Source organism: Aestuariibaculum suncheonense, from assembly GCF_014596935.1.
In the GTDB taxonomy this organism is placed as follows: domain Bacteria; phylum Bacteroidota; class Bacteroidia; order Flavobacteriales; family Flavobacteriaceae; genus Aestuariibaculum; species Aestuariibaculum suncheonense.
The window spans coordinates 173,014-288,356 of record NZ_JACVXC010000003.1 but is presented as its reverse complement, the minus strand read 5'-3'; the positions used below and the strand labels follow the sequence as shown (position 1 = coordinate 288,356).

Genomic DNA, 115,343 nt, shown 5'->3' with positions numbered 1-115,343 from the left:
ATAGAAAAGATGTTTTATTAGAAGACAAAGATGTAGAAGCTATAACAATTGTTGTCGAAAATGTTGAATATACTTTGGTTTTGGTACACAATGCTTCTGCACCGGCAAATCACTTTTATAAGGTTAATGATACTATGGTATATGGAGAAGTTATTTTGATTGAAAAACATAAAAAAGAAAAGAATATTATTGTTTTAAAAGAATGAGTACTGGATTAATGAATAATAAAAAGGAATATACTGTAATTCATATTGATAAAAACCAATTGAGAATAAATGGACGAGGTGATAGTGCTCTTTGGAATCAGGCAAATCATTTAACTGATTTTAATTCGTCTTGGAATGATGAACAAAACCATAAGGTTGAGTTTAAGGCATTGCACGATGACGAAAATCTATATGTGAGCTTTAAGGTTTGCGATTCAAATATTTATGTGAATACTAAAAATAATAGTATTGAAAGTATAGCGAGCTCTGATAGGGTAGAACTTTTTTTTAATATAGACGATAAATTAACTCCGTATTATTGTTTAGAAATAGATCCAACACCAAGGGTTTTGGATTTTAAAGCAAACTATTATAGGAGTTTTGATTACGATTGGAATTGGCCAAAAGATCATATTCAGGTAAAGTCGATTGTTAAAGCTAATTATTTTGTTGTTGAAGTTGTTATAAGTAAAGAATCATTATTAAACCTAGGATTACTTAAAGCAGAGAGGATTCAAACGGGTATTTACAGAGCGAAGTATAACAGAACAAAGGATGGGATTATGGAGCCTACTTGGATAACATGGGTTGATCCCGATACAGATGAACCAGATTTTCATGTTTCCAGTTCTTTTGGAATTCTATTATTACAGGAGCGTTAACATTTAAATGCTAAATTATCTTCTGGTCAGTTTTTGTAGATATAAAGCTAATTAAAACATGATTTAAAGTGCAATATAAACTTTCTATGAAAAGAGTATTTACAAAACTAATTGCATTGTAAAGCAAGAGGGTAACACACTAAAGCGATGTTACGGTTTGGTTTATTCCCTGAACCCCTATAAATACTGAGATTTATAAAAACGACTTATTTGTAGTCACTTCATTTTTTCGTAAAAAATGCGCTCAGCCCAGTAAAATCAGCGAATTTTTTACGAAAAAATGAGTTTTGATGGTGTTTCTAGACTTTGTTGTTAAAACAATTTCCTTTCAATACACTCCGGAGACCTTTTGAGGAGCGCATTGAAAGGAAATTTATTTTAAGACTAAAAAGTAATGGCTAAGTGTTTGCTAATTCACTGGCCTGACGAATAAGGTTTTTTCCTTTTCATTAGCTGGTTTCTAATAGTATTTAGATATAATTGTATCTTTGTAGTGTTAAATAGAAGTAAATTATATTTCTAATGTTCTTTTTGTAGTTTGAGTGTGCAATTCGGTGTGCATGAAAGTATGGGAATTAGAGAATAACAGTAATAATAGGGGATAAGAGAGGTCTAGGTTAGGTCTGCCACCCCGACTAGATCAGAATCAATAAGTAACAAAACCTTGGTAATTTCATGATTATCAAGGTTTTGACGTTTTTAGGGGTTCATATTATTTGAATTCATTTAAATAAAAATTTGACCTATTCGGTTACCTCTTTTAAAAACGTATAAAAAGGTAACCGAGCAATTTGATTTGGCTTTTGTTTCTAATGTTCAATTTTAAAAACAAAAGCGTATGAAAACCACACAAACCTTCAGTGTTCTGTTTTGGCTGAAGCAATCCAGTATCAAAAATGGAAAAGCACCCCTTTATGCTCGTATCACCGTAAATGGTAAACGAGCCGAACTATCCTTAAAAAGAAAAGTCCTTGTTTCGGAATGGGATTCCAATAAAAGCCGACTAAAGGGCTTAGGTGATGAAGCTAAATTACTCAATGAATTTCTAAAGCAAATCAGTGCCGATCTCTTCGGGGTTTATCAAAACTTAAAAAGAGATGGTAAACTCATTACTTCCAGTATTATTAAATCCCGATACTTGGGAGAAGATGATTCACGTCATGCACTAACGGATATTATAGATTATCATAATATTCATATGAAGTCCAGGTAGCAACTCCCTCAAAAAAAAAGCCCCGTAAAAACGACACTTTTTCTGTTTGAATATTTGAAAGTAATAGTCTATAATAAGTCTAAAGCTTTAAGTCTTTCTTTTGCAAGTGTATATCTTGCTTGAACATCATCAATTTGCTGTTGAGTTAATTTTATACCATAGGTACGAAGCCCTCCAGCTATATCATTGTGATGAATACCCATGGCAACCTTAAGATACTCCATAAGTAGCGGCTGAGCATCGAGATATGATAGGGAATTTAAAGCCTGAGAAATTTTGTTAGCCTCAGCCCATTCTCCATTTAAAACATGCTCCTGCATAGTAACGCTTGCTTTTGGGAATATAACACCCACACCTGTAATACCGCCACTTGCGCCTGCAAGTCCTGCATGTACAGTTACTGAGTCAACCCCTGCCAAAACCTTTAAATCTTTATTCTCTAACATCAAAGTTTCAATAATTGAAACATCTACAGTCGATATTTTAAGAGCAGTTACATTAGGTAGAACAGAAATTCTTCGAAGAAGGTTAGTTGATATTGCATGATATCCAGCAGCGTCAGGATTGTTATAGGGCATAATTGTTACGCCTAAATTTCGTGCAGTTGCTTCCGCAAGTTCATAGTAATCATACATTTCATCGTCCGATGGAAAGGCTTTAGTTTTTGGAGGCATAACCATAACAGTATCCACTCCAACTGATACAAGACCTTCAATAATTTTGGCAAGTTCTTCTTTAGTTTCTGACGCTGCTCCACTAATTAACGGTACATTATATTCTTTAGCGACGTCAGAAAGGGCTTTAAGTAAAGTAAGGCGCTGTTCGGTGCTTAGGTAGCTATTCTCACCAAGTGTGCCAGAGCCGACAAGTCCACCCATTCTGCTTCCTCCTTTTCCTTGAATTTTTAAAACATCTGCGGCGTATTTTTGTGTTGTATCTAGGTCAATTTCAAGGGCACATGATTTCGACTCTTTCAACCATGTAAACACAGCCGGCATAACGCTATGCCTCCAATCTGAACTATTTGTTTCTGTCATTTTTCTTATTATCTAATAATTACCTAAATAAATATTTTTCAATTCATGTCTTACGCAAAAGTAAAAAGTAAAACCTCATCCAATGAAGTATTGTTAACATAAAGAGATATTATATTATCCTATTTTAAGTATTTTATTAAGGAATAAGGTAGATTTAATTCCTCAGGAGTAAAATATAGGTTTTAAAGCCTGAAACCAGCAGGAAAACCCAAACTAAAAAATATAATACTAGGTATAAATGTCATATAATGTGTCAGTTAGTGTTTGCTTTAGTAATTATGAGAAGAAAATCGGAACACTACACTTTAAGTTTAAGCAAAGAGCAGTTGGGTTAAGTTAGGACAGAGTCTATGTAAAACAAGTATGTGAAGTCTTGGGTATATTTCTGTCAGAACTTTATCGTTGGCTTAGGGAGTTAATTATAGCCTTCGATTTGTTTGGGAGAAGTCGGTGTATTGCGGGTGCGAAAATGAAGAGTTGACGTGCTTTCATTATTTTTCAGATTTTAAGATTCTGAATCGAAATTAAACTTATGTGTTAAATTTTTATAATTATTTAGTCCAACAAGGTACTTCAGGGGACAAACAATTTTAAGCTACAGTGGTGCCAAAGAACTATTCATTTAAAATATCACTATCTAAAACCTGTTAGATGTTGTTGTTTACTGAATTATAATTTTAATAATAAGTTAGGTGTCTATTCTATTAAAACCTTTGCAATCTATAATGAGATGGCGTCAGGCCTTTAATTTCTTTAAATTTTCGATTAAAATTGGCTGTATTTTGAAAACCACATAGTTCAGAAATGGAAGAAATAGGAAGGTCTGGTTTATTGTAAATCAGTTTACAAGCGTTTTCGATTCTAATTTCAATTAAAAATTGAAAGAACGTTTTATTAGTGCGTTTCTTAAAATAGCGACAAAAAGCATTTTTACTCATATTTGATATTTCAGATATTTTTTCCAACGTAATAGGTTCCATATAATTTTCCATTGCATAATTAAATACATCATTCATACGCTTGCCTTCGTCGTCTGTATACTTCTTTTTATAAACAAATGATGATATTGCAGTTTTTTCGGCTTTAGTTATATGGTCTAAAATTCTTAAAAGACTACTAATTCGCTGAACTTTATTTTGGTTTTTTAATTTTAAAAAGAGTTTAATAATTTTTTTCTTTCTGGTTAATATTTTCATCCCGTATTCGGAATCATTAAAAAAATCATTGATAATTTTCATATCGGGCAAATCGAAGAAATGTTTGCCAAAACTGTTTCTGTCAAAAAACAAGGTGTATACGACGGTTTCTTCCGAAAAGTTCAGATCCGTTCTAAATACATGTGGAACATCACTGCCCAGCACCAGAATGTCGTTGGGAGAAAAATCGTTAATAGTATCACCCACAATTAATGTACCGGCTCCTTTTTCAACATAGCTGATTTGAATTTCACTGTGCTGGTGAAGTTGGTCGTATAAAACCCTTAATCGCTCTTCTTGGTAAACCAATGCCTCATTTTCGGGTTTCGGAATTTTAAAAGGAAGTACTTTCATAACTATTAATTTTGCGAATATTACTAAAAAATTAAATATAAACCTATCCATCAGGTAATATAGTATAACAATATGTTAATAATTACTACTGTGGATATTTATACAAAGGCTAATTTTGTCCATATTAAATCATATTTAATGATTAAATGTGATGGCATAATATCAGTATTAACGACTAAGTTTACAAGTGAAGACACACTTATTAAAGCTGGATGTTAGCCCACAATTAGTACAAAATATTAAATTAGCAGAAGTTGCTATTGGAATTGGTAAGGCATTTGTGACAGTACCAAGATTACCATTAAATGGTTGAAAAAAAGAGTGTGTTTTAAATTGAATTGAAACCGCAATATAATCCACGCTAATACTACCAGATTATAAAACCTATAAAATAAATGATTACAGGCAAAAATTATATCGGAAACAAACTGAGTGCTCAAGGAGAAATTAGTCACAAAACTATTAATCCTAAGCTAAACCTTCAAAACGACACCGCTTTTATTGAAGCAACTTCTGAAGAAATAGAAGAAGCGGTACAATTAGCTTCACAGGCGTTTAAAGCGTATAGAAAAGTGTCAGGAACAGATAAAGCCAAATTTTTAAATGCTATTGCAGACGAAATTTTAGCTTTAGATCAGGAGTTAATCGATGCCTACACTAGAGAATCTGGATTGCCTGAAGGACGAGCTATTGGTGAGCGTGGTAGAACTATTATGCAACTAAAATCGTTTGCAGATTTAGTTTCCAATGAAGATTGGAAAGGCAATAAATTTGACGGCGCTATGCCAGAAAGACAACCGCTTCCTAAAGATGATTTAAGGAAAACAGTAATTCCAATTGGTCCAGTTGTTGTTTTTGGAGCAAGTAATTTTCCATTTGCTTTCTCGACAGCAGGAGGTGATACAGCCAGTGCTCTGGCGGCCGGTTGTCCGGTAATTGTTAAGGCACATGAAATGCATTCAGGTACTTCAGAGCTAGTGGCTTCGGCCATTATTAAAGCTGCTGAAAAAACAGGAATGCCTAATGGGGTGTTCTCACATGTATCGGGTAGAGGTCCTGTTGTAGGCGCCGCTTTAGTAAAACATGATAAAATTAAAGGAGTAGGTTTTACAGGAAGTATTGGTGCTGGCCGGGCTATATTCGATATGGCTTCAAGACGTGAAGAACCTATTGCTGTTTACGCCGAAATGGGAAGTGTTAACCCGGTAGTTATAACTCCTAAAGCTATTGCTACGCGTAGCGAATCCATTGCAAGCACTTATGCAGAATCCATAACTTTAGGAACTGGACAATTTTGTACAAATCCAGGTCTTATATTAACTATTGAAGACGAGAATACCCAGGCGTTTATTAAAGATTTAGCAGAGAAAACCATCGCTATTGATGCACAATGTATGCTTCATCCAAATATAAAAGCAGGTTACGATAAAAATGGTGCCAGTGTGATGTCGCAACCTGGAGTTGCAACCGTAAGTAAGATTGAAGGGGCCCTTGCCGATAATTATGCTGCATCACAGGTAGCAACGGTTTCAGGAGCCGATTTTTTAGCAAATCCTAAAATTCATCAGGAAGTATTTGGTCCGTTTTCTTTGGTTGTCACAAGTAAAGATGAATCGCAATTGGTAGACATTATTGAAGCATTGGAAGGGCAGTTAACAGGAACAATAATAGCCGAAGAAGATGAAATTTCAAATTTAGAAAATATAGTTGATGCTTTGGTAAACCGTGTTGGTCGTATTATTTTTAATGGCGTGCCTACTGGTGTTGAGGTTTGCCCTTCAATGCAGCACGGCGGACCGTATCCTGCCTCATCAGATGCTAAATTTACTTCCGTAGGAACAGATGCTATAAAACGATGGGTTAGACCCGTTAGCTATCAGTCTTTTCCTGTAGAATTACTTCCTGAAAGTTTAAAAAATAATTAAATATCTATCTAAGATTATTGAAATAATACATGGCAAGAAAAACTTTTTTTTGTGTAGATGCGCATACTTGCGGAAATCCGGTTCGTGTAGTTGCTGGTGGAGGGCCTAATCTTACAGGGCAATCTATGAGCGACAAGAGACAACATTTTCTTAAAGAATTCGACTGGATTCGTAAAGGCTTAATGTTTGAACCCAGAGGTCATGATATGATGAGTGGAAGCATTCTCTATCCACCAACAAATCCAGAAAATGACTTCGGTATCCTTTTTATTGAAACCTCAGGATGTTTGCCTATGTGCGGTCATGGTACCATAGGTACTATTACTATTGCTATTGAAGAAGGTTTAATTACCCCCAAAATACCAGGGAAAATTAAAATGGAAGCCCCTGCCGGACTGGTGGAAATTGAATACCAGCAAACCGGAAAAAAGGTAGATTGGGTCAAACTTGTTAATGTTAAATCTTACCTGGCTGCCGAAGGCTTAACCATAGATTGTCCTGAATTAGGAACATTAACTTTCGATGTGTCTTATGGTGGAAATTTTTATGCTATTGTAGACCCGCAAAAGAATTTTAGTGGTGTTCATAATTTTACGGCTGGACAAATCATTCAATATTCTCAGGTAGTAAGAAAGCGTATCAATGAAACTTATCCGGATATGTTTATTCATCCCGAAAACGATACCATTAGAGATGTTAGTCATATGCTATGGACGGGAAATCCTTTAGATCCAACCTCTTCAGGAAGAAATGCGGTTTTTTATGGCGATAAAGCCATAGATCGTTCCCCTTGTGGTACCGGAACATCGGCACGTCTTGCGCAGCTTCATGCTAAAGGTCAGCTTAAACTAGGAGAAGATTTTATCCACGAAAGTTTTATAGGTAGTAAATTTATTGGCCGTGTGGAGCAGGAAACAACATTACAAGACAAAAAGGCCATTATACCAAGCATACAAGGCTGGGCGCAGGTTACCGGATATAATAATATTATTATTAACGACGACGACCCATATGCTCATGGATTTCAGGTAATTTAAAAAATGAACTAATTAACTAACTATGTATGCGCACAGTAAAACTTTAATTAAATTTTTCTGGCGCATTTTATTTTTTACTATAAGAAATTAATATGAAAAAAATTGTTGTTATAGGAGGAGGCATAACCGGGTTATGTAGTGCTTATTATTTATTGAAGGAAGGTCATCAGGTTACCGTTTTAGATAAAAGTTTTATAACCACCGGAGCTTCTTTTATTAACGCAGGATATTTAACCCCAAGCCATTTTATTCCGTTAGCAGCGCCAGGAATCATTACCCAGGGGTTAAAATGGATGCTGAACAGTGCAAGTCCTTTTTATATCAAACCACGCCTAGATTTAGACTTTTTTAAGTGGGGATTACATTTTAAAAAATCAGCGACTAAAAAAAATGTGGAGCAATCTATACCTGTTTTAAAGGAGCTAAATTTAAGTAGTCAGTCGTTATTCGAGGAGATGATAGACGATCTTGACTTTAAATTCCACTACGAAAAGAAAGGTGTTCTTATGGCTTACACAAATGCTAAAAGTGAAGAAGAAGAGCATGAAGTTGCTCACCGAGCTATTCAAGAAGGTTTAGATGTAACCTGTTTAAGTAAAGAAGAAGTGCATCAATTAGAGCCTGTTTTGTCTGATAAGGTTATTGGAGCAGTACATTTTAAATGTGATTCGCACATGACTCCTAATCATTTTATGGTTGATTTAAAATCCTGGTTAACTAAAAAAGGCGTTGTTTTTAAAGTTAATGAAGAGGTTAAGGATTTTACAATTAAAGGAAACAAAATACATTCGGTAACTACACAAAATGAAACTTACGAAGCTGATGCGTTTGTTCTGGCAAGCGGATGCTGGACCACACAGCTAGCGGCAAAATTAAAATTAAATATTCCCATTCAGGGAGGAAAGGGGTATAGCATGGATGTTCACAGGCCAACTGGTATTACCATTCCAACTATTTTGGTTGAAGCGCGCTCTGCCATAACACCTATGGATGGTTTTACCAGGTTTGCAGGTACTATGGAGTTTTCAGGAAACAACACTCTGGTTAAAAAGGAACGCGTTGAAGCTTTGGCTAATGCAGTAAAAACATATTACCAGAATATTGAAATTAATGAAGAAGAACGCGCTATGGCAACATCTGGTTTACGTCCGGTATCGCCCGATGGCGTTCCTTTTATAGGGAAAACAAGTAAATATAAAAATTTAACCATTGCCGCAGGGCATGCCATGATGGGGTGGAGTTTAGGCCCGATTACAGGTAAGTTGGTATCAGAACTGGTAGATGATAAAAAAACCACGGTTAATATCAATCCATTAGCTCCGGAACGTTTCAGTTAAATGATTTTCAAAAAAAAAAAAAGAGGGAAAAATGAAAGGTAAATTTGGAATAGGAGGCTCCTCAGCAGAAAAAGAATTAGAAGCCATAACTCCCATGGCGAATTTAATTCAACCCATACAGAAAGAGGAGTATAAAGAAAGAATTAAAAAAGTCTGTCGTTTAATGCAAACGGAAAAAGCGTCGGCATTATACTTAAATGCAGGATCTAATTTATTGTATTTTACGGGCACCCATTGGCATGCCAGTGAGCGTATGGTAGGAGCAATTCTGTTAAGTAATGGAGATTTGCACTATATAGCACCTAATTTTGAACGCGGAACCATTAATGATTTTATGGTTGTTGAAGGGGAAATTCATTGTTGGGAGGAACACGAAAGTCCGTTTGTGCTTTTTAAATCCATTTTAGAATTTAATGGGGTAGTAGACGGAACGGTTTTAATTGATGAAAACACACCGTTTTTTATTTTTGAAGGTATAAATGAGGTGTCTGAAATGTTTCAGTTGAAAAATGCAAAAACGGTAATTTCAGCGTGTCGTATGGTGAAATCTGAAGCTGAAATTAGCATCATTCAGGCTTTGATGAATATCACGATGGAAGTGCAAAAGGCAGCTGCCCGAATTTTAAAAGTTGGCATTACCGCAAAAGAAGTCACCGATTTTATTCACCAAGCTCATAAACGTTACGGCATTCCTTCGGGATCTTATTTTTGTATTGTTCTTTTCGGAAAAGACACCTCGTTTCCACATGGGGTAAAAAATCCGAAACCTTTAGAAGAAAATGATATCGTTTTAGTCGATACCGGATGTTCACTACACGATTATATTTCGGATATTACCAGAACGTATATTTTTGGTGAAGCTACCGAATATCAACAAAAAATATGGAATATTGAAAAGGGTGCTCAACAAGTAGCATTCAAGGCTTCGCAAGTGGGTAATACCTGTAGTTTTGTAGATATATCCGTAAGAAATAAAATAGAATCTCATGGTTTAGGCCCCGATTATAATCTGCCGGGAGTACCACACAGAACGGGGCATGGTATTGGTCTTGATATTCACGAATATCCATACATTCTTAAAGGAAATGAAACTAAATTACAGCCGGGTTATTGTTATAGTATAGAACCTATGATTTGTGTTCCCGAGGCATTTGGTATTCGTTTGGAAGACCATGTTTATATCACAAATGATGGTCCTAAATGGTTTACACAACCTGCCAATAGCATAGAAAACCCTTTTGGTGTTTAAAAAAATAAAATTTTCAGAAGGCCCGTTTTAGTAAACTTAAAATGGACTTTTTTGTTTTTGTATTCAGTTGAATTGCAGATGTAAAAATTTATGTTTTCAATATAAAAATTACAAGTTTTCCCTATGTTTTAAAGTGTTAAGGTTAATATAGTATGCAATTCATATAACAAAACTGCGTTTTTACTCTTAGTATCAAATCTTTTCTACTCATAGATTGTTTTCTAAACCGTTATAAATTTTAATTAATGAGGTAAAATTATGGCTGGCATATTGTATACCGCAGTCGGAATGAAATATTAAAGGTTGGGTTAAAGTTGTTTTCTTTATGGCCATATGCCAAGCTTTAATAATAGTATCTTCAGTGCTTTAATTATCACTTAGAGCCACCCAAACTTTACGATTAAACAAATCGATAATATCAGTAAGATATAACCAGCCTTGTTAGGTTTTTGATATAAGTAATATGCGGTTACCCAAACTTGATTCTGCCTGCTTACTTCAAAGTTTTGGTTTAATAAATTAGGAGTTACAGGGTAATTATGTTTACTATATGTAGTGACATTAAAACTTGCGTTTTTGTTTTGCAAACAAATAATTAGCCCTCATAATACGAACCACTAGGGGCTTTGATATTTTATAGCCTAATGTCTCTAGTTAGGTTTTTATTTTGGGTGGGTAATAGCTTTGAAAGCTATCTTGAAATATAGTTAGATCAATTAATTTTTTGTAATTAAAAAAAATTAATTGACGTCGGATATTTTAGTTTTTTGTAATGTAATTCTTCTGGATAAAAAACTGATAAATAAACTTAACCCATTTTTATTTAATAAGCTTTTTCTTAAAATTTTATAGGCTTTACTAATTTGTACTTCTACAGTATTTTTGGAAATGCCAAGTTGATCGGCAATTTGTTGGTATTTTAAACCATCATATTTACTTAAAATAAAAACTTCTTTGCATTTTTTTGGCAAGTCGTCAATAGATTGTTTTAAGATATTAAGACGTTTTTCTTGAATATCTTGGTCTTCGTCCATACTTGCTATAATGTGGCTGTATCTTATCTCTTCTATTTTTTTGTTAAAAATATTATCTCTTCTAATCTTGTCTAAAAAAGAATTGTAAACCAACTTGAAGAGATAGCTTTTAATATTATCATTAATGGCTAATTTTCCTCTTTGTTCCCATAGTTTTAAAAATGCATTTTGAACTAAATCTTCCGCTAAATCCTTGTCTTTGGTATAACTATTAATCCAACAGCATAAATCCTGATAGTATAAGACGTAGATTTTTTTAAAGGCTACTTTATTGCCTTTTTTAAAATCGCATAATAAATCGTTATTTACGGAGGAATTGTTCAAGGAAAATGAGATTTTTTAGTGTTCGATACAAAAAAAGGTAAAATTATTTAAAAAAAAAATAATGGTTTTTTAAAGTCTATTCGTCTTGTTTGTATAGAAGTATAAAAAAAATGATTTTTCAAGAGAAATGAGTCTAAAAGAAATAAGAACAATTATTGTAAAATATTTGAATGAAGAGGCCACTGCCTCTGAATTGAATCAATTATCGGAGTGGTTAGAATTAGATAATGAAAATAAAAGAATATTCAAGGAATATTTAGATGTTTATCATGCTATTCATAAAGATCAAGTTTTCGATGCCATTAAAGCTTATAATAAAACCGAGAATGTTATAATTGAAAAAGCTTCGAAAGCTTCCAAAACAATTAGATTGAATATCATTAGATATGCGGCGGCTGCGGTTTTAATATTGGGGCTACTTGGGGGCTATCTTTTTAATGAATTTTTGATATCAGGTACTCGTACAGTTGCCAATGAGGTAATTGTAAGCAATATTGAACCTGGAACGAATAAAGCCATTTTAACTTTAGAAAATGGAGAAGAGGTTGTTTTTGTTAAAGGCTCATCATTACAAAAAAATAATATCACAAGTAATGGAGAAGAAATTGTATATAAAGCAAATTCACAAATAAAAGAATTAGCATATAATACCTTAACGATTCCAAGAGGAGGTCAGTTTTTTATTAAACTATCCGATGGCACACAAGTTTGGTTGAATTCTGAAACGCAATTAAAGTATCCAATAAGTTTTATCGGTGATGCTCCACGAAAAGTTGAATTAATCTATGGAGAGGCTTATTTTGAAGTGTCACCAAGCACTGAGCATAACGGTGCAAAATTTATAGTGTCTAATAGAAATCAAGATATAGAGGTTTTAGGAACTAAGTTTAATATTCAAGCTTATAAAGAAGAAAGCCATATCTACACAACACTTTCAGAAGGAAAGGTTATGGTTCGTTCACATTCAGGAAAAGATATTCTAAGTCCAGGACAGCAAGCAAGTTTAGATATAGAAAATGGAAGTTTTTCTATACAAAAGGTAAATGTTAAGCATGAATTAGCTTGGATTTATGGTGATTTTGTTTTTAATAAGAAGTCTCTAGATGAAATAGTAAAAGTATTGTCTCGCTGGTATGATGTTGATATAAAACTTGAAGGGGAATATGTGCTCAGTCAAAAATTTAATGGTCAATTGAGCCGAGGTCAAAATTTGGAAAAAATTTTAGAATTAATAAAAAATACAGGTAAAATAAAATCCTTTGAAATTAATGATAAAACCGTGGTTTTAAAGTAAAAAAAAAGAGGGAAAAGAATATAAACTTTGGCAGGTACATATTTCTCCCTCCTAATATCAATGAATAATTAATTAAATGTTTAACTAACTAATCAATGCAAATTTATGAAAATTAACTTAAAGAATCTGCGAGCCTTTAATGGTAACCGGTATTTAAAGCTTATGATGCGAACTCTAATTTTTTCATGGTGTTTCACAGTTTTCAGTTTAGTTCCTAATAATAGTCTTTCGCAAAATGCTGAAATAACTATTGATAAAGACAAAACTGTAACCTTAGATGAAGTCTTTAATATGATAAGTGATCAAACTGATTACAATTTTATTTATGCTGATGATTTATTTACAGATTTATCAAGAGTCCAGCTTAAAAAGGGAAAAGTAAAAGTAGGGAAGCTTTTAGAAGATTGCGTTACCTTAAATAATTTGAGCTTTTCAGTGTCTGAAGGTAATATGATTTTAATAAAGAAAACAGAAACACCTTCGGTTCAAAATTTGATCATTTCGGGAATTGTGGAAGACGAAAATGGTTTGCCTTTAGCGGGTGTTAATGTAATTGAAAAGAATACTACAAATGGTGTTTATACCGATTTTGATGGTAGATATTCCATAAAAATTCCTAATGGAAATGTTTTGGTCTTTAGTTTTGTAGGCATGTTAACTAAAGAAATTCTTATTCAGGACAAAACGAGTATAGATGTTATTCTACAAGCAGATTCAGAATCTTTAGAAGAAGTTGTTTTGGTGGGGTATGGTAGCCAAAAACGTAAAGATTTAACAGGCTCGGTTTCTAAAATAGATGTCAAGGAAATAACTAAAACTAATCCTATTAGCATAGATAATGCCTTGGTGGGACAAGCTTCCGGAGTACATGTCGTAACAGCATCCGGAGCCCCTGGAGCTCCAGCTTCTATTCGCATTCGAGGAATTACTTCTGTTTTTGGTAATAACGAACCTCTTTACGTCATAGACGGACTCCCAATAGAAATTGGTCAAGGACAAGGAAACTCCTTTTATTCAGAGAATTTTTCTAACATACAATCCCCATTAACAGCTATCAATCCACAAGATATCGAAAGTATTGATATATTAAAAGATGCTTCGGCAACTGCAATTTATGGATCCAGAGGGGCAAATGGAGTCGTTATTATAACAACTAAAAAAGGAAGTTATTCATCTGTACCAAGTATTAGTCTTAGCGCGACCACAAGCGTATCCTCTTTTACAAACGAATATTCTATGCTCAATGCCCAAGGGTTTCATGATGTAGTAAAAACAGCATTTACCAATTCTGGATCTGCAATGCCTGGCAATGAATTATTGTATCCATATGGAGAATCTGTGGATACAAACTGGCAAAACGAAACAGATCAGGCTGCCGTGAATACAAATTATTATTTGAATGCTAATGGAGGGTCATTAAACGGTTCGTCTCTGTATTCGCTTTCTGCTGGAGTTACAGATCAAAAGGGAGCTATATACGGTACCAATTTTAAGAGAAATAATTTAAGAACCAAATTAGAAACTAAACTTTCAAATAAACTTAGAGTAGGTGTTAATTTCAATTATAGCGATTCTAAAAACAAGGGCAGTAATACCACATTTTATTATCAAACAATCAAGTATAGACCAGACATTCCTGTTTTTGATGATAATGGAGATTATGGTCATGATACGGGTGGAGTAGAGGCTAATCCTTACGCCAGAGTTAGGTATCCAGCTTATGTAGATAGTAAAAATTTTATTGTTTCGTTATTTGGTGAATATGAGATTATAGATAAATTATTGTTTAGGTCTTCATATACTTACAATACATCAAATAATTTGAGTTTTAGATATACACCAAGTCACGATGTTTTTGAATTAAGAAATAACAGAAAAGGAACACTTAATCAAACAGAGTCCTATTTTTCTTCTCGTGTTTTAGATAATACTTTAACCTACAGTAAAAATATTAATAAGCATGATGTAAATACTGTATTTGGGGTGTCTTATACTCAAAATAAGAGTAACGCTACCGGCATCAGAGCTACCGACTTTCCAGACGATGAGGTTATGGTTACACCAGGAGCTGCATCTAGTTTAAATTTAACCAGCACAGGAACGATAAGTGGATTGTCGTCTTATTTCTTAAGAGCAAATTATAATTTTGACGATAAGTATTACTTAACTTTTACAGGTAGGGCAGATAAGTCAACTAAATTTGGTCCAGAGAATCGATGGGGTTACTTTCCTTCTGGAGCCATAGCCTGGAGAATTTCAAAAGAATCATTTTTAGAAAACGTCGATTTTATTAACGATTTAAAATTACGTTCATCTTATGGTAAAACGGGATCTGCAAATTTTTCAGATTTTCAATATGCAACGTTTTTTACATCAGGTAGTTTTTATAACAACAATAATGGGGTTATTTCTAACACCATTCCAAATCCAAATATTAAATGGGAAACTACAGATCAGCTGGATGTTGCTATAGATTTTGCATTATGGGATAGAAGAATTAACGGTTCTATGGGGTATTTCAACAAGAAAACTTCTGATCAAATTTTGTTAAGAGATGTTATTTTAGAAACAGGAGGTAGTAGTCAGTTTTCAAATATTGGAGATTTTTTAAATAGAGGTTTTGAATTTCAAGTAGGTGTAGATGTTATTTCAAACGATAAACTGCAATGGACAACAGATTTAAATGTAACCACTATTAAAAGTAAAGTGTTAAGGCTTAACGGTGGATATTACAATAATTTAATTGAAGGAGAGTCTGCCAGTTATTTTTCAGGTTACAAAGTAGAAGGTATTTTTCAAAATCAAGAAGAGATAGATGCTTTAAATGCTGCTTCTCCAAATGGGGTTTATCAGTCTTCAAGAACCGCTCCAGGAGACTTTAGATATGCTGATATTAATAGCGATGGTTTTATAGGAACAGATGATAGTAACATTATTGGAGATGCGGCACCAGATTTTTTTGGAGGTTGGAATAATATTGTTCGATTTGGAAATTTTGAAATATCTGCCTTATTTAACTTTAGTGTTGGAAACTATCTTTATAATGCAAACAAAAGAGATTTATTAGTTTTTAATAGTTATACAAGTAATTACTCAACAGACATTCAAAAAGCCTGGACGAGTTCAAATTCAAATTCAGAAATTCCTCGGTTAGTTTCTGGTGATCCAAATAACAACCGAAGAGACTCTGACTTTTTCATTGAAGATGCGTCGTTTGTTAGATTTAAAAATTTAAACATTACCTATAAATTTAATCCTCAACTTCTTGAAAAGCTATTCATTCAACGAGCAAGTTTATCATTATCTGCCAGTAATATTTTTGTCATTACATCTTACAGTGGTTTAGACCCTGAAGTTAATTATGCAGCGGCCAACAATTTTGCTCAAGGTTACGATAGTGCGAGTTATCCACCAGTTAGAACATTTTCATTAGGGTTAAACTTAAATTTATAATATTATGAAATTATTTAAAACCATTATATTAACTCTAATTGTTGTTTTAGGGTTGCTAAACACATCTTGCGAAGTTATAGATGTTACAGATGTAGATCCTGTTTATCAGGTATCCGAAGATAAGGTGATTACTAATTTAGACCAAGCTCAAACGGTTTTGTATGGAACTTACGGGATTTTAATTGACGGATTAGAGTACGCGGTTTATGCTCCGGCCATAACCTCTATGATGGGGCTTACCATGCAACCGGGTATTTGGGGCGGTAGTTCTGAAAATGCATTTTTTAACAACGATGTCTCTTCCGATAATTTTTATTTAGAGGCTATTTATACCAAAATGTATTTTCTATTGAATAATGCAAACCATATTATTTCAAAAACTGAAAAATTAGAAATTATTGAAACTCAAAGGAAAAATGAAATTATAGCAGAAGCAAAGGCTTTAAGAGCATTAACGCACTTTTATTTGTTACGTTTATGGGGGCAGTTTTATGATGGAAATTCTGAATATGGAATTGTATTAAAAGAGCAACCTATAAGTGATGCTTCAATACAACCAAGAACAACGGTACAAGCAACGTATGAATTAATTTTAGATGATTTAGATTTTGCTATCGATAATGCCCCAGATTTTAGCAATACCTTTTATGTGTCCAATCTGTTTGCAAAAGCTTTAAAAAGTAAAGTACTATTGTATAAAAAGGATTATGAAGCCGCAGCTCAATTGGCTTTAGAAGTTATTAATTCGAGTGATAGAACTTTAGAAGATACTTTTAGTGAGATTTTTACTAAGAAAATTATTGATACTAAAGAAGTGTTGTTTCAAACACCATTTGATAATTTAAATGATAGAAATAATAAAGCATTTATGTTTCGATCCTATTTTGGTCTTTCTGAATACTATGTTTCTTTTTTGGAAAATGATGCAAGAAAAGATGCTGCAATAGCCTACACATCTACTGGGAGTGTTAGAAATAATAAGTTTAATGGTTCTACATATAATGGTGTTCCACTTACGGCTGATACCGAGTATTTTTTAAGATTAGATGAGGTTTATCTGATTTATGCCGAAGCTGTTCTAAGAGGAAATGACGATATAGACCAGTCGCTTTGGGCAGTTAATAAAGTTAGAGAACGAAGTACAAATAGTTTGTTAGATACTTCAGATAAAGACGAACTTCTTGCTGCTATTCGTGAGGAGAAAGTGTTCGAGTTAGGAGCCGAAAGCGGTGAAGAATGGTTTGATTTAGTTCGCTATCATATTGAAGGAGATATTGACATTAATGATTATAAAACTTTAAGTTCTGATTCTAAACTTATCCTACCACTACCATTTCAAACAATTCAGTTGTCTAATAATATTATAAAGCAAAACCCAGATTATTAATGAGAACATTAGTTAATTTATTTACAATAATAGTTTTATTAGTTTCCTGTAAAAAGGAAGCTAATGAAACTTTAAATGAAATTGATTTCAAGAGTGGTAGCTTTTCAGAATTGAAAGAAATTGCAAAGCAGGAAAATAAACTCATTTTTATTGACTGCTATACCTCATGGTGCGCCCCTTGTAAATGGATGGATAAGAATGTATTTGTGAAAAAAGACGTTTTTGAATTTTACAATGCGTCGTTTATAAATACTAAAATTGATATGGAAAAGGGGGAAGGGCCTTCCATCGCTAAAGCGTATGGCGTGACATCTTTTCCAACTTACCTTTTTATAAATAGTGAAGGGGAGTTGATACATAAATCGGGATCTAAAATGAGAGCAGAAGCATTTATAGAACAAGGTAATAATGCTTTAAATCCGAAAAAATCGCTTGGACTTTTAGAAAAAAAGTATGAATCCAATAATATTACGAATGAGGAGATTGTTGATTATCTTTTAGCTTTAAATCAAATCCGAGCACCAAAAACTCAGGATATTTTAAATGATTTGTTATCGCGGGTAGATTCGGTTTGGCTAAAATCTCAGTCAGGATGGAAGCTTATTAATAGTTTTGTATATGAGGCTTCTTCGCCACTATACCATTTGTTAGAAAATAATACATCTTATTTTATTGGTATTGCGGGTCAAGAAGGAGTTAACTCTGTTTACCAGAAGGTGCTTCAAAGACGTATGTATCAATCTATAAACGATAAGAACGAAGCGTTATTTTTAAGACAGTTAGATTCATTAAAGCAATTAACCAATAATTCTAGAGATTTATCCATTATCCATTGTAGTTATTATGTAAACTCAGGTGATGCAAATGCATTTATTGAAACTTCAAATTATTATGTAGATAATTTTTTGCAAACAGACCCAGAGACCATTGCATTTATAGCAAATTCAACAACATATAAAGGAGAAGAGCAAAATAAAAATATCCTTAAACAGGCAGGATATTTAATAGGTAAAGCTTATAACATGAATCCGAATGATTACGGAATTGTTGGGACGTATGCTCGAATTAATAGCTTACTTGGAAATAAGCAAGAAGCTGTTAAAGCTGCTAAAATAGCAGTGAAAATGGCGGATACAATTAGTAGTAAAGTAAAAAAGAGAGCACTTCAAAATTTAGAGGCGATAGAAAATGCTCAATAGTTATTTAAAGGATTATAATTATGAAAAGAACAATATTACTAATGCTAGTATTGAGTGTTTGTGCCTGTGAAAATAAAAAAAATCAAGGTGTAATTTTGTCAGGGGTAATAACAAATAAAGCAAGCGAAGAGTTTGTTATTGTTGATAGTAATTCCAATGTTAGAGATACAATTCAAATATCAGAAAATGGAAGCTTTAAAGATACCCTTTATATAGAAGAAGGTATTCATTTAATAAATTATGGTAGTATTTTTTTTAGAGCGTATTTTGAAAAGGAAAAAGATTTAGGTATTCATTTTGATACCAAGGATTTTAAAAATTCATTAGCTTTTTCAGGTCAAGGTGCAGAGAATAATATCTATTTATTGAATAAAAAAGCTAATGAATATGAATTGATAGGGAGAAGTAATGATTTTTTCAGTATGGAAGAAGCAACTTTTAAGGCGAAGTCAATGGATATTAAAAATGAATTATTAAAACTTTTGGATGCCAATACTAAGGTTTCAGAGGTGTTTAAAAGCAAAGAAAAAAGAAATATTAATTATGAGTTTTTAAGTCGACTACAAGGGTATCAACAATCACATGGCTACGCTACAAATCAATTAGATTTTAAAACTTCGGAAGGATTTGGTGAACTTAACAGCAAGTTTGACTATAACAAAGGAGGTGATTTTTTGTTTTCGTCGGCTTATAAACGATTAGTTAAAAATTATATTTCTAAAACAGCAAAAAAGCTGGAACAGACCGATGGCTTGAGTGAGGATATAGCGTACCTAACTGCAGTATCAAAAATACTAAATGATACCATCAAAAATAGTCTGTTGTTTGATGATGCCAGATATGGTATTACATATACCAGTGATTTAACTGCATATTATAATATCTTCATTAAAGCTTCAACAAACGAAGTTCATAAACAAGAAATTACTGAAAGCTATAACCTATTAAAGAAAGTTTCTAAAGGAGAACCTTCACCAGAGTTTTATGCTTATGAAAATTACAATGGGGAAAAAACATCATTACGTGATTTGAAAGGAAAATATCTTTATATAGATGTTTGGGCCACTTGGTGTGGACCTTGTAAAAAGGAAATTCCATATTTAAAGGAAGTTGAAAAGTTGTATCGTGATAAGAACATTGAATTTGTGAGTATTTCTATTGATAAACATGAAGATCGTGATAAATGGATTAAAATGATTGAGGATAAAGAATTGCAAGGGGTACAGTTGTTAGCCGATAACGCTTGGCAATCTCAGTTTGTTAAGGATTATCTAATAAAAGGTATTCCTAAATTTATTTTACTAGATCCAAAAGGAATCATAATTAACTCTAATGCGCCCAGGCCATCAGAAGAAGAGCTTGTTCAATTATTAAATACCTTATTCAATTAATTGGAGAGTTTTTTATAATTGATAATTGTTTGCTCTGAGTTAGCTATATAATTTCCTTTCAATATGCTCCTCAAAGGGTCAATAGAGTGTATTGAAAGGAAATTCATTCTAAGCTAAAAAAAATAAAGTTTTAGGCGTGTGGTCATTAACTGGCCCGCCTAATAAGTTTCTTTTCTCTTTCCGTTTCAGGGTATTTTAATAGTATTTAGATGTAATTGTATTTTTGTTATGTTAAATAGAAGTAAATTATATTTTTAATGTTCTTTGTATGATTTGATTGTGCAATTCGGTGTGCATGAAAGTATGGAAATTAGAGAATAACAGTAATAATAGGGGTTAAGTAAGGTCTAAGTTAGGTGCGCCACGCAGACCAGATTCGAAATTAATATGGAATAAAATCTTAGTATTTTTTTTGATTATTAAGGTCTTGGCGTTTTTAGGAGTTCATATTAATTGAATTCATTTAAATAAAAATGTGACCTATTCGGTTACCACTTTTAAAAACGTGTAAAAAGGTAACTGAGCAATTTGATTTGGCTTTTGTTTCTAATGTTCAATTTTAAAACAAAAGAGTATGAAAACCACGCAAACATTCAGTGTTCTTTTTTGGCTGAAGCAATCCAATATCAAAAATGGAAAAGCACCTCTTTATGCTTGTATTACTGTAAATGACAATCGAGCAGAACTATTCTTAAAACGAAAAGTCCTTATTTCGGAATTTCGGAATGCGATTCTAATGATTTATTACTGACTAGAGATATCGTGTTTTCCAAAGGAGGATAGCGGGTCAAATGTATACCGAAAATAAATTCATGATGATTGACATGAATAAATGAAGGGGCGGTTGTTATGCAGCTTTCAAAGTTTCTATATTTATCTTTTTTAAATGATTTCATTTGTTAAATGAACCTTAGTGAAATTTTTTATTTTTTCCCAAGTGTCTAAAAGTTCAGGTGTTTCCCAGCCATGACCAGCATTTGGATACAAAGTAAATTCATTTTCTATTCCAAGAGCCGTTAATTTATTTTTTAAATCATATCCTTGGCTGTTAGGTATTAAAGGGTCTTGTTCGCCGTTAAAGAATATGGTTGGTGGTGAGCTTGAGTTAACTTGATGCAAAGGGCTAATTTTTTCTAAAAAACCGATATCATCGGGATTAATGTTATAAATACTTAAAAAGAGTTTTAGTTGAGGGTTTGTACTATTTAAGTACACTGGATCGGTAAAATTTGTGGGGCTTACAATACCTACTACCATTTTAATGTTTTTTTGAGCATCAAAAGCATAGCTCCATAAGAGAGCTAAATGTCCGCCGGCACTTATGCCTAAAAGCCCAAATTCTTCAGAAATTTTGTAACTGTTTTTGTATTGTTTTAAATGGTTAATTACTTCAGTAATGTCATTAATTTGCATCGGGAAGGGAGGATTTGTTTCATTTGCAAGTCTGTAGTTTATTGACACTATAGCTATGTTAGGAAAGTCTTTTTTATATAATGTAATCAAAGTGTTCATATCGGTTTTATCACCAGATACCCAAGCACCACCATGAATTAAAATCATGGTTTTTGTTTTTGAATTTCGGTTTTCGGGTAAATAAATATCAAAGGTTTGATTTGTATCGTTGCCATAAGAAACGTTTATAATTTCTTTATAGGGTGTTTTTATTTTTTCGATTATTTCTCCAGTTTCATCAGAACATGATAAAACAATAGTAAAAAGGAGAAGAACATTGAGAATTATGGTTTTTAGTTTCATAATTGTTAATAATCAGTTTAATTATCGTTTAAGCGCAAAATGAGATTTATACTGTTTTAATTGTCCGTTTTTAGGTTCGGTATATTCAACAACAAACCAATAATCGTTATCAGGTAGATTTTCGCCTTTAAATGTGCCATCCCATCCGTTATCGTAGGGTTTTAGTTCTTTTAAAAGTTTTCCATACCTATCAAATACTTGTATTTTGGCTTGAGTTTGGTTGTGGAGACCGACGATGTTCCATTTGTCGTTAACCCCATCTCCATTAGGTGTAAAATAATGTGGGTAATCAATAACCATAACTGTTGTTTCATTAATACCACACCCGTAAATATTTCGCGCTCGTATGATGTGCTCACCGAAAGACACATTATTAAAAACGGTGTCTTTTTGCCATAAACCACCATCTAAACTAAATTCATTGTCGGTATCGTTTGTAGAAGTGTTAATTTCAATGCTGTGGTTGTCTGAAAAGGCCTTAGAGGTTACAGTTGCTTTAATAATAGGAGGGGAATGAGATGTTACCTCTGTATAAAAGGTATTAGAACATCCTTCAATATTCGTTATTTCTACGCTATATATACCATTTTCAAGAGGAATTAATTTGGGTTTGTTTTCAAATGGAATGATTTTATTGTTCAATACCCAAGTAAAGCTAAAGTCGTAGCTGTTTAAACCTGTGTCAATTGTGGGAGGTGAGGGTATTTCTTCTGTTCCATTAGTGTTTTCACAAAGTATATATTCTGGTTCTAAATTAATTTTTGGCAATCTAATTACATTTATAATGAAAGAACTCACCGAAAAGCATTCAGGCATGTTTATATTATTAATACGAACGTATATAACTTCAGAAGGCATACTGTTAATGTAGTTATTGGGTAGGGCATTAGTATGGTTGTAAGCATCTGTTTGATTTTTATAATAGCTAACAGAAAACACATTAGGAGCGAGTCCGTTTAAAACCTCGTTGTCTTTTACCTGTAAATCGATTTCAGCAATTCCATCATTGTCATCTAGAATATCACATACGTTATAGTCGATTATGTTATTTGGAGCTTGAGGAACTTGATAAAACATGGTATTAAATTCATATTTTTCAACAAGGACATGGTTGCTATTGTAAACTTCAGCTTTATATATGTTGGAAGCTGAAACTTCTATGTTATTTGAGTTAGAATTAGACATTTCGATAAAATGATTATTACTGTCTTTATAAAACCACTTGTAATAACTTGCATTTACGGCTGAAGCATTTAAAGTGATATTATCGCCTTGGCAAGCTTTTTTATTTATAGAAATAGGATCTTTAACCAATACACAGTTGGTTGTGGCGGCTCCGGAAACCTGTGTTACAGTAATAAAACCAGACTTTCTGGAGAAATTTGTGATGAGCATGAGATAGTATTCTCCGGCTTTAGTGCTAGTAAGGTTGGCAAATTCAACATTATCTAATTTATAACTACAGTCTACAACATTAAAACCTGTTAGGTCATTGGCACATGGTGTTACAGGGTCTTTGAAAGGCCCGTAAACAATAAAATCGACATCTAGATTAGCTATTCCGCCAGGAGTTGTACTTTGTTCTATCATTAATTCTATATCTCCATCTTGGGCTATTTGTAAATAAAACCAAGAGGGGTTTAACTGCAATGTCAGGCAGCCATAATCGGGTGTTTGTTCTGCTAGGTTATAACCAGAGGTATTGGGATATGAAAACTTATTGGAGCCACATAACGGCTCTGCACTTACACAAAATTTACCTTGACCTTTTTGGCTATGCCCAACAAAAACAGATAGCATAGCCACCCACAAAAGGTTCTGTATTTTCTTTTGGAAATTCATAATTATAGTAACTTGAACTTTAAATACTCCTTGGTTTGTCTCGAAGATGATTTACTGATTTTATGTAGTTTGGAAATTTTATATGATAATTCTTAGTCTTATGCTTAGGGGAAGAGTTCTTGTTACAGCTAAACTTTAACAAAGCAAAGTTGAAAACAATTAAAACAGAAATCACTACTATGATAGTCATTAGTATTCATTTAAAAAGTCTAGGGTTATTATATTCAAATAGGTTGGCAATAATCTTTTAAGGTAGAATCTTGCCAACCTATATTTTATTTTGATATAATCAGTTTTTTAACTTCATAATTATGGTTGCTATCTTGCATTTTTACCACATAAATACCGTTTTTTAAATTGGAGATGTTTAATTGATTTCTCGTTATGCTATTAAACGATAGTACTTGTTTTCCAGTAACATCGTAAATACTAATGGCATTAATATTTTCAAGACTTTTAATATTTAAAATATGTTTTGCAGGATTAGGGTAAATACGCATGGTACTTATTTTTTTAGTAGGAGCGTCATTTATACCTAATGTTATATAGGTAAATTCTGAAGTAACGTTGTCAAAAGCAACTTTGTCTCCTATTAGAGCACCGTCTTTAACTTTAAATCTAAAATGAATTTTGTTAAAAGCAACATCGTTTGCCTTATTTAATGAAAAAGATTCCCAGGTGTTTGTAGTTGTTACCGAAACTAATCCTGTATTTTGCCCTGCTATTTTGTTGTCATTAGCATCGTATAAATCATAAAGAATCTGAACGTTTATTGCCGGGTTATTAGACATCATATTGAAAGTTGCTTTAATCTCAGATGGATTTACTGTTTTTCCAAAATCGTAAATTACATTGTTTAGAAAATTGTTTTTGGTTTGGTCGTTAGTAAAACTGAGCTGTCCGGCACTACCACCTCCATTACCAGTTGTGATACTCGCTACAACTTCACCACCATTTCCAGACCAATTGGTTAAATCACCTGTTTCAAAATCAGGGTTTGATACATAGCTGTTTTCTGTAAACTCTTCTGTAATAGATATAGAAATGTTATCAAAAGATATTGTACCGCTAGTGCCATCGGTAGCATTGCTTTTTGCTCTTATTGATACCTGAGAAATGCCTCCGTTTACATTATCTAAATTTACAGGTAGTTCCATTTCAAAAGTAGATGTTCCACTACCTAAAGCTACAATAGGCATATTAAATTCAACTATTTCTCCTGCTCCAAAATTAGTGCTTCCGGTATCGAGGTTACTAATTTGCCAAGTAGTAACATCGGTAGCATTTTCGGCAACTAAGGTTATTTTTATTTTTTGGTTAGCTCCTACAGGAATAAGAGGGGCATATTCTTCGCTGCGTATTTGTGGAAATCCGGTTCCTGAGCCTTTTCCTGTTGCAATTAAATAACCACCTGTTGGATTTGGTGTTGATGTCGATAAATCTAATCCGGCAGCAATCCAACCTTCTTTATCTCCATCGGTATTAAACGTATAGTTTTTCACCTGTGAAATCATTGTTAATGGAAGCATAAATACCACTAATAGTAACGTAATTTTTTTCATCATTTTAGTTTTATAGTTATTGGTTTAGTTAAATAACTATAAGCAGGGGTGTTCAAAAAGATTGGGAAAACATTGAAAAGGAAGTAACATAGCGTTTTCAATGTTTGTTATTTCAAAACTAAATGAATGACATGCTTTTGAGGTTTTAAAACTATCACAAAAGGTTTGTTAACTGTCTAAAGTGATATAAATATTTTGTTTAAAGTGTTTTATGTGATTTTTTTGCTGGAGTAATATTAGGAATTATACTATAATAAAGAGGGGGTGTTAATAAAAAAGAGACTGTCTAAAAGTCGTTATTCCGAATATGATGAAGGAATCTTAGATGTTCAACTTATTGATTATGTAACTGCTTTTGAAGATGGATTTCTCGTAATAAGGTTTTAATATTGCTTTTAATGCAGCCTCTTTTTTATTGGGTTCACACAAGTTTTTTTCAATTATGAAAAATATATATAAACAGCAATAACTATTAGCGTAATTAAAGACCCTATGAGTTTAGCATGTTTCCAAGGCGTAATATCAACTTCGTTAGTGAATTCCTGACTGTATGCTGTATTTCTTGGTTTAAATTTTGCTATTGCAAGCATAATTAAAATATTCATTACAAATAAAATAGCCATAACATGTAAGTAATGGAGATAATTATTTTCTCCAAAAAGATATGGCTTCAAAATAAATTGACTTATCATGTAAAGCACTGCTCCTAAAACGATGGCAATATTAGCAGCCACGGCAGGAACACGTTTAGATAGATAACCAACAACTATAATTGTTAAGATAGGAATACTATAACATCCATTAACTTCCTGAAGATATCCAAATAAGCCATCAGGAGCATTAGCAATAAATGGAGCAACAAACATTGATAAGAAGGCTAGAAGTATTCCAAAATTTTTACCGGCCTTAACGGTTTCTTTTTCTGTGGCTTTTTTATTTATAAATTCTTTATAAATATCTACGCCAAATAAGGTAACTGAACTATTAAGGGCACTGTTAAACGAACTTAAAATAGCCCCAAACAGTACTGCTGCAAAAAATCCAACCAAGGAGGCTGGTAATACTTCGGTAACCAGTTTAGGGTAAGCTTCGTCTGGATTGGCAAGATTCCCCTGAAATAAATGAAAGGCAATAATGCCAGGGATGACAACAATAAGCGGTCCAAGAATTTTAATAAAAGCTGCTAACAGAAGTCCTTTTTGTCCTTCTTTTAAGTTTTTAGCTCCTAATGCACGTTGTATAATTGCCTGGTTTGTTCCCCAATAAAACAATTGTACAAGCATCATCCCTGTAAATATGGTAGAAAACGGGATAGAAGAATCTGCAGGACCTATAGCATTAAATTTTTCCGGGTTGTTATGCAATAATGTATGTATGCCCTGAGATATACTATTATCACCAATGGCTTTTAATCCAAAATAGGGTATGAGTAACCCTCCAATTAATAAGCCAACAGCATTTATGGTATCGGATACAGCAACGGCTTTTAATCCACCAAAAATAGCATAGATCGATCCTATAATCCCAATAGCAAAAACAGAAAACCAAAGGGCTGCGTTTTTCGACACGCCTAACATTTCAGGAACGTTAAACATAGCATTTATGGCTAAAGCCCCAGAATATAAAACAATAGGCAGAAGCACCACGACATAGCCTGAAAGAAACAGTCCGGATGTAATAGCCTTTGTTGTTTTATTGTAGCGACGTTCTAAAAAAGTAGGAATGGTCGCTATGCCGCCGCTTAAATATCTAGGCAACAGAAATAAGGCTGTAACTACCATGGCAATAGCTGCTAAAGTTTCCCAAGCCATAACTAATATACCTTCTTTGTAGGCCGAGCCATTTAAACCAACAATTTGCTCGGTAGAAAGGTTTGTTAATAACAGAGATCCTGCTATAACCAAACCCGTTAGACTTCTACCGCCAAGGAAATACCCATCGGATGTAGACTCATCGGTTTTTCTGGTAGCAAAATATGAGATTATAGCCACCAAGGCTGTAAACCCTAAAAAAGAAATTAAAGAAAGCATATTGTATTAAGTTATTAGTTTTAGTATTTGTTTGATTGGTATTAGAAAAATGCTTGTAGAAATTGATGTCAATAAAATAGAGAGTGATATTAATCACTCTCTATAATTAAATTATATTAATATTGGCACCAATAAAGTGCACTTTGTTTATTGCTTGATAAGTTTTTTAACCATAGTGTTATTTTCGGAATCTCTAATATTTAATAAGTAAAGTCCAGACTTTAAAGATGATATGTTCATTGCATTATTGTTGAATTTAGAGGTTTCTAACACTTTTTTACCAGTAATCGAAAATACTTCAATTTTTGAAATTGTATTTGTTGTATTAAAATAAACCACATTTTTTGCGGGGTTTGGGTATAATGTAAATGTTCCTTTATTGAAATTTTCAGCGCTTAGCGAGGAATCATATTCAAAAACAATATTATCAATAATAATGTTACCTGTACCTGAAGACCTTCCCACAGTTATATTATCTGCGTCTGTAAATCTTATTCTCATTGTGGTAATATCTCCACTCCATGCAGTTGTAAATTGAGTTTGGTTAAACGTATATGTTTTAAACCCCGTGTCTCCAGTTGTCATAGGCATAGTAATTACTTCACTACCAGAACCATTATCTATAATTAGACCTAGTTCATCATCATTTGTTGATTCGTTTTTTAAGGTTATTGTCACTTTGTTGTAACTATTTGCAGGTATAGGGAAATCGAACAAACTAAACCTTGCCCATTGATCTGTGGTAGGTGTTAGTGTAACAAGGCTCCCTGTATGAGACGCTACTGTTAATTGAGGATCTAAAGACCACCCTTCCAAATCACCATCAGAATCAAATGTAAATGCATAATCAAAACTAGGATCTATTATAAAATTAGCTGTTATATTTTTATCAGCATCCATGGTAATGCTCGTTGGGTTTGTAGCCCCTGTTAGGTTTCCACTCCAACTATCGAAGAGCCAGTGAGTATTAGCTGCTGCCTGCACATTAACAGAACTTCCAGATGTATAGAAAGGATCATCAGGAGATGTTGTAACAACGCCATTACCATTAGTGTCAGCTGTTAGCACATAATTTCCTGCGGGTACATTTAAATTAAGGTACACGTCATCAAAATAGAAAGTACCTCCAGGAACATCATCACACCAAAGTCTAACATTTGTATTTACACCTGTGGCTAAAGTAATATCAGATATGGTATAAGCTTGCCAATTACCATTTAAAACTAATTGAGCTCCAACTTTTCCTGCTCCTGACTGAAAAACTTGCCCATGAAATGTAGCTCCATTAGTTCCTTTTACATATAATGTGAGTTCATACGTGCTTCCAGCAATAGTCATCTGTACATTGTCAGTTTGTGCCCTTGAAGTATCATTCGCCGCATTTAATTTTAATGCTCCCAAAGATGAATTTCCTTGGGTTGCATCCCACTCTACAGAGGCTCCAGTTCCAATTGATTTCCAAGTGGAAATATCAGAATCAAAAGTGTTGTTTGTGATAGCATAATCACTTTGCCCAAATCCAAGAATAGGCAAAATTGTTAATAATAAAAGTGTAATGTTTTTCATAGTATTTAGTTTTAATCGTTTAGTGCATTATTTATTATAATTTTTTTTGTTTCTACTGTATTATTTTTAAAGTAAAATTTTAAATAATACAGGTCAGGGGCTAGATTAGGTAAGTGTAAATTTTTTGAATCTGGTTTGCAATACCACAGTTGCTTCCCTTCAGAATTGTAGAGTTTTATATCGTTAACGATTTCATTTGTGTTAAAAAACAGAGTATTTGTGGTGGGATTAGGAAACACATAAAGATGATGGGGATTTTCAAAATCTATAATGTTTAAGGTGTTTCCTAACAAGGCATCCTTAACATCTTCGACCCAAGACCTGTCAGACACTTTATAAATCGTTTTGTTTGATTCATCTCCGGCATCCCAGGCTGTAAAGGCAAATCCCAGACTAATGGCCTTTTCAGCAAGATACTCGTGATAAGCCACACGCGAAGCATTCTCTGGTCCTCCAAAATTACCATAGGTCATGGTTGAATAATTATAGCCACCTTCATTATCGGCACCAAATTCGCCTAATAAAACAGGGAGGTTATTATTTTGTGCCCATGTTTGTACTTGTTCAAAATGATAGTCTACAATATACTTATCTTCCTGAGATCCCCATGTTTCAACATCATTAACATTATCCCTGGATGAACTTGTAAATTTAAAAGGCAGATAATAATGAAATGTTGGTATTAAGTAAGAATCGCCTGTTAATATAGTAGGAGACACTTGAAGTGGTGCTTGCCACGAGTTAGCTCCTCCTCCAGTAATTATAATATTTCTACTGGGATTATTACCTCCAGAAGCTCTAATAATGCTTATAATATCTGTGTTTATCGTGTCCATTTCATTAGCAGATATATTGAAGTATGGTTCGTTAATAATCTCAAATATCAAATCGTAAGAATAATTTTTTAAACGATTAGCTATTTGAGACCAAATGGCTCTAAATTTGTCATTATCAGCAGCGCGTTTAGCAGAGGTTGGATGTGTATACAGAGTGTTTTGCACATCAATACCATTTTCTTTTATTGTTTCAGAAAAGGTTTCTATATATTCAGACTTAAGCGTGTTGCCATGAAAGTCTAAAATAACCACCAAATTTTGGTTGAGTCCCCAGTTAATAACTTGTTCTATCCTGTCTAAGTATGCAGAGTTTACTATATAATCGGCGGCAGACCCATTATAATTTCCGGAGGTGTTGGCATCTTTAGAGTATACAGAAGTATCTCCATTTGTTCTGGTTCCAAAAAAATCCATAGGAATACGCACGGTTGTAAATCCAGCTGTAGCAACATCCTGGAAATAGGATTCTGTAAACGCCGGAGCCCAGTTTCCTTCAATTGGAGCACTCAAAACATTCCCCAGGTTGATGCCTCTACCCATTTTTTCAACCATTTGTTGTGGTGAGGTTTGGGCAAATCCATAAAGCGAAAAAAACAAACTAAAGACAACATAAAAAGGAAATGCAGAGTGCTTCATGATTGCTATTAATTAGTTGTTCTCTTTTTTGTATTTACCTCTAGCCTTAACCTGTTCTTTTGTTAGAATGTCTTTATATATTTTTTTAAAATAGATTTGGTTAATTTCTTTCAAATCATCATTGTTGGCTCCGTTTTTTTTAGCTTGTTTTAATGCTTCAAGTCTTGTAATGTGGATTTGGTATATTTTTCCTTTTTGAGCATCTGTTAACCCCTGAGATTTATCACCTGCTATTATTTCAGTGTTTAATTGGTTCGTTTTTTCATTAGCTGTTTCTTTAATTTTGTCTGTTTGAGCAATTGAAGATAACGACAGACCTATAACCAAAAGACAGGTTGCAAATACTTTTTTCATAATGATTAATGGTTTAAATAGTTTAGTAATTGTGAAATTTTCACAAGGATAAAATTCTTATTTTAAATCCATTAACAGGTTTAATAATTGTCGGATATGGTTTGATAATTGTGAACCCAGAGATATCTCTACATTTTCGAGGGAAATATTTTGATTCAATTAGAGTTTTTGTGAGTGTATTGCACTTTCCTTGTAACCAATACGTTCTGCGATGGTGTACAGAATTTTTCCTTTCTCAAGGGAAAAGGGCTTGGTGTATAAATTCCACCGACTGTTAAAGTCTAATTTTTCATCATCTTTATCAGAAATATAGTAGGCAATAGAAGCGCCTTCTGTTTTTGATGACAGCGAGACATTTCCATTACTATAATTAATATCTACAGGAGCGGTAGTAGGTTGTATAAAATTTGGCCACATGATATCGATAAGCTGGCTTTCAGGAATTTGTCCCATATCGGCTCTACCTTCATAATGCGTTGTAAAAGCAGTTTGCATATTACTTAATACATCGGCATACTTTGGATCATCAGCTAAATTATTCAAATTGAAAGGATCGGTTATACAGTCGTAAAGTTCTTCCTTGGTTTTAGTTTCAAACCAACTGTATTGCACTTTATTTAGTTTCCCTTCTTTTTTTAATGCTAAGAAGTTATTCATCATAGGAACCTGTTTTCTGTAGCTCACATCTTTGTACTTGGGTAATTCCGGAAAGAAATTACGTAGATATAAAAATTGTTTATTTCTAACCGAACGAATTCTATCTGAATGTTCATCAAACCGATCTGAACTGCCAAATACATAGTTTCGTTTTTCTGTATCATACGCTCCTAAAAATGGTTTGCCTTCCATATATTTAGGTGGTTTTATGCCAGCCAAACTTAATAAGGTAGCACCTAAATCGACATAAGAAATCAACCTGTCGGTTCTACCTTTTGTTTTGCTATCGATGTCTTTTATTATAAAAGGTGTTTTTAAACCAGCATCGTAAATCTCACGTTTTTCGCGCGGTAGCGGTCCGCCATGGTCGCTGTAAAAGAACACAATAGTATTATTATATAATCCGTCTTTTTTTAATTGTGCTAAAATTTTTCCCACTTTGGCATCCATCATTTCAATATTACTGTAATTCCGTGCTATGGTATGCCTGGAGGCTTCATTATCTGGAAAATATGGCGGTACAGGAACACTATCTGGGTTAACGGTTAATGGTAAATCTTCATGCTTCCATAGTTTACTTTCATGGGTATCATCAATATTAAATACGGCAAAGAATGGCATGTTGTTTGGTCTGTTTCTCCAATGCGCTTTTGGGTTATTTTCATCCCAGGCTGATACTGGTGCAGCGAACTGATAATCGGTTTTTTGGTTGTTAGTGCAGTAGTAACCAGCTGAGCGTAGATACTCGGTAAAACATTTTACTTCTTTAGGAATGACAGCCGAGTATTGACGAATAGGTTTTCCGGTAATATCCTGCCAACCTTGTTCTTCACTAGTTTTGTAAGCTCTGTTGCCCCAGGATTGGATATCTTGTCCTGTACGCATGTGCATGGTGCCAATGGTTGTAGGGTACATACTGGTTATTATCGAAGAACGACAAGGGGCACAAACACCAACCGTAGCAAAGGCATTGTCGTAAATGAGACATTCTTTGGCAAGTTTATCTAAATGGGGTGTTTTAGCCGTATTATCTCCATAAAAAGATAGGGTAGGACTGATATCTTCACATACAATCCAAAGAATGTTGGGTTGGTTTTGAACAGATGTATTAATTTCTTTGTTTCCTTTACATGAAAAGCAAATAATAATAAAGAGTATATGTAGTTTGATTAATTTCATGTTATATCATTATTTAGTTGTTAATTACTTCTGGTGAAATTCGGATTTTTTACAGGACCCACATATTTGGTACTATTTTTCCATTCTTCCAATCGTTGTTTCAGTTTGTTGGCTTCGAATGGGTAATCTTGATAAATATCCTTGGTTTCATATGGGTCATTTTTTAAATTATACATAAAATATGAATGATTTTCAATAACTTCAGTCAGTTTAAACCCATCCATTTGAATAACATTTACCCATTGACTTTTAAAGGTTTTGTTTTTTGGGTTATATCCAGCATAATTGGTATACTCCCAAATAAGAGCGTCTCGTAATGTATGATTACTTTTTCCCAATAAAATAGGGGATAGGTCTTCGCCATCTAGAGTATAATTTTTAGGGGGATTGGTGCGTGTTAATCCTAATAAAGTAGGAAACAAATCTATATGAATTATAGGTTCTTTACTTATTGAATTAGGAGCTATATGATTTGACCATTTAAAAATATAAGGCACACGAATACCGCCTTCAAACGTTTCACCTTTTACTCCTCTGTAGGGCTGACTAAAAATATTGCTTTCTGTTTTGTAATGCCCATTATCACTGGTAAAGACGATAATTGTTTCATTTTCAAGTCCAAGTTTTTTAAGGTTATCTAGTAATTTACCGACGCTTTCATCTAAACTTTTTATCATAGCCAAAACCTTAATTTCGTCAGGTCCAACCGATTTATTTCCTTGGAGTTTATGTTTAAAATACTCAAGATATTCTTTGTTAGGCTCTAAAGGCTTGTGAACTAAGTAGTAAGGGGCGTAAGCAAAGAAAGGTTTTTTGGAAGCTTTTGCTTTTTTTATAAAATCAATAGTTTTTTCAGTTATATAATCGGCTGAATATAATGAAGTATCAACATTCTTTTGTTTAGGATAGGTTTTAAAATTATAATGTCCTTTAATCTCAAAACCTTCGTCAAATCCTTGATTTTGAATTTGAAGCTCGTTATGCCCCAAATGCCATTTACCATAAGCAGCTGTCATGTAGCCATTATTTTTTAACGCTTCTGCTATGGTGATTTTATCTAATGGTAAACCAACTCCTGAACCTTTTAATGTATAATTATCGGGTGGTAAGTACTGCATCCCATAAAGTGTTTTTGTATCATTTTTAAAGCGATCGGCAACTCTATACACCTGATGCCTTGGAACATACTGTCCGGAAAGAATAGAAGCTCTAGAGGGGGCGCAAGTTGGATCGTTAGAATACCCATTCGTAAAGTGCATGCCTTCAGAAAATAACTTATCGATATTTGGAGATTCCACAAGAGGGTTACCATAACAGTTTAATGCGTTAATACCTAAATCATCTGCTAAAATAAACAAGATGTTTGGCTTATTCATAGTTTCTCTCTGAGCTTGGCCTAAGTGAAGTGTTAGGCAAAAGGTGATGATTAAAAATTTATTCATAAACATTGAATGCTGTTATTTGAGTCGTATAAATACTTTCTAACACGTTAAATCGAATAGCTCTTATAGAATTTCCATTCAGTTTTATTCGTAAACCTTCTCCAATAGTTTGCCCTGTATATACTTTTTTCCAATTACCATTGATGTCTTTTGTCTCAATGCTGAATTTTCGAAGTGAGTGCGAACGCATATTTTCACTTAATAATATGGTCTTTAAATTTTTAGGGGTTTTAAAATCCAGTTGTAACCAAGGCGCTTGATCATTTTTTTCAGGTTCCCACCATGATTTTAGGTGAATTCCTTCACTAAATACGTTGCCTTTATTACCATAAATAATATCAGGATTATTTTTTTCTTTGGAAAAGGACGATGAAGATGCATTAAACTCCAAACTACTAACTGGTTTTGCTTCCCAGGTTTCAATTCTATCATAGTTTTTAGGATTTTCTTTTAACTCAAGCGCTACAATATTATCTAGATGATTGTTATACTTGTTTTTATCAAATTTAATAATAAGCTTATTGTTGTTAATTTCATAGCCTATAAAGCCATCGGTGATTCCAGTAACCGTTATTATTTCAGTAGGTAGTTCAGGTAACTCAAAAATAGCTTGACTGTTATCTGATACTTTTTCAATAAAATGAAGATATAGTATATTACCTTTTTGTGTCGAAGCTCCCCAGTCGCCTCCCATTAAAAGTCCTTTACGCGTGTTGTAAAGGGTATGACCGTATTGTTTTAAAAAGGCTCCCACTTTATAGCCTTGTTCAGCTTCTTCTTTTACAAACTCACCTTCTCCGTTAGGGCCAAAATTTAATAGAAGATTACCACCGTTACCTATTACTTGAATGAGCATGCCTAAAATGGTTTCAGAGGGTTTTATAGGACCATTTTTATGATATAACCATTTGTCTGTCATCGTTAAACAAGCTTCCCAATATCTAGGATGATTAATAGGCCCTAAGCTTTGTTCCGGATTCTCGTAATCCCCTCTTAAACTATCGTCAGGCCATCCAAAACCAACACGAGAATTAGACAATAATCCTGGTTGTTCTATTTTCAATTGTTTTAGTACATGATACGAATCCCATTGCCAATATTTTGTAGCCAGATGATCCCAAAACACACCATCAATTCGACCATAATCAGTAAATAATTGATTGACGTGCTCTTTCATGTAAGGTAGGTAATTTTCATAGTGATTCTCTCTTAAACAATCAGGGTGATGCCAGTCTGGTTGAGAGTAGTACCAAAATATCTTAATCCCAGCTTTATGAGCTGCATTAGCTAATTGTTTACAGATATCCTTACCATATGGTGTATTCATAATATCGAAATCGGTATTCTTAGCATCAAAAAAACAGAACCCATCATGATGCTTGGCTGTAAACACCAAATAGCTGGCACCAAAATCCTTTACGTGCTGCATCCATTTATCGGCATCGAAATTTACCGGATTGAACAGTTTGTATAAATTATCATATACTTCAGGATCTACACCATCTGTTGCTGCTTTTCCAGCTCCAGGGCGATCGCCAAATCGTCCCCAACTTAATACATCTGTTTCAAGCAGGGCAGGCCCCCAATGCACAAAGATTCCTAATTTAGCATCTTTGAACCATGTCATATCTTCTTCAGAGGCGAGCAACTCTTTTTGTTGGTTAAGAGTCACTTTCATAGATGTATCCTTAGCAGGAAATTGCCATTGGGCTTTATAGGGTGTTTTCTTTTGGGCAATTGAAAACCATACAAAAAGCATCATTAATATCAGTGTTATCCTTTCAATCATAAATTTGTTAGGTTTTATGTTTTTTGAGTGCTTTAAATCCAATTAAATGGTTGGCTCTCCATCAAGATATCCCAACGATTTTAAAAAAAGATCTGTTTTCCTTAAGGTATCTATAAAATAATTTCCTTTGTTGAAGAATGAATGCGTTGCACCTTCGTATAAAAACAAATCACACCTACTACCGATGGCTTTCATATTTCTTTCATAGGTTTTGGATGATTCTACAGGTGTGGTTTTATCTTCAATTCCAAAAAAGACTATAGTTGGCGGTGCTCCTTTGGTAATATTGTGCAAGGGAGATATTTCTAAATACCTGCCATTCATTCTGTTATACCCAAAGCCATTTTTACTGTTATCGTATACAGGATTAAACAGGACTAAAGCATTGGGTTTTGAACTAATGCTTAAATCTTCTTTAGGCCCTTCCAAGCCTTCTATATTTCCGCATACTGCTGCCAAATGACCGCCTGCCGATCCACCACCAGCGGCAATCTTATTAGGGTTTATACATAACTCTTTGGCATGTTTTCTAATATATCTAATGGCAGATTTGGCGTCTTCAACAGCATCAAATGGTGTTGTACCATGTACTGTTTTAATTCTATAATCTGCTGAAATGGCAATCATTCCTCTTGATGCCAAATAACGAGATTGTCTTTTGAAGGCTTTATAGTTACCTGTATTCCAACCTCCCCCATGAAAAAACACCATGCAGTTGTATGTTTTACTTTTATTGAAATTTTGAGGTTTATAAATATGTAAATAGAGTTTAACTGTATCTACCAATTTGTATTGCATGGTTTCGGGTTGTATTTCAGGGACAGAGGACTGCCCCTGAATGGTGTAACCCAAAATATTTAGCCAAATTAGTAAAAATGCTCTCATAACATATGGTTATTAAAACTTGGCTTTCCAATTATTTAACTTAGTTAATAAATCGTTTGTCAATTTTGGGCTCTCATTAATTAAATTATGGGTTTCTGAAGGATCGTTAGCTATATTATACAACTCCGTTCTACCTTCTTCATACCAATTAATTAATTTGTAGTTTCCGTGTCTAATGGCAGATGATTTAGTGTCTCCTGTATTAACAGGACGTGCTTTTGAAGAGTGCCAAAAGACTGTTCTATCAGCCCAATGATCTTGATTTTTTAAAATAGAGAAGAAACTTTGTCCATCGGTAGTAAGTTTTTTTCCTGAAATTATATCTGAAAGGGTAGGGAATATATCCATTAACATCACTATAGATTGATTTTCTTCTCGGGGTTGAAAATGGTTCTTCCACTTTACTAATAGTGGTACTTTAACACCTCCTTCATATAACCATCCTTTTCCCGCTCGTAATGGATGATTACTGGTGGCTAATTCACGCTGTTTAGTGCCGTCATTAGATAATCCTCCATGGTCTGATGAAAATATAATTATTGTATTGTCTGCAATACCTTCGTCTTTCAATGTTTGAAGTAATTTGCCAACATTTTCATCCATGTTTTCAACCATTGCAGCATACGTGGCATTATCCTGACGCATTTTGGTTCGTCCTGTACCTTCAAGTATGTATTCAGGTTGATTACCAAAATTAAAAGCTTTGATTTCATTTTCATTAGGAATTATATCTTCCCCTTTTGCTTCCAAAGGTTGGTGCACAGCATAGAAGGCTAACATGGTCATAAAGGGCTTTTTCTGATCTCTGTTTTTAATGTATTTGATGACTTGATTGGTTAATACATCAGTAAGGTAGTCACCTTTTTTACCAATAGTATCCAAATCTTTAATAGGAGCTTTTTTGTTAATGCCTTTATGTTTTGGGGTGTTAAATGGATAGATATAGCTAATAGGAGATCCCGCATGACCTGCTGCCATGCTAAAATCAAATCCAAAATCTCTAGGATCGTTACCTAAATGCCACTTTCCAAAATAGGCTGTCTGATAACCTGTATTATGAATTTGTTTGACATAGTTTTGAGAATCCGGGATTTCTGTCATTTCAAAACCATCATCGGGAACATCTCCATCTTTAATGGGATAACCAGCGGTTAACATTGCAAATCGGGAAGGAACACAACGTGGATAATTGGCATAGGCATTTGTAAATCTAACAGATTCCATTGCCAATCGATCGACATTTGGGGTTTGGTAAATTTTGGAGCCTGTAAAACTTAAATCATGATACCCTAAATCATCGATATGAATAATTAAAATATTCGGTTTCGTTATATTAGTTTGGTGTTTGTTAGTTTTATTTGTTTTACAGGAAATAAATAAAACAGTGCCTAAAAGAATAAGATGCCAAAACGGTTTTATTTGTTTTGAAAATATCATGGATTGCTGGCTTTTAAGGCCTTTTGAATACTAAAATAGGCCGGTGTAGGTTTAAACTTTTTATTGTAAATAGACTGAAAATTCCCTGAGTCCTTTTTATGTCTTACTCCTAAATCCCAAAGGTTAAGTGTAACTTCACCCTGCTTGCTTTTTTCAATAAGTAAATCAACTATTTTATCATATAATTTCTTTTGATGTTCTCGTTCGGTTTTTAATTCATTTTTGTATTCATCTTTAATTAAATAGTCTAATTCTGTAACATGAAAAGCCAAATCGTGCGCATGTGCCCAGTCAATCAAATCGGACATTTTTTGAATGGTTACATCCATATTATCAATAAAGTCCTGCCTTTTAGCTCCCAACTGTATATGACCTTGCCAACCTATACCATCTACACGATAGCCTTTAGAACGCACATATAAAATGGTTTCTTTTACTTTATCCCATAGTATGTCTTCCATTCCTGCATTTTGATTATAAACCAATTTTACATTTGGAGCATATGTGGTCGCTAAGGCAAAGGCTTTTAGAATATAAAGCGGATAGCCATTTTCATCAAATCCCATTTTTACCCAAGGGTTTTCCCATTGGTCTACACCTTTTTTTGGACCAAACCAATTGCCGTTAGCTAAAATGGTTTCATTAACTACGTCCATGTATTTAATACATTTTTCAGTATTAAACCTTTTAGAAACAGCCAACATGTATTCTTCCATATTTTTGGTTAATTCTTCAGCAGTTCTATTATCATTTTTAGCCCATTTTGAAGCTTGTGGACTTACCGGAGAATGCATACGAACGATGATGTTGTTTTTATTGGCAAAATCGATAAAATCGTTTATTTTTTTCCAATTCCATTTGCCGGGTTCAGGGTGAATAGCACTTTGTTTGGCAGCATTGGCAGGCGTAAGATATTTGAAATCCTTAAGGAACAGTTTTTCCTTTATGGTATTTAACTCTTCATAATTCAAGGTCGCACCAACCAATAGTTTTGGCGTATTTCCATCCTGTGCAATAGCAAAAGTGCAGAATAGAAAGAAAAGTGGATATATAAATGATAACTTCATATGCTTTATTTTTTTTGTTTATCAGACTTTTCTTTGCCTTTGTTTTTGCCGATATCCATTCTGGAAGGGACTAAATATTCTTTTTTCCAGGCTTTTAAAAGGGATTTCATTTCATCTAGTTTGGATGGATTTTCAGAAGAAATATTATGAGATTCACTAACATCTTGCTTTAAGTTATACAATTCATAGGTATTGGTGTCTTTAAAATATAACAGCTTATAATCTCCTGATCTCACAGCGGTTTCTTTGGGGTCTCCGGTACTATGCGGACGTGCTTTGTTAGAATTCCAAAACACCGACCTGTTTTCCCAGGAATCTTTACCTAGAAGAATACTTTTGTAGCTTTTTCCATCGATTTCTTTAACTTGTTTGTTAATGGCTAAATCTAGTAGCGTTGGAAATATATCCATTCCCATAACGATTGAGTTTTCTTCTCTATGCGGCTTGAAATTTTTTCCATAATGCCAGATTAAAGGCACTCTAATACCTCCTTCATATAACCAACCTTTACCGGCTCTTAATGGATTATTTGTAGTGGCTAATTCGCGCTCGCCTTTAAAACCGTCATTAGAAAGTCCGCCATGATCTGAGGTTAATACGATAATGGTATTATCCAATAGATTTTTGTTTTTAAGCATTTCAATTATTCTACCTAAATTTTCGTCTATATTTTCAACCATTGCAGCATATACTGGGTTATCCTGACGCATTTTTCTACGTCCGGCACCTTCTTTTATATATTCAGGAGTATTACCAAAATCTATAGATTTTAACTGGTTTTTATTGCGATCAATGTCTTGCTGTTTTGCTTCTAAAGGCGTGTGTACAGCATAGTAAGCCAAAACCCCCATGAAGGGTTCTCCTTTTGGAGTATTCTCGATAAGTTTAATTACTTTATCTGTCATTAAATCTGAAGCATAGTCACCAGGTTTACCATCTTCTTCGAGGTCTTCAACAGGTTCTTTTGCGGGCTTGCCATTTTTTTGGGTATTGAAAGGGTAAAAACGAGATCCTAATCCACCAGATCGCCCTGCGGCATAAGTGGTTTTAAATCCAAAATTCTTTGGATGTGCCCCACCTTCTCCTAAGTGCCATTTTCCGATATAAAAAGTATGGTAGCCTTCGTTATTGAATATAGAAGCGAAGTTTTTTTCCTCGGGCATTTCTGCTAAATTCCCTTTATCTTCATTTACAGGATATGTTCCAGTTAACATAGCATATCTTGAAGGTGTACATCTTGGATAACTGCTGTATGCATTGGTGAATGTTATAGCATTTTTAGCCAAATTATCAACATTTGGAGTGTTGTATAATTTAGAACCGTTGTAACTCAAATCATGATATCCCCAATCATCGGTAATGATGAATAAGATGTTAGGTTTTGTTTGCGCATGCGTAAATAACGAAACAAAACACAATAAGATGTATGCAATCTTTTTCATAGAATTTTTCAACAAGTTTCTTAGTTTATATATGGAGACAACGAATTATTTTAGATTATTTGTTACATGAGATTTTAGTTTGTCCTTTAATTGGGTGGCTATGTTTTTGTAGTTAGCATCGTTAACCCAGTTTTTTGTTTCTAAGGGATCATTATCGTAGTCGTATAATTCACGACCTACGATGTTTTCATCTTTGTAAGGTTTGTTGCTTCTATAGTCATTATTATGCCATTCTGTATAACGGTATTTTTCTGTACGAATCGAATAACCCATACGTTTACCTCTGGCATATTGATGATAAGCATAGTCCATGTTTATGGTTGTATTTTTATCATTATCTAACAAGGGTACAAGCGATTTACCATCGGTTTGATCACTTTGTTTTACGTGAGCTAACTCAAAAATTGTAGGAAATAAATCAACTAAATTTACCGGGGTTTCTACATTTTGGTTTTTAGCTATGCCTGGTCCAGAAAACATAAATGGGATACGTGTGGCTTGCTCAAAATTAGAGTGTTTACACCATTCGGCGTGATCACCCAAGTGCCATCCGTGATCGCCCCAAAGTACTATAATGGTATCATCTAATATGCCTTTAGCTTCAAGGGCATCCATTAGTTTTCCTAATTGGGCATCGATATACGATATACAGGCCATATAGCCATGAATCAATTCTCGTTGCTTATTTTCATCAATAATATCACCAATATCATAATTGTCATCTATATCACTAAAGGCCCTTAATTCTCCATAATTATGGAAGGCAAATGACGGTGTGCCCTCAGATAGTTTTTGAAATTTTGCTAATTCAATTTTATCTCTGTCGTACAGATCCCAATACTTTTTAGGCGCGACAAACGGTAAATGTGGTTTTTGATAACCAACACCCAAAAACCAAGGTTTGCCTGTTTTTATAAGTTTATTTAGTTTTTTTAAAGCTTCCTGGGTATAGATGCCATCCTGATAGGCTTCATCTGAAACCTCTGCACTTTCTGTACTTGGCTTCAGACGTTTAAAAACATAACTGCGCAGTTGTCCTGGTTTTGTTATTCCTTTTGCTTCGGCTTCATTGACAAGGAGACTCATTGTTTTTTTTGTTTCTGGATTCTGATAATATTCAAAGGCAGGATCCCCGTAGGCAGAATCATAATTTTTAGGTTGTGTATGGGGAATACTCCAACTTTTACCATCGTGTCCTGGAGAAGATGAGCCTTTGTGGTATATTTTACCTACAGCTGTGGTTTCGTAACCTTGAGAAATTAAATACTCAGGCATGGATATAAGGTCTGGTGCCGACTCCCTAAAATCGGTATGAAGATCCCAAACTTTTGTTTTGTCTGGATTTGTTCCGGTCATGACACTGGCACGTGAAGGACCACACACTGCATACTGTACATGAGCATTGGTAAAACTGACACCCATTTTAGACAAACGATCAAAATTAGGAGTCATCATTTCCGGGTGACCATAATTTGAAAGCAGCGGTTTTAAATCATCAACAGCAATAAAGAGAATATTCTTTTTGTCACTTGAAGCCTCAGCTTTAACAGTTGAGATTGAAGCTTGTTGGGCTTTACAGGTGAGTAATGTTAAACTAACCAAAAGCCATGTATAGTTCTTAATTTTCATTTGTTGTTTTTCTATTCGTTAGTATGTCCTGAACGGATGTTTCATCATCTTCATGATCTACAATGGAGCCAAAATCAGAGTCGGTAATCATTCTAAAATCGGAAAGCGATTTGTTGTCTTCATACTTAATCATTAAGTTTTTTAATTCCAATTTCAAATCTGTAATTACATTAGTGTATTGCGGGTCATTAATAATGTTGTTCATTTGATTTGGGTCTTTTTCTAAATCGTACAATTCCCAAACATCAATATTGTAGTAGAAGTGAGATAAGGTGTATTTCTTAGTTCGAATTCCGTAATGCGGTTGCACGTGATGCCAGTAGGGGAATTCATAGTAATGATAGTACATGCCTTCTTGCCAGTCTTTTGGAGTTGTTCCTTTTAAAATCGATTTAAAACTTTCGCCTTGCATTTGATGAGTGGTTGAAATATTCGCTATATCTAAAAGGGTAGGAGCAAAATCAATATTAGTTATAATATCTTCATTCACAGTACCCGCCTTTATAAGTTTCGGGTATTTAACAATGAATGGCATACGCAACGATTCTTCATAAATAAAGCGCTTATCAAAGAAACCATGATCTCCTAAATAAAACCCCTGGTCTGAAGTTAAAATAATAACAGTGTTATCGGTTAAACCATTTTTATCGAGATAATCTAAAACACGACCAATATTATCATCAACCGATTTTACACAAGCCAAATAGTCTTTGATATAGGTTTGATAACGCCATTTTCTACCTTCTTCGTAAGACATATTCTCAGGTTGTACTAATTCTCCTGGTTTTGCTCCGTAAAATGCCCAGGCCAATTTTTCCTTACCTTTTAAATGTTCAGGTTCTTTAAGTTTCATATCTCTACGAGAAAAGTAGTCCATCGTCATTTCGGTATCTCCTGCTGTAAGTTCACGACCTTTATAGTCATCGTTAAAAGTAGCGGGATATGGCATTTCAATATCATCCCACAGGGTTTCGTATTTGGTGTCTGGTTGCCAAGGACGATGAGGGGCCTTGTACTGTAAAATCATTAAAAACGGGTCGTTTTGTTTTCTTTCTTTTTCCAACCAGTTGATGGCAAAATCGGTACTTAAATTGGTAGAATACCCTTTCTCTTTAACGTCTACACCATTTTCGTTATAAACAGGATCCCAATAATGCCCTTGTTGTCCTGCAGAATTATGATATTTGTACACATTAAATCCTTTAGGTTCTGATCCCAAGTGCCACTTACCAAAAAGACTGGTTTGGTAACCATTTTTCTGAAACTCTTGAGGGAATGTCCATTTAGTTTCATCGAATTTACCACCACTTTCATTTTTGTAGTATCCATTCTTGCTGCTGTAGTCACCTGTTAAAATGGCTGCGCGGCTAGGACCACAAATGGCATTTGTACATAAAACATCTTGAAATAGCATACCCTCGTTTGCTATTCTGTCGATATTAGGTGTGGGAGCAATATCCTTGTATATGCCACCATAAGCGCTTATAGCCTGCGTTGTTAAATCGTCGGCCATTATGTAAATGATATTCGGCTGTAATACCTTTTCATTTGTTGTAGCCGTATCATTCGATTTCTTTTTATTTTGACTACATGCCGAATTGATTATGAGTAATAACAGTAAGATAATTGGCATGCGTCTTAGTTTCGCGATTTTATTATGTTTTTTCATTTTAGATTTCCAGTTTTATTTTTTGAGGAACACTAAGTGAGGCTGTTTTTAAATCTTTATCTGAAGACGAATTTCCCGTCATGATGGTGAAATCACCGGGTTCGATTACAAAATTGTAATCGTGGTCATACATAGCCAGACTTTCAGCATTGATATTGAGAGCTACTGTTTTTGTTTCGCCTGGTTTTAAAGTAACACGTTTGTAAGCTTTTAGTTCTTTTACAGGTCTGGTGTACGAACTGATGTTGTCGCGAATATAAAGTTGAACCACTTCATCACCTTCAACTTTTCCAGTGTTAGTAACTTGAACATTTACGGTGATAGTATCATTGATATCTGAAAACGTTGTTTTTGTTAGTTCAGGTTTTGAAAACTCAAACGAGGTGTAACTTAAACCATATCCAAATGGATGCAATGGCACTTTTTTCTCTGTATTGTACTTGTGAACATAAGCTGTAGGTTTGTGGTTGTAAACCATTTGTAATTGTCCAACACTGCGAGGAACGGTTAGCGGTAATTTACCTGAAGGATTTACTTGACCAAACAATATCTCGGCTGTTGCTTGTCCTGCGAAAGCGCCACTTTCCCAAGTATTTAATACGGCTGAAGCACGTTGCTCCAACCAGGGCTCAGCAATAGGGCTGCCACTCACATAAAGAACAATTACTGGTTTACCAGTTTCTAGAATTTTCTCTGAGAGTTTTATCTGATTTCCTGATAATTTTAATGTCGCTCTGTCAATATTTTCTCCGGTTGTTTTACGAGCCCAGTCATGCCTAAATGAATTTTCTCCTAAAACCAATACACAAATATCTGCATTGCTTGCTTTTTGAGCTGCAATGGTGATGTTCTCATCAGTAATTTCTTTAGATCTATCGCCGGAATTGAAGTAATCGATTTTATAACCATTGCTCTCTCCAATTTTTGTAATGCCTTCAACCATAGTTACAATGTTTTCCTCTGGTTGAGGAGATACCCAATCACCTAATGTGGTTTGATTGTTGGCATTGGGTCCTGTTATAAAAATGGTTTTATTGTTTCCGTTTTCGGAAAGCGGTAACATACTTTTTTCATTTTTCAGTAAAACAATGGCTTTTTGAGCTTGCTCCAAAGCGGTTTTTTGATGTGCTTCAGAAAAGTTTACAGATTTAACTTTTTCAAGATCTACATAAGGATTTTCAAAAAGGCCTAATCGGAATTTTGCTTCTAAAATTTTACTGCAGGCGTAATTAACTCTGGCTTCATCTACTTTTCCTTCGTTAACCAGTTCAATTAGTAATTTGTCGAATACGGGACCATGCATATTCATATCCATTCCGGCGTTAACCGAAAATTCAATAGATTGTTTGAAATCTTTAGCTACATGATGCCAAAGAGCAATACGCGATACGTCATTCCAGTCACTAACATAGAATCCATCAAAATGCCAACGATCGCGCATCAAATCGGTCATCATGAATTTATCCATATGTCCGGGCATACCTGCTACTTCATTATGAGCCGCCATAATTGAATATACATTGGCTTCCTGTACAGCACGTCGGTAAGGAGGCAAGAAGATTTCGAATAAAGTACGTTTGGATACATCGGTGGGAGAGGCGTTTAATCCATTTATAGAGGAACTTCCTGCAATTAAATGTTTAGCACAGGCGATCACATGTTCTGTTCCTGTAAAATCATCAGACTGCAGCCCTTTAATGGTTGCAATACCCATATTCCCGACTAAATAAGGGTCTTCTCCATAAGTTTCACCGGTTCGTCCCCATCTTGGGTCCCGTAATACATCAATATTCGGAGTGAAGGACCAGTGCATACCATTTGCTCGCATTTCAAGAGCCGTTTGTCTGCTACCTTCTTCAATTAAGGTGTCATCGAATGTTGCGGCCTGGGAAATTGGAGAAGGATAAATTGTTGAGCCATTTACTAAACCATTACCATGTATAGCATCTATACCAATTAGTAGAGGAATTTTTAATGGCGATTCTAATGCCAGACTTTGAAGGTAATTGGCTTCTTCTGGTGTTACCACATGAAGAAAAGACCCAATTTTTCCTGCCTGAGCCAATCTTCCTACACTATCACTGTGCACACCGGGATAAAAACCTCGAGCGTCGTTTATATCCAGTTCTTCTTCAGATAAATCAGATTCGGCTGCTTTCATATGTTCAAGCCCAACATATTGACACATTTGGTATACTTTATCCTCCAGTGTCATTCGGGACATTAAATCGGAAACTCTATCTTTTATTGGAGCGGAAGCATCTTGATATAATGGGCCACCATCATTAGTGTCTTGTTTTTTGTTTGTATTACAAGCGCTAAAAATGATAAGTGTTGAAATGGAGAGTATATATAAAGGATATTTCATTAGGTTATTCATTAATTAAATTATTACCAGATAGTTCGGATAGCGGAATAGGAAGTTTCATTTCGGTTTCAACGTTTTGAAAAATAAAATCGACATTACCCTCTGAACTGTAAAAACTGACCGCATCATTATGATGGTTTATTTGTTCCTGAAAACGCTCTAATCCACGTCTTCTCATGTCAAACCATTCATGGCCTTCGCCATTTAATTCATATTCACGTTCTTTCATAATACGTTCTCTGAACATTTCCTTAGTTGCTATAGATGTTGTCGTCCAATCGGCTGGTTGTAAGGTCATGCCTGCAGTTGTAGTCCTAGCTCTGGCTAAAACCTGATTTACAAATTGGAAAGCATTAGATGGCCCTGAGATTTCATTCTCTACTTCGGCGCGTAACAAAAGCACGTCAGCATAGCGAAGCATGATATGGTTTTTAATGGTGTTCGTACCATTATAGGTCAGGTCTCTGTATTTATTTAAGTGAGCAAAGGCGTTGTTTCCTCTGTTTACTCTAGGAAATAAGTTAACATTATTACCGTTGTCGGTTCTGTTATAATTATTGTAAATGTAGGTTTCGTTAATCCTAGGATCTGCAATATTCTCATCTAAAGCTATAATGTTAGCCGCTCTACCTGCCGGGATAAAGTCCTGACCCGAAAAATCAATACCGGAATACTGGATGATATGATCACTGAACATTTCCTTGTTCGGACGAATACGACCAAAAGTATTGGCGCCAACGGGCACAATAGGATGATTTGACAACACAACATCTCTAATGATATCATTAGTTCTGTTGGCTCCTGTATAACCATATTGAAGTTCGAAAATAGATTCACTTGTATTTCTGCTTGAAGCCCCTTCCTTAAACAATTCGGCATATGTTGATGTTAGGGTATAGCCGCCATTGGTAATGACATAATCTAATTCTTTTTTGGCTTCTTCCCAGAAATTCGATATTGATGCCGTGGTGATATCTGATTCAGATACCAGATTAAAATCCGTAGGCTGAGAAACAGCATCATTTTCACCAGCGAGTGTAACGTACACTTTTGCCAAATAGGCATTAGCGGCATATTTTAAGGGGCGTCCTGCTATATATTCACCACGGTCAGGCATTAAATTAGCTGCTTTTTTAAGGTCTTCAATAATTAAATTGTAAACTTCTTTTTTAGTACTTTTTGCAATGTGAATATTCTCTTTTGTTGTAGGTGCAAGTCTTATTGGAATTTCTCCAAACATTCTGGCCAAATCGAAATAAACCACACCTCGTAAAAAATAAGCCTGCCCCAAACTGGAGTCTTCATTATCTAGGCCACTACCTTCTACGTTATTAATGACAAGATTTATCTGGTTAATGGTTTGCCACATTCCAGACCATAATCTATCAATATTAATATTTGTGTTTGTCATATCAAGTTTGTTGGCGTCGTCGTTAGCACCCTGTCTAGATTGGTATTTGCCTGAGTGAGGCCAAAGTAGCAGTCGCATTCTGGCTCCATAATAGTCGTATCCCTGTAATTGAGAGTACATTCCATTAACAGCGGTTTCAACACCCTCTTCGGTAGAGAAGACCTGAACTTCAGAAAATTTGTTTTCGGGGATATCGACTAGTTGATTTTCACAGCCCGTTAAGATGAAAGCTATACTTAAAGTTAATAGCCTTATTATTTTATTTAAAGTTTTCATAGTTTCTAATTTTTAAAATGTCACATTTAATCCGAAAGTATAGGTTCTTTGATTCGGGAATGAACCCGAGTCTACTCCCATACGAAGCGGGTCGTATGCGAAACTGTTAACTTCAGGGTCGAAACCAGAGTAATCGGTTAGTAACCATAAATTTTGTCCGGAAATAGTTAGTTTTAAACGGTCTATAAAGCTTATGTTTTTTACGGGCACATCATATCCAAGAGTTATATTGCTCAGCCTTAAGAAACTTGCATTTTCAACCATTCTGTCGTTAAACTCGGTAGTGTAATTCGTTCCAATTGCACCAACCCCCACCGCAGGATAGTTTCCGTTAGGATTTGTTACCGGATCGAAAGCATCGGTATATGCAACTGTTCTGATATTTTTTGTGGTGTTGTTTGCGTAATCTAACTCCAGTAAATTGGCATTAGCAATATCGTTTCCATACATACCATTAAACAAAAGCCCCAGTGAGAAATTTTTATAAGTGAAAGAGGATCCAAAACCATAAACAAAGTCCGGATTAGGGTTGCCTATGATGGTTTTGTCTGCATCTGTTATATCTCCATCGCCATTCTGGTCAACGAAGTAAACATCTCCAACTCGCATATCTGTTCCTTTGTATTTTAAAGGGTCACCTGTTTCTGTGTTTGTCAAGTCGGCATCAGTTCTAATAATTCCTTGAGTTTGTAATCCATAAAACACACCAACTTCGCGTCCTTCAACAAAAATGTTAGCAGGTTGTTTAAAGTAGGTCCCTCCGGAAACATTGTTTCCAACAAATGCAACAACTTCTCCCAGTGAACCATAGGTTTGAGCAGGTGTTCCTATAGAAACCACTTTACTTTTGTTAAATGAAATGTTCCCAAAGACATTCCAAACTGTATGTTTGTTTCTAATGATATCGGCACTTAACGAAATTTCTAAACCTTTATTTTCTAAATCACCCTGATTGGCGTAAATAGAGTTAAAACCAGCTGTAGGCCCCACAGGAACATTTAATAGAAGATCAGAACTGGTCTTGTAATAAGCATCAACCACACCTGTTAATCGATCATCGAAAAAACCAAAGTTAATCCCTGCATTGTATTGAATGGCTGTTTCCCATTTTAAATCTGGGTTTGCCAGGTTTTGCGGTACAACTGCAATTAACGATCCATTCCCTTCTGCGTCAGCTAAAGCCTCTTCTGTTCTTCCAAATGGCGTTAGGAAACTGTAAGATGATATGTTTTGATTTCCGACTTCACCATATCCAATTCTGAATTTTAGATCGGAAAAGGTTTTTGATTTTCTCAGGAAAGGTTCTTTTATGGCTTGCCATGCAAACGATACTGCAGGAAAATAACCCCACTGGTTACCTTTGGCAAATTTGCTACTTCCATCAGCTCTAAAAGTTCCGGTGAAAATATACCTGTTACGTAAAGTGTAGTTCACACGTCCGATGTATGATAGTATGGTTGGGTATTCACTGTCAACAATAAGAGGTGTATTTACACCGGCAAATGAAATACCATCAGCTCTTAATGATTTATCGGCGAAATCAGCAGCAGAATATCTTGATTTTTTAATATTTGTTTTGTCAACTAGATAACCAACTGTGGCATTTAATCGACTGTTTTTATTAAACGTTTTTCGGTACATTAAGGTATTATCGATGTTGTATCTAAATCTGTTTAGTGTACTTATTCCGGCTAATCCATTTGGGTCTCTTCCTTTTAGCAAAGCTGTACCGTACCAAAATGTTCGGTCTTTTTGTCTGTAATCGGCACCAAATCTTATGCGATAAGTAAGTGATTTAGATAGTTTATAATCCATATTTATAGACCCCAAAAGTCTAATTTCCTTTGCATCATCATCATAATCGCTTGTCCAAGCTCTAGGGCCGTCTAAAGCTTCATCTACATCAACAACATCGATATTATTATCTGAAAAATTTAAAATAGGAGCTGCAAGTAATACTTGTCGTACCATACTACTGTTCGAACTGGCATTTTCATCGGTTCCTTTGGATGAATTAAGCTCCGTATATGTTGTGGCTATTTTGGTGTTTAATGTTATCTTACTAGATAAGTCTTTGTTAACGTTAATATTGAAATCTGTTGCTTTGGCTTCAGCATTAGGAAACGTTCCCTGATTATTAATCATACCACCAGAAAGGTAATAGCTGCCAGTATCTGAGCCACCCGATACGGATAATCTGTTTTTTCTGATAACCGGGTTTCTATAGGTGTCTTCAGCCCAATCAATTCCTTCAACCATCATAGGGTCTGTTCCTGCGGTGTAGATTGAACCATCCGGATTTATTGTATATCTAATCTCCTGGCCCAGACTAGTTCTCATATCATTTTGATAGTTTGCATAGCCTTCGGTATCCAATACATCAATATTTCTTACAACTTTTCCCGTGCTGATAGAGGATGTGAAATTGAACTTCGCATTACCTTTAGTACCTTTTTTTGTGGTAATGATGATAACACCATTTGCAGCTCTGGACCCGTAAATAGCCGTTGCTGAAGCATCTTTTAAAACCTCGATACTTTCTATGTCCTGCGGATTAACTCCCGAAATACCCCCCTGCAGAGAAGAATAACCTCCAAGCGGGTCGTCTGTGTCCTCGGTAGCCGTATCCATAATAATACCATCAACCACATATAAAGGCTGAGAATTTCCTGTTAAACTGCTGGTTCCTCTAATTTTAATGGAAACAGATGCTCCAGGTTCTGATCCGTTAGCGCTAACCTGAACCCCCGCAGCCTGCCCTCGAATTAAGTCTTCGATACCTCTAGATTGCTGTGCAAGATCTTCATTAGGTTTGATGGAAGAAATGGCTCCTGTAACATCTCTTTTTTCAACGGTACCGTAACCAATAACTACGACTTCTTCTAACTCCTGTTCATTGGATTCTAGTACAACACTTATTTGAGATTCTTTATTAATAGTAATTTCTCTGGTTGTATATCCTATATAGCTTACAACTAATACAGCTGGGGTAGAAGGTAATTCTAAATTAAAAGCTCCGTCAAAATCGCTCATCGTGCCAAGAGTGGTGCCCTTTACTAAAATAGACGCTCCGGGTAACGGCATATTCTGATTATCGGTTACTAAGCCCTTTATATTCTGCTGGGCATGTATAGCAAAAGGCATTAGCATTATAATTAATAATAACTTAATGTGTTTCATTGTATATATAGTTTAATTAGTTAGGGCTAAACTAGTATTTCATTACAGTTTTCAGGTCTCAAAAACTATCACAAAAGGTATGCTTATTGTCAAAATGCTTTTGAAATACAGGGAATTATGGGATATTATTAGTTTTACTTATATTTTTAGTTAAATATATCAATAACTAGTGCGACGTTAAGTTTAATTTTCTTTTATTCTTTTTTTAGACTTTCCAGAAAATTGGTTGGCGTCATACTATAGAATTTTTTAAACGAAGTACTGAAGTATTTTGGATTTGAAAACCCAGATTTATATGCCACTTCTTTAATACTAGATTCACCTTCAATAAGTAGCTTTTTCGCATACTTTAATTTCGTATGAATAATGAAATCCTGGGGCGATAAATCCACAAGGTTTTTAAGTTTCATATACAATGACGTTCTGCTCATACTAAAATTTGAAGATAAGTCGTGGACCGAGAACGATTCGTTTTCGATGTTTTCAATAACGGTATCTTCAAGGTTTTGAAGAAATTCCTGGTCGTTTTTATTTCTGAAGATAGATGCATGGTCAACATCATTGTCGTGAATGTATTTTTCCCTTAACTTTTGCTGCCATTTTAATGTGTTGGTCATTTTGGCTAGTAAAAATTTAAAGTCTATTGGCTTTTCGATGTATTCAGAAATTCCGGTTTCTATACTTTCTAATTTTTGAGCCGAATTTTGTAAAACGGTCATCATGAATACAGGGATGTGATTCAGATTAATATCCTCTTTTAATTTTCGGGACAATTGCATACCGTCCATTTCAGGCATGATTAGATCGGTTAAAATAATATCGGGGAATATTTGTGAAGCCATTTCAAGACCTTCCTTGCCATTTTGAGATTCAAATACCTGAAAATAGACACCAAGTGTATTAACTAGAACATTTCTTAGTTCATTATTGTCTTCTACGATAAGGATTTTACAATCGCTAAATTCGTCAATTTCAGGTTGAATATCATTTATGTCTTGGCTGTTTATATTGTTTTGAAGAGTTGACATTTTTTTATGGTATTCATGCTTTAAGTTTTTCAGGATTACCTTAAAGGTTGTTCCTTTGTTTTCTTCGCTGACAAAACTAATGGAGCTTCCCGTTTTCTCGATAAGCTTTTTTACCATCATTAACCCTAGTCCTGTACCGGGCCTTTGGCTGTTGATGACATTTCTAGCCCGATAATATTTCTTAAGAATGAATTTTTGCTGATCTTTTGGAATGCCTAGTCCTTCATCCTTAATTTCAATTTTTAATTCGTTTTGCTGGGTTTTGGAGAGGTTTATGTAAATTTTACAATTTTCAAATGAGTACTTAATGGCATTTGAAATTAAATTAAGCAGCATCTTATCCAGAATATCTTTATCGAAATAAAATAAAGGCTCATCCCATTGGTTATCGATTATGATTTCCAAATTGGACTCTTTGGTCAGGGGCGCAAAATTATTGACTCTTAGGTTGATATGTTTTTCAATATCAATGCCCGTAACATCCAGCGAAATATCGGTAGAGGTTACTTTCTGGAAGTTTAGCATCTGTTCAAAAAGGGCATTAATTCTTTTGACAGTTGATTTTATGCGCTGTTTTGACTCTTCTCCGGAATTTATGGTTTCTGTAACATTGTCCAGAGAAGAGATTAAAATCGTTAAAGGTGTTTTTATTTCGTGGGTAATGTTATTAAAGAAATCAATTTGTTCATCGGCATTTTTCTTTTTAACAATAACACTGGTAAAGTGAATGATGCCATATATAATGCCAATTAGTAATAAGAAATAGAAGAAATAAGCTTTTTTTGTAGCCCACCATGGTGGTAATATGTGAAGCTTAATCTGTCTTTCTTCGCCGGGCTGTAGATACTTATTAAAAGCTTTGACTTTAAATATATAGTTTCCCGGACTTAAGTTTGTATAGGTCGCAAAATTATTTAGGCTGGGCGAGGACCAGTCGTCGTTAAACCCTTCTAATTTATAAGCGTATTTGGTTTTTGATGAGGAACTATACAGTACCCCCGTAAAACTAATCTCAACAGAGTTTTCGTTGTGTTTTAAAACAATGGAATTGGTTTCATTAATATGTTTTGATAATGGCTTTTCTTCCGGTTTTACAATTTTATTAAAGAGTTTAAAAGCATCGAAAACGACTTTAGGTTTAAAAGTTTCTTCCTTTATTTTTTTGGGGTTGAACAAAGTAACGCCATTTACTCCTCCAAAGGCGAAGAGACTATCGCTTAATTTCCTGTAACTTCCGTAATTGTATTCGGTACTTGGTAAGCCATCTTTTTTATCAAATACATTTATAATAGTGTCATTTTTTCGAGTTATGATGTTCACTAATCCTTTTGTGGTACTTGCCCAAAAACTGGAATCTGAGGTGGATAGAATACCTTGAATAATATCTGAAGGCATGCCAGAATTTATGGTAAGTTTTTTCAGAACCTTAGTGTCGTAGTTATAGAAAACAACACCTTCACCGTTGGTAGCCAGAACAAAATGATTTTTTGATGTTTCCAGTATGGAATTTATGGTGGAGTAAGCCAATTTGCTTTTTTCGGGTTTTGAATCCTCTATAAGTTCAAACTGTTTTGTTTCAGGTTCAATTCGGTAAACTCCTGATTTTCCTACCGCTAAAATATTGCCAGATTGTGCTTGGTAAATTGATCGAATTTGTTGAATAGGGTAAGTTTCTATTTGATTTTTTGAGTTTATTTTGGTTAAGTTTCCTTCAATACCACCAACCCAAATATTGGAATGATTATCTTCAAAAACGGTATATACTTTTTGAGGAATATCTTCGTTTTTGCTAATCGTATTTAACCGAATACATTCGAAAGTATTTATGTTTACCTTTATTAAACCACTGTTATAACTTCCAACCCACATATAGTCTTTCTGAGGTTGTAGTGCTAATACTATATCGTCTATATTATTTGTAGAGTTGGTTAAATTGTTGAGGTGTTTCCAGCTATTGTTTTTTTTATTCCATATACTAATCCCTTTTTTAGTGCCAAACCAGTAATTTCCGTTACTGTCTTCGGCAATAGATCTTGTGAAATTGGTTATAATACTATTGTTGTTATTTAATTTGTGTTGAATTTTCTGAAACGGGAATCCATTGGAATTAAAATAGTTAATGCCTCCTCCATAGGTTGCAATCCAGAGGATGTTTTCACCTCCTAACAAAATATCATAAACGCCATTGCTGGACAAGGAATTTTCATTATCAGCATCTTCTTTAAACTGTTCCTTTATGTTAAAGCTCTTATCTAATTTGAGTATACCATGCCCATCTGTTGCCAAGTAAATGGTTTGAGCATCTTTAACTACTATGTCGGTTATTGGACTTGATATTTTTTTATTTAAATTGATTAGGGTTCCAAAGGTGAGATCTTCGGTAATTTTGAATAATAATCCGGATTTTGTTCCGACCAGAAACTCACCGTTAATTCTACCAATAAAACTGATACTTTTTGAATTAGAGTTTAAATTGATTTCTCTTAGGACATCGGTTTTAGAATCGTAATTAAAAAGCCCTTTTGATGTTCCAATGATAATGTTATTCTGGTAAGGGTATATGTACTGAATACCTTGCAAATTGTTTACCCTAACCAGAGATTTTACTTTACTATTTTCGTCAATTTTCCATAAACCATTAAAACTACCAATCCAAATATTATTCTGCTCATCTTCTTTTATGCTTTCCACCAAAGAAGGATTTATATCTTGAGAAGAGGAAAGAATTTTAAAAGCATCCAGGTCTTCGTCATATTTGCATACACCCCGTTCCAAGCCAATCCAAATACCTTGGTTAGAATCGATTAATATTTCTGAAACGCGATTGTTTAATTCCTCCGGAAGTCCATTATAAGTGTTGTAGACTTTATAGAATTTTGAATTGTGTTTCAGAACTCCTTCTTCAGATGCAATCCATAAATTACCAGACTTATCTTGTGCTACAGCATAGGTTATACTTTGTGTAGATACATTTTCTCCAACCAGTCTTTGAAATTCTAAATTGTTTTGAGAAAACATTAGTTGTGTAAACAGAAAGTATGTGATAAAAATCGATATACATTTTAAGCGTAACATGGGCATTTGGTTAAAATAATGGGGTTAATCCCTTAAAAATAAATAAATAACTAATTAAAAACGATTACATTGACTTAATAATTGAATAAAACCTGTTTGAAAAATACATTTTCAAACAGGTTTTACAGGTAACCTTGGTATCTAATTTGTTTTTAATTGGATCAGTATGAATGTAAGGCAATGACTTTAAGTGATTTTATCTCTATTGTCGAACAGTTTTCCAAGGTTGAGGTTATAACTGTTTTTGATCCTTTAAAACTGGGTTTTGAGTACAATTCTACTTTGAAGTCGAAAGGAACCATCAAGGAATTTATTTGCCCAAGAAAATTAATAGCCTCTAAGTCGGACTTATTATAGTCTCCGGAGGCCAACCTGTAAGAGGCTCCTGCGTATTCTGTATTTTGGTATATTGCAATTTTTTCGGTATCCAAAATAACATCTCTTACAGGCATTCCTGCAGAATCGTTTGTATTTGAAAACCATGTGTTGGTTTCGTAATCATAAAATTTATTACCCGCATTAATGGACCACGGGATATTCGCTTTCGCGAGTTCTCTGGCCATAAATGTAGCAAAAGCGACTTGCTCAGGTATAGGAAATTCATTTCCTTTATTATAGTTTCCAGCCATCCAGGCGCCAACCCATGTTTTATATCCTGTATTTTGCATCCATTCTAAGGCAGTTTGAATAGGATGGGTAATATTGTCTCTCTCAACAGAAGTACTTCCGTCATTCCAATATTTTTTATTTGTTGGGTCGGTAGTGGGACCTGCTGCGTAAAAATGCCATTCAGCCATGGTGTAAGGGTCATCATTCCCTGGAATTTGTAAATATTGTAAATATGTTGGATCAGACAATTTAACAGGAGGAAAGATAACAATTCTATCCGGGTTTGTTTCGCGTATAGCTGATAATACATCGAGATAAAAACTATTAACCGCTGTGTAATTAAGTTTATAAGTTCCGGAAATTTCAACAAGAATGTTAAACGATAAAGCCTTGGGATAGTCTTTAAATTCTTGGGCCATGTTACGCCACCAGGTTACCAGATGTTGTCGAGCTTCTTCATCGGTAGTGGCAATATCCTCTATGTAGGCGCCTTGATAAGCGATAATGGGATATATACCATGGGCTAGACAATGATCAACCTGCATTTTAAGTCTATTAATGAAAGTCGCATCCGGATTTGCCTCACCAATTCTAATTCTAACATTATTAAATCCGGCATCACTAAAGTCCATTACAACGTTTTCATTATACAGATTCATGTATTTTGTAAATTCGGACCAGGTAACATCAAACCCTTTTCCCAGGTTTTGAACATAATCTTCAGGTAAAATAGGAAGATTATTAAACATGAGGGAGCTGTCGGATTCATAGATAGGTTGCTTTTCTAAAGATTCATTTTCGCAAGAAAAGATGAAGAGAATTAAGCAAAAACATGTTATCAGATAATTCAATTTAATTTTCATATTGTTTAGTTTGTTGGTTATCTCCAAAATTAAATGACGACAATATCTTATAAGGTTTAGAAATTGTTTTTTAGGGTATAAAAATTGTCAGAAACTGTTTTTTTAATGTTATTATTTATTTTGAATATCCAATTTTGTTTAATTTTAAAGAAATCAAAATTAGATTTAGGAATTCATTTTTTTCTTAGAAAAGAAAAGAATCATTAAAAGTATTTAAGTGTTGTTTGCAATCTAAAAAGTTGTTTAATTATTGTTCTTATGAAAGATAAAGATTTGCGTCTTGTTATAGTATTCATGATTTTTCCAATATTTTTTTACGGACAAATTATTAATAAAAAAATAAGTTTTGATTCAGGAAAAACTCGGGTTGTTATTGAGGATGATATTAAAGGAGAGGAAATTATTGATTATGCTGTTAATGTGAAAAAGGGTGATTCTGTAAGTATTATTTTAAAACGCAAAATAAATTCAAGTTACTTTAACCTGTTGCCTCCAAAGTCTGATAATGTAGCCGATTTTATAGGTCAAACCCAAGGCGATACCTGTAAAATGACATTGTCTCAAAACGGAATTTATAAAATTAGAGTATATCAGATGCGAAGTTCAGCACGAAGGGGCACTCATGTAAAGTTTAGTTTAGATATCAGTTTATTTACGACTATAGGAATAGATTCAGAGAAAAAGACAATTACCAATAAATACTAAGTAACAGGTATCAATTTATTAAATATTAACATCTTGATAATTTCATTTTCAGGCTGCTTGTAATTTAATCAACAAGATAACTTCTAAATTAGTATGTTACATTTTAATTCAAATGTTTACATTTGATCTTAACTATCATTTTGTCAATTTAACTTATGCTCTCACAGGATTCAGATATAGTAAACCGTCTTAAAGGAGGTGATAAAAAGGCTCTAACTGAGCTTTATGATAGTTATTGGAAGCCTTTATTTATTAGCTCGTACAATCTTTTAAAAGATAAAGAACTCTGTGAGGAAATCATTCAGGATGTCTTTATAGATGTTTGGAATTACCGAGAAAATCTTCAAATTAAAATTTCATTAAAGTCGTATTTGTATGCGTGTGTACGTTATAAAGTGTTTAGCGAATTCCGAAAGCATAAAATTCAACAGGTTGAATTGTTTGAAGGCTTAAACGACCGATTTCAATATGCGACTCCCGAAACAAAGCTAATGCACGAGGAGTTAGTAACACAAATTGAAGCTATTGTAAATACATTGCCTGCGCGTTGTCAGGAGGTGTATATTCTAAGTCGAAACCAGCAATTAAGTCACAAAGAAATCGCTGAGAAATTAGGCATTTCAACAAAGACCGTAGAGAATCATATCACATTGGCTTTAAGAACAATCCGTTCGTCTTTAGGATATTTGTTAAGTTTAGAAATGTTTTATTTTATACACTAATAGGTATTCCTTTTTTAGTATTATACTTTATTTTTTAGAAAAATAATTCGGGGTTATCTCTTCTAATACACATGTTTTTCTCATACTTATAAGCAAAATGTTAAAATATTTAACATTTAATTAGGGGATGATGCTTAATAAGTATACTATATAGATAGAATTTATATAAATGAAAAATACGTAAGATTTTTTTTAATTTAAACATGCAGTTTTATAAATTAACCCTAATTAAATATAAAATGAAACCAATAAAATCACCTTTAAAATTCAGTGTGTTTTTAATAATTGTTTTTTCAATTATTAATATGTCCAATGCGCAAAGTAAAGTTCCTGAAGAAGTATCAGCTTTAGTTAAAATGGATCTTGAGGAAGGACAAGCTAAACTTAAAAGTTTAGGTTACGAAATATGCTTTTCAAGTCTTTTGGGTAAAAAACAAGACTGGTTTAAAGAATCTGAGAACTCATGCATAACCCTTAAATTTGATAAGAGAAGTAAGGAAATTACAGAAGTAGCATTAAACCCCAATATATCTCAATGCCAGCAGCGATTAGAAGCCTCTCGCAAAGTATGGGAAAAGTATCATGATGGTCAAGCGCCTGCCAGTTCATCTAAACTTGATGATGAACGCCAAAAGTTAGTGAATAAAGGCTTTAAGGTTTCGTATTGGGTAGATGAGATTTCTCCAGGACGTTGTATTGAGTATTGGATTAATGAAACTACAAAAAAAGCCATGTATATAGTTTGGGAAGTTCAGGGCAATCGTTGGGCAACAACTGACAAAACAGAATATGATATGGGTAAAAATCCTGCGCCAATAAAAAAATAGCCAACTTATTTTAATAGTAAAGTTAAATAAAATAAGCACTTTTTATGTTTGATTAATGTATTGATTTTTAGAATAACAGCGATAACAGCGTTTTTCTTTGTACAATGCACTAAAGGTAAACAAACCGATTACATTAATTATTGCGACAGGATTTATAAAATCTTTTTTTAATAGGAACTTGTCAGATTAGTTTACAAAAAAATAATTTTACTTTTGAACGAAATTTATTCTTAAATTTAAATAGATAATATTTCAATAATCTCATTTTAGCCTTTTAGTATGAAAAAAAATTACTATCAATTAACTATTTTAACGGTTTTACTGTGTTTTTTTTGGGTATTCACAGGACATGCCCAAACCACAGTAACTAAATATTATTTCGGCCCTACCCAAGAAATAAATGGCTGTGGAGGCCCCGATTGCGCCGAAGTAGGTAGTGTTAATTTTAGTTCCAGTGATTTTCCGACGGGTGCCATAATAACTGATGTTAATGTATCGATTACTTGGCAAAAAACGGGAGGGACTTGTTCAGTTCCATCATCCGACGACCCAATAAACTCGGAAATAAGCTTTCGAATGGACGCAACCGATATTGGTAAAAATTTGAATTTAGCTCCACAAGTTACTTGGTCGGGTTCAACTCCAGGCGGTGTAGTTACCACTATTTTTGATGACACTGCTGCAACTGTGCCTTCTGGCACCCCAACATCTGGGACTTTTAAACCTGCAGGTACTGGTAGTTTAGCTAACGCCTTTAATGGTAATACTCCTGTTGGAACCTGGCAATTACATGCAGGAGATACGTTTGACAATAATAATGCTCTTTGTGTCTATAACTTTTCCGTAACCATAACGGCCAATGTACCACCTACGGCGGTATGTAAAACCAATCAGATTACAGAAATATTTTTAGATGAAAATGGCCAGGCTACCCTTACACCTCAGGATTTAGATGGAGGGTCAAGTGATGCAGAAGGTCCAGTGACGTTATCGTTAAGTAAAGACACCTTTGATTGTAGTGAAGTGGGACAGACTTTTCCAGTGACACTTACGGTAACAGATTTTGCAGGAGCAACCGATTCATGTGTAACACCCATTTTGGTTAGAGATACTATGCAGCCCGTGGTAAGTTGTAAAGATGCTACAGTGATTTTAGATACTAATGGTAGTTACCAATTAACTAAAAATGATTTAGATAATGGTAGTACAGATAATTGTTCTACTAATTTAACTTACACTTTTTCGCCTGCATGGTTTTATTGTGATGATGTTGGGGTGCATACGGTAACTATGACTGTTGAAGACGAAAATGGTAATAGTTCAAGTTGTGATGCTACCGTTACGGTGAACAGGGGAGCTGATTTGACTCTTACCAATGCAGTACCTATAGATATTTGTTTTGGTGCAACAGCTAATACTGGAAAAATTGATTTAGAATGGACAGGTATAGCTCAAGAAGTAATAGTAACACCAGATGGGGGGATTGCTACGACCTATAATTCAGGTTTAGAAAATGGAGAGTTAACTATTTCAGGTTTAGAATCAGGAAATTATACTTTGGAGATTGATGGAATTTGCGGACAAATGGTTTCAACAACGGTTGAAATTAAACAGCTGGAGGAACTAGCTATTACAAATGCGGAACCAATTGATATTTGTTTTGGAGGATTTAGTAGTTCAGGAGAAATAAATTTAGAATGGACAGGCGGAGTAAGCTTTATAGAGGTTTCGTCAAACAATTCAGATGGCTCTACAGGGTTTTTTACTATTAACCAAGGTCTTGAAAGTGGCGATACAACATTGAGTTCATTACAAGCAGGGTCTCATAAGTTAACGGTTCATGGAATCTGTGGAGAGTCGGTTTCAACAACGGTTGAAATTAAACAGCTGGAGGAACTAGCTATTACAAATGCGGAACCAATTGATATTTGTTTTGGAGGATTTAGTAGTTCAGGAGAAATAAATTTAGAATGGACAGGCGGAGTAAGCTTTATAGAGGTTTCGTCAAACAATTCAGATGGCTCTACAGGGTTTTTTACTATTAACCAAGGTCTTGAAAGTGGCGATACAACATTGAGTTCATTACAAGCAGGGTCTCATAAGTTAACGGTTCATGGAATCTGTGGAGAGTCGGTTTCAACAACGGTTGAAATTAAACAACTAGAGGAACTTGCGATAGTTAATGCAACACCAAACGACATATGTTTTGGTGCTTCCTCTTATTCCGGAAGTATAGATTTTGAGTGGACGGGTAACGCTACAACTATGGAAGTTAGTTTTACAGGAGGTGTTTATGTCTATTCAGACGGATTTGAAAATGGAGAAAGAACCATTTTTGGTTTACCGGCTGGAAATGTACAAATAAAACTGGAAGATAATTGTGGGAATATGGTTGAAACCAATGTGGAAATTAAACAGTTAGAGCCGGTTATTACATTGCCTCAAACAACAACGGTTTTTGTTACTAGTGGTTCAACATTTACCTTACCAGATTATATAGCCAATGGAGAGTTAATTGCAACTAATGGATGTTTACAAAATTTAACCTTGTTACAATCTATAGCAGCAGGAACTGCTTTAAGTATTGGCGTGCATACCATTACATTTACAACACAAAACACAGTAGGTGAAGTGAAAAATTATTCGTTTGATTTAACTGTTGAAGAAACATTAGGTGTAGATGATGTAAATCCAGAATTAGACGGGGTTATAATTTACCCGAACCCCGCAAGCGATAGGGTTACGATTAAAAACGCTAAGCAACAAAACTTAAAATTAGCCAGGTTATATGACCTAAGAGGCAGATTGGTTAGAGAAGTTAATTTAAAAAATATGAGAGAAACCTTAGAAATGGATATATCTTCTTTAGAGGGGGCTTTATACATTTTGAAAGTAGAAGGAGAAAACGGCTCCAAAGAATTTAAATTAATGATTAAGTAGTAGTAAAGTAATAAATTAAAAAAAGCGATTCATTTAGTTATGGGTCGCTTTTTTTATGAAGGAAAATTAAAGCAGCTTATAAGTTCAAAAACTAAAGTATAATTGTTTGTAAATAAAAAGTTAAATTTTTTTTAATTTTTACTAGGGGATACATCCTTTATTCTACACTTAGGAGATAAACCAAGCTATTTAAAAAATATTTTAATGAACAATACCGAAATGAATAATAAGTTTTTCCAGAGATTGATAGAACGCTATCTTGATGGGGAAACCACTGCTGATGAGTTAAAGCTTTTGGTAAATTACTACGAAAGTTTTCAAAAGGAAAACGAGTGGGTTGAGGCTTTAGGACCTGAAGACGTTATTAAAGAACGCATGTTAGTTAATATTCTTGAGGCAATTAAAGATGATGAAAAAGCCAAAACACCTAAGGTGATTTCTTTATTTAAGTCTGCCTATATCAAATATGCAGTTGCAGCCTCAGTTTTAGCATTTGTAGTAATATTTACTTTTTTAAATAAAGGAACAGGCTCTGTTGTTCAGGAAAATGCTGTTGTAAATACGAGTATTGAAGTAGGAACTAATAAAGCGATTTTAACCAGAGAAGATGGTTCTAATGTTACTTTAGAAAAAGGTGAGCAACTTGTATTTGATAACGTAGAAAGCAATGGAGAAGAGCTAATTTACACTAATAAACAGACAGCATCAAAAGCCATTGCCTATAATTATTTAACCATACCAAGAGGCGGACAATTTTTTGTAAAACTTTCTGATGGCACTCAGGTTTGGTTAAACTCGGAATCGAAATTAAAATACCCTGTAGCTTTTGTAGATGGCGAAAAACGTATGGTGGAGCTTTTGTATGGTGAAGCCTATTTTGATGTGTCTCCAAGTACAGCTCATAAAGGTTCGAAATTCATGGTAACTAATAACAATCATGAAATAGAAGTGTTAGGAACCGAGTTTAACGTAAAAGCCTATAACAACGAATCGAATATAACCACCACCTTAGTAGAAGGAAAGGTAAACATTAAATATCAAGGTGAAGACCATTTGCTACTTCCAAATCAGCAGTCTGTTCTAGATCGCAATACCAATACCATAGTATTTAATGAGGTAGATGTGATTCATGAAATTTCATGGAAAGAAGGCGTATTTAGTTTTAATAATAAAACATTAAAAGCGATTATGGTTGTATTGTCACGTTGGTACGACTTTAATGTAGAGTTTAAAAGTAAATCTGTTGAAAATGAATTGTTTGTAGGGACTCTGGGGAAAGATGAGAAAATTGAAAATATCCTTAAAAACCTGAAAGACTTAGGAATTATAAACAAATACGAATTTCATGAGAAAAACATAATTATTGAATAAAAAAAGGGAGTCAAGTTTGAACATTTGGCCGTGTAACAACTTTCTCCCTCTTGTATGTATTAATTAAAATAATGTCTAACTAACACAAAACAAATTTATGAAAATTAAATTAACTAACTATCGCTATCTACTACGAAAGCGATTACCCTTATGCATTATGAGAGCATTTATCTTTTTGTTGTGCGCAACTGTTTTTGGTTTTAATCCGAATACCTCTTTTTCACAAGAAAAGGTGTTTATTAATCAAAGTCAGTCTGTATCGGTAGATGAAATGTTTAACATCATTCAGCAACAGACGAATTACCACTTCATATTTCCTAAAAAATTATTTAAAAATTCGCCCAATATTCAATTGGAACAAGGTGAGGTTTTGGTAATTAATCTATTAGATAAAGCGATTCAAAACAGTAGTTTAGAATTTGAAATAGATGAGAATAATACCATTCTAATCAAAAAGGTAGATCACAGCTACGACAGAAGACAGCAAAAAGTAACAGTATCTGGTACTATTACTGATGCAACTGGAATGCCTTTACCCGGTGTTACTGTTATGGAACAGGGGACCCGAAATGGTGTTTCTACAGATTTTAATGGGGTTTACTCCATTTCTGTGGCGGATAATGCTGTTTTAGAGTTTAGCTATGTTGGTTTTAATAAAGAAACAAGAGAAGTTAATGCCTTAACTTATTATAATAACGTTAATATCACATTAAAAGAAAATGTAAATGAGTTACAGGAGGTTGTGGTTACGGGGTATCAAACTTTATCTAGAGAAAGAACAACCGGATCTTTTGCTCAGGTTGGTGCGGCTCAGTTGCAACAAAGACCAAGTAGCACAAATATTATAGATCGTATTATAGGGCAAATCCCTAGTGTAAATATTAACTCGGCATTCGGGCAAGGAAATTTTGAGATTCGAGGAAGAGCTTCCGTTTTGAGTTCGAATACCAGTCCCCTTATTGTTGTCGATGGGTTTCCTTTAGCAAATCAGGCCAATTTAGAATCGATAAATCCTGAAGATGTGGAAACTATAACGGTACTAAAGGATGCTGCTGCCTCATCTATTTGGGGTTCTAGAGCAGCCAATGGTGTTGTTGTAATAGTTACTAAAAGAGGTGGTAAAAATAAAGCTTTAACTGTTGATGCTTCTACATTTATAGATTTAGAGGAAAAAGTAGACTTAAAAAAGTTCAATTTTATGACTACCGCTCAAGAGCTTGAATTAGATCAGGAATATATTGATAGAGGTTGGGTTAGCATTAATGGGTTGGAAGCAGGTACTGCCAGTATTAATGATTTTCATTTAGCTCATATTTACAGAAATGGTACATCGCCTGATGGTGTTGTGTGGTCGCAAAATACTTTTGATAACTATATTAATGAGCTTAAGCAAAGAGATATAGATCAACAGTGGAGCAAATATTTTTTAAGAGCAGCATCACAAAAAACATATAATTTATCCCTATCAGGAGGCGGTGAGAATAATACGTTTTTTGCATCATTGTCTTATGTTGATCAATCTGGGGCGGTTATAGGTGATGATAATGACCGTATGACTATGAATCTTAGAAATACATTTGATTTCAATGATAAAATTTCGTTTACAGCAGGTATAACGGCAGCTTTAAGAAATGAAAAGGATAATTATATAACTTCTCAATTTGGATTAGACCCTGTTGAAATGGTTAAGTTAGCTCAACCTTATGACCAATTGGTAGATGAAAATGGGCAGTATATCCAAAAATATTACGATTGGAATCCTTGGATGTCTCAAAATCGTGAAGCCGAATTAGGGGTGCCTTACACTTATAACGCTTTAGAAGACAACAGAAATCGTGACAATAGTAGTACTCTAGTTGATATCCGAGCTGATTTCCAATTGAATATCGAGTTATTTAAAGATTTGGTCGTGAGTAGTGCTTTTAGGTATGAGCGAAATACTAATGATTTAGATGAATTTAGATCTATGAATATGCCATCATGGAGAAATACAGTTAACGACTATTATGTATTTAATGCCTCTACAGGAAATTATCAATATGGAATTCCTCCAGGATCAATGTATTTACAGGAACGCTCCTATTCAAAAGGTTGGGTGTTTAAAAATACCATCAATTGGGATAAGACCTGGAATGACCATCAGTTAACAGTGTTTGCAGGAGGGGAATATTCAAGAAGGTTTAATGAGTCTACCCGAAACAGACAATTCGGTTACGATAAAGAATCTACGTCATACCTACCTATTAATGAGGTTGATCTAGTCGGTTACAGATTAACTAACTGGAATGGCGGAAGATTTGGTGATTATTATTCTGCTTTAGTTTTTAATGTGCAAAACAATGATAATCGATTTGTGAGTGGTTTTTCAAATTTAGGATATACTTACAAAGGAAAATATACGCTTAACGGAAGTTTCAGAATAGATCAAGCTAATATTTTTGGTAGCAACCCAGATTTTAGATACAAGCCCTTATGGTCAACTGGTTTAGCTTGGGATTTAAACAAAGAGTCTTTTATGGCTAATGCAGGATGGGTAGATCGTTTAAAACTTAGAGCAACTTATGGTCTGGCAGGAAATAGTTTAACAGGAGTATATCCAGAAGCAGCAGCTCGTATTCGAAATATTACTTGGGGTAATATCTATAACAGTTTGGTTTTAAGTCAGCCAGCAAATCCAGATTTAAAATGGGAGGAGACAGCAACAACCAATTTTGGACTTGATTTTGCCTTTTTTAATGACAGGTTATCTGGTAGCTTAGATTATTACGAAAAAAAGAGTACCGATGTTTATACTAGCAGACCTATTGATCCTACAGTTGGTTTTGCAAGATCTTCCGTGAACTATGCGAATATTGATAACAAAGGGGTTGAGTTGGTATTAAATGGTGATATAATTCGTAATAATAATTTTAAATGGTCGGTAAGAGCGAACTTTAACTATAACAAAAATATATTATCGAAATCATTAATTGAATCTAACCCAACGGCAGACGGGCTGTCTTCAGGAAATTCTTATGTAGAAGGTGATGCTATGGGCTCTTTTTACGCATACAACTTCGCAGGTTTAGATAATAATGGTGAGGTTTTGTTGTATGATTTAGATGGTAATACAAAAAAATGGAATGAAGGTACGATAATGGCAGAAGAAATGAAGTATGCAGGGTCAAGAACAGCTCCACATTATGGCGGTTTATCTACAACTTTTAACTATAAAGGTTTAGATCTTACGGTAAATATGAATTATCAGGCTGGTCATGTATTCAGAATGTCATACAATTATGCATCTACAGGATATGGTACTTATAATAACTACGATTATGATTTTGGAAATATTAGAGTACACAAAGAATGGGCAAATCGTTGGATGCAGCCTGGAGATGAAGCCAATACCGATGTACCGGCGTTAATCAGCCGATCATTAACCAGCACCATGCACAGAATCTGGAGTCAGTCTACAAGGAATACTCATAAAGCAGATTACTTAAGAGTACAAGATATTATTTTAGGCTATAATATGCCAAAGCAGTTTTTAGATAGAACCTTCTTTAAGAACTTACGTTTAAGCATGCAAGTAAGCAATCCGTTTCTTTGGGTTAAAAATGATTTAGGAGTAGATCCTACCGCTCCAAACGGCGAAGCCTACACTAATTTATCACGTTATACTTTAGGCGTTAGAGCATCATTTTAAAAAGTAAGACAATGAAAACAAAACTTAATATCATGAAAAAAAGATATATATATTTATTACTAGCCTTTTTGACATTATCAGCTTGTCAAAGTCCGGATGATTTTTTAGATGTTGAACCCACCGGTTTAATTATTCCATCTACTTTAGAAGATTTGGATAAGCTTTTACAGAATTATGCCATACTTCGATCTGTAGGTACGAATATACGCTATATGGATCCGGATGTGTATCACAACGATGCGAGTTTTGCGACTATAGCAAACAATACCAAAGATGTAAATGCCTATGCTTGGAAGCATGATATATTTCCTCCAGGCGTAAATGATACAGATTACAACGACTTCTATTTCTACATTCATACCATGAACTACATTATAGAAAATGTAGATGGAGTGGATACAGGTAATTTTAATCCTGCAGATAGAAATACACTTAAGGCGGAAGCTTTGGCACAAAGAGCATTTGAGTATTTTTTAGTAGTTAATGAGTATGCACACCACTACGACCCTGCAAATCCTGATAATCCTGGTATTGCCATGCCATTAAAAATAGATTTACAGGCGCAAACAGCGAGATCAACAGTTGGAGAAGTTTACGAACAAATGCTGTCAGATCTAAATGAAGCACTAAGCTTGTTGGATAGTAACTACCAAGCAATAAATTCGTATGCTAATTTTAGACCAGGTCTAGCTTCAATTTATGCTTTAATTGCCGAAATCAACTTGTTTATGGGTGATTTTGATAAAGCGGTTACTAATTCGAACATAGCATTAGGTTTGTATGATTTCTTATACGATTATAATGATATAGATTTTGTGAATTCTTCTAATCTTTGGTCAGGTTATAATAACGGTAGTTTATGGCTTACTGGAACTTTAAATCAGGAGAATATCTGGAATCGTTATAACTATTGGTCTTTTAATAATCCATTTCACTTGTATGCTCCAGAACTGGAAGCGTTGTATGATAAAGATAACGACCGTCGCTGGTATCTGTTCGCTACACAAACCTCAAGCTCTGGTATAGATGTATCTCCAAATTATATTTATATGCATGCAAATTCTGAACGTTGTAATGGTTTAACGGTACCAAGATTGATATTAACTAATGCAGAGGCTAAAGCTCGTTCAGGAAATGGCGCCGGTGCTATTGCAGTTTTAAATAAACTTTTAGAGAATAGAATGTCTGTGTTTACTCCGTTAATTCATACAAATGATGCAACAACTCTACAATTAGTTAAGAATGAAAGACGTAAAGAGTTGGCAGGAACATCAGTAAATCTTTTTGATCAAAAAAGATATCATGTCTATGGAGATGTGGTTCCAACATATACTCGCATTGATCCGGAAACAGGAGATACTATTGAGTTAAAACCTGGAGGTGACGGCTATGTGGTTAAAATAGCTCCTGCGGTTACTGATCAAAATCCAAATTTAAATTAATTAACTAAGGTTTCTGTTTTTTATATGTTTTGTATAAAGAAAGAGCGTTAAATAAAATATAGAGATGAAAAAAGTAATATTATTTTATATAGGCTTATTAATTCTTCCCGTTTTTCTATCATGTGAGGAAGAGGATGATGTGGTAATGCCAAAGGCTTACGATACTACTTGGGTAGATGATGCTAAGTTAACATTTACACCACAAGGGGAAAAAAGTTTTATTTATAACATCAATAAAAGTACAGGAGAGGAATTCTGGGCTTTTACTGAAATAACGTATGATGTTGCGTTTAAGTCAGATGAATCAACGGCATCAGATATTTCGAAAATTGATTTTTACCTTTTTGCTGAAGAGGAAAAAGACGGTGTGTACAACTATATAGGGGGGAACTCAGGAAAACTACTCACAAGTGTTTCTAATCCATCTGAAATATTTCAAGTTAGTGTAACCAAAGATCAACTTTATGAATTGTTTGAGAATGATTTTAATACAACCAGAACAGATATACTTCCAGGAGATCTATTTGAATTAAAATGGGTAATAACAGGGAAAGATGGAAATGTATTTGATAGCAGAGAAAACTGTATTGGGTTTCATTGTTCTTATGCCTTCCTAGCCGAAGCTAAAGTAGTGGATACTTGGGTAGGCGAATTTGATTATACATGGACTGAAGTAGGCCCTGGAACAGTTAATTATTCGTATAGCAAAATAAAAGTTGGATCTACGGGTATCGTTAAGTTTGTTCCTGGAAAATCTGAAGGGGAGTATGACTGTTTAGATATGTCTTTTGGTGGTGCTTATGGCGGAGCCAGAGGAGGGACTTTAACTTACGATAAGGAAAACAAAGTATTAACCATTAAGTCCGCAGAGTCTTACTATGATAGTGTTTGGGAGCTAGTAAGTGTTACAGAAAATGTTTTAACAATAAAATGGACTAATAACTTTACTACGCGTTATTCAGAATATGGTACTATAGAATTAAGAAGAACAGATGGGTTAAAATGGCCATTAGGTCTGTCCATTATAAAACTTTAGTACTTAATATAAAACATGAAAAAGGAGGGCCTTTCTTTCCCTCCTTTTTGTCACTATATGGGAGTAGAAATTTTAAAATTTAATTTTTCTATCAGCTCTTACTTAGTGTTATACCTTTAATTCAAAACTCTTTAATATGATTAAGAATATGAAAAGGCTAGCTAGCCTCTGTCTCATTGTTACCGTTTCTTTTATGGTTTTTCAATGTCAATCCTCAAAATCAAGTGTTGGTCAAACCAATAAAAACACCTTTACACTTAAAGCCGATTTAGATAATTTAAAAGCCGATTTTCTAGTGTATTCAGAAAAAGATGATAACTCTCCTAATGGCTACCGAAACGATACAATCTGGGTGAAAAATGGTACATTTCAGTTTACCGATACGGTTAATGATTTTAAAATATATTTCCTCAATATTGTAAATACCAGAAGTTGGAAAACAAAACACGATGGTAGAGAATATTCATCATCAACTAAAGCCGATGTTAACCGATTATGGTTTATAGCTTATCCTGGAGCCGAAATTAAGTGTACGGGTAAGGTTGAAGATCATATGGTAGCAGCATCACTTTCTGATGCTAAAGGTATTAATCAGGATTTTTCAATAATACAAGCACAAACCTTTCCTTTAATAGATGAAGCACATGCCTTGAAAGTTAGAACTTATACGGAAGATTTAAGTGAAGAAGAAGCAAAGAAATTATCTGACGAATCAAATGCGCTGTTTCATCAGGCTGTTGAATTAAAAAAGGAATTTGTAAAAGCATATCCAAAATCGATAGCAGCCACTTATGTGTTTATGGACGGTTATTATCGCAAGTATTTTACTCATGATGAAGCAAAAATGGTATTAGAAGGTTTTGATGCTGAAAGCTTATCAGGAACCCCATTTTATGATGAAGTAAAAAGCCGATTAGAAGCCGTTGATAAAACACAGTTGGGAATGCAATCCCCTGATTTAATAACCAATAACACTTTGGATGGTACAGAATTTAAATTATCAGACTTAAAGGGGAATTATGTGCTTTTAGATTACTGGGGGACCTGGTGCGGGCCATGTATGGCAGAGATTCCAAAGATAAAAGAATACTATAATAAATATGCAGATAAAAATTTTGTTGTTGTTGGTGTAAATTCGGGAGATGCTGTTCCTAGGTGGAAAAAAACTATTGAAGATAACGGATATAATTGGAAACATATACAAACAACAAATGAAAACGATCTTCTTGTTCCGTTTAATGTGAATTCCTTTCCAACAAAAATATTAATAGACCCGACGGGTAAAATTATATATAATTCGAAAAATCCAGATAAAGTAGACATGTATCAGATGCTTGACAAGATTTTCTATTAGTATTCAAGCAAAAGTTCACTAAAGATTATTTAAAATAAATTTATGTTATGAGAAGACTATTTTATGTGTTTGCCTTAGTATTAGCGATGGCATCCTGCGATTCCGAACAAAAAAAGGATTTTATTGTTTTTAAAGGAAAAGTTGTAAATCCCGTAGGTACAGATCTTAGGCTGTCGAGTTTATGTTATGCGAATAGTAAAAATATTCCTATAAATGAAGATGGTACTTTTTTGGATACTTTGTATGTTCAAGCCGATAATTTGATGTTATATCATGGTGGCCATCTGGCTTATATGTATCTGGAAGCCGGTGATGATATAAGTTTATCGTTTGATACTGATGATTTTAATAATTCTATAAAGTTTGAAGGAAAGGGAGCTCATTACAATAATTATTTATTGTCTAAAAAGGCTGTTTCAAATGAGATTTTAAGCGAAATTGATAATATTTATCTATTAAATGAAACTGAATTTAAGCAAATGCAAAAAAAACTGGAATTAGCATTATTAGAGCATTTGGAGCGTACCAAAAATTTTCCTCAGGATTATATTCAAATGGAAAAAAGAAATATTGAATATGGTTATTTAAGCGCATTGAATAACTATGAATCAAATCACGCATATTATGGTAAAAATCCTGAATTTGAAGTGTCAAACGATTTTTTGAAAGAACTTGAGGTATTAGATTATAATAATGCCGAAGATTATGTTTTTTCAAACAGTTATAATAATTTAGTGGGAACCTATTGTAGTAAATACGCAAAAAAACTTACAAAATCTTCGGATATTGATTATGATGTCGCTTATTTAAAAGCTGTAAATACACTATCTAATCAAACTATTAAAAACATAATTTGTTACAAAAGTGCTAAATATGGTATTACGTATACCTCGGACCTTGAAGGGTATTATGCAGAATATGTAAAAGGAAGTGCAGATGAGACTAACAATAAAGAAATAGAAGAAAGCTATCAGGCTTTAAGAACTGTTGCTAAAGGACAGCCGTCACCAAAGTTTATGAATTACGAAAATGTTGATGGAACAACAACCTCTTTAGATGATTTAAAAGGGAAATACGTCTATATCGATGTTTGGGCAACTTGGTGCGGACCTTGTAAGGCAGAGATTCCATTTTTAAAGGAGGTTGAAAAAGAGTATCATGATAAAAATATTGAGTTTGTAAGTATTTCTGTCGATACTCAAAATAATCGTGATAAGTGGAAAGAAATGGTAGAAGAGAAGGAGCTTGGGGGTATTCAGTTACTTGCAGATCATGCGTTTGACTCGAAGTTTGTTCAAGATTATCTAATAAAAGGAATACCTCGTTTTATTCTTTTAGATCCACAAGGAAACATAGTCACAGCCAATGCACCGAGACCTTCTAATGAAAAATTAGTAGCATTATTTAATGAATTGAAGTTGTAAGTATTGATTTTATATTTTATTGGTTGAGAATTCATATTTGAGTTAGTTGTATTCAGTTAATATGAATTGAAGAGGGTTATGTATTTAGCCCTCTTTTTAGCATTAAAAACAATTATTTGGTAAAATAACACAAAAGCTCCTGTTAAATAAGTTCCCTAGTTGTTTACCAAAAGTTAAAACCGGAGGGTAAAACTTATTAATTGCACTGTACAAGTTGACCTTTCCAGCTTTTCCTGCTACTCCGACGAGCAATGAAGAGATGATAGCAAATGCTAGATTTATCCTATTTCTTTGGCTTCAGAGATGCATTTAAAATATCTGCGAGGAATTTTGAAACACTTATGGTAATAGACATTCTTGGAAGACAAATTATTAAAAATTAATAATTGAAATGAATGACATTGATTTAACACCAATTTATGATAATAACCCCAGTGTTTTGTGAGTTTAAAATTTTTGAAAATGTAGACTCGGATTTTTTAAGACCAACCTAATTATTAAACAAAACCTCCATTCTGCTCTGTATTTCAGAATGGAGGCTATGGGTTTATTCTACCAAGGAAACTTTTAAAGGGGTGTTAATACATTCTGAAAATGTATTTAGATAATTTTCCCATTGTTCTTTAGTTTCAAACTGATTGCTTTTCTTCCAACCAAATCCGGCGTAGTAAACAACCTGATTGTTTTCAACTTTTAAATGAGCAAAAGCATTGCTTAAGTCTTTAGCTTCAGTATCATATGTTTCGAAAGCCAGAAAAGTATTTTTATCAGCAACGATAGCAGTTCCAAGCTCCGAATCGCCATGCGGTTGCCAATAGCTTACCCAGCCCATGTTGGTATTACCCGAAACTTTACCATCCTTTTCATGAAGCGTTAATCCTGCGTAAATATCTTGAATACCATTAATTGTAAGTGTAAATTTAGAGAGGTTATTGCCCCGATCAAGATTTATGATTCGAGATTCTGAGATAACGTGCCCTGCAGCATTCCAGGTTTCGTATTCCAGATAAAAACTGGTTCTAATGGGGCCGTTAGTAATGGTTTTCCATTTAGTATAGTTTTTAGAAATGTAAAACATGGAGTCTATTTTAGCAGCAATGCCACCAACACCGCGACTTACTCCAACATGAAAATTATCGAGTCCTTCACCAGTATCCTGATGATATGAGCCTGTTCCTTCAGTTGTTTCTTTATACCATTTATCTATTACTGGGTAACTTACACGTTTTAACCAGGCATCTACACCACTGGAAAGTGTACCGGCAGGATCTCCTTCTTCAGCCAATTTTTGAGCCGTAGGTCCGTAAACACGAAAAGCCACCTTATCGTTCTCCCAGGCGTAATCATCGGTGCGTTCAGGTACAAACCTTGAATAACAAACAGTTTCTGCTTTGGGCGTTATGGTATCTGTAATGCTTACAATGTCATAAATAATTTCTGAATTAGCCGATAGCTGTGGTTGAAATAAAATTTGATCTGAGAGTCCATCAGCGTTGGTGTCAACCATTTGTGTAACAACAAAATCTCCTGTTTGACTATTACGAATACCTATGTTATCTAAACGTTCTAATTTTAAGAATGTATTGGATAATTCAATGGTCTCAAACGTTCTATCGATATTTAAAGTGTTTTCAACTTTAATTGATAATGGCTTTTCTTTTTTAGAACAAGCAGTTAGTACGGTAATACCAGTTAGTAGGCATGGTATTAGAGTTTTAGATATATTCATAATTATTAATTTTCATTAGATGGTTTTCCTATGGTTTGCTAATATACCACCATCTACATAAATGATTTGTCTGATATAAAAATTTTTGTCTTTTAGCTTAAGAAAAAGGTTATGTATTGTAGGGCTTCATAAATTAGTTGGAAATTCATTCATGTCAGAAAGTTAATAACCGAATGGTTGTATTTAATATACTATTTTAGATATTTACAAACAGAATGTTTAAAAATATTAATTCAATTACAACTAGAAATTTGATTTCTAAATAATGAATAGTAGACTTAAAAGGTTAATAAGTGTAATCACAATTGTTTTTGGTTAGTTTTTCAGTTTTTGTAGAACAAAAGCCCCCCAGAAATTAATTAGCTTAATTAAAAATTAAATCACATTAGAAAAGTTAATTGTAAGTAGTAAGTTATATGATTGGAGAAAAAATATATAAAGTAGCTGAAATTCCCAATAGTACTTTATTTATAACAGGAAAAGGGGATAATGCGTTATGGAATAAAGCTGAGCTTTTAACAGACTTTAATTCACCTTGGGATAACAAAAAAATAAACACAATTGAATTTAGAGCATTGCATAATAGTGATTATCTTTATGTTTATTTTAAAGTTTTTGATAGCAATATTTATATAGATTCCGAGAGAAATGAAGTTGAGAATATGGCAAATTCTGATAGAGTAGAACTCTTTTTTAAGATTGACAATAAACTAAGTCCGTATTATTGCTTGGAGATAGATCCAACACCAAGAATTTTAGATTTTAAAGCCAATTTTTATAGGAACTTTGATTATCATTGGAATTGGCCTAAAGATGAAATTCTAGTAAAATCAAGTGTAGAAAATGAAGGTTTTATTGTTGAAATAGCCTTAAGCAAAGCCTCATTGTTAAATTTAGGGTTACTTAATAACAACATTATACAAACCGGAATTTACCGAGCAAAATACAACCATACCAATAAAGGTGTAATGAAGCCAACGTGGATATCTTGGGTAGACCCTAATACAGAAGAGCCCGATTTTCACATTGCCAGTTCTTTTGGAGTTTTGGAGTTATTATCTAAATGATTTTTAAAATGTTAATGATAAATTAGTTTTGTCATGAATAAAATTCATTGTGTTACAGATGTTTAATAAAAGTTTGTCTGCATGAAGGTAACACGCTGGGAGATGTTGTGATTTATAACCCTACCATAAGTTTTAAAAGTTATTATGGTTTAGTAAACCAATTTATCATTGGAAAAGGTAATTGCTAATAATGCTTGACTTGTTTTTGAAGTTTCAGTCTTAAAAAGATCCAGAATGTTGTTAACGATAATACAGTCAAAAAGGCATCAATAAATAATATTTGGAATTGATTATTGATAAACGTTTGCCATATCCAGTTTCTTGTTGAACTGCCATTGACAATTGGAATTAAAAGTCCAATTAAACTAGGGTGTATTTATTGGTGAAATTAAGATCCTTTTTTAGGATGAAAAGTAGAGAGATTAGAAGCCAGGAAATAAAATAAAAACTATAAATAAAGGATTGACCTGCCGGTTGAAATAGTTTACAGCAATAAAAGACAATAGTGTAACCTAATACATACTTAAGCAGATGGCAAGGTAAATATTGACCACCGCAAAATTGAATTTTCTTTTCTTCTCTGGCATGTTTTTCTTGTCACGCGCCACAAGCCAAATCATTGCGCCAGATATAATGACAAAACAGCATATAAGTCCTAATAAAGCTTAAAATTCTAAGCGCGTAGCCACCATAATCGCCAAAATGTAACTTCACAAACCACCACAATTCAGCAAAACTTTATTGTTGAATTTAAAATAACATTTCAATGCACCGTTATCAATTTTTTACTTCGGAAAAGATGAAGTATGCTAAGTATCTCTTGAAACACACACAAAGACCTGTGTATCAAATTTCAGAATAAGTTGGATAGAAAAAGCTACCCATTTTACTTCAGCATTTAAGCGATATAACAAAAATTAGCTAAGGGATCACAGAGGTAAAGTTTAAATCTAGAACACATTTAAATGTGGAATACTCATACAATGCACTTTTATTATCTTTTGATGAGTATATTGTATCTAAATTCATTTTAAGCTTAAAATATAAATAATTCGAATACCATTAATTTTAGTATTTTAGTATGCAAAGCTTTATATTTTGATGCCAGCTAAATTACTACCACAAATTATCTTAATTCTCTTTTGCTTTATTCTTACTGCACAAGAGCATCCACCCATTCAAATTTATACACCAACTGACTATGGAGCAGAGAACCAAAATTGGTCTATTTCTCAGTCTCAAGACAAATATATTTATGTAGCCAATAACAAGGGCCTATTGGAATTTAATGGTGCTAAATGGACGGTTTTTGAATCTCCCAACAAAACGATAGTAAGATCTGTTAAAGTAATAGATGGTTATGTTTACACAGGTTGTTACAGAGAGTTCGGGTATTGGCAACGTTCATTAAATGGGCTTTTGGAGTATACCTCATTATCAACTCAACTACAGATCGAGTTCTTAGAAGATGAAGAAGTCTGGAATATTTTGAGTGTCGATGATTTCATTTTGTTTCAAACTTTAAAAAGGATTTATGTTTTTAGTAAAAAAAATGAAAGTGTTCATATAATTCCCTCGAATACTGGAATATACAAAATTTTCAAAATTAAGGAAGGTGTTTACTTTCAGAAACCAAAGGAAGGTGTATTTGAGATAGTTAACGGGCAATCAAAATTAGTAACGGACGATGTATTGCTTAAAGATAATCTTTTGGTAAACATCGTTAATCATAAGGATAAAATACTATTTCAAACAGAAGATAAAGGATTTTATATTTTAAAAGGAAAGGAACTCGTACAGTGGGATATTCCTGCTAACCAAACCCTTTTGAATGATAGAATTTACAGTAGCATAAAATTAGATGACGACAGTTTTGTTTTAGGAAGTATCTCCAACGGTATGTTGCATGTAACTGCTTCAGGAGAGTTGAATTATCAGATTAATCAGAATAATGGTTTAAGTAATAACACTGTCCTTTCAGTTTTTGAAGATTTAGACCATAACATATGGCTGGGTTTAGAAAATGGGATTAACTGCATTAATATAAAATCGCCTTTCAGAATTTATAATGATGAAAAAGGAAAGATAGGCTCTGTTAATGCTTCAATTCTTTTTAACAACAAGCTTTATATAGGAACCAATCAAGGATTGTTTTATAAAACGTTCAATGCCAAAGACAAATTTGTGCTAATAAACGGAACCCAAGGTGCTGTTTGGTGTTTACAAAATATAGAGGATACCTTATTTTGCGGCCATAATTCAGGAACATTTGTTGTTGAAGACGATAAAGCTACTTTGGTAGCCGATGTTTTAGGAACCTGGAATATAAAACCAATAAGTAAAAACAATGATTTACTTATTCAAGGGAATTACAGTGGATTGAACATTTTAGAATATAAAAACGGAAGGTGGCAATACCGAAATTCCATCGAGGGATTTGATATTTCCAGTCGTTATTTCGAAATGCTTAATCCTTCTGATGTATTTGTAAGTCATGAATATAAAGGGGTTTTTAAAGTTAAATTAAATGCCGATTACACGAAGGCTATATTTGTAACGCGGGATTCTTCGGTGACAAAGGATGTTAAAACCAGTTTAATTAAATACAACGGAAATATATTATATACCCAAACTAAAGGCGTTTATAAGTACAATATGGGTTCTGGTAAATTCGATAGGGATTCTGTAATTAGTAAATTATTTAATGAAGAAGATTATGTCTCAGGTAAATTAGTTTTTACCAAGGGCACTAATAAGCTTTGGGGATTTTCTCATCAGGGTTTAAGTTACTTAGAACCTAACCAATTAAGTAATTCTCTGAAAATACATACTATTTCGTTGCCTAGCTATGTGAGACATGATGTTTCAGGTTATGAAAATATCGCCCACCTTACAGGGAATAAATATTTGTATGGAACGACATCTGGATACCTGGTGATTGATTTAGATCTATTAAATGAAAATACGCATCAGGTACATTTAAACTTAATTTCAAATAGAAATTTGAAAAATAGTAACGATAATATTTTTGTTGATGTAAATACCAGCGGGCAGTTTAAAAATAATGAAAACAATTTAGAATTTCAATTTAGTGTTCCTGTTTATGAAAAATATTCTATGGCAGAATATCAATATAAATTGGATGGAATTTATGATGACTGGAGTGATTGGTCGACAAATTCACAAGTGTTTTTTGAAAATTTACCTTTTGGAACGTATACTTTTTCGGTGAGATCCAGATTAGGGAATGAAATTTCAGAAAACACAGAAACTTACAGATTTACAATTGCAAGGCCCTGGTATTTATCCAATGCCGCTATTGTGGGTTATATTATTCTAGTGGGGTTATTTTCATTTTTTATGCACCAAGTCTATAAGAGGTATTATAGAAGGCAACGTGAGAAGTTATTATATAAGACACAGCGTGAGTTAGAACTCAAGGAATTGGAGAATAAAGAGCAGGCGATGCGTCATAATAATGAAAAGTTGAAGCAGGATATTGAAAGCAAGAATAGAGAGTTGAGCTTATCGACCATGAATTTAATTAAGAAGAATGAGTTCTTAAATAATCTTAAAAAAGAACTTAAAAAGATGCCTGATGACAGACATTTGAAAAATGTGGTCAAGATTATTGATAATAACTTAAATGATGCTGACGATTGGCAAACCTTTGAAGAAGCCTTTAATAATGCCGATAAAGATTTTATTAAAAAGATTAAAACAATGCATCCATCGTTAACTTCAAACGATTTGAGATTATGTACCTATTTAAGGCTGAATTTATCATCCAAAGAGATTGCGCCGTTATTAAATATCTCCCCAAGAAGTGTGGAAGTAAAACGTTACCGATTACGAAAAAAAATCGATTTACCTCATGATGACAGCTTAACAGATTATATTTTAAAAATATAAACACACAACATCAGGGTTCTCTACCTATACAAGACCACAACATTTGCGGATTTTGTATATTTTATAGCTTTTTGGTATTCTTAGTAAAACCCAGTAAAATTAAGGTTTTGTTAATATTATTTATGCTTTTTTGATGTGTATGTTTTTTGTAGTGGTTAAAAATTAGAATACATCAAAATGTAAATATAATTTTAAGGAAACTAAAATAAACTAAATTCACATGAGACATTATCTCTTTAAGATTTTAACATTATTCTTTGTTTCCTATGCAAGTGCTCAGAGCATTGAAATAAAAGGTAATGTAAAAGATGGATCCGGCATACCTATTCCCGGAGTAAATATCTTGCAAAAGAACACCAGTAATGGTACGGTTTCCGATTTCGATGGAAATTTTACCATATCTAACATTGAAATAGGCGCAACATTAACCTTAAGTTATATTGGTTTTGTAACTCAGGATGTTGTTGTAACAAGTGATGCTTTTTTAGAGGTTCAGTTACAGGAAGATTTGGCCAAATTAGACGAGGTCGTAGTCATCGGGTATGGTACACAAACTAAAAAGGAAATTACCGGTGCCGTTAGTGTTTTAGGTGCCGAAACAATTGAAGCACTAAAACCGACCAGAATAGAACAGGCACTTCAAGGGCAGGTTGCCGGTGTAAACATTACGTCGCAGTCAGGTTCTCCTGGAGCAGGGGCAACCATAAATATTAGAGGGGTTTCGACCAATGGCGATAGCCGACCTCTAATTTTAGTAGATGGAAATGTTATTGAAGACTTGAGTGTGATTAACCCTAACGATATTGAAAGTATCAACATTCTTAAAGATGCTACAGCCGGTATCTATGGTGTGAGAGCGGCTAACGGGGTTATTTTAATTAAGACAAAAACAGGTAGGAAAGAAATGCCCCTTCAAGTAGAATATAATGCTTATGGAGGATTTCAGCAGACCACAAGAAAAATTCCTGTATTAAATGCCACAGAATATGCTTTAATTGTTAACGAAGCGCACGCAGCTGGCGGAAGTGCTATTCCGTTTCCCGATGTATCAAATTTGGGAGCAGGAACCGATTGGCAGGATAAAGTATTTAAAAATGCCTTTATAACCAATCATAATATTCTATTTAAAGGTGGTACTAAAAATTCGTACTATTCGTATAGCGGATCGTTTTTAACACAAGATGGTATTGTAGGAGGACCGCGTTCTAATTTCACTCGTTTTACGAATAATATCAGTTACAACATTGATTTTCTAAAGAATTTCAAGTTTACTTCAGGATTGATGCTGATTAGAACCAGTAAACGAAACTTACCGGAGAATTCTAATTCATCGGTTTTATTTAACGCTTTGAATATGGCACCAACATTTTCTGTTAGAGATGAAGATGGAGCTTATACTTTAGCTGAAGGTTTAGGAGGTGAGGTAATTAATCCACTGGCGCAAATTGATGATACATATGACAGGGGAAAAGTGATGAAACTTAGCGGAAATGCAGGATTATCATATAATTTCCTTGACCATTTTACGGCACAAGCTAATATTCAATGGAATTACTCCGAAGTCAGTTCAAACATATTTAATCCTGTCGCTTATTTTGGTAGCGGTAAAAACTCTAATGTTGATAGAAGTTCTATAGTAACTACTTTAGACCATTATAGAGATTACACCTTTGATGCTTTCGTAAAGTATCAAAATTCAATTAACGATACCCATAATATTAATGTCCTTTTAGGAACGTCGGTATTTAAAACAACTGGAGAGTTTTCTGGGTTAACAGGATACGATGTTACTATTGCCCATCCGTCAATGGATGTGGCTTCAGATATCGAAGACCGCTATGAAGCACAGGGTAGAAACCCAACATTCGATTCCAGATTACTATCTTATTTTACAAGGCTACAATACGATTATAAAGGAAAATATTTGTTTTCAGCAGTATTGCGTCGTGATGGTTCAACAAAATTTGGCCCAGAGAACAAGTTTGGATTTTTCCCATCAGGATCGATTGGTTGGGTAGCTTCCGATGAACCATTTCTTTCAGAAAGTAAGTTTTTCGATTTATTAAAATTCAGAGCTTCGTATGGTATTCTGGGGAATGATAGAATTCCAGATTATAGATTTGTGTCCTTATTAAATGGTGAAGGGACTTACATTTTTAACAATCAGGAAGTGTTTGGTGTGGCCAGTGGAGCGATTTCAAATCCGGGTATTAAATGGGAAAAGCAAAAGACTTTAGATATCGGGGTAGATATGCGCTTTGCGGATAACAAAATAGATGTTACGGCAGATTATTTCAAAAAACGAACTGAAGATTTATTAGTCATTCCTCAGGTTTCTGGATTGCTTGGAACCGGTGGTGCACCTGTAATTAATGGCGGTATTATTGAGAATTCAGGGTTTGAATTTGCTATTGGGTATACCGATAACTTTAGTGACGATTTTAAATTTAGTGTTAGATATAATGTAACGGCATTAAAGAATGAAGTCATATCTGTAAATACCGATGGCGACTTTTTAACCGGAGGTGTATTCGGAATTGGTCAGCCAACACCTTCCAGAATGGAGGCTGGGTATCCGATAGGTTATTATAGAGGTTACAAGACTGATGGTGTTTTTCAAAATGAAGAGGAAGTAGCAAATTATCCTACTATTGATAATCGCGTACAATCGGGCGATTTAAAATTTGTTGATATTAATAATGATGGTATTATTGACGATGAAGATAAAACAAATATTGGCGACCCGATTCCAGATGCCACCATGGGACTTAATTTGTCTATGGATTATAAAAACTTCGATTTTTCAGCATATGCTTTTGCTTCAGTTGGGAATGAGATTATTCGAAATTACGAACGTAATCAGGCTTTAACAAATAAGACCGTTTATTATTTAGACCGTTGGACAGGAGAGGGCTCAACAAATTCTACACCGCGAGTAACCACAGGAGCTACATCTAATATTTTGTTTTCAGATTTTTATGTGGAAGATGGTTCGTTTGTACGTCTTCAAAATGTACAATTGGGTTACACCTTTGGAGATAAGGTTTTTGGAAACTCCAAGATAAATAAGCTACGCTTGTATGTGTCGGCAAATAATTTATTTACACTAACTAAATATTCAGGTTATGACCCAACGGCCTCTAGTGGAGCACCTATTGGAGGTGGTATCGATCAAGGTTTCTATCCAAGTGCAAGAACGTATTTATTCGGTGTTAACTTAAAATTTTAATCTCATCATGAAAAATATAAAACTTAATATAATCTTGCTAATGGTACTTATTACATGGTCTTGTAGTGATGACTTTGTAGATGTGGCTTCGCAAGATACTAACTCAGAAGACTTTTTCAATACCGAAAAAGATTATCAGGATGCTCTAGTGGCGGCTTATGATTATTTGCAAGCTACAGCAAGAAACGTGCAGCTTGGTGAAATAGCCTCAGATAATACATTGTGTGGAGGAGAAAGTGCCACAGATGTTATCGGCTTTCAGGAAATAGACGATATGATACATACACCTATCAATTCTAATTTAAGAGAAATCTGGACTTGGATGTATACCGGGGTGAATCGTGCAAATTACATTATGGAGTTTCAGGACAAACTTGATTTTTCAAGTAAAACCAGTGTCATTGCACAAACTAGATTCTTAAGAGCGTATTATTATTTTGAATTGGTAAAATGGTTTGGAGATGTACCTTTAGCCATAGATAAACGTATTCAGTTTGGAGAACAATTTAGTATAGACAGAGCGCCAAAATCGGATGTATATGCTTTAATCGAAGACGATTTAAAGTTTGCCGCTGATAACTTACCTTATACCCAAAGCGAGACAGGTCGTGTAACCAAAGGGGCTGCTCAGGCGCTTTTAGGAAAAGCCTATTTGTATCAGGATAAATTTTCAGAAGCCGCAGCGGTTTTAGAAGATTTAATTGAAAAAGGGCCTTACAGATTGCTAACCTCTGAAGAAGCTCCATTGATGTTTGAAAATGAATATGAAAATAACATCGAATCCGTATTTGAAATACAGTATTCAGATGTTGATGGCGGTAGTTACGACTGTTTTCAGTGTTTAGAAGGGAATTACGCAGTTGGGTTTAATGGCGTAAGAAGTTATGATGGACCACTTTACGATTTCGGATATAGCTTTAACGTACCAACACAGGAAGTGGTTGATGCCTTTGAAGAGGGTGATATTCGTTTAGGGTATTCCATATTAGATATTGAGGCTTGGGCAGAAGAAACAGGTGCAACCTACGCAACGGGGTATGAGCATACCGGGTATTTCAACTTGAAATATATAGCGAGAAAAGGCGATTTAAATCAACCGGATGCTGCATTAACAAATCCAAATAATTACCGTTCTATTCGTTTTGCAGATGTTTTGTTAATGGCTGCTGAAGCTTTAAATAGAGGAAGTATCAGCGATACACGTGCGGCCGAATATTTAAATATGGTAAGAACAAGAGCTACACTGGCACCAGTAAGTATATCTGGATCTAACCTTACCAATGCCATTTATAAAGAGCGTCGTGTAGAACTCGTTGGAGAAGGACATCGATTCTTTGATTTAGTGAGAACAGGACGAGCCGCTCAGGAAATAGATGGCTTTGTTTCTGGTAAACATGAGGTATTTCCAATACCTGTTGAAGAGATTGAATTATCTGGAGGCAGATGGAACCAAAATCCAGGATATTAAAAAACGACATTATGAAAACATTAAAATATATATCTAGTTTATGTGCTATCCTACTAATTATTTTTAATTGTAGCGATGATGAAAACTTTGAGTATTTAGACGATATCGTGGCGCCCTCTGGTGTTACGGCAACCTTTCTTCCGGTTTTAGATGAAGCTAATGGGGATTTAGGATTAATAACCATCACTCCAAATGCGGTTGGAGCTTCATCCTACAATATAGATTTTGGAGATGGTACTGCAGAAAAGGCGAAGGTGATGCAAGGTGAAAGCGTAGTGCATAAGTATGCTGAAAAACCTGAAGGTGAATTTTATATAGTTTCCATAGAGGCTGTAGGATTATCAGGATTAAAAACTACGGCAACAGAAAACCTTGAAGTTGTATTTAAAGCTCCTGAATTGAGTTGTGATATTGTTGATGGTTCTGATATTAAAATTACCAATAATGAAGCTGTATCTAAGCAGGTTGATGTTCAGGTAAACGCAAAATACGGATTGAGTTACGAGGTGTATTTTCGAGAAGAAGGCAATGATGAACCTTTAGTAGCCAATATTGGTGATCCTGTCTCTTATATTTATCAAGAACCAGGAACTTACAACATTAGGATTATAGTTATGAGTGCATCATCGCAAACCACAGAATGTACTTTTGATTTTGAAGTTACTGAGATTTTACAACCTATAGAATCTGCACCTGCACCACCTAATAGAGAAGAGCAAGATGTTATTTCAATTTACAGTGCGAAATACAATGATGTTCCGGGTACTAATTATTTCCCAGATTGGGGACAAGCAGGTCAGGGTAGTGGCTGGGCGACTTTCGATTTAAATGGAGATGAAATGTTACAATATATTAATCTGAGTTATCAGGGTATTGCTCTTGCTGACGGTACTACGGTTGATGTGTCTGGAATGAAATACTTACATCTTGATGTTTGGACAGCTTATGAGGGGTTAAAAATTGAAACCTCTCTAATTAATAATGCTTCAGGTACAGTAACAGAAAAGCCCGTTTGGCGAGATTTAACTGGTGGCGAATGGACTAGTTTAGATATTCCAATTTCAGAGTATACAGATCAAGGGCTTACAGTGTCTGAAATATTCCAAATGAAATTTGTAGGAGAGCCATGGGCTGTTGGTACTGTGTTTATTGATAATATCTATTTCTATAAACCCTCAACAGTTGCAGAAACTCCAGAGTATAATGCACCAACACCAACTCAAAACGCTTCAAATGTAGTTTCTATTTACAGCGATGCTTACACCAGTGTTGGACTAAGTGAACTAAACCCGAATTGGGGACAAACCACAATCTTAACCGAAGTGAATATTAATGGAAATAATATCTGGTTGTACGAAGCCTTGAATTATACGGGTATCGTTACCGATTATGGTAATCCAACAAACCTATCGTCTATGGATTATGTGCATTTCGATTATTTTACACCAGACGCAGAAGCACTGGGCTTGAAAATAGTAAATACAGTTGTTAATCAGGAAGACATCGTTTTTGTAGATGAAATTGTCAGAGGTACCTGGGTAAGTGTGACCATTCCAATGTCTGAATTTAGTATTGATGCTTCAGGAGTAACACAGTTGTTGTTTGATACAGCTGGAGGAAGTGCTAAAGTGTATATAGATAACCTCTATTTTTATTCAGATAGTTCCACACAGCCTATGGTAACAGCTCCTGTGCCTACTATAGCTCAGGCCGATGTGGTATCTATTTATAGCGATGTTTATACAGGAGTACCATTAAATGAGGTGAATCCAGGTTGGGGCCAAACTACAACTTTGACAGATTATAGTGTTAGTGGTGATAATATATGGTTATACCAGTCATTAAATTATTCAGGAATTGTCACTGATTATGGTAATCCTACTGATTTAACAGGAGTAAAATATTTACACTTTGATTATTACACGCCTGATGCTACAACTTTAGGATTTAAAATGGTAAATACAACTTTAGATCCGGTTATGGAAGATATTGTATTTCTTCCAAAAGTAATTACCGGAACCTGGATTAGTGTAACCATTCCATTATCAAAATACAATCTTGATTTTTCGAATATAACCCAATTAATATGGGATACATCGGGAGGTAGTTCAACTGTATATATCGACAATATTTATTTTCATAATTAAGAGTAAAAAAACAGAAAGATGAAAACATTAAAATATATATTAATTCCATTTTGTGCAGTTTTATTCTTTACAATGGGCTGTCAGGATGAAGATATGGAAATAGGAGATATTATAACACCTACGAACATTCAAATGGATATAGAGATTATAGGTGTAGATGCCAGTAATCCTAACGGAGATGGTACAGGTTTTGTCAAATTTTCAGCTAAAGCAGACAATGCCTTTACATACATTTTCAATTTTGGAGACAATACCGATAACGTGGTATCTACAGGAGAAGCTATGCACCGCTTTACTCAGGTAGGAGTAAATGCTTATACGGTTACAGTTATTGCCTCAGGTACAGGAGGTGCACAAAGCTCTAAGTCTATGATTATTGAAGTGTATAGTTCGTTCGAAGACCAGGAAGCTAAAGATTTTTTAAGTGGAGGCCCCGGCACAAGTAAAACCTGGTATTGGGCGGCGGATAAGCCTGTTAATATAGGCTTAGGTCCCGATGAAGTTTCAAGTGGTGGAGAACATAGATATCCAGCATGGTTTCAGTCAAATGCCTGGCACCCTGATAAATTATGTATGTATGATGCCGAAATGGTATTTACTCAGTCGGCAGACGGAACTTTAACTTATGAACAGATTGTTGGAGATGCTTATATCCCTGGAACCTATTCCGGTACTGTAGGTGTTGATGGTGATACTTGCCATGGGGCAGATGTTGTACCATCTTTAATCGGAGTTAAAAATGTACAGCTTGTACCTTCAACGTCAATTGCAACAATTGATCAAAATGACCCTGATAATGAACCATATCGTGGTACGACCATTAATTTTTCAGATGGCGGTTTTATGAGTTGGTATGTAGGAAGTAGTAGTTTTGAAATTATTGAAATAACAGATAGTACTCTTGAAGTTCGAGTTACCGAGCCTGGATATGCCTGGTATTGTTTGTTTCAAACAGAAAAACCTGTTCAACCCTAATTGGATATAGCTAAAGAAGGCGGTTCATGAAACAACCGCCTTTATTTAGATAACTTCAAACTAAATATAATGATTAAGAAGATGCTTTATATTCTAAATATAGGCTTAGGGTTGTTATTGTCCTGTTCAGGAGGTAACGACGATATAAGCCCGCCAGATCCCCCAAATGAGATTATACCTAAAAATTTAACATTAACTGTAGAGGTTCAAGGGGCAGATGCTAATAATCCGAATGGTGATGGTTCCGGTATCGTTTCTATTACTGTAAATGCTGAAAATGCCAATTCCTATGGTTTTAAAATAGAGTCAGAATCGGAAGTTAAAAACGCAACAGGAAGTTTTCAGTATACCTTTTCTAATCCCGGGACCAATGAGTATGTTATTACTGCATTTGCCCACTCCAGTACAGGACATGAGGTTAGTACATTTAAAAAAGTATCGGTTTTTGTCGCTTTTAACAATCTTCAGTTGGTTTGGTCTGATGATTTTGATACTGATGGCACCCCGGACACAAGTAAATGGGGGTATGACATAGGTAATGGTTGTCCGGATATATGTGGTTGGGGAAATGGTGAAAAACAATATTACACCAATCGTTCCGATAATGTAAAAGTTGAAAACGGTTTGTTGAAAATCATCGCTAAAAAAGAAGATTATCAAGGATCCGGTTATACTTCGGCAAGACTATTAACTAAAGATAAATATGAATTCACTTATGGTCGTGTCGATGTAAGAGCAAAGTTACCAAGCGGGCAAGGCACATGGCCTGCCATTTGGATGCTTGGAGCCAATATAGACGAGGTTGGATGGCCTGAATGTGGAGAAATAGATATTATGGAACACTGGGGGCACAATCCTACTGTAATTTCTAGTGCAACGCATACTTTGTCTTGTTCAGGAGGCTGTGGAAATGTTAAAGTAGGTGAGACCGTTGTAACGGATTATGCTACTCAATTTCATGTGTATTCGTTGGTTTGGAATGAAGATGAATTACAGTTTTTAATAGACGATGAGTTAAAATACAGTTATAACCCAGCAACTAAAAACGTAACGACCTGGCCATACAATAAACCTCAGTTTTTGATTTTAAATGTAGCGCTAGGCGGAAGTTGGTTTGAAATAGATCCAAATTTTACAGAAGTTGTTATGGAGATTGATTATGTAAAAGTATACCAATAGCATGAAAAGAAATCATAAATATATAACGTTACTTGTGCTTTTATTCTTTATCAGTTCTTGTAAAGAAAATGAGGAAATAAAATTAGAAGGTAAAACAGATAGTATTGAACAAAAAGTAACCGATTTACTTGCCAAAATGACTTTGGAAGAAAAAATTGGTCAGATGAATCAATACAACGGTTTTTGGGACGTAACAGGCCCAACACCAGCAGATGGTGATGCCGCTAAGAAATACGAACATTTAAAAAAGGGGTATGTAGGCTCTATGTTAAATGTAAGGGGTGTTGAAGAAGTTAGAGCAGTACAGAAAATTGCTGTAGAAGAAACCCGATTGGGCATTCCGCTAATTATTGGTTTTGATGTGATTCATGGCTATGAAACCTTGAGTCCCATTCCTTTAGCCGAAGCGGCAAGCTGGGATTTAGAGGCCATTAAAAAATCAGCTCAGGTGGCAGCAAAAGAAGCAGCCGCAGTAGGTATAAACTGGACGTTTGCACCTATGGTCGATATCTCAAGAGATGCTCGTTGGGGACGTGTTATGGAGGGTGCAGGTGAAGACCCGTATTTGGGAAGTAAGATAGCTGTCGCTCGAGTTCAGGGTTTTCAAGGCGAGGATTTATCATCACCGGAAACTATAGCAGCTTGCGCTAAGCATTGGGCAGGTTATGGTTTTGCAGAATCCGGAAGAGATTATAATACGGTCGATGTTGGTACCTCAACTTTAAATAATATTATATTTCCTCCGTTTAAGGCCGCAGCCGATGCAGGTGTAAAAACCTTTATGAACTCGTTTAATGAACTGAATGGAATTCCCGCGACAGGAAATGCTTTTTTACAGCGTGATATTTTAAAAGGAAAATGGAATTATGATGGTTTTGTCGTTTCGGATTGGGGCTCAATTAATGAAATGATTGCTCATGGTTTTGCAGAAGATAAAAAAGCGGCTGCAAGATTAGCTGTAGTCGCTGGTTCCGACATGGATATGGAATCGTATGCGTATGTGGATGAATTGGCAAATCTGGTACGAGAAGGTCAGGTTGATGAAGCCTTGATTAATGATGCGGCTAGACGTATTTTAAGGGTAAAGTTTGAATTAGGTCTTTTTGATGATCCTTATAAATACTGCAATTTAGAAACAGAAAAGGCGGTTATTGGAAGCAAAGAAATTCAGGACGCTGTTTTAGATGTGGCTAAGAAATCCATTGTTTTATTAAAGAATGAAAATAAGTTATTACCACTAAAGAAAAGTGGTCAGAATATAGCATTGATAGGAACTTTGGCAGCGGATAAAACAAGTCCTTTGGGGAGTTGGCGTATTGCATCGAAAGATAGTACGGCAGTCTCTGTACTTGAAGGCATGTTGCAATATCCAGACAATCATTTAACCTATGCCAAAGGTGCCGATTTGACTTATGGTGAAACAACATTTGCAAAAGAATTAAACATAAACACATCTGATAAAAGAGGGTTTACAGAGGCCGTTTCAGTGGCTAAAAGTGCCGATGTGGTAGTCATGGTATTAGGAGAACATGGGTTCCAGAGTGGAGAAGGCAGAAGTAGAACACATTTGGATTTACCAGGAGTACAGCAGGAGTTGCTGGAAGCAGTTTATGCCGTTAATAAAAATATTGTTTTGGTACTAAATAACGGAAGGCCATTAACCCTTACCTGGGCAGATGAGCATATTCCGGCTATTGTTGAAGCTTGGCAGTTAGGAACACAAAGTGGAAACGCGATTGCTCAGGTTTTGTATGGCGATTATAATCCTAGCGGAAAATTACCTATGTCTTTTCCTAGAACAGTAGGGCAGGTGCCTATATATTATAACTATAAAAACACAGGGCGTCCGGTGATTCCAGCTCCAAATGAGGTGTTTTGGTCGCATTACACAGATGAGAGTAACAAACCATTATATCCATTCGGTCATGGGTTAAGTTACACCTCATTTTCATATTCCAATCTTCAAATCAACAAGATATCTAAAGATGAAGTTAACGTGTCGGTGGAGGTTGCAAATACAGGAAGTCTTAGCGGTAAAGAAGTGGTTCAATTGTACATAAGGGATGAAGTGGCTTCTATAACCCGTCCGGTAAAAGAACTAAAAGGTTTTGAGTTGATAGTGTTAAATCCTGAGGAAAAAAAGACGGTAAGCTTTGTTTTAACTAAAAATGAATTAGGGTTTTTTGATAATAGTGGCACATTTGTTTTCGAATCAGGTGACTTTAAAGTTTTTGTTGGTGGAAGTTCTGATACTGTTTTAGAGCAGAATTTTAAACTTTAAGTCGAGTTTAGTTGGTAAAAAGCCTTTCAATATTTTTTGAAAGGCTTTTTTTTAACCATTAATTTTAAGTTTTTCTTATCTAACAAATAAATAAACGCTATTAATTATATCTTTTACTCGTATACCAAGACTGTTTTTTTGTATGTATTTAAAGGAAGAGACCAAAAGAAGACATAGAATAGTCATTTTTTATAAAAAGTATGCGTGTAGATTGTTTTATAATTATCATAAAATCAATTATTTATATTAATTATAAATTAGTAGCATATGATAAATGTCAGGTTTTTTTTGATTAACTTAAAAGACTTTTATGTCCTATTTAAAACGATACGTTATGCCTATCAAAAGTTATTTAGCACATCCTCATAAAAACGAAAAGCAAGCACTTATTAATGCTTTGTCTGGAATTGAAAAGTGTGAAGTAATTCCCTCAGAAAACAAGGACCTACTCATAGTAGTTACCGATACCGATAACAATTTAGAAGAAGACCATTTAAAAGAACAAATTGAAAGCATTAGTAGTTTAAAGCTACTGGTAATGGTTTCTGGATTCGATACACCTAAAAGTAAATAGTATGTATACTTCATTAACAGACAGACGTAGTTTTATAAAAAAGATGGCTGTATTATCGGCAATGACAGCTGCAGCGGCCATGTTTCCTGGTATTTTGTTTGCAGAAGAACAAGAGGCTAAGATCCCCAATAGCGAAAATTTAGATTGGAAGAAAGCGCCCTGTAGATTTTGTGGCGTTGGTTGTGGTGTCTTGGTAGGTATTGAAAACGGAAAAGCCGTTGCCGTAAAGGGTGATCCCAAATCTTCGGTAAATAAAGGGTTGTGCTGTGTAAAGGGCTACCATTCTGTTATGGCCATGTATGGAAAAGACCGATTAACCAAACCTTTAGTAAAGAAAAATGGAAAGTATGTGGAAACTTCCATGCAGGAAGCGTTAGATTTAATTGCGTCCAAAATGAAAGAAACCATAAAGGACTATGGAAAAGATGCCGTTTCAATTTATGGGTCCGGGCAATGGACTATTCCTGATGGTTATGTAGCATCAAAATTATTTAAAGGTTGTATAGGAACAAATAATGTAGAAGCCAATGCAAGACTTTGTATGGCTAGTGCGGTAACAGGATTTATGACATCTTTTGGAATCGATGAACCCATGGGGTGTTATGACGATATTGATCATGCCAATGTGTTCGTGCTTTGGGGAAATAATATGGCTGAAATGCATCCAGTACTGTTTTCCAGAATTTTAGATCAGCGTTTAAAACGAGGAGTAAAAGTTATCGATTTTGCTACCCGAACTACACGTACCAGTATGGCTTCCGATAAGTCAATCATCTTTAAACCAAATACCGATTTAGCGGTGGCAAATGCCATTTGCTATGAGATTATTAATAATGGCTGGGTAAACAAATCGTTTGTAGAAAAGCATTGTACTTTTAAAAAAGGACTAACACATATGGGGTTTGGTTTGGAAGATAAATATGCATTTACCGACAAACCTGAATTGATAGATTTTGAAGCTTACAAAACATTCTTGAAAGATTATACTCCCGAAAAGGTTGAAAAAATATCTGGAGTTTCAGCTAAAGACATTAAATATATGGCGTCTTTTTATGGTGATCCAAATCAAAAAGTCATGTCTTTATGGTGTATGGGTATGAATCAGCATACGCGTGGTACGTGGATAAACAATCTGGTTTATAACATACATTTACTCACAGGAAAAATTTCAACTCCGGGTAACAGTCCGTTTTCATTAACAGGTCAACCAAGTGCTTGCGGTACTGTTAGAGAAGTGGGGACTTTAACGCATAAATTACCTCATGGGGTTGTGACTAATGCCGAACACCGTGCTCATGCTGCCAAAATATGGGATGTACCAGTTGAAAATATAGATCCTAAGCCTACTTATCATACCGTGGAAATGTTCAGGGCTTTAGATCGGGGAGAAATTCGATTCATGTGGATACAGGTCACCAACCCTATGGTGACGATGCCGAAACTAAAACGGTATCGAGATGCTACAAAAAAAGAAGGCCGCTTTATTGTGGTTTCCGATATATATCCAACACCAACAACCGATATTGCAGATGTTATTTTACCATCGGCAATGTGGGTAGAGCGTGAAGGTATGTATGGGAATTCAGAACGGCGTACACAATATTTCGAACAAATGGTAGAGCCCCCAGGAGAAGCTATAAGCGATACATGGCAGCTTGTTGAAGTAGCAAAAAGGTTAGGTTTCGAAAAACAATTTTATTACAAAAAAGAAACTCATGTTGAAGAAATCTATAACGAATACAAAAAGCATCACGAAGGAAAGAAACATGCCATGGCACCGTTAGAGGTTTTAAAATCGCAACCCGGTGCGCAATGGCCGTATGTTGACGGAAAATCAACAAAGTGGCGATTTAATTCAAAATACGATCCAGCATGTTCTAATGGTGAGGCGTTTCATTTTTACGGTAATCCCGATGGGAAAGCTGTGATTTGGCAACGACCTTACGAGCATGCACCTGAAGAACCCGATAACGACTATCCGTTTTGGTTAAATACCGGTCGTGTGGTTGAACACTGGCATACAGGTTCTATGACCCGCAGAATACCGGTTTTACATCAAGCCATGCCGCATGGTTATGTTGAGTTAAATCCGGAGCAAGCTAAAGTTATGGGCATTAATACCGGCGATAAGGTTAAATTAACGACACGACGTGGGGAAATAATTTTACCTGCCTCAGTAAATGAAAGAGGTGTTCCGGAAGTGAATCATGTATTTGTACCGTTTTTTGATGAAGGTATGTTGATAAACGAGTTGACTTTAGATGCATTTTGTCCGATTTCAAAGCAACCGGATTATAAAAAATGTGCCGTAAAAGTAGAAAAGGTATAGCATGAAAAGATTAGGTGTCATATCATTATTTGTAATACTCTTTGTCGCGTTTTTGGCGGTTTGGAATATTAGTTACAGATCAGGAAAAGAAGAAGGCTATGTCCCTATTGAACCAGAAAGTAAAATAATTTTAATTCCTTCAGAAACCGGCGTATTTAAGCGTTCAGAATTTGCTTTAGATTATGCCAATATGCCTGTTGATGAACAGCACCAACGGTCGTTACAAACTTATTATAAAAACAGAGCTTATCATGGCGCACCGCCAAGCATTCCTCATCCGGTAGCCAGTGAGATAAGTATGGGAGAAAATGTGTGTTTAAAATGCCATCAAAACGGTGGGTTTGTTGAAAAATTTAATGCTTATGCTCCGGTAACGCCACATCCGGAAATGGTAAATTGCAGACAGTGTCATGTGGCCCAGGTTTCTGAAACAATGTTCGCAGGCACCAGTTTTTACAAAGCACCACCACCTGAAGTTGGAAATAACAATGCGCTTCCGGGAAGTCCGCCTATCATTCCTCATCAAATACAAATGCACGAAAATTGTCTGTCTTGTCACGCCGGACCCAGTGCTCCAAAAGAGATCAGAGTAACGCACCCTGAACGTGTAAATTGCAGACAATGCCATGTGCTTAACAACAAAGAGGAACACAGTAATGTAACGGTTTTCAAAAGAATGATAACTAATGAAACACCATAAATACAGTATGAGAAAATTAGTTTTTGGTTTTGTTTTTTTTATAACACTCTGGTCGTGTAAACATGGTGAGGGGGAATATCATGGTGTTATTGAAAAAATAGAAGTGGAAGGACAGAAATATCACGGGTCGTCGGTTTCGTCAGAGCCTTATATTGAAGGCACACGAACGATTGAAATTACTGAAGGCGCACATACTTTTTTAATTCCGGAGCGCAAAGGGCAAATTAAATCTTATGCTTGTATAGATTGTCATTCAAAGCCGCTTAATCAAATGCAAACTGAAGGATTACAGAAAGCACATTGGGATATCAAATTAGATCACGCTAATGAAAATACGATGAATTGTGTGACTTGCCACAATCCTAATAATATGAATAATTTACGGAGTTTAACCGAAAACGATATCGATTTTAATAACAGTTATAATTTATGTGCTCAATGTCATAGCAAGCAATTTGAAGATTGGAAAGGCGGCGCTCACGGTAAACGTATAGGTGGATGGGCTCCTCCAAGAGCCTCGTTTACATGTGTTAATTGCCACAATCCACATAAACCGCATTTTGAGAGCAGATGGCCAGCTCGTTTTAATACTCAAAAAGTACAGGAACGAGAGTAAGTTTCCGTCAAGTATAGTTTAAAAATTATAGTCAAGGTATGGGTGATAAAAATAAAAAGTGGTTTTCTTTAAATCTAAATCGTAAAGTTTCTAATGAAACAACTTGTGGTTGCGGAAAGAGTTCCGGAGGTTGTGGTTCTCATAATTCAAATCCTATTCCAAATACCGATTCCAAGATAAAATCTATTGGGGGCGAAAGAACCAAAGACGGTTTTGAACAGGTTTTCGATGTTAAAATGGATAGACGTACCGCCTTTAAAAAGTTAACAGCTAGTTTGCTTATTGGGGCAGGGGCCGTAAGTACTTCGTGTAGTATGCTAACTGGCGATGAAACCAAAGAGAAAGCTCAGATAGATTGGGAAGAGCAATTTAAAGGCAATTACAAACTAATGACCGATGATGAGAAAAAAGGCACGGTAGACCGATTAATGCGTTCCTATGAACTTAGAACCGGTAAGAAAATAAATATGTCTTCAAAAAATGCAAATGAAGATGTTTTGTTTGGTTATGCCTTTAATATATCAAAATGTCAGGGGTATATGGATTGTGTGAACGCCTGTGTAGAAGAAAACAATCAGGATCGTGATTCGCAAATGCAATACATAAGAATTCACGAAATGAAAGACGGCAGAGGTCTGGATTTTGGTGAAGCAGACGATAATTATTACCATGAAGTTCCTGCTGAAGGCCATTTTTATATGGGCACGCAATGTTTTCATTGTGACAATCCGCCTTGCGTTGAAGTTTGTCCGGTACAAGCGACCTGGAGAGAAGATGATGGTTTGGTGGTGGTTGATTACGATTGGTGTGTTGGTTGCAGATATTGTATGGCGGCTTGCCCGTATGATGGCAGACGCTTTAACTGGAAAAAGCCCGAAGTTCCTGAAGCCGAAATCAATCATAATCAGCATTATTTAGGTAACCGCATGCGTAAAAAGGGTGTTATGGAAAAATGTACCTTTTGCGTACAACGTTCCCGAGCGGGAAAAAATCCGGCATGTGTTGAAGCCTGCCCAACCGGAGCCAGAATCTTTGGAAACTTACTCGACCCCAACAGTACAATCAGATGGGTGTTGGAAAATAAAAAAGTATTTAGGTTAAAAGAAGATTTGGGTACCGAACCTAAGTTTTGGTATTTCATGGATTAATATTAATGAACTAATGGGACGATTAAAAGTTTTTAAAAGCTTAGTTAAAGACAGTTTAGATGTTATAACACACGGTTCGCTCAGGTATCATATCTGGATGGCATCACTTACCTTGATTATGTTAATCGGCATGTATTGTTATTCTATCCAACTGGAAGAAGGACTAAGCGTTACCGGAATGACCGATCGCGTAAGTTGGGGGTTGTATATATCAAATTTCACCTTTTTGGTAGGGGTAGCTGCAGCAGCTGTGATGCTAGTAATGCCGACTTACGTTTTAAAGGATATCGATTTTAAGCAGGCAGTTTTAATAGGAGAGGGACTTGCAGTAGCCGCCCTAATTATGTGTTTGGCTTTTGTTGTGGCCGATATGGGAGGTCCTTCTGTATTATGGCACATGATTCCTGGCATTGGTGTTTTTAATTTCCCGAATTCTATGCTTACCTGGGATGTTATAGTGCTTAACGGTTATCTGTTTTTAAACATTACCATTCCGTTTTATATTTTGTTCAGACATTATCAGGGAAAAGAAGCGAAATCTAAGGTTTATGTTCCGGGAGCTATTTTATCCGTTTTCTGGGCAGTTGGAATTCACTTAGTAACCGCCTTTTTGTATCAAGGGTTACAGGCACGTCCGTTTTGGAATAACGCACTTTTAGGACCTCGGTTTTTAGCCTCAGCTTTTGCAGCCGGACCGGCGTTAATTATTTTAGTTTTGGCTATTATTAGAAACTTTTCAGCATTCAATATTCAGGATAAAACCATTAAAAAAATAGCTTTGGTAGTAACTGTTGCAGCTCAAATTAATTTAATTATGCTGGTTAGTGAATTGTTTAAAGAGTTTTATGCGCCAACGCATCATAGTGAAAGCGCGTATTATCTGTTTTTTGGACTTCATGGAAAAACAGCTCTATTACCTTGGATATGGACAGCCATACCTTTAAATGTTTTAGCTACGGTATTGTTAACCTTTCATAAACTCAGAAATAATTTTAAAATTTTATACCTTTCATGTTTTATGTTGTTTATAGCAATATGGATTGAAAAAGGGTTTGGTTTAATCGTTCCAGGATTCATTCCCGGACCTTATGGTAAAATAGCCGAGTATACACCAACAGGAATTGAAATAGGAGTTACCCTCGGGATCTGGGCATTAGGCGCTTTTGTGTTTACCATATTAGCCAAAACAGCCATTAATATCGAATTAGGAAAAATTAAATTTAAAAAATAATAAAAATTAATTAAGACTTATTTGTCCTAGTTTAAATCTCTTATTATCTTTGCATCTATAAATTCAATATATGTTTTCAAAAGCTTGTGAATACGGTATTAGAGCATCCATTTTTATAGCACTTAATTCTTTTGAGGGCAGACGAGTGAGTCCCAAAGAAATAGCGGCAGAAATTGATTCCCCTCAAGCGTTTACCGCCAAAATTTTGCAGGCATTGGTAAGACATAACGTTATTCAATCTGTTAAAGGGGCTTATGGTGGTTTTGAAATCGATAAAAACAGAATTAAAGATATTAAGTTAGCTGATATTGTTGATGCCATTGATGGCGATAGTATTTACAGAGGTTGCGGCCTTGGTTTGCATGCCTGCGATGAAGATCGTCCTTGCCCGATGCACGATAAGTTTAAAATCGTGAGAGAGCAACTTAAAAGCATGTTAGAATCCACAAATCTGGAAGATTTAGCGTTAGATATTAAAGAAGGAGATACCTTTTTACGGCGTTAAAAAAAATTTACCTTCAAAAAAGATAAAATTATCCGAATTAAATAAAATTAGATACATAAAACTTTATTAATATATTTTTTAATCACAAATAAGACAAAATTATCCGAAATTAAATTTAAAACAAGAATAACTATTATGAAGAAAGAAAAAAAACTCTGGTTGCTATTTGCAGCAGTAATGATAAGCTCGTTTAGCGTATTAGGGTACTATGGCTTTGAAATCTATCAACAATCACCGCCAATCCCAAAATCTATCGTCTCTACCAATGGGGATATTATTTTCACAGAATCTGAAATTAAAGATGGTCAGAATATCTGGCAGAGTATAGGAGGTCAGGAAGTAGGCTCAATATGGGGGCACGGTGCCTATGTCGCTCCAGACTGGACGGCCGATTGGCTACACAGAGAAGCGACTTATATTTTAGATATTTACGCGCAACATGATTTTAGAAAAAATTATGAAGCCGTAACAGAAGAACAACAGGCCGCTTTAAAAGTAAGATTGCAAAACGCTGTAAGAACAAATACATACAACGAAGCGGCGAACACCATTACCATTTCTGAGAATAGAGTAGAAGCCATAAATTATCTAAGCGATTATTATAAAGGATTATTCACTAACGATCCAAAATTCGATAAACTTCGTACCGATTATGCGATTCCTGTAAACACGATTAAGGATGAAGCTAAAATGCATAAAATGAATGCCTTTTTCTTTTGGGCAACCTGGGCCACGGTAACCGAGCGCCCGGATAGTAATGTCAGTTATACGCACAACTGGCCTGCCGACGATTTAGTAGGGAATGCACCTACTATGGATTTAATGGTTTGGTCCGGGGTTAGTATCATCTTACTTATTTTATGTATTGGCGTGCTGGTATTTTATCATGTAAAATCTGGGGAAGATCAATCACTGCCGCCACCAGCCGAAGATCCTTTGTTAAAACAAGGCATGACGCCCAGTATGCATCTCGTAAAAAAATACTTTTGGGTAGTGACTTTATTAATGGTGTTACAAATGCTTTTAGGTATTGTAACCGCGCATTACGGTGTTGAAGGAGATGGATTTTATGGTTTTGCATTAGACAAAATATTACCATATTCGGTAACCCGAACCTGGCATACGCAACTGGCTATTTTCTGGATTGCTACGGCTTGGTTAGCTACAGGATTGTATATTGCTCCGGCAGTTTCAGGAAAAGATCCTAAGTTTCAGAAATTCGGTGTTAACTTCTTATTTATTGCGCTTTTAATTATTGTTTTAGGGTCTATGGCCGGACAATGGTTTGGGGTGATGCAAAAGTTAAATCTGGTTAACAATTTCTGGTTTGGTCATCAAGGCTATGAATATGTTGATCTTGGAAGGTTCTGGCAAATATTTTTATTAATTGGCTTGTTCTTATGGCTGGCTTTAATGGTAAGACCGTTACTTCCTGTTCTAAAACGTAAAACGGAAGAAAAGAACTTGATTATCATGTTTTTAGTGTCTTGCAGTGCCATTGCGCTTTTCTATGCTTCTGGGTTAATGTGGGGCAGACACACCAATTTGGCAATTGCAGAATACTGGAGATGGTGGGTTGTTCATTTATGGGTTGAAGGCTTTTTCGAAGTATTTGCAACCGTTGTTATCGCCTTTTTATTTGTTCGTTTAGGATTATTAAAAACCAAGACAGCAACATTAAATGTATTGTTGGCGACCATTATTTTTATGTCGGGAGGTATTCTAGGAACCTTTCATCACCTGTATTTTACCGGAACACCAAAAGCTGTAATGGCTTTAGGCGCCACGTTTAGCGCTTTAGAAGTTGTTCCGTTAACCTTAATTGGCTACGAAGCTTATCACAATTACAAGTTATCAAAAGCTACTAAATGGCTGGAAGATTATAAATGGCCGATTTATTTTATGATTGCCGTTGCTTTTTGGAACTTTTTAGGAGCTGGTATCTTCGGATTCATCATTAATCCGCCAATTGCACTGTATTATGTTCAAGGTTTAAACACCACGCCATTACATGGACATACGGCTTTATTCGGAGTTTACGGTATGCTGGGCATCGGTTTAATGTTGTTTGTATTGCGCAGTTTATACAGAAATGTAGCCTGGAACAATAAGTTGTTAAAAATTACATTCTGGTCGTTAAACTTAGGATTATTAGGTATGGCTTTACTGAGTTTACTACCTATAGGAATCTGGCAAGCCGTAGAAAGTATTGAACACGGTATGTGGTATGCACGTTCATCAGAATTAATGCAAGACCCGACCATGATTACATTAAAATGGCTGAGAACTATTGGAGATGTCATTTTCGCAGTAGGTATCGTTACAACCTGTTGGTTTGTATTCGATTTAACTTTAAAAAATAAAATAACAAAGAACAATTAATAATAGATATTATGAGTACAATAACACAAAAACAAGTAGGAGAATTTGTAGCAGAAGATTTTAGAACAGCTGCAGTTTTTACGCAATATGGCATCGATTTTTGCTGTAGAGGCAATAGAACTTTGGAAGATGTATGTGAAAAAAATGCCATTGAAACCAGTGAATTGGTGCATCGTTTAGAGCAGGTTTTAAACACACAAGGCAATCAAACCACCGATTATAAATCATGGCCTTTAGATTTACTTGTAGATTATATTGAAAAAAAACATCACCGTTATGTAGAAGAAAAAACACCAATTTTAAAGCAGTTTTTAGATAAGTTATGCCGAGTACATGGTGAAAGACATCCTGAGCTTTTTGAAGTAAACGAGTTGTTTACCGCATCGGCAGGAGAATTGGCGCAGCATATGAAAAAGGAAGAACTTGTTCTCTTTCCTTTTGTTAAAAAATTAGTAAATGCTGAACTGAAACAAACTGCTGTGGAAGCTCCTGGTTTTGGCACGGTAAGAAACCCTATAGCCATGATGATGCAGGAACACGATAATGAAGGTGTGCGTTTTAGAAAAATTGCTGAAATTACAGGTAATTACACGCCTCCTGCCGATGCCTGTAATACATACCGAGTAACATTTGCAATGCTTCAGGAGTTTGAAGAAGACTTGCATTTACATATCCATTTAGAGAATAACATCTTATTTCCGGCGGCAGAAAAACTGGAAAGTAGATTTTGTTAGTATAGATCTTTAAATTAATTGTTGTACAGAAATCCTATGTTGTTTATCATGAAACAGTATAGGATTTCCTAATTTTAAGAACTTTATATATTCTTATGCCCAAAAAACTGATTATCATTTGCCTGATAAATTTTTTAATTGCCGCCTTAATGGGTTTGGCGCTTCGTTATTCCTTTTTAGAATCCATTGGATTAAACTACCGGTTTTTAACGCACGCACATTCTCATGTAGCTATGTTAGGTTGGATGTATTTAATGTTGTATACTTTTATTGTTCATTATTTTATTCCCGATAAAAAATCGATTTATAATAAATTATTCTGGGTAACCGAAATTGCAGTTGTTGGTATGATGCTTAGTTTTCCTGTTCAGGGCTACGCGGCTGTTTCCATAACGTTTTCAACCCTTCATATTTTTTGCTCATATTATTTTGTTTCTTTAGTTTGGAAACACCATAAGGTAACATCAGCTACCTCCCAATTATTACTAAAAGCAGCTTTAATATTTATGCTGATTTCTACAGTAGGAGTGTGGTGTTTGGGTCCAGCGGTAGGTTTGTTAGGTCAGGCTTCAGCGTTTTACCAAATTGCTATTCAGTTTTTTTTGCACTTTCAATTTAACGGTTGGTTTTTAATTGCCGTCCTGGCTCTCTTGTTCCATATTTTAAAGATTGAAGATTCCAGACGGTTTAAAAACTTTTTCAAATTATTAGTCGTATCAACCGTACTTACTTTTGCTTTGCCTGTACAATGGTTTGCTCCGCACCCCATCTTAATTTATATAAATGTATTTGGGGTTTTACTACAATTAATAACTCTGTACTTATTTTTGAAACTCATAAAGTTGGAATTAAATAATGCTTTGAAAACACAATCTAAACTCATCGTTACGCTGTATTATTTTAGTGTGTTTTGTTTTATTCTGAAAACTCTTCTACAAGGAGTCACGCTAATTCCTGAATTCTCTGAAGCCGTGTTTATGCATCGTAATTTTGTTATCGGTTTTATTCATTTAGTGATGCTGGGAGTGATTACAGGTTTTCTTTTTGCATTTCTTTTTAGTAAACAGAACTCTTCTGTTCTATTAAAATTAGGGCTGTACTGTTTTCTTTCAGGCTTTGTTTTAACTGAAGTTATTTTATTAATCCAAGGTTGTAGATTTTACCTTGGTATGGGATTAATTTCAAACTATTATTTGTTGTTGTTTTTATTCAGTGTCCTGTTGCCCTTAGGAATTTTATTGATACTATTACATGTAGGCAAAACCAAGGGAAAGAGAATTTATATGTAAACAAAAGTATTAGTGAATTAATTGGAGAATTGTTTCTATGGTTTCATTGTTGTCAACCCCTAAACCTTCCTGCTGATGCATTAATTCGCCTTGCGGATTAAAAACACTTATAATGTTTGAATGCGAAAAATCTATTGGCGAAATTTGTTTGTATTTAACCGCCAGCACATTTGCGAATTCGCGAACACCGGATTCAGTACCTTGAAGGAACGTCCATTGTGGTTCATCCATATAATTTTCAATCGCAAAGGCTTTTAGGCGCTCTGGCGTATCTGTTTCAGGATCGATACTGATTAACGCAAAGTTAAGCTGATCCATTTTGTCATCCGGAATTTTAGCCTCAATATTACGCATATCGGCCACCAAACGTGGGCAGGCTGCTTTACATGAGGTGTAAATCATTACCATAACCAGAGTTTTTCCTTTTAAGTCCCTTAACTGAATTTGTTCACCCTCTTCGGTGTTCCAATCAGACGTTAAATTGAAAATAGATTCTTCTGAAATACCAATCGTATTTTCAATTTTTGAAGTACTTGGTTCCAACGATTGTAAATCCATTTTACATATGGGGCAATTTCCTGCATCTGTATAAGTTTTATCACTTTCACAGTGCATGGGACATTGGAAAAGTACCGTTTCCTGATTGTTTTTATTGGAGTTACAGGAACTGAAAGTGAGTGTGAGCAATACCAGAATTATAATTGATTTTAAGGGCTTCATGATTATTTGTTTATGTCTTTTACACATCTAAATCCTAGATTTTTCATGGAATATTTTGCTTTTAAACTCCCTCGAATGGCATAACGCATAAAGGCGGCGTAGTTCATTAAGTCGGTGGCATTCACGGCGGCACTTCCGCAAAACAAATTACTGTCTTTATCTACATCTTTTCGTGATTCTCCGGTAATCAATACCGAATTGAAATCGAGTGTCCACTCCCAAACTAAACCGTGTAAATCATAAATTCCCCAGACATTTTTAGGGTGTTGTCCTATACTATTTTCGTTGGTTCTCGGGGCTTCGTACCAGGCTAAAATTTGCTTGTTGTAGTCCGGTTTTATTCGCGCATCACGTATGTTTTCATCAGCCATGGCGACATATTCCCATTCATCAACGGTGGGTAAACGTTTTCCTTGGCATTCGCAATAGGCTTTGGCTGCAAACCAGGATACATACGTTACGGGGCTGTCTGGTTTTTCGGAAGATTTAAGTTCAAAGTCATTTTCCCAATTGGAAAGATAGCTCTTATCGGTAAATAATTTTAAAGCATTAGATTTTTGCCATTTTGGATATTTTGCTACAAAATCCTGAAACTGGGCATTGGTTATCGGATAGATGTCCATTTCAAAGTCTTTGACTTCTACAACAGTAGAATCTCTTCCGTAAAGCGGAATATATCGATTTCCTTTTATAAAGGCCATATTTTCAGATTGTGCAAACAGTGATGTTTGGGTAATGAGTATAAGTGTTAGTAATCTAAAAACATGACCTTTCATGACTTTGTTATTTTTTGTTTTTAACGCTATCAACCATCTCTTTGCTAACGACTTTGCCAGAATTATCCCAGCTGTTGTAAACGTAGGTTAGTACATTTGCTATTTCTTCAGAAGAGAGCATTTGTTTGGTCATAACACTATTATATTTTTCGCCATTTACAGTTATTTCACCCGATTTACCATGTAATACAATATCGATGGCTCTGTTTACATCGGCATTTAGATAATCCGATTTTGCAAGAGGAGGGAAAGCGTTTGGTATGCCTTGTCCTTCAGACTGGTGACAAGCAAAACAGGTTTGTATATAGGTTTGTTTTCCAAATTGCATTTGTTCCTCAAAGGATTTGGCAGGAATATCAGATTCTACAATTTCATCAGTTGTTGGCATAGATTGAATTCCTGGTCCTTCAGGAAGGTAGATATCATCTCTAATTTCTCCAGAGTATATTTTTTTGTTTTTTTCTCCTTCAACTTTAAGCATCCCTAAAGCACCTTTATTGAAAGCTCTAAATATCGAGTGATCTACCAAAATAAATGTTCCTGGAACATCAACCTTAAATTCAACTATGGCTGCGCCCCCGGCAGGAATGAGTGTAGTTTGTACATTTTCATTAATTTTATCACCGCCCTCAATATGTACTTTATCGAAAATTTCACCAATAACATGGAACGAAGAAACTAATCCAGGACCACCATTACCTACAAAAAGTCTAACAGTCTCACCAACTTTGGCAGTAATGGCATTATCACCTGTTAAGGCACCAACTTTACCATTAAACACCACATAATCGGCTTTTTCATCAACGGCTTTTTGCATATCAAAAGGCTGTAATCCGCGTTCGCCGTTATCGCCTTTAGTATAGAAATCTCCTTGCATGATGTAATATTCCTTGTCAACAAGGGGTAATCCTCCTTCTGGTTCGACTAAAATTAAGCCATACATACCATTAGCAATATGCATACCTACAGGAGCAGTAGCGCAGTGGTAAACATATAAACCTGGATTTAAGGTTTTGAAAGAAAATACTTTTTCGTGTCCGGGAGCAACGAATGATGATTCGGCTCCACCACCTGGTCCAGTTACCGCATGCAAATCAATGTTATGTGGTAATTTGTTGTCCGGATGATTTTGTAAATGAAATTCTACTTCATCACCAACACGGGTTCTAATAAAGCTTCCAGGTACCGTACCCCCAAAAGTCCAGTATACATAACGAACACCATCTGTTATTTCGCCTTCTTTTTCAAGAATTTCCATTTTAACAATGAGTTTTTTTGCGCTTCTTCTCCCTATTGGAGCTGGTACATTAGGAGGAGAAGTTAATTCAGCAATCATTTCTCTAGTAACAGGGATATCTTCAGCTTTATCATATTGGTTTTCTTTGCTTTCGAAGCAACTAAAAAATAATAAGGAAATAAATAAGGGTAAATAGTTAGCTATTGTTTTCATTTTAATTGATTTTGTTTTTCAAAGCTATAATTTACAAATGCTAAAAAACATGATAATTATCATAATTAGGATAATTTTGTCTTAATTGAAAAACATTAAGATGTATATAAAATGAAATATGATTCAAAATACGTTATAATATAATTGATTCTTTTTAATACTATCTATTTGATTTATAATTTTTAACGCGAGTAGATAGGAGAGGGAGGGAAATGTAAACGCAAAAGCCTGATAAAATGCATCAGGCTTTATTTTGCTGCTCTAATTTTAAATTTTATCGGGAATTACAAGAAAAGGAACATTTAGATGAAAGCCGATTTGGTTTATAGTCGATTTGAAAAACAAATTGGTAAAAAAAGAGTGTTTGTTATTTATCATCACAAGCAAGTTGATTCGGGTTTGTAATTGAAAATTAGAGATGCCTTCTTCAACGGTTTGTCTATCGACTTCATGTATTAGGTAAGTGGCTTCTTTAAAATAGGTTTTTAAGGTTGCTTTATTTTCTTTCTGATATTCAGCTAGGCCATATCCGTCTAGGACGTGGAGAATATTAACTTGGGTAAAATCTAATGAAATGAGGTCGAAAATAGGTTTTACATGACGTTCTTCGTATTGTATCCCGTAATCGGTAGGGAATAAAACTTCATGAAGTTCTTCAAATTTAAACCCACTGGGAATGGCAAGTAACGGACATTTTACATGTTTTAAAGCATGTACTGTATTTGAACCAAACAAAATTTCTTTAGCTCCGGTTGCACCTTGTGTTCCCATAATAACGTAATCGATGTGCTTTTCGGTAACTATTTCATTAATTTCAGAAATCAAGGTGTTAAACGTAGCTATAGTTTCAATGGTATGTTTAGGATTGTTGAACTCGGTTTTAATACGAATTTTAAATTCTTCTAAACTGTTTATAGCATGTTCTCTAACGGCATCATACATACCAAATTGTGCAGGCTGTACTAATACATATTCTACATGGTAAATGGCAGGTGTGTATGTGTTTAGCAGGTAAATGGTACAGGTGTCTTCTTTAAAGAGCTGTAAAGCGTATGTTATCGCATTCCAAGAATTATCTGAAAAATCGGTAGGCAGAAGTATTGTTTTCATCACTTTAGTTTTAATGGTTATTGTAGTTTGATGTTGTCAGGACTTCTTCTGGTTGATACTAAAATTCTAAAAATCGACTTAATAGCGTTTTATGTTTTGTAAGGCTAAAAACGGAATATCTATATTGAGACTGAATTCGTCTATTGTCGATTGATATAGAATATCTTCCAAAAAAGAGTGTCTTGTGTTTACCATAACCAACATGTCTATGTTGTTTTCTTTTATGTATTGATAGATGGTATTTATAATTTGTTTGCTTTTGATGATTTTAAAATTGATGATGTTTTTATGAAGCGCTTCTTTAATAAAGGTCTGGTTATCTTTTTGTCTTAAAGAAAGTTTGTCGCTTATAGAGATGTAAAGGGTGTCTATAATAGCTCGAAAAGGCGATGCCATTTCGCAGAGTAATTTAAGCTCTCTTCTTTTGTAAGGTATTAAATAGTTGGTAGGGAAAAGGATGTGTTTGGGCTGAGCATACTTATAATTTTCGGGAATGGCTAATACCGGGCATTGCACATATTTAATGACCTGTAAGGTATGGCTACCGAATGTAATTTTTTTGTCATTGGTTTTTCCACGTGTCCCCATAACAATGATATCGATGTTTTTTTCATCAACAATCTTGTCCATTTCATCAATAAGTAAATTGTTGGCAGAAACACTATGGTAGCTGTGTTTGGGGTTGGGAGAAATGGTTTCTATACGTTCTAAAATACGATTAAGCTGATACTTAGAATTATTACTCACGGTTTCGGTAACACTTTGCAAATCGCTTTCTTCAATTAAGGCTTCATCGGCATAAATGTCATCCTGATAGGCATTCGTAATATAAAACTCACTAATCTCATATTTGAATAAATCTATAGCAAAAGTTATGGCATTAAATGCATTCTCTGAAAAATCCGTTGGTATTAATATCTTTCTCATCACCTTAAGTATTATGTTAATAAAATTAGAGTTTGTAAGATGTTGTTACAATGATATTTATCAGATTAAATGGTTTTTAGAAGTCGTTTGGTAAATTAAAAACAGGACGCGTTTTCAATTAAAATCGTGCCCTGTTTTCATCGCAAATTATGTTAGCGAATTCAATTAATAGCCTTTTTGGGAATTTGTAATAAAGGCATAACCAAGTATTTCTGTGTTCATAAGCATTCCAATCGTTATTCAACTTCATTACAGCTTCAATGTATTTAAAAATACTAAACCCAGAAATGATATATATCAGTTCAAGTTCTATGCAGGTACAATATTATAAGCCATATTTAACAGAAACAAGCCAACTAAAAAAAGCAGTGTATAAATAAGTTGAACCAGCTTGATATTTATTAGCTCTAAAACCGAGGTTGTTTGTTTGGGAAAAATAAACAAGGATAACCCGATACCAATGGAAAACCACCCGATAAGCGTAATGATTAAAGTCCAGTTTGGCTCCCAGATATTGTGAAATAAGGTATTGAGTAAACCTATATTAATGGCAGTGAAAGCCGAAAGAATTAAAAACTTTTCATCTTTTAAATCGGTAAATATTTGTCGGATGCGTTTAGGGTTAAAACTCAGAATTAGGAAAAATATGATGAGATACCAACCCCAAAACTTGGCTAAAAATATTGAATGGTCCATAATGTTTAATTTTTTTCATGTAAGACTAAAAACGGTATTTGTGTGTGGTAGCTTATCTCTTCAACTTTTGAATGAAATAATATTTGCTGAAAATAATTTAGGTTTTTAGCAACCATACACATTAAATTAATATTTCGGCTATCGATAAAACACTGTACAGCGTCTTCAAGGCGTTTGTTGGTTAAATAGTGAATACTGGATTCGGTATTAATAAAATAATCTTCTAATAATTCGCGATTCTTCAATTGTTCTGTATTTAAATCGGTTTGGTTTTTATTGATGTGTAGAATACGCAATGAGGCCTTGTAGTTTTCAAGAATATCAAGTAGCGGTTGTAAAATTTGAATATTGTAATTCAGAGAAAAGTCACTTGGGAAAGCCACTTCTCTTATGTCAGTTAGAGTTGCTTTTTCAGGAACGGCTAATGTGTTACATTTCACTTTTTTAATTACATCTCCCGTATTACTGCCAACAATCATGGCGTTTAAACCTTCTGCGCCTTTGGTACCCATAACAATCAGGTCGATTTTTTTTTCTTCAACGTGTTGACGAATGGATTCTATAAAAAAATTATAGTCTGTAAGTACATAAAATTTATGATTGTTGTTATGAGCACATTCGGTAGATATACGTTTTAAAACCATACGCAATTGCTGTTTGGTAGGTTTTAAATACAAACGTTCTAAAACTTCTGTAGTAGCGATGTATGGTGAGCCATCTGTTATGTTACTGCTAACTCTATTTACATGCAACAGGTAAAACTGACAAGTTTCGTAAGCAAAGAAGTTAATGGCATACTTAATGGCATTCCATGCGTTTTCAGAGAAGTCCGTTGGCAAGAGTATATTTTTCATTTTAACATCATCTTTACCCGATTATCGAAATTTAAATACTTCTGATATTTCGAGCTTATTAGCTTATCTAATTTACAATGAAGTCATGATAGCTAAAATGATATTCATCATCTAAAAAAAAGTGGAGGTGTTGGTTATGAAATATTTTTTAACTTTTGAATATCGAGCACTTTAATGTTTCGTCCTTCGGCAGTTATGATGCCAAGTTTTTTAAATTCAGTCAGTGCTCGTATTAATGTTTCTGTAGCAATACCGGCAACGCTGGCTAAATCGTTTCGGGAAATTTTTATAGGATCTTCAGGCTTCCGATTGATTTTTTCAGCGAATTTTAAAATGGTTGCTGCCGTTTTTTTATTCACGGTACCATAGGCCATTTGAAGTAGTAAGCTTTTCGCTGATGACAAATCGTTGGATAGAAGTTCAATAAGAGCCAAGGCTATTTTATGATTTTTATCCAGTAATTCATTGAAATCAAGGATTGAAATTCCAGATAGTTGAGTGTTAGATATAGCTGCAGCAGTTTCTTTATGCGGGGCGTTATTGGTGAATGAGTTGTAGCCAAATAAATCATCTTCTTTATGGATTGCTGTAACCAGTTCCTTGCCTTTTTCGTCTATTCTATAGCATTTTACAGTACCGTAATTAATGAGATATATGAAGTTGGAATGATCCCCTTCGTGATAAATAATATCCTCTTCATGGAAGTTGAATATCTTACCATTGTCGTCAAAGAAGTTTTTCAAATCGTTAAGCGATTTTATTTCATTCTCATGTGCATGAACGGGTTCAATATGTTGGTTAAAATGGGGTGTCTCTTCTAAAATTGAAACTTTAGCCAGTCGGCTTTCAATGGCGCAAACAATATCGTCTTCTGTAAATGGTTTGGTTAAATAATCATCAGCACCAAGGTTCATGCCTTTTCTAATATCCTGATGTTCGGTTTTTGCAGATAAAAAGATAAACGGAATGTGTTTTGTTGTTTTGTGCTTGGATAAAGCCTCTAAGGCACCAAAGCCGTCAAGTACAGGCATCATAATATCACAAATAATAACATTTGGATGGTGTTTTTTAGCAAGTTCAACACCAGTTTTTCCATTAGCAGCTGTTATGACCTTGTAGTTTGATAATTCTAAAAGTTCAGCGGTGTTTTCTCTTAAAACGTTATCATCTTCTATTAATAAAACGGTTTTCATAGTTCTGCTGCGTTTGGAAAAGTTATACTGAATGTCGATCCTACATGTTCTTGAGTTTCAAAACAAATGGATCCGCCTAAATTTTCAATGTGGTTTTTAACAATATTTAATCCAATACCGGTACCTTGTGTGTTAAGTACATTTTCGGCTCTGAAATAGCGTTCAAAAATGTGTTTCTGGTCTTTTTCAGGAATGCCAATACCGTTATCTTTTACTTTTATGTGTGTATTGCTGCCATCCTGATGGACATATAAATCAATTGAGGTGCCTTTAGGGGAATATTTTATAGCATTGTAGAGCAGATTAGAGAGGATTAACTGAATGATTTTTTCGTCCTGATAAAGCGATAAATCGTCTATATTTTCAGGATATTTTATCTGCTGACCTTCTTTTAAGTGCATGTTGGCATCGTAAACAGCTTCATTTACCACCTTGCTGAGTTTAAAATCAGTGAATCGGTAATTTACTTTTCCTGTTTCTAATTTTTCAACCGATAAAAAGTCGTTAAGAATATTATTTAAAAAGTGTACTTTATCCTTTATGGTTTTAATGTGTTTGTTACGTTTGTCCTGATGTTCTTCCAATTGATACTTACCTAGCAATTCACAGGAGGTTAAAATGGCACTTAAAGGGGTTTTGAATTCATGAGACACTAGGGATAAAAAACTGGTTTTAAGTTCATTGAGTTCTTTTTCTTTGCTTAGAGCCTGTTTTAGCTGTTGTGTGCGTTCTTCTACTTTATGTTCTAGTTCGGTAGTGTAGTTCTTTCGTTCGGTGATATCTAAAATAATAGCTACAAAAACATTTTTATCGTTTAATACAGACGATTGCAGGTGGACTTCAACAGGATATTTGGAACCATCTTTTCGCTGGTGAACACTTTCAAACTCAATTTTTTCGATATGGGTTTTAAGCAATTGCTGAATGGTGTTTTTAAACTTTGCTTCGGTTTCAGGAGAAGTAATATTCAGAGGAGTCATGGTTTTTAATTCCTCCAGTGTGTAGCCTATATTTTTTTGAGCCCCGTAGTTGGCGTTGATGAATTTGAGTGTTTTCGATTCAAAAACATAAATTTCATTCAGTGATTCATCAAAAATGGAAGCTAGATGCAAACGTTCTTCTTCGGCAATTTTTTTTAAGGTAACATCATTCTGTATGGCAACAAAATTGGTAACATAACCTCTGGAATTTGTTATCGGGAACACATACATATCATTCCAGAACATACTGCCGTCTTTTCTGTAACTTCTTAAAGTAGCCTGACAACTTTCACCCATTAGCATGGCTTCTTTAAGTTTTTGTAGAGGTTTTTGATTTTGATCTTTTCTTTGTAAAAATTTAATGTTATGGTTCAGGATTTCATCGTCGGAATATCCGGTAAGAGTTTGAAAGGTTGAGTTGAAATAGATGATGGGATTGTCAGGTTTTAAGGCATCGGTAATAACGATACCGCTTTTAGCCGAATCTAAAGCCTGTGTACGCAACATCAGGTTTTTTTCAACTTCTTTTTTTTCAGAAATATCACTAATTAAAGCAATAACATAGCTTTTGTTACCACTCGTAAATGGATTCAGTTCGATCTCGACAGGGAATATAGAACCGTTTTTCTTTAGCCCAAAAATATCTGCAGATTCAGACATTTTACGGCGTTTACCTTCTTTTATGAACTGATCGAAATATTTTGAATGATTAGGATGATAAGTTGACGGAATAAGCACGTTTAGCGATTGACCAAGAAGTTCTTGTTTTGAATACCCAAACATCGTTTCAGATGCCGCATTCACCTCTTTCAAGACCTGATCACTATCTACAATAACAACACCCAGCGACACGGTTTCTAACAGAATGTTAAATATTTCTTGGTCTTGGTGAAACATAAAAATATGCTTTTGTTAAGGTCTATTAAAAATACAAAAAAAATGACCTTTTTATTTCAAAACGACTGATTAATATCATTATAAACATTCTAAGAATAATGTAATTTTAATAGTATAAATCGGGAAATGATGAAAACTCAAATGAAAATGACACATAAGCTTTACCAAAATCTTGGTAAACTGTTTTATGCTATGGCTTCTGCCGATGATTCCGTTAATAAGGCAGAATTCGATAAGTTGAAAGTTCTTGTGAAAAAGCATTGGTTGAATTTAGATAATCTTGAAGATGATTATGGTTCTGATGCCGCCTATGAGATTGAAATTGTTTTCGATTGGCTCAAAAGTCAGAAATATACCGATAACGATAGGTGTTTTAACGATTTTGTAGCCTACAAAAATTCACAACCTCATTTGTTTACGCCAAAGCTTAAAAAACTTATTCTTAAAACAGCCAATGCTATCGCCGCTGCATTTTCCGGAATTAATAAGTCGGAATTGATTATGATGGCCAAACTTGATTTGGAGCTGAAGAAATAATCTTATTTATACACTATAACTAAAAATTGCCGGTGGCTTATAAACACAATCATAGTAAACTTAATGATGATGAAATCGCCTTTAGTTTATTTTTCAATTCTTATGGTATTATCATGTTCCAGAAAACAGGATAAAATACAGCCTATAATAATGCCTTTAACAGAATCTGTGTATTGTTCCGTTACTGTTCAGCCAGATAGTTTATATCTTGTTTATAGCGTAGTTTCAGGCATTCTGGATGAAAATTTTATTGAAGAAGGTGATAATGTTTCTAAAAATCAGCAAATTATTCAAATTATAAATAGTACTCCAAAATTAAATGCTGAAACCGCTAAATTCAACTTAATACTGGCAAAGGAAAATTTTTCAGGAAAAGCAGCTGTCTTAAATGGTTTAAAAACTCAGATTAATGCTGCTCATCTGAAGTATGAAAACGATTCTGTCAATTATTTTAGACAAAAAAAACTTTGGGAACAGCATATTGGTTCTAAATCAGAGTATGATACTAAAAAGTTAAATTATGAGCTTTCGTATAATAATTTAATAACGCTTCGAAACAATTACGACAGAACCAAAAACGAATTGGAAGCAGCTTTAAAACAATCAGAAAACAATTATCAAAACGCCTTAATAATCAATAAAGATTTTACTGTTAAAAGTAAAATTAAAGGCAAAGTATATGCTTTATACAAAGAGCCGGGAGAAATTGTAACATCTTTAGAGCCGCTGGCTGCAATTGGTAGTGCGACTAATTTTATTATTGAAATGCTGGTTGACGAAGTTGACATTGTTAGTCTTGAAGTAGGACAGGAGGCTTTAATATATTTAGATGCTTACCAAGAACATGTTTTTAAGGGGCATGTATCAAAAATATATCCTAAAAAAGACGAACGCAATCAAACCTTTACCTTGGAAGCCGTTTTTGAAGAGGCCCCGGAGATCTTATATCCAGGGCTGTCAGGGGAGGCTAATATTATCATAGCTAAAAAGGATAGTGTCTTGGTAATACCTAAAGATTTTTTAACAGCTGATAATTATGTAAAGACCGATGATGGTTTTGTACCTGTTGTTACGGGACTTAAAAACATGGAATTTGTACAAATAATCTCAGGAATTACTAAAGAAACCTTGATTTATAAACCTGAATAATGGTAAACTGGGCCGTCATACTAAACATTTCAAAAACTCATTTGCTCACCAAAATTAAGCAAACAGCCACGGCCGCCCTAGGGGTTACTTTTGGTATTGGAGCTTATATTACTTTGGTATGTTTTATGACCGGCTTGAATGCGATGTTAGATAATTTAATTTTGAATCAGACACCGCATGTTCATATTTATAATGAAATAAAACCATCAGAAAAGCAACCTCTGACAATGTACGGCAATGTTAAGCAAAGTTTTAGCATTGTACATTCTGTTAAGCCTAAATTAAGTCAGAAGAATATTCATAATGCCTTACCAATTATAACTTACTTACGAAATAAAAAAGAAGTTCGAGGGGTATTACCGCAGGTTAAAACTCAAATTTTTTATATAGCCGGTTCTATAGAATTAGGTGGTAATCTTACAGGTATTAATCCTTTAGATGAAGCCGGGCTGTTTAATCTAGGAGATTATATTGTTGAAGGCTCGGCAGAAGCTTTACAAAATACTGATAATGGTATTTTATTAGGAATTGGCATAGCTGAAAAAATGGCTTTAAAGATTGGGGATCGTGTTCAGGTTAGCCCCATTAACGGTGGTGTTTTTCCGTTAAAAATAGTAGGGTTTTACCAAAGTGGAATAGCCGATTTAGATGCTGTTCAAAGCTTTACAAAAATAAAAACCGTCCAGCGTATTTTAGGCAGAACCAATAACTATATTACTGATATTAATGTAAAAATGTATGATATCGAGCAGGCAATTCCATTATCAAAAAAAATAGAACAGCAATTTAAACTTACAGCTGTTGATATTAAAACCGCCAATGCTCAATTTGAAACAGGAACGAAAATAAGAAACCTCATTACATATGCCGTATCAATAACATTACTTATTGTAGCAGGTTTTGGGGTTTACAACATTCTTAACATGTTGATTTATGAGAAAATGAATGATATTGCTATTTTAAAAGCTACAGGGTTCTCAGGGAAAGATGTACAGCTCATCTTTATGAGTCAGGCCATGATTATTGGATTTGTAGGAGGTATTTTAGGACTTTTAATAGGTTTGGGACTGGTAAGTATTATTGATACTATTCCTTTTAAAACAGAAGCTCTGCCAACGGTAGAAACGTATCCCATAAACTTAGACCCTGTGTTTTTTGTAATAGGTTTTTCTTTTGCCATGATATCCACATTTCTCGCGGGCTACTTGCCATCAAAAAAAGCAAGAAAAATAGATCCGGTTAAAATTATAAGAGGACAATAGCATGAGTATAGTATTAGAAGCCAGACATATCAATAAGTACTTCAAAAAACCGGTATTATTCCATGTTTTGAAGGATATCAATTTTCAAATTAAAAAAGGTGAGTTCGCTTCAATTATGGGGAAGTCGGGTTGTGGAAAGTCGACATTGCTTTATATTCTATCTACAATGGATACCGATTATGAAGGTGAATTATTTCTTAATAATCAATTAATTACCAATCAAAGCAGTGAACACTTGTCTGTTCTGCGTAACAAGCATATCGGATTTGTATTTCAGTTTCATTATTTATTATCGGAATTCACGGTTTTTGAAAATGTTATGCTTCCCGCGAAAAAACTGGGAGAAAAATCATTACAGGAAATAGAATATGATGCTTACGAGAAGTTAAAAAAGTTAAACATAGAGCATCTTGCTCAAAAACGAGCTTCAAGAATATCAGGAGGTGAAAAGCAGCGTGTAGCTATTGCCAGAGCTTTAATTAATAATCCTTCCATTATTATGGGAGACGAGCCTACGGGTAATTTAGATAGTTATAATGCTGAAAACGTGTTTAATATATTTAAGCAATTGACTGACGAGCAGGGTTTGTCGCTTTTAATCGTGACGCATGATGAAGATTTTGCCAATAAAACGCATCGTATTATACAGATGGCGGATGGTGAAATAGTTGTTTAAAGTTCTAAATGATTTATATCATTTTTATTAACTTATAAAGGTGTTAACTTTCTACCTAAAGATATAAAAATAACATGGCTTTTATAGATTATTATAAAATACTGGGTATTCCCAAAACGGCTTCAGAAAGTGATATAAAAAAAGCCTATCGCAAGTTGGCAAGAAAATACCATCCGGATTTAAATCCCAATGATAAAGTTGCAGAGGCTAAATTTAAGGAGATTAAT

At 34.6% G+C, this 115,343-nt stretch carries 80 protein-coding genes and 2 pseudogenes (2 of these 82 only partly in view); 47 read left to right on the top strand and 35 right to left on the bottom strand.

Annotated elements, in window-relative coordinates:
* The 3 genes from ICJ84_RS09510 to ICJ84_RS09500 form a co-directional block, all read left to right on the top strand.
* Positions 1 to 206, top strand: partial view of an alginate lyase family protein gene (locus ICJ84_RS09510; protein ID WP_188216162.1) — the end only. 1,948 nt of this gene lie to the left of the window's left edge; only the last 206 of its 2,154 coding nucleotides appear in the window; the start codon falls outside the window, past its left edge; it ends in the stop codon at positions 204 to 206.
* Complete coding sequence (locus tag ICJ84_RS09505) at positions 203 to 868, top strand: carbohydrate-binding family 9-like protein (RefSeq protein WP_188216161.1); 666 nt, start codon at positions 203 to 205, stop codon at positions 866 to 868. The genes ICJ84_RS09510 and ICJ84_RS09505 overlap by 4 nt, the downstream gene beginning before the upstream one ends.
* Before the next feature lie 838 nt (positions 869 to 1,706).
* Positions 1,707 to 2,081 (top strand): Arm DNA-binding domain-containing protein, encoded by a 375-nt coding sequence (locus ICJ84_RS09500; RefSeq protein WP_188216160.1) that lies wholly within the window; start codon positions 1,707 to 1,709, stop codon positions 2,079 to 2,081.
* A gap of 68 nt (positions 2,082 to 2,149) precedes the next feature.
* On the opposite strand, the gene ICJ84_RS09495 is transcribed toward ICJ84_RS09500, so the two are convergent.
* Both ICJ84_RS09495 and ICJ84_RS09490 read right to left on the bottom strand, forming a co-directional pair.
* Positions 2,150 to 3,118 (bottom strand): dihydrodipicolinate synthase family protein, encoded by a 969-nt coding sequence (locus tag ICJ84_RS09495; protein ID WP_188216159.1) that lies wholly within the window; start codon positions 3,116 to 3,118, stop codon positions 2,150 to 2,152.
* Between the two features lie 704 nt (positions 3,119 to 3,822).
* The gene (locus tag ICJ84_RS09490) at positions 3,823 to 4,668 is read right to left on the bottom strand and encodes an AraC family transcriptional regulator (protein WP_188216158.1); all 846 of its coding nucleotides are present in this window, start codon (positions 4,666 to 4,668) and stop codon (positions 3,823 to 3,825) included.
* Positions 4,669 to 4,867: 199 nt separating this feature from the next.
* Here ICJ84_RS09490 and ICJ84_RS17115 point away from each other — a divergent pair.
* The 5 genes and pseudogenes from ICJ84_RS17115 to ICJ84_RS09465 all read left to right on the top strand — a co-directional run.
* Positions 4,868 to 4,978 (top strand): annotated as a pseudogene (locus ICJ84_RS17115) (dihydrodipicolinate synthase family protein); the annotation flags it as partial.
* An 85-nt stretch (positions 4,979 to 5,063) separates the two neighbouring features.
* Positions 5,064 to 6,593 (top strand): aldehyde dehydrogenase (NADP(+)), encoded by a 1,530-nt coding sequence (locus ICJ84_RS09480; RefSeq protein WP_188216157.1) that lies wholly within the window; start codon positions 5,064 to 5,066, stop codon positions 6,591 to 6,593.
* A gap of 29 nt (positions 6,594 to 6,622) precedes the next feature.
* Positions 6,623 to 7,630 carry a 4-hydroxyproline epimerase gene (locus ICJ84_RS09475; protein ID WP_188216156.1) on the top strand — a complete coding sequence of 336 codons (1,008 nt, stop codon included), beginning with the start codon at positions 6,623 to 6,625 and terminating at the stop codon, positions 7,628 to 7,630.
* Positions 7,631 to 7,722: 92 nt separating this feature from the next.
* Positions 7,723 to 8,967, top strand: coding sequence for an NAD(P)/FAD-dependent oxidoreductase (locus ICJ84_RS09470; RefSeq protein WP_188216155.1), 1,245 nt, complete (start codon positions 7,723 to 7,725; stop codon positions 8,965 to 8,967).
* Positions 8,968 to 8,998: 31 nt separating this feature from the next.
* A complete protein-coding gene (locus tag ICJ84_RS09465) occupies positions 8,999 to 10,216 on the top strand; it encodes a M24 family metallopeptidase (RefSeq protein ID WP_188216154.1) in 1,218 nt (405 codons plus the stop codon).
* A 199-nt stretch (positions 10,217 to 10,415) separates the two neighbouring features.
* Here ICJ84_RS09465 and ICJ84_RS17005 read toward each other — a convergent pair.
* Both ICJ84_RS17005 and ICJ84_RS09460 read right to left on the bottom strand, forming a co-directional pair.
* Positions 10,416 to 10,921: pseudogene (locus ICJ84_RS17005) on the bottom strand (DDE-type integrase/transposase/recombinase); the annotation flags it as partial.
* A gap of 35 nt (positions 10,922 to 10,956) precedes the next feature.
* Entirely contained in the window at positions 10,957 to 11,574 is a 618-nt protein-coding gene (locus tag ICJ84_RS09460; RefSeq protein ID WP_188216153.1) for an RNA polymerase sigma-70 factor, read from the bottom strand.
* 127 nt (positions 11,575 to 11,701) lie between these two features.
* On the opposite strand from ICJ84_RS09460, the gene ICJ84_RS09455 reads away from it, so the two are divergent.
* From ICJ84_RS09455 to ICJ84_RS17110, 6 genes are all read left to right on the top strand, one after another.
* The gene (locus tag ICJ84_RS09455) at positions 11,702 to 12,868 is read left to right on the top strand and encodes a FecR family protein (protein ID WP_188216152.1); all 1,167 of its coding nucleotides are present in this window, start codon (positions 11,702 to 11,704) and stop codon (positions 12,866 to 12,868) included.
* Positions 12,869 to 12,973: 105 nt separating this feature from the next.
* Complete coding sequence (locus tag ICJ84_RS09450; RefSeq protein WP_188216151.1) at positions 12,974 to 16,321, top strand: SusC/RagA family TonB-linked outer membrane protein; 3,348 nt, start codon at positions 12,974 to 12,976, stop codon at positions 16,319 to 16,321.
* A 4-nt stretch (positions 16,322 to 16,325) separates the two neighbouring features.
* Positions 16,326 to 17,708: a RagB/SusD family nutrient uptake outer membrane protein gene (locus ICJ84_RS09445; RefSeq protein ID WP_188216150.1), complete on the top strand. Its 1,383-nt coding sequence runs from the start codon at positions 16,326 to 16,328 to the stop codon at positions 17,706 to 17,708.
* On the top strand, positions 17,708 to 18,907 hold the full coding sequence (locus tag ICJ84_RS09440) for a thioredoxin family protein (protein ID WP_188216149.1): 1,200 nt from the start codon (positions 17,708 to 17,710) through the stop codon (positions 18,905 to 18,907). Before ICJ84_RS09445 ends, ICJ84_RS09440 begins: the two co-directional genes overlap by 1 nt.
* 20 nt (positions 18,908 to 18,927) lie before the next feature.
* Positions 18,928 to 20,298 carry a TlpA family protein disulfide reductase gene (locus tag ICJ84_RS09435; protein WP_188216148.1) on the top strand — a complete coding sequence of 457 codons (1,371 nt, stop codon included), beginning with the start codon at positions 18,928 to 18,930 and terminating at the stop codon, positions 20,296 to 20,298.
* Between the two features lie 574 nt (positions 20,299 to 20,872).
* Positions 20,873 to 21,049, top strand: a complete 177-nt coding sequence (locus tag ICJ84_RS17110) for a hypothetical protein (protein ID WP_394367622.1) — start codon at positions 20,873 to 20,875, stop codon at positions 21,047 to 21,049.
* Positions 21,050 to 21,180: 131 nt separating this feature from the next.
* Here the strand turns inward: ICJ84_RS17110 and ICJ84_RS09430 are convergent, their stop codons facing one another.
* From ICJ84_RS09430 to ICJ84_RS09330, 21 genes are all read right to left on the bottom strand, one after another.
* Positions 21,181 to 22,053, bottom strand: coding sequence for an alpha/beta hydrolase (locus ICJ84_RS09430; RefSeq protein ID WP_188216147.1), 873 nt, complete (start codon positions 22,051 to 22,053; stop codon positions 21,181 to 21,183).
* 21 nt (positions 22,054 to 22,074) lie between these two features.
* The gene (locus ICJ84_RS09425; protein ID WP_206688696.1) at positions 22,075 to 23,895 is read right to left on the bottom strand and encodes a T9SS type B sorting domain-containing protein; all 1,821 of its coding nucleotides are present in this window, start codon (positions 23,893 to 23,895) and stop codon (positions 22,075 to 22,077) included.
* A gap of 275 nt (positions 23,896 to 24,170) precedes the next feature.
* Positions 24,171 to 25,457, bottom strand: coding sequence for a T9SS type A sorting domain-containing protein (locus ICJ84_RS09420; RefSeq protein WP_188216145.1), 1,287 nt, complete (start codon positions 25,455 to 25,457; stop codon positions 24,171 to 24,173).
* A gap of 440 nt (positions 25,458 to 25,897) precedes the next feature.
* Complete coding sequence (locus tag ICJ84_RS09415; protein ID WP_188216144.1) at positions 25,898 to 27,487, bottom strand: solute:sodium symporter family transporter; 1,590 nt, start codon at positions 27,485 to 27,487, stop codon at positions 25,898 to 25,900.
* Positions 27,488 to 27,634: 147 nt separating this feature from the next.
* Positions 27,635 to 29,053, bottom strand: a complete 1,419-nt coding sequence (locus tag ICJ84_RS09410) for a T9SS type A sorting domain-containing protein (protein ID WP_188216143.1) — start codon at positions 29,051 to 29,053, stop codon at positions 27,635 to 27,637.
* A gap of 11 nt (positions 29,054 to 29,064) precedes the next feature.
* Positions 29,065 to 30,525: a cellulase family glycosylhydrolase gene (locus ICJ84_RS09405; RefSeq protein ID WP_188216142.1), complete on the bottom strand. Its 1,461-nt coding sequence runs from the start codon at positions 30,523 to 30,525 to the stop codon at positions 29,065 to 29,067.
* A 12-nt stretch (positions 30,526 to 30,537) separates the two neighbouring features.
* A complete protein-coding gene (locus ICJ84_RS09400) occupies positions 30,538 to 30,879 on the bottom strand; it encodes a hypothetical protein (RefSeq protein ID WP_188216141.1) in 342 nt (113 codons plus the stop codon).
* 159 nt (positions 30,880 to 31,038) lie between these two features.
* On the bottom strand, positions 31,039 to 32,715 hold the full coding sequence (locus tag ICJ84_RS09395; RefSeq protein WP_188216140.1) for a sulfatase family protein: 1,677 nt from the start codon (positions 32,713 to 32,715) through the stop codon (positions 31,039 to 31,041).
* A gap of 20 nt (positions 32,716 to 32,735) precedes the next feature.
* A complete protein-coding gene (locus ICJ84_RS09390; RefSeq protein ID WP_188216139.1) occupies positions 32,736 to 34,157 on the bottom strand; it encodes a sulfatase in 1,422 nt (473 codons plus the stop codon).
* Positions 34,150 to 35,919, bottom strand: a complete 1,770-nt coding sequence (locus tag ICJ84_RS09385) for an alpha-L-fucosidase (RefSeq protein ID WP_206688695.1) — start codon at positions 35,917 to 35,919, stop codon at positions 34,150 to 34,152. The genes ICJ84_RS09390 and ICJ84_RS09385 overlap by 8 nt, the downstream gene beginning before the upstream one ends.
* Before the next feature lie 69 nt (positions 35,920 to 35,988).
* Entirely contained in the window at positions 35,989 to 36,831 is an 843-nt protein-coding gene (locus ICJ84_RS09380) for an alpha/beta hydrolase (RefSeq protein WP_241748733.1), read from the bottom strand.
* 12 nt (positions 36,832 to 36,843) lie between these two features.
* Positions 36,844 to 38,268, bottom strand: a complete 1,425-nt coding sequence (locus tag ICJ84_RS09375) for a sulfatase (RefSeq protein WP_188216137.1) — start codon at positions 38,266 to 38,268, stop codon at positions 36,844 to 36,846.
* On the bottom strand, positions 38,265 to 39,335 hold the full coding sequence (locus tag ICJ84_RS09370; RefSeq protein ID WP_188216136.1) for an endo-1,4-beta-xylanase: 1,071 nt from the start codon (positions 39,333 to 39,335) through the stop codon (positions 38,265 to 38,267). The genes ICJ84_RS09375 and ICJ84_RS09370 overlap by 4 nt, the downstream gene beginning before the upstream one ends.
* A gap of 5 nt (positions 39,336 to 39,340) precedes the next feature.
* Positions 39,341 to 40,777, bottom strand: coding sequence for a sulfatase (locus ICJ84_RS09365; protein ID WP_188216135.1), 1,437 nt, complete (start codon positions 40,775 to 40,777; stop codon positions 39,341 to 39,343).
* Positions 40,778 to 40,822: 45 nt separating this feature from the next.
* Positions 40,823 to 42,406, bottom strand: coding sequence for a sulfatase (locus ICJ84_RS09360; RefSeq protein ID WP_188216134.1), 1,584 nt, complete (start codon positions 42,404 to 42,406; stop codon positions 40,823 to 40,825).
* Positions 42,396 to 44,075, bottom strand: coding sequence for a sulfatase family protein (locus tag ICJ84_RS09355; RefSeq protein WP_241748732.1), 1,680 nt, complete (start codon positions 44,073 to 44,075; stop codon positions 42,396 to 42,398). Before ICJ84_RS09355 ends, ICJ84_RS09360 begins: the two co-directional genes overlap by 11 nt.
* A gap of 1 nt (position 44,076) precedes the next feature.
* On the bottom strand, positions 44,077 to 46,443 hold the full coding sequence (locus ICJ84_RS09350) for a glycoside hydrolase family 3 N-terminal domain-containing protein (RefSeq protein ID WP_188216133.1): 2,367 nt from the start codon (positions 46,441 to 46,443) through the stop codon (positions 44,077 to 44,079).
* Between the two features lie 4 nt (positions 46,444 to 46,447).
* Positions 46,448 to 48,130, bottom strand: a complete 1,683-nt coding sequence (locus tag ICJ84_RS09345; RefSeq protein WP_188216132.1) for a RagB/SusD family nutrient uptake outer membrane protein — start codon at positions 48,128 to 48,130, stop codon at positions 46,448 to 46,450.
* 12 nt (positions 48,131 to 48,142) lie between these two features.
* Positions 48,143 to 51,310 carry a SusC/RagA family TonB-linked outer membrane protein gene (locus tag ICJ84_RS09340; protein ID WP_188216131.1) on the bottom strand — a complete coding sequence of 1,056 codons (3,168 nt, stop codon included), beginning with the start codon at positions 51,308 to 51,310 and terminating at the stop codon, positions 48,143 to 48,145.
* A 194-nt stretch (positions 51,311 to 51,504) separates the two neighbouring features.
* Positions 51,505 to 55,413 carry a hybrid sensor histidine kinase/response regulator transcription factor gene (locus ICJ84_RS09335; protein WP_188216130.1) on the bottom strand — a complete coding sequence of 1,303 codons (3,909 nt, stop codon included), beginning with the start codon at positions 55,411 to 55,413 and terminating at the stop codon, positions 51,505 to 51,507.
* A 161-nt stretch (positions 55,414 to 55,574) separates the two neighbouring features.
* Positions 55,575 to 56,771, bottom strand: coding sequence for a glycoside hydrolase family 5 protein (locus ICJ84_RS09330; protein WP_188216129.1), 1,197 nt, complete (start codon positions 56,769 to 56,771; stop codon positions 55,575 to 55,577).
* A 372-nt stretch (positions 56,772 to 57,143) separates the two neighbouring features.
* On the opposite strand from ICJ84_RS09330, the gene ICJ84_RS09325 reads away from it, so the two are divergent.
* From ICJ84_RS09325 to ICJ84_RS09280, 10 genes are all read left to right on the top strand, one after another.
* A complete protein-coding gene (locus ICJ84_RS09325) occupies positions 57,144 to 57,590 on the top strand; it encodes a hypothetical protein (protein WP_188216128.1) in 447 nt (148 codons plus the stop codon).
* 155 nt (positions 57,591 to 57,745) lie between these two features.
* The gene (locus tag ICJ84_RS09320) at positions 57,746 to 58,312 is read left to right on the top strand and encodes an RNA polymerase sigma-70 factor (protein WP_188216127.1); all 567 of its coding nucleotides are present in this window, start codon (positions 57,746 to 57,748) and stop codon (positions 58,310 to 58,312) included.
* Between the two features lie 239 nt (positions 58,313 to 58,551).
* Positions 58,552 to 59,139, top strand: coding sequence for a hypothetical protein (locus tag ICJ84_RS09315; protein WP_188216126.1), 588 nt, complete (start codon positions 58,552 to 58,554; stop codon positions 59,137 to 59,139).
* A 279-nt stretch (positions 59,140 to 59,418) separates the two neighbouring features.
* Entirely contained in the window at positions 59,419 to 62,079 is a 2,661-nt protein-coding gene (locus tag ICJ84_RS09310) for a T9SS type A sorting domain-containing protein (protein ID WP_188216125.1), read from the top strand.
* Between the two features lie 204 nt (positions 62,080 to 62,283).
* Complete coding sequence (locus tag ICJ84_RS09305; RefSeq protein ID WP_188216124.1) at positions 62,284 to 63,450, top strand: FecR family protein; 1,167 nt, start codon at positions 62,284 to 62,286, stop codon at positions 63,448 to 63,450.
* A 157-nt stretch (positions 63,451 to 63,607) separates the two neighbouring features.
* Entirely contained in the window at positions 63,608 to 67,138 is a 3,531-nt protein-coding gene (locus tag ICJ84_RS09300; protein ID WP_188216123.1) for a SusC/RagA family TonB-linked outer membrane protein, read from the top strand.
* Between the two features lie 32 nt (positions 67,139 to 67,170).
* A complete protein-coding gene (locus tag ICJ84_RS09295) occupies positions 67,171 to 68,580 on the top strand; it encodes a RagB/SusD family nutrient uptake outer membrane protein (protein WP_188216122.1) in 1,410 nt (469 codons plus the stop codon).
* A 64-nt stretch (positions 68,581 to 68,644) separates the two neighbouring features.
* On the top strand, positions 68,645 to 69,616 hold the full coding sequence (locus tag ICJ84_RS09290; RefSeq protein WP_188216121.1) for a hypothetical protein: 972 nt from the start codon (positions 68,645 to 68,647) through the stop codon (positions 69,614 to 69,616).
* 193 nt (positions 69,617 to 69,809) lie between these two features.
* Positions 69,810 to 70,970 carry a TlpA disulfide reductase family protein gene (locus ICJ84_RS09285; protein ID WP_206688694.1) on the top strand — a complete coding sequence of 387 codons (1,161 nt, stop codon included), beginning with the start codon at positions 69,810 to 69,812 and terminating at the stop codon, positions 70,968 to 70,970.
* A 47-nt stretch (positions 70,971 to 71,017) separates the two neighbouring features.
* The gene (locus tag ICJ84_RS09280) at positions 71,018 to 72,394 is read left to right on the top strand and encodes a TlpA family protein disulfide reductase (protein ID WP_188216119.1); all 1,377 of its coding nucleotides are present in this window, start codon (positions 71,018 to 71,020) and stop codon (positions 72,392 to 72,394) included.
* A gap of 547 nt (positions 72,395 to 72,941) precedes the next feature.
* On the opposite strand, the gene ICJ84_RS09275 is transcribed toward ICJ84_RS09280, so the two are convergent.
* Complete coding sequence (locus ICJ84_RS09275) at positions 72,942 to 74,123, bottom strand: DUF4861 family protein (RefSeq protein ID WP_188216118.1); 1,182 nt, start codon at positions 74,121 to 74,123, stop codon at positions 72,942 to 72,944.
* Positions 74,124 to 74,539: 416 nt separating this feature from the next.
* Between ICJ84_RS09275 and ICJ84_RS09270 the strand changes: the two genes are divergently transcribed.
* From ICJ84_RS09270 to ICJ84_RS09185, 18 genes are all read left to right on the top strand, one after another.
* On the top strand, positions 74,540 to 75,190 hold the full coding sequence (locus tag ICJ84_RS09270) for a sugar-binding protein (RefSeq protein WP_188216117.1): 651 nt from the start codon (positions 74,540 to 74,542) through the stop codon (positions 75,188 to 75,190).
* Between the two features lie 1,101 nt (positions 75,191 to 76,291).
* Positions 76,292 to 79,102, top strand: coding sequence for a triple tyrosine motif-containing protein (locus tag ICJ84_RS09265; RefSeq protein WP_188216116.1), 2,811 nt, complete (start codon positions 76,292 to 76,294; stop codon positions 79,100 to 79,102).
* 220 nt (positions 79,103 to 79,322) lie between these two features.
* Positions 79,323 to 82,331 (top strand): SusC/RagA family TonB-linked outer membrane protein, encoded by a 3,009-nt coding sequence (locus ICJ84_RS09260; RefSeq protein ID WP_188216115.1) that lies wholly within the window; start codon positions 79,323 to 79,325, stop codon positions 82,329 to 82,331.
* Positions 82,332 to 82,338: 7 nt separating this feature from the next.
* The gene (locus ICJ84_RS09255) at positions 82,339 to 83,799 is read left to right on the top strand and encodes a RagB/SusD family nutrient uptake outer membrane protein (protein ID WP_188216114.1); all 1,461 of its coding nucleotides are present in this window, start codon (positions 82,339 to 82,341) and stop codon (positions 83,797 to 83,799) included.
* An 11-nt stretch (positions 83,800 to 83,810) separates the two neighbouring features.
* Complete coding sequence (locus tag ICJ84_RS09250; protein ID WP_188216113.1) at positions 83,811 to 85,946, top strand: hypothetical protein; 2,136 nt, start codon at positions 83,811 to 83,813, stop codon at positions 85,944 to 85,946.
* A gap of 18 nt (positions 85,947 to 85,964) precedes the next feature.
* Entirely contained in the window at positions 85,965 to 86,921 is a 957-nt protein-coding gene (locus tag ICJ84_RS09245; protein WP_188216112.1) for a PKD domain-containing protein, read from the top strand.
* Positions 86,922 to 86,990: 69 nt separating this feature from the next.
* The gene (locus ICJ84_RS09240) at positions 86,991 to 88,100 is read left to right on the top strand and encodes a glycoside hydrolase family 16 protein (protein WP_188216111.1); all 1,110 of its coding nucleotides are present in this window, start codon (positions 86,991 to 86,993) and stop codon (positions 88,098 to 88,100) included.
* Between the two features lies 1 nt (position 88,101).
* On the top strand, positions 88,102 to 90,381 hold the full coding sequence (bglX, locus tag ICJ84_RS09235; protein WP_188216110.1) for a beta-glucosidase BglX: 2,280 nt from the start codon (positions 88,102 to 88,104) through the stop codon (positions 90,379 to 90,381).
* A gap of 334 nt (positions 90,382 to 90,715) precedes the next feature.
* Positions 90,716 to 90,955: a hypothetical protein gene (locus ICJ84_RS09230; RefSeq protein ID WP_188216109.1), complete on the top strand. Its 240-nt coding sequence runs from the start codon at positions 90,716 to 90,718 to the stop codon at positions 90,953 to 90,955.
* Between the two features lies 1 nt (position 90,956).
* Positions 90,957 to 93,284: a molybdopterin-dependent oxidoreductase gene (locus tag ICJ84_RS09225; protein WP_188216108.1), complete on the top strand. Its 2,328-nt coding sequence runs from the start codon at positions 90,957 to 90,959 to the stop codon at positions 93,282 to 93,284.
* 1 nt (position 93,285) lies between these two features.
* On the top strand, positions 93,286 to 93,984 hold the full coding sequence (locus ICJ84_RS09220) for a nitrate reductase cytochrome c-type subunit (RefSeq protein ID WP_188216107.1): 699 nt from the start codon (positions 93,286 to 93,288) through the stop codon (positions 93,982 to 93,984).
* Between the two features lie 7 nt (positions 93,985 to 93,991).
* The gene (locus ICJ84_RS09215; RefSeq protein WP_188216106.1) at positions 93,992 to 94,600 is read left to right on the top strand and encodes a cytochrome c3 family protein; all 609 of its coding nucleotides are present in this window, start codon (positions 93,992 to 93,994) and stop codon (positions 94,598 to 94,600) included.
* A 38-nt stretch (positions 94,601 to 94,638) separates the two neighbouring features.
* Positions 94,639 to 95,748 (top strand): 4Fe-4S dicluster domain-containing protein, encoded by a 1,110-nt coding sequence (locus ICJ84_RS09210; protein ID WP_188216105.1) that lies wholly within the window; start codon positions 94,639 to 94,641, stop codon positions 95,746 to 95,748.
* Between the two features lie 13 nt (positions 95,749 to 95,761).
* On the top strand, positions 95,762 to 96,979 hold the full coding sequence (gene dsrP, locus ICJ84_RS09205; RefSeq protein ID WP_188216104.1) for a sulfate reduction electron transfer complex DsrMKJOP subunit DsrP: 1,218 nt from the start codon (positions 95,762 to 95,764) through the stop codon (positions 96,977 to 96,979).
* Positions 96,980 to 97,049: 70 nt separating this feature from the next.
* Entirely contained in the window at positions 97,050 to 97,484 is a 435-nt protein-coding gene (locus tag ICJ84_RS09200; RefSeq protein WP_188216103.1) for an RrF2 family transcriptional regulator, read from the top strand.
* 135 nt (positions 97,485 to 97,619) lie between these two features.
* A complete protein-coding gene (locus ICJ84_RS09195) occupies positions 97,620 to 99,866 on the top strand; it encodes a nitric-oxide reductase large subunit (protein WP_188216102.1) in 2,247 nt (748 codons plus the stop codon).
* Between the two features lie 11 nt (positions 99,867 to 99,877).
* Complete coding sequence (gene ric, locus ICJ84_RS09190; protein ID WP_188216101.1) at positions 99,878 to 100,600, top strand: iron-sulfur cluster repair di-iron protein; 723 nt, start codon at positions 99,878 to 99,880, stop codon at positions 100,598 to 100,600.
* A 95-nt stretch (positions 100,601 to 100,695) separates the two neighbouring features.
* Positions 100,696 to 101,889, top strand: a complete 1,194-nt coding sequence (locus ICJ84_RS09185) for a hypothetical protein (RefSeq protein ID WP_188216100.1) — start codon at positions 100,696 to 100,698, stop codon at positions 101,887 to 101,889.
* A gap of 9 nt (positions 101,890 to 101,898) precedes the next feature.
* Here ICJ84_RS09185 and ICJ84_RS09180 read toward each other — a convergent pair whose 3' ends face one another.
* From ICJ84_RS09180 to ICJ84_RS09140, 9 genes are all read right to left on the bottom strand, one after another.
* The gene (locus ICJ84_RS09180) at positions 101,899 to 102,609 is read right to left on the bottom strand and encodes an SCO family protein (protein ID WP_188216099.1); all 711 of its coding nucleotides are present in this window, start codon (positions 102,607 to 102,609) and stop codon (positions 101,899 to 101,901) included.
* A gap of 2 nt (positions 102,610 to 102,611) precedes the next feature.
* Positions 102,612 to 103,385 (bottom strand): formylglycine-generating enzyme family protein, encoded by a 774-nt coding sequence (locus tag ICJ84_RS09175; protein WP_188216098.1) that lies wholly within the window; start codon positions 103,383 to 103,385, stop codon positions 102,612 to 102,614.
* A gap of 7 nt (positions 103,386 to 103,392) precedes the next feature.
* Positions 103,393 to 104,835, bottom strand: a complete 1,443-nt coding sequence (nirK, locus tag ICJ84_RS09170) for a copper-containing nitrite reductase (protein ID WP_188216097.1) — start codon at positions 104,833 to 104,835, stop codon at positions 103,393 to 103,395.
* Between the two features lie 267 nt (positions 104,836 to 105,102).
* Positions 105,103 to 105,945 (bottom strand): universal stress protein, encoded by an 843-nt coding sequence (locus ICJ84_RS09165; RefSeq protein ID WP_188216096.1) that lies wholly within the window; start codon positions 105,943 to 105,945, stop codon positions 105,103 to 105,105.
* Positions 105,946 to 106,023: 78 nt separating this feature from the next.
* Positions 106,024 to 106,872 (bottom strand): universal stress protein, encoded by an 849-nt coding sequence (locus tag ICJ84_RS09160; RefSeq protein ID WP_188216095.1) that lies wholly within the window; start codon positions 106,870 to 106,872, stop codon positions 106,024 to 106,026.
* A gap of 309 nt (positions 106,873 to 107,181) precedes the next feature.
* Complete coding sequence (locus ICJ84_RS09155) at positions 107,182 to 107,568, bottom strand: hypothetical protein (RefSeq protein WP_188216094.1); 387 nt, start codon at positions 107,566 to 107,568, stop codon at positions 107,182 to 107,184.
* Between the two features lie 5 nt (positions 107,569 to 107,573).
* Positions 107,574 to 108,422 (bottom strand): universal stress protein, encoded by an 849-nt coding sequence (locus ICJ84_RS09150; RefSeq protein ID WP_188216093.1) that lies wholly within the window; start codon positions 108,420 to 108,422, stop codon positions 107,574 to 107,576.
* A 134-nt stretch (positions 108,423 to 108,556) separates the two neighbouring features.
* Positions 108,557 to 109,615 (bottom strand): response regulator, encoded by a 1,059-nt coding sequence (locus tag ICJ84_RS09145; protein ID WP_188216092.1) that lies wholly within the window; start codon positions 109,613 to 109,615, stop codon positions 108,557 to 108,559.
* Positions 109,612 to 111,492 carry a sensor histidine kinase gene (locus ICJ84_RS09140; protein WP_188216091.1) on the bottom strand — a complete coding sequence of 627 codons (1,881 nt, stop codon included), beginning with the start codon at positions 111,490 to 111,492 and terminating at the stop codon, positions 109,612 to 109,614. Before ICJ84_RS09140 ends, ICJ84_RS09145 begins: the two co-directional genes overlap by 4 nt.
* 147 nt (positions 111,493 to 111,639) lie before the next feature.
* On the opposite strand from ICJ84_RS09140, the gene ICJ84_RS09135 reads away from it, so the two are divergent.
* The 5 genes from ICJ84_RS09135 to ICJ84_RS09115 form a co-directional block, all read left to right on the top strand.
* Entirely contained in the window at positions 111,640 to 112,029 is a 390-nt protein-coding gene (locus ICJ84_RS09135) for a hypothetical protein (RefSeq protein ID WP_241748731.1), read from the top strand.
* Positions 112,030 to 112,179: 150 nt separating this feature from the next.
* Positions 112,180 to 113,178 carry an efflux RND transporter periplasmic adaptor subunit gene (locus ICJ84_RS09130; RefSeq protein ID WP_241748730.1) on the top strand — a complete coding sequence of 333 codons (999 nt, stop codon included), beginning with the start codon at positions 112,180 to 112,182 and terminating at the stop codon, positions 113,176 to 113,178.
* Positions 113,178 to 114,440 carry an ABC transporter permease gene (locus tag ICJ84_RS09125; RefSeq protein WP_188216089.1) on the top strand — a complete coding sequence of 421 codons (1,263 nt, stop codon included), beginning with the start codon at positions 113,178 to 113,180 and terminating at the stop codon, positions 114,438 to 114,440. The genes ICJ84_RS09130 and ICJ84_RS09125 overlap by 1 nt, the downstream gene beginning before the upstream one ends.
* Before the next feature lies 1 nt (position 114,441).
* Complete coding sequence (locus ICJ84_RS09120; RefSeq protein WP_188216088.1) at positions 114,442 to 115,116, top strand: ABC transporter ATP-binding protein; 675 nt, start codon at positions 114,442 to 114,444, stop codon at positions 115,114 to 115,116.
* Positions 115,117 to 115,190: 74 nt separating this feature from the next.
* Positions 115,191 to 115,343: the start of a DnaJ C-terminal domain-containing protein gene (locus ICJ84_RS09115; RefSeq protein ID WP_188216087.1), read on the top strand. The gene runs 735 nt beyond the window's last position; 153 of the gene's 888 nt are visible here — the first part of the coding sequence; the start codon lies at positions 115,191 to 115,193; the stop codon falls past the right edge of the window.

Excerpts from the sequence above, each read along its gene's own strand:
- ICJ84_RS09400 (WP_188216141.1), bottom strand. The coding sequence starts at position 30,879 with ATGAAAAAAGTATTTGCAACCTGTCTTTTGGTTATAGGTCTGTCGTTA.
- ICJ84_RS09285 (WP_206688694.1), top strand. The coding sequence starts at position 69,810 with ATGGTTTTTCAATGTCAATCCTCAAAATCAAGTGTTGGTCAAACCAAT.
- ICJ84_RS09370 (WP_188216136.1), bottom strand. The coding sequence starts at position 39,335 with ATGAAGTTATCATTTATATATCCACTTTTCTTTCTATTCTGCACTTTT.
- ICJ84_RS09315 (WP_188216126.1), top strand. The coding sequence starts at position 58,552 with ATGAAACCAATAAAATCACCTTTAAAATTCAGTGTGTTTTTAATAATT.
- ICJ84_RS09165 (WP_188216096.1), bottom strand. The coding sequence starts at position 105,945 with ATGAAAACAATACTTCTGCCTACCGATTTTTCAGATAATTCTTGGAAT.
- ICJ84_RS09305 (WP_188216124.1), top strand. The coding sequence starts at position 62,284 with ATGAACAATACCGAAATGAATAATAAGTTTTTCCAGAGATTGATAGAA.
- ICJ84_RS09255 (WP_188216114.1), top strand. The coding sequence starts at position 82,339 with ATGAAAAATATAAAACTTAATATAATCTTGCTAATGGTACTTATTACA.
- ICJ84_RS09425 (WP_206688696.1), bottom strand. The coding sequence starts at position 23,895 with ATGAATTTCCAAAAGAAAATACAGAACCTTTTGTGGGTGGCTATGCTA.
- ICJ84_RS09435 (WP_188216148.1), top strand. The coding sequence starts at position 18,928 with ATGAAAAGAACAATATTACTAATGCTAGTATTGAGTGTTTGTGCCTGT.
- ICJ84_RS09230 (WP_188216109.1), top strand. The coding sequence starts at position 90,716 with ATGCCTATCAAAAGTTATTTAGCACATCCTCATAAAAACGAAAAGCAA.
- ICJ84_RS09480 (WP_188216157.1), top strand. The coding sequence starts at position 5,064 with ATGATTACAGGCAAAAATTATATCGGAAACAAACTGAGTGCTCAAGGA.
- ICJ84_RS09410 (WP_188216143.1), bottom strand. The coding sequence starts at position 29,053 with ATGAAAAACATTACACTTTTATTATTAACAATTTTGCCTATTCTTGGA.
- ICJ84_RS09125 (WP_188216089.1), top strand. The coding sequence starts at position 113,178 with ATGGTAAACTGGGCCGTCATACTAAACATTTCAAAAACTCATTTGCTC.
- ICJ84_RS09335 (WP_188216130.1), bottom strand. The coding sequence starts at position 55,413 with ATGTTACGCTTAAAATGTATATCGATTTTTATCACATACTTTCTGTTT.
- ICJ84_RS09450 (WP_188216151.1), top strand. The coding sequence starts at position 12,974 with ATGAAAATTAACTTAAAGAATCTGCGAGCCTTTAATGGTAACCGGTAT.
- ICJ84_RS09270 (WP_188216117.1), top strand. The coding sequence starts at position 74,540 with ATGATTGGAGAAAAAATATATAAAGTAGCTGAAATTCCCAATAGTACT.
- ICJ84_RS09240 (WP_188216111.1), top strand. The coding sequence starts at position 86,991 with ATGATTAAGAAGATGCTTTATATTCTAAATATAGGCTTAGGGTTGTTA.
- ICJ84_RS09360 (WP_188216134.1), bottom strand. The coding sequence starts at position 42,406 with ATGAAAATTAAGAACTATACATGGCTTTTGGTTAGTTTAACATTACTC.
- ICJ84_RS09470 (WP_188216155.1), top strand. The coding sequence starts at position 7,723 with ATGAAAAAAATTGTTGTTATAGGAGGAGGCATAACCGGGTTATGTAGT.
- ICJ84_RS09505 (WP_188216161.1), top strand. The coding sequence starts at position 203 with ATGAGTACTGGATTAATGAATAATAAAAAGGAATATACTGTAATTCAT.
- ICJ84_RS09180 (WP_188216099.1), bottom strand. The coding sequence starts at position 102,609 with ATGAAGCCCTTAAAATCAATTATAATTCTGGTATTGCTCACACTCACT.
- ICJ84_RS09155 (WP_188216094.1), bottom strand. The coding sequence starts at position 107,568 with ATGGACCATTCAATATTTTTAGCCAAGTTTTGGGGTTGGTATCTCATC.
- ICJ84_RS09320 (WP_188216127.1), top strand. The coding sequence starts at position 57,746 with ATGCTCTCACAGGATTCAGATATAGTAAACCGTCTTAAAGGAGGTGAT.
- ICJ84_RS09150 (WP_188216093.1), bottom strand. The coding sequence starts at position 108,422 with ATGAAAAATATACTCTTGCCAACGGACTTCTCTGAAAACGCATGGAAT.
- ICJ84_RS09280 (WP_188216119.1), top strand. The coding sequence starts at position 71,018 with ATGAGAAGACTATTTTATGTGTTTGCCTTAGTATTAGCGATGGCATCC.
- ICJ84_RS09325 (WP_188216128.1), top strand. The coding sequence starts at position 57,144 with ATGAAAGATAAAGATTTGCGTCTTGTTATAGTATTCATGATTTTTCCA.
- ICJ84_RS09215 (WP_188216106.1), top strand. The coding sequence starts at position 93,992 with ATGAGAAAATTAGTTTTTGGTTTTGTTTTTTTTATAACACTCTGGTCG.
- ICJ84_RS09200 (WP_188216103.1), top strand. The coding sequence starts at position 97,050 with ATGTTTTCAAAAGCTTGTGAATACGGTATTAGAGCATCCATTTTTATA.
- ICJ84_RS09195 (WP_188216102.1), top strand. The coding sequence starts at position 97,620 with ATGAAGAAAGAAAAAAAACTCTGGTTGCTATTTGCAGCAGTAATGATA.
- ric (WP_188216101.1), top strand. The coding sequence starts at position 99,878 with ATGAGTACAATAACACAAAAACAAGTAGGAGAATTTGTAGCAGAAGAT.
- ICJ84_RS09355 (WP_241748732.1), bottom strand. The coding sequence starts at position 44,075 with ATGAAAAAACATAATAAAATCGCGAAACTAAGACGCATGCCAATTATC.
- ICJ84_RS09260 (WP_188216115.1), top strand. The coding sequence starts at position 79,323 with ATGAGACATTATCTCTTTAAGATTTTAACATTATTCTTTGTTTCCTAT.
- ICJ84_RS09225 (WP_188216108.1), top strand. The coding sequence starts at position 90,957 with ATGTATACTTCATTAACAGACAGACGTAGTTTTATAAAAAAGATGGCT.
- ICJ84_RS09245 (WP_188216112.1), top strand. The coding sequence starts at position 85,965 with ATGAAAACATTAAAATATATATTAATTCCATTTTGTGCAGTTTTATTC.
- ICJ84_RS09265 (WP_188216116.1), top strand. The coding sequence starts at position 76,292 with ATGCCAGCTAAATTACTACCACAAATTATCTTAATTCTCTTTTGCTTT.
- ICJ84_RS09445 (WP_188216150.1), top strand. The coding sequence starts at position 16,326 with ATGAAATTATTTAAAACCATTATATTAACTCTAATTGTTGTTTTAGGG.
- ICJ84_RS09375 (WP_188216137.1), bottom strand. The coding sequence starts at position 38,268 with ATGATATTTTCAAAACAAATAAAACCGTTTTGGCATCTTATTCTTTTA.
- ICJ84_RS09405 (WP_188216142.1), bottom strand. The coding sequence starts at position 30,525 with ATGAAGCACTCTGCATTTCCTTTTTATGTTGTCTTTAGTTTGTTTTTT.
- ICJ84_RS09430 (WP_188216147.1), bottom strand. The coding sequence starts at position 22,053 with ATGAAACTAAAAACCATAATTCTCAATGTTCTTCTCCTTTTTACTATT.
- ICJ84_RS09275 (WP_188216118.1), bottom strand. The coding sequence starts at position 74,123 with ATGAATATATCTAAAACTCTAATACCATGCCTACTAACTGGTATTACC.
- ICJ84_RS09440 (WP_188216149.1), top strand. The coding sequence starts at position 17,708 with ATGAGAACATTAGTTAATTTATTTACAATAATAGTTTTATTAGTTTCC.
- ICJ84_RS09350 (WP_188216133.1), bottom strand. The coding sequence starts at position 46,443 with ATGAAATATCCTTTATATATACTCTCCATTTCAACACTTATCATTTTT.
- ICJ84_RS09420 (WP_188216145.1), bottom strand. The coding sequence starts at position 25,457 with ATGAAAAAAATTACGTTACTATTAGTGGTATTTATGCTTCCATTAACA.
- ICJ84_RS09495 (WP_188216159.1), bottom strand. The coding sequence starts at position 3,118 with ATGACAGAAACAAATAGTTCAGATTGGAGGCATAGCGTTATGCCGGCT.
- ICJ84_RS09330 (WP_188216129.1), bottom strand. The coding sequence starts at position 56,771 with ATGTTTAATAATCTTCCTATTTTACCTGAAGATTATGTTCAAAACCTG.
- ICJ84_RS09380 (WP_241748733.1), bottom strand. The coding sequence starts at position 36,831 with ATGAGAGCATTTTTACTAATTTGGCTAAATATTTTGGGTTACACCATT.
- ICJ84_RS09385 (WP_206688695.1), bottom strand. The coding sequence starts at position 35,919 with ATGATGCTTTTTGTATGGTTTTCAATTGCCCAAAAGAAAACACCCTAT.
- ICJ84_RS09220 (WP_188216107.1), top strand. The coding sequence starts at position 93,286 with ATGAAAAGATTAGGTGTCATATCATTATTTGTAATACTCTTTGTCGCG.
- ICJ84_RS09340 (WP_188216131.1), bottom strand. The coding sequence starts at position 51,310 with ATGAAACACATTAAGTTATTATTAATTATAATGCTAATGCCTTTTGCT.
- ICJ84_RS09210 (WP_188216105.1), top strand. The coding sequence starts at position 94,639 with ATGGGTGATAAAAATAAAAAGTGGTTTTCTTTAAATCTAAATCGTAAA.
- ICJ84_RS09135 (WP_241748731.1), top strand. The coding sequence starts at position 111,640 with ATGACACATAAGCTTTACCAAAATCTTGGTAAACTGTTTTATGCTATG.
- ICJ84_RS09395 (WP_188216140.1), bottom strand. The coding sequence starts at position 32,715 with ATGAAATTAATCAAACTACATATACTCTTTATTATTATTTGCTTTTCA.
- ICJ84_RS09475 (WP_188216156.1), top strand. The coding sequence starts at position 6,623 with ATGGCAAGAAAAACTTTTTTTTGTGTAGATGCGCATACTTGCGGAAAT.
- ICJ84_RS09160 (WP_188216095.1), bottom strand. The coding sequence starts at position 106,872 with ATGAGAAAGATATTAATACCAACGGATTTTTCAGAGAATGCATTTAAT.
- ICJ84_RS09140 (WP_188216091.1), bottom strand. The coding sequence starts at position 111,492 with ATGTTTCACCAAGACCAAGAAATATTTAACATTCTGTTAGAAACCGTG.
- ICJ84_RS09490 (WP_188216158.1), bottom strand. The coding sequence starts at position 4,668 with ATGAAAGTACTTCCTTTTAAAATTCCGAAACCCGAAAATGAGGCATTG.
- ICJ84_RS09390 (WP_188216139.1), bottom strand. The coding sequence starts at position 34,157 with ATGAATAAATTTTTAATCATCACCTTTTGCCTAACACTTCACTTAGGC.
- nirK (WP_188216097.1), bottom strand. The coding sequence starts at position 104,835 with ATGAAAACAATAGCTAACTATTTACCCTTATTTATTTCCTTATTATTT.
- ICJ84_RS09120 (WP_188216088.1), top strand. The coding sequence starts at position 114,442 with ATGAGTATAGTATTAGAAGCCAGACATATCAATAAGTACTTCAAAAAA.
- ICJ84_RS09415 (WP_188216144.1), bottom strand. The coding sequence starts at position 27,487 with ATGCTTTCTTTAATTTCTTTTTTAGGGTTTACAGCCTTGGTGGCTATA.
- ICJ84_RS09185 (WP_188216100.1), top strand. The coding sequence starts at position 100,696 with ATGCCCAAAAAACTGATTATCATTTGCCTGATAAATTTTTTAATTGCC.
- ICJ84_RS09290 (WP_188216121.1), top strand. The coding sequence starts at position 68,645 with ATGAAAAAAGTAATATTATTTTATATAGGCTTATTAATTCTTCCCGTT.
- ICJ84_RS09310 (WP_188216125.1), top strand. The coding sequence starts at position 59,419 with ATGAAAAAAAATTACTATCAATTAACTATTTTAACGGTTTTACTGTGT.
- ICJ84_RS09365 (WP_188216135.1), bottom strand. The coding sequence starts at position 40,777 with ATGAAAAAGATTGCATACATCTTATTGTGTTTTGTTTCGTTATTTACG.
- ICJ84_RS09300 (WP_188216123.1), top strand. The coding sequence starts at position 63,608 with ATGAGAGCATTTATCTTTTTGTTGTGCGCAACTGTTTTTGGTTTTAAT.
- ICJ84_RS09465 (WP_188216154.1), top strand. The coding sequence starts at position 8,999 with ATGAAAGGTAAATTTGGAATAGGAGGCTCCTCAGCAGAAAAAGAATTA.
- bglX (WP_188216110.1), top strand. The coding sequence starts at position 88,102 with ATGAAAAGAAATCATAAATATATAACGTTACTTGTGCTTTTATTCTTT.
- ICJ84_RS09175 (WP_188216098.1), bottom strand. The coding sequence starts at position 103,385 with ATGAAAGGTCATGTTTTTAGATTACTAACACTTATACTCATTACCCAA.
- ICJ84_RS09345 (WP_188216132.1), bottom strand. The coding sequence starts at position 48,130 with ATGAAAACTTTAAATAAAATAATAAGGCTATTAACTTTAAGTATAGCT.
- ICJ84_RS09145 (WP_188216092.1), bottom strand. The coding sequence starts at position 109,615 with ATGAAAACCGTTTTATTAATAGAAGATGATAACGTTTTAAGAGAAAAC.
- ICJ84_RS09130 (WP_241748730.1), top strand. The coding sequence starts at position 112,180 with ATGCCTTTAACAGAATCTGTGTATTGTTCCGTTACTGTTCAGCCAGAT.
- ICJ84_RS17110 (WP_394367622.1), top strand. The coding sequence starts at position 20,873 with ATGAAAACCACGCAAACATTCAGTGTTCTTTTTTGGCTGAAGCAATCC.
- ICJ84_RS09295 (WP_188216122.1), top strand. The coding sequence starts at position 67,171 with ATGAAAAAAAGATATATATATTTATTACTAGCCTTTTTGACATTATCA.
- ICJ84_RS09500 (WP_188216160.1), top strand. The coding sequence starts at position 1,707 with ATGAAAACCACACAAACCTTCAGTGTTCTGTTTTGGCTGAAGCAATCC.
- dsrP (WP_188216104.1), top strand. The coding sequence starts at position 95,762 with ATGGGACGATTAAAAGTTTTTAAAAGCTTAGTTAAAGACAGTTTAGAT.
- ICJ84_RS09455 (WP_188216152.1), top strand. The coding sequence starts at position 11,702 with ATGAGTCTAAAAGAAATAAGAACAATTATTGTAAAATATTTGAATGAA.
- ICJ84_RS09250 (WP_188216113.1), top strand. The coding sequence starts at position 83,811 with ATGAAAACATTAAAATATATATCTAGTTTATGTGCTATCCTACTAATT.